The organism is Nocardia sp. NBC_01009 (assembly GCF_045208035.1).
Classification (GTDB): Bacteria; Actinomycetota; Actinomycetes; order Mycobacteriales; family Mycobacteriaceae; genus Nocardia.
This window is the reverse complement of the sequence record NZ_CP108695.1, coordinates 7,236,954-7,352,296: the sequence shown is the minus strand read 5'-3', so window position 1 is coordinate 7,352,296 and position 115,343 is coordinate 7,236,954. Positions and strand designations below refer to the sequence as shown.

At 65.4% G+C, this 115,343-nt stretch carries 97 protein-coding genes, 2 tRNA genes and 2 pseudogenes (1 of these 101 only partly in view); 74 read left to right on the top strand and 27 right to left on the bottom strand.

Annotated elements, in window-relative coordinates; translation table 11 throughout:
- Window positions 1-5: 5 nt before the first annotated feature.
- A complete protein-coding gene (locus OHA42_RS33140) occupies window positions 6-653 on the bottom strand; it encodes a PH domain-containing protein (protein ID WP_406231785.1) in 648 nt (215 codons plus the stop codon).
- Window positions 654-992: 339 nt separating this feature from the next.
- Here OHA42_RS33140 and OHA42_RS33135 point away from each other — a divergent pair, with 339 nt between their 5' ends.
- The 3 genes from OHA42_RS33135 (at window position 993) to ilvC (ending at window position 4,615) form a co-directional block, all read left to right on the top strand.
- Window positions 993-2,933, top strand: a complete 1,941-nt coding sequence (locus OHA42_RS33135; protein ID WP_406231783.1) for an acetolactate synthase large subunit — start codon at window positions 993-995, stop codon at window positions 2,931-2,933.
- The gene (gene ilvN, locus OHA42_RS33130; protein ID WP_328404326.1) at window positions 2,930-3,433 is read left to right on the top strand and encodes an acetolactate synthase small subunit; all 504 of its coding nucleotides are present in this window, start codon (window positions 2,930-2,932) and stop codon (window positions 3,431-3,433) included. The genes OHA42_RS33135 and ilvN overlap by 4 nt, the downstream gene beginning before the upstream one ends.
- Window positions 3,434-3,613: 180 nt before the next feature.
- On the top strand, window positions 3,614-4,615 hold the full coding sequence (gene ilvC, locus OHA42_RS33125; protein ID WP_328413285.1) for a ketol-acid reductoisomerase: 1,002 nt from the start codon (window positions 3,614-3,616) through the stop codon (window positions 4,613-4,615).
- An 87-nt stretch (window positions 4,616-4,702) separates the two neighbouring features.
- Here the strand turns inward: ilvC and OHA42_RS33120 are convergent.
- A pseudogene (locus OHA42_RS33120) lies at window positions 4,703-4,909 on the bottom strand (hypothetical protein); the annotation flags it as partial.
- 1,111 nt (window positions 4,910-6,020) lie between these two features.
- On the opposite strand from OHA42_RS33120, the gene OHA42_RS33115 reads away from it, so the two are divergent.
- Together OHA42_RS33115 and OHA42_RS33110 are read left to right on the top strand one after the other, a co-directional pair.
- Window positions 6,021-6,917 (top strand): AAA family ATPase, encoded by an 897-nt coding sequence (locus OHA42_RS33115; protein WP_406231781.1) that lies wholly within the window; start codon window positions 6,021-6,023, stop codon window positions 6,915-6,917.
- A gap of 103 nt (window positions 6,918-7,020) precedes the next feature.
- Window positions 7,021-8,442, top strand: coding sequence for a vWA domain-containing protein (locus OHA42_RS33110; RefSeq protein WP_406231779.1), 1,422 nt, complete (start codon window positions 7,021-7,023; stop codon window positions 8,440-8,442).
- 248 nt (window positions 8,443-8,690) lie between these two features.
- Here the strand turns inward: OHA42_RS33110 and OHA42_RS33105 are convergent, their stop codons facing one another.
- From OHA42_RS33105 to OHA42_RS33095, 3 genes are all read right to left on the bottom strand, one after another.
- Window positions 8,691-9,275, bottom strand: coding sequence for a short chain dehydrogenase (locus OHA42_RS33105; protein ID WP_406231777.1), 585 nt, complete (start codon window positions 9,273-9,275; stop codon window positions 8,691-8,693).
- A 133-nt stretch (window positions 9,276-9,408) separates the two neighbouring features.
- Window positions 9,409-10,428: a Gfo/Idh/MocA family oxidoreductase gene (locus OHA42_RS33100; protein WP_406231775.1), complete on the bottom strand. Its 1,020-nt coding sequence runs from the start codon at window positions 10,426-10,428 to the stop codon at window positions 9,409-9,411.
- Window positions 10,429-10,509: 81 nt separating this feature from the next.
- Complete coding sequence (locus tag OHA42_RS33095; protein ID WP_406231773.1) at window positions 10,510-11,514, bottom strand: LacI family DNA-binding transcriptional regulator; 1,005 nt, start codon at window positions 11,512-11,514, stop codon at window positions 10,510-10,512.
- 267 nt (window positions 11,515-11,781) lie between these two features.
- Here OHA42_RS33095 and OHA42_RS33090 point away from each other — a divergent pair, with 267 nt between their 5' ends.
- From OHA42_RS33090 to OHA42_RS33045, 10 genes are all read left to right on the top strand, one after another.
- Window positions 11,782-12,684 carry a TIM barrel protein gene (locus tag OHA42_RS33090; RefSeq protein ID WP_406231771.1) on the top strand — a complete coding sequence of 301 codons (903 nt, stop codon included), beginning with the start codon at window positions 11,782-11,784 and terminating at the stop codon, window positions 12,682-12,684.
- Window positions 12,685-12,695: 11 nt separating this feature from the next.
- A complete protein-coding gene (locus OHA42_RS33085; protein WP_406231769.1) occupies window positions 12,696-13,721 on the top strand; it encodes a sugar ABC transporter substrate-binding protein in 1,026 nt (341 codons plus the stop codon).
- A 16-nt stretch (window positions 13,722-13,737) separates the two neighbouring features.
- On the top strand, window positions 13,738-14,790 hold the full coding sequence (locus tag OHA42_RS33080) for an ABC transporter permease (RefSeq protein ID WP_328404296.1): 1,053 nt from the start codon (window positions 13,738-13,740) through the stop codon (window positions 14,788-14,790).
- Window positions 14,787-15,572 carry an ATP-binding cassette domain-containing protein gene (locus OHA42_RS33075; protein ID WP_406231767.1) on the top strand — a complete coding sequence of 262 codons (786 nt, stop codon included), beginning with the start codon at window positions 14,787-14,789 and terminating at the stop codon, window positions 15,570-15,572. Before OHA42_RS33080 ends, OHA42_RS33075 begins: the two co-directional genes overlap by 4 nt.
- A 121-nt stretch (window positions 15,573-15,693) precedes the next feature.
- Window positions 15,694-16,632 (top strand): 5-dehydro-2-deoxygluconokinase, encoded by a 939-nt coding sequence (gene iolC / locus OHA42_RS33070; RefSeq protein WP_406231765.1) that lies wholly within the window; start codon window positions 15,694-15,696, stop codon window positions 16,630-16,632.
- A complete protein-coding gene (locus OHA42_RS33065) occupies window positions 16,623-17,516 on the top strand; it encodes an aldolase (RefSeq protein ID WP_406231763.1) in 894 nt (297 codons plus the stop codon). The genes iolC and OHA42_RS33065 overlap by 10 nt, the downstream gene beginning before the upstream one ends.
- A complete protein-coding gene (locus OHA42_RS33060; protein ID WP_406231762.1) occupies window positions 17,513-17,731 on the top strand; it encodes a hypothetical protein in 219 nt (72 codons plus the stop codon). The genes OHA42_RS33065 and OHA42_RS33060 overlap by 4 nt, the downstream gene beginning before the upstream one ends.
- Window positions 17,732-17,888: 157 nt before the next feature.
- The gene (gene iolB / locus OHA42_RS33055; RefSeq protein ID WP_406231760.1) at window positions 17,889-18,776 is read left to right on the top strand and encodes a 5-deoxy-glucuronate isomerase; all 888 of its coding nucleotides are present in this window, start codon (window positions 17,889-17,891) and stop codon (window positions 18,774-18,776) included.
- Between the two features lie 249 nt (window positions 18,777-19,025).
- On the top strand, window positions 19,026-20,909 hold the full coding sequence (gene iolD, locus OHA42_RS33050; protein ID WP_406231758.1) for a 3D-(3,5/4)-trihydroxycyclohexane-1,2-dione acylhydrolase (decyclizing): 1,884 nt from the start codon (window positions 19,026-19,028) through the stop codon (window positions 20,907-20,909).
- A 104-nt stretch (window positions 20,910-21,013) separates the two neighbouring features.
- Window positions 21,014-21,397, top strand: coding sequence for a VOC family protein (locus OHA42_RS33045; RefSeq protein WP_406231756.1), 384 nt, complete (start codon window positions 21,014-21,016; stop codon window positions 21,395-21,397).
- Here OHA42_RS33045 and OHA42_RS33040 read toward each other — a convergent pair whose 3' ends face one another.
- Window positions 21,398-22,039 (bottom strand): hypothetical protein, encoded by a 642-nt coding sequence (locus OHA42_RS33040; RefSeq protein WP_406231754.1) that lies wholly within the window; start codon window positions 22,037-22,039, stop codon window positions 21,398-21,400.
- Between the two features lie 141 nt (window positions 22,040-22,180).
- On the opposite strand from OHA42_RS33040, the gene OHA42_RS33035 reads away from it, so the two are divergent.
- Both OHA42_RS33035 and OHA42_RS33030 read left to right on the top strand, forming a co-directional pair.
- The gene (locus OHA42_RS33035; RefSeq protein ID WP_406231752.1) at window positions 22,181-22,954 is read left to right on the top strand and encodes a TetR/AcrR family transcriptional regulator; all 774 of its coding nucleotides are present in this window, start codon (window positions 22,181-22,183) and stop codon (window positions 22,952-22,954) included.
- A gap of 366 nt (window positions 22,955-23,320) precedes the next feature.
- Window positions 23,321-23,524: a cold-shock protein gene (locus tag OHA42_RS33030; protein ID WP_040693519.1), complete on the top strand. Its 204-nt coding sequence runs from the start codon at window positions 23,321-23,323 to the stop codon at window positions 23,522-23,524.
- Between the two features lie 74 nt (window positions 23,525-23,598).
- Here OHA42_RS33030 and OHA42_RS33025 read toward each other — a convergent pair whose 3' ends face one another.
- Window positions 23,599-24,246, bottom strand: a complete 648-nt coding sequence (locus OHA42_RS33025) for a dihydrofolate reductase family protein (protein ID WP_406231750.1) — start codon at window positions 24,244-24,246, stop codon at window positions 23,599-23,601.
- 122 nt (window positions 24,247-24,368) lie between these two features.
- Between OHA42_RS33025 and OHA42_RS33020 the strand changes: the two genes are divergently transcribed.
- The gene (locus tag OHA42_RS33020; protein ID WP_406231748.1) at window positions 24,369-24,863 is read left to right on the top strand and encodes a winged helix-turn-helix transcriptional regulator; all 495 of its coding nucleotides are present in this window, start codon (window positions 24,369-24,371) and stop codon (window positions 24,861-24,863) included.
- A 469-nt stretch (window positions 24,864-25,332) separates the two neighbouring features.
- Here the strand turns inward: OHA42_RS33020 and OHA42_RS33015 are convergent, their stop codons facing one another.
- Complete coding sequence (locus tag OHA42_RS33015; RefSeq protein WP_406231747.1) at window positions 25,333-26,166, bottom strand: DNA polymerase beta superfamily protein; 834 nt, start codon at window positions 26,164-26,166, stop codon at window positions 25,333-25,335.
- Window positions 26,167-26,990: 824 nt separating this feature from the next.
- Between OHA42_RS33015 and serA the strand changes: the two genes are divergently transcribed.
- Both serA and OHA42_RS33005 read left to right on the top strand, forming a co-directional pair.
- Window positions 26,991-28,589, top strand: a complete 1,599-nt coding sequence (gene serA / locus OHA42_RS33010) for a phosphoglycerate dehydrogenase (protein WP_406231745.1) — start codon at window positions 26,991-26,993, stop codon at window positions 28,587-28,589.
- A 716-nt stretch (window positions 28,590-29,305) separates the two neighbouring features.
- Window positions 29,306-30,313, top strand: a complete 1,008-nt coding sequence (locus OHA42_RS33005; protein WP_328404270.1) for a 3-isopropylmalate dehydrogenase — start codon at window positions 29,306-29,308, stop codon at window positions 30,311-30,313.
- Between the two features lie 203 nt (window positions 30,314-30,516).
- Here OHA42_RS33005 and OHA42_RS33000 read toward each other — a convergent pair whose 3' ends face one another.
- Complete coding sequence (locus OHA42_RS33000) at window positions 30,517-31,713, bottom strand: MFS transporter (protein ID WP_406231742.1); 1,197 nt, start codon at window positions 31,711-31,713, stop codon at window positions 30,517-30,519.
- Window positions 31,714-32,114: 401 nt separating this feature from the next.
- On the opposite strand from OHA42_RS33000, the gene OHA42_RS32995 reads away from it, so the two are divergent.
- The 4 genes from OHA42_RS32995 (at window position 32,115) to OHA42_RS32980 (ending at window position 34,908) form a co-directional block, all read left to right on the top strand.
- Window positions 32,115-32,891, top strand: a complete 777-nt coding sequence (locus OHA42_RS32995) for a fumarylacetoacetate hydrolase family protein (protein WP_406231740.1) — start codon at window positions 32,115-32,117, stop codon at window positions 32,889-32,891.
- A 116-nt stretch (window positions 32,892-33,007) separates the two neighbouring features.
- Window positions 33,008-34,495: a glutamate--tRNA ligase gene (gltX, locus tag OHA42_RS32990; RefSeq protein ID WP_406231738.1), complete on the top strand. Its 1,488-nt coding sequence runs from the start codon at window positions 33,008-33,010 to the stop codon at window positions 34,493-34,495.
- A 120-nt stretch (window positions 34,496-34,615) separates the two neighbouring features.
- Window positions 34,616-34,687 (top strand) — tRNA-Gln (locus OHA42_RS32985).
- A gap of 148 nt (window positions 34,688-34,835) precedes the next feature.
- Window positions 34,836-34,908: transfer RNA gene (locus tag OHA42_RS32980), tRNA-Glu, on the top strand.
- A 681-nt stretch (window positions 34,909-35,589) separates the two neighbouring features.
- Here the strand turns inward: OHA42_RS32980 and OHA42_RS32975 are convergent.
- From OHA42_RS32975 to OHA42_RS32965, 3 genes are all read right to left on the bottom strand, one after another.
- Window positions 35,590-35,775 (bottom strand): DUF5302 domain-containing protein, encoded by a 186-nt coding sequence (locus OHA42_RS32975; protein WP_328404262.1) that lies wholly within the window; start codon window positions 35,773-35,775, stop codon window positions 35,590-35,592.
- A gap of 173 nt (window positions 35,776-35,948) precedes the next feature.
- Window positions 35,949-36,449, bottom strand: a complete 501-nt coding sequence (locus tag OHA42_RS32970; RefSeq protein WP_406231736.1) for a PPOX class F420-dependent oxidoreductase — start codon at window positions 36,447-36,449, stop codon at window positions 35,949-35,951.
- A 33-nt stretch (window positions 36,450-36,482) separates the two neighbouring features.
- The gene (locus OHA42_RS32965; RefSeq protein WP_406231734.1) at window positions 36,483-37,184 is read right to left on the bottom strand and encodes an IclR family transcriptional regulator; all 702 of its coding nucleotides are present in this window, start codon (window positions 37,182-37,184) and stop codon (window positions 36,483-36,485) included.
- Window positions 37,185-37,351: 167 nt separating this feature from the next.
- On the opposite strand from OHA42_RS32965, the gene leuC reads away from it, so the two are divergent.
- The 3 genes from leuC (at window position 37,352) to OHA42_RS32950 (ending at window position 40,310) form a co-directional block, all read left to right on the top strand.
- Window positions 37,352-38,776 (top strand): 3-isopropylmalate dehydratase large subunit, encoded by a 1,425-nt coding sequence (leuC, locus tag OHA42_RS32960; protein ID WP_406231732.1) that lies wholly within the window; start codon window positions 37,352-37,354, stop codon window positions 38,774-38,776.
- A gap of 106 nt (window positions 38,777-38,882) precedes the next feature.
- Entirely contained in the window at window positions 38,883-39,491 is a 609-nt protein-coding gene (leuD, locus tag OHA42_RS32955; RefSeq protein WP_328404254.1) for a 3-isopropylmalate dehydratase small subunit, read from the top strand.
- A gap of 156 nt (window positions 39,492-39,647) precedes the next feature.
- The gene (locus tag OHA42_RS32950) at window positions 39,648-40,310 is read left to right on the top strand and encodes an HU family DNA-binding protein (RefSeq protein WP_328404252.1); all 663 of its coding nucleotides are present in this window, start codon (window positions 39,648-39,650) and stop codon (window positions 40,308-40,310) included.
- 74 nt (window positions 40,311-40,384) lie between these two features.
- Here OHA42_RS32950 and OHA42_RS32945 read toward each other — a convergent pair whose 3' ends face one another.
- From OHA42_RS32945 to cofC, 3 genes are all read right to left on the bottom strand, one after another.
- The gene (locus OHA42_RS32945) at window positions 40,385-41,329 is read right to left on the bottom strand and encodes an NUDIX domain-containing protein (RefSeq protein ID WP_406239784.1); all 945 of its coding nucleotides are present in this window, start codon (window positions 41,327-41,329) and stop codon (window positions 40,385-40,387) included.
- A gap of 20 nt (window positions 41,330-41,349) precedes the next feature.
- Window positions 41,350-43,512 (bottom strand): RNA degradosome polyphosphate kinase, encoded by a 2,163-nt coding sequence (locus tag OHA42_RS32940; protein WP_406231730.1) that lies wholly within the window; start codon window positions 43,510-43,512, stop codon window positions 41,350-41,352.
- Window positions 43,513-43,672: 160 nt separating this feature from the next.
- Window positions 43,673-44,371 (bottom strand): 2-phospho-L-lactate guanylyltransferase, encoded by a 699-nt coding sequence (gene cofC / locus OHA42_RS32935; RefSeq protein WP_406231728.1) that lies wholly within the window; start codon window positions 44,369-44,371, stop codon window positions 43,673-43,675.
- Between the two features lie 31 nt (window positions 44,372-44,402).
- Here cofC and OHA42_RS32930 point away from each other — a divergent pair, with 31 nt between their 5' ends.
- Window positions 44,403-45,413, top strand: a complete 1,011-nt coding sequence (locus OHA42_RS32930) for an NAD(P)H-dependent glycerol-3-phosphate dehydrogenase (protein WP_406231726.1) — start codon at window positions 44,403-44,405, stop codon at window positions 45,411-45,413.
- Window positions 45,414-45,490: 77 nt separating this feature from the next.
- Window positions 45,491-46,597, top strand: coding sequence for a D-alanine--D-alanine ligase family protein (locus OHA42_RS32925; RefSeq protein WP_406231724.1), 1,107 nt, complete (start codon window positions 45,491-45,493; stop codon window positions 46,595-46,597).
- Window positions 46,598-46,752: 155 nt separating this feature from the next.
- Here OHA42_RS32925 and OHA42_RS32920 read toward each other — a convergent pair.
- Window positions 46,753-47,298, bottom strand: a pseudogene (locus OHA42_RS32920) (DUF3515 domain-containing protein); the annotation flags it as partial.
- A gap of 566 nt (window positions 47,299-47,864) precedes the next feature.
- Here OHA42_RS32920 and thiL point away from each other — a divergent pair.
- Genes thiL through OHA42_RS32900 form a run of 4 tightly spaced genes read left to right on the top strand, consistent with a single transcriptional unit; the run spans window position 47,865 to window position 50,908 of the window.
- A complete protein-coding gene (thiL, locus tag OHA42_RS32915) occupies window positions 47,865-48,989 on the top strand; it encodes a thiamine-phosphate kinase (protein ID WP_406239782.1) in 1,125 nt (374 codons plus the stop codon).
- Between the two features lie 11 nt (window positions 48,990-49,000).
- Window positions 49,001-49,684: a uracil-DNA glycosylase gene (locus OHA42_RS32910; protein ID WP_406231722.1), complete on the top strand. Its 684-nt coding sequence runs from the start codon at window positions 49,001-49,003 to the stop codon at window positions 49,682-49,684.
- A 40-nt stretch (window positions 49,685-49,724) separates the two neighbouring features.
- Window positions 49,725-49,988, top strand: a complete 264-nt coding sequence (locus tag OHA42_RS32905) for a hypothetical protein (protein ID WP_406231720.1) — start codon at window positions 49,725-49,727, stop codon at window positions 49,986-49,988.
- Window positions 49,989-50,044: 56 nt separating this feature from the next.
- Window positions 50,045-50,908 carry an alpha/beta fold hydrolase gene (locus tag OHA42_RS32900; RefSeq protein ID WP_406231718.1) on the top strand — a complete coding sequence of 288 codons (864 nt, stop codon included), beginning with the start codon at window positions 50,045-50,047 and terminating at the stop codon, window positions 50,906-50,908.
- Window positions 50,909-50,920: 12 nt separating this feature from the next.
- Here OHA42_RS32900 and OHA42_RS32895 read toward each other — a convergent pair whose 3' ends face one another.
- The 3 genes from OHA42_RS32895 to rpmB all read right to left on the bottom strand — a co-directional run bounded on the left by OHA42_RS32895 (window position 50,921) and on the right by rpmB (window position 52,486).
- Window positions 50,921-51,700 (bottom strand): enoyl-CoA hydratase/isomerase family protein, encoded by a 780-nt coding sequence (locus tag OHA42_RS32895; protein ID WP_406231716.1) that lies wholly within the window; start codon window positions 51,698-51,700, stop codon window positions 50,921-50,923.
- Window positions 51,697-52,203: a GNAT family N-acetyltransferase gene (locus OHA42_RS32890; RefSeq protein ID WP_406231714.1), complete on the bottom strand. Its 507-nt coding sequence runs from the start codon at window positions 52,201-52,203 to the stop codon at window positions 51,697-51,699. The genes OHA42_RS32895 and OHA42_RS32890 overlap by 4 nt, the downstream gene beginning before the upstream one ends.
- A gap of 91 nt (window positions 52,204-52,294) precedes the next feature.
- Window positions 52,295-52,486, bottom strand: a complete 192-nt coding sequence (rpmB, locus tag OHA42_RS32885) for a 50S ribosomal protein L28 (RefSeq protein WP_039799620.1) — start codon at window positions 52,484-52,486, stop codon at window positions 52,295-52,297.
- A 351-nt stretch (window positions 52,487-52,837) separates the two neighbouring features.
- Between rpmB and OHA42_RS32880 the strand changes: the two genes are divergently transcribed.
- Both OHA42_RS32880 and recG read left to right on the top strand, forming a co-directional pair.
- The gene (locus OHA42_RS32880) at window positions 52,838-54,700 is read left to right on the top strand and encodes a DAK2 domain-containing protein (RefSeq protein ID WP_406239780.1); all 1,863 of its coding nucleotides are present in this window, start codon (window positions 52,838-52,840) and stop codon (window positions 54,698-54,700) included.
- A 4-nt stretch (window positions 54,701-54,704) separates the two neighbouring features.
- The gene (gene recG / locus OHA42_RS32875; protein ID WP_406231712.1) at window positions 54,705-56,996 is read left to right on the top strand and encodes an ATP-dependent DNA helicase RecG; all 2,292 of its coding nucleotides are present in this window, start codon (window positions 54,705-54,707) and stop codon (window positions 56,994-56,996) included.
- Window positions 56,997-57,090: 94 nt separating this feature from the next.
- Here recG and OHA42_RS32870 read toward each other — a convergent pair whose 3' ends face one another.
- Window positions 57,091-58,512 carry a short-chain fatty acyl-CoA regulator family protein gene (locus OHA42_RS32870; RefSeq protein WP_328404229.1) on the bottom strand — a complete coding sequence of 474 codons (1,422 nt, stop codon included), beginning with the start codon at window positions 58,510-58,512 and terminating at the stop codon, window positions 57,091-57,093.
- 137 nt (window positions 58,513-58,649) lie between these two features.
- Here OHA42_RS32870 and prpD point away from each other — a divergent pair, with 137 nt between their 5' ends.
- The gene (gene prpD / locus OHA42_RS32865) at window positions 58,650-60,173 is read left to right on the top strand and encodes a 2-methylcitrate dehydratase PrpD (protein WP_406231710.1); all 1,524 of its coding nucleotides are present in this window, start codon (window positions 58,650-58,652) and stop codon (window positions 60,171-60,173) included.
- 35 nt (window positions 60,174-60,208) lie between these two features.
- Here prpD and OHA42_RS32860 read toward each other — a convergent pair whose 3' ends face one another.
- Window positions 60,209-60,382, bottom strand: coding sequence for a DUF1737 domain-containing protein (locus tag OHA42_RS32860; protein ID WP_328404225.1), 174 nt, complete (start codon window positions 60,380-60,382; stop codon window positions 60,209-60,211).
- Between the two features lie 26 nt (window positions 60,383-60,408).
- Here OHA42_RS32860 and prpB point away from each other — a divergent pair, with 26 nt between their 5' ends.
- The 3 genes from prpB (at window position 60,409) to OHA42_RS32845 (ending at window position 62,949) form a co-directional block, all read left to right on the top strand.
- Window positions 60,409-61,317, top strand: coding sequence for a methylisocitrate lyase (gene prpB / locus OHA42_RS32855; protein ID WP_406231707.1), 909 nt, complete (start codon window positions 60,409-60,411; stop codon window positions 61,315-61,317).
- A 5-nt stretch (window positions 61,318-61,322) separates the two neighbouring features.
- The gene (locus OHA42_RS32850; RefSeq protein WP_406239778.1) at window positions 61,323-62,459 is read left to right on the top strand and encodes a bifunctional 2-methylcitrate synthase/citrate synthase; all 1,137 of its coding nucleotides are present in this window, start codon (window positions 61,323-61,325) and stop codon (window positions 62,457-62,459) included.
- A gap of 118 nt (window positions 62,460-62,577) precedes the next feature.
- Window positions 62,578-62,949: a nuclear transport factor 2 family protein gene (locus OHA42_RS32845; protein ID WP_406231705.1), complete on the top strand. Its 372-nt coding sequence runs from the start codon at window positions 62,578-62,580 to the stop codon at window positions 62,947-62,949.
- 49 nt (window positions 62,950-62,998) lie between these two features.
- Here OHA42_RS32845 and OHA42_RS32840 read toward each other — a convergent pair whose 3' ends face one another.
- Window positions 62,999-63,709, bottom strand: a complete 711-nt coding sequence (locus tag OHA42_RS32840; protein WP_406231703.1) for a MerR family transcriptional regulator — start codon at window positions 63,707-63,709, stop codon at window positions 62,999-63,001.
- 266 nt (window positions 63,710-63,975) lie between these two features.
- Here OHA42_RS32840 and OHA42_RS32835 point away from each other — a divergent pair, with 266 nt between their 5' ends.
- The 10 genes from OHA42_RS32835 (at window position 63,976) to OHA42_RS32790 (ending at window position 76,127) form a co-directional block, all read left to right on the top strand.
- Window positions 63,976-64,428 (top strand): hypothetical protein, encoded by a 453-nt coding sequence (locus OHA42_RS32835; RefSeq protein WP_406231701.1) that lies wholly within the window; start codon window positions 63,976-63,978, stop codon window positions 64,426-64,428.
- 53 nt (window positions 64,429-64,481) lie between these two features.
- Complete coding sequence (locus tag OHA42_RS32830; protein ID WP_406231699.1) at window positions 64,482-65,372, top strand: ROK family protein; 891 nt, start codon at window positions 64,482-64,484, stop codon at window positions 65,370-65,372.
- A gap of 191 nt (window positions 65,373-65,563) precedes the next feature.
- The gene (locus tag OHA42_RS32825) at window positions 65,564-66,697 is read left to right on the top strand and encodes a GAF domain-containing protein (protein ID WP_406231697.1); all 1,134 of its coding nucleotides are present in this window, start codon (window positions 65,564-65,566) and stop codon (window positions 66,695-66,697) included.
- 70 nt (window positions 66,698-66,767) lie between these two features.
- On the top strand, window positions 66,768-67,772 hold the full coding sequence (locus tag OHA42_RS32820) for a conjugal transfer protein (RefSeq protein ID WP_406231695.1): 1,005 nt from the start codon (window positions 66,768-66,770) through the stop codon (window positions 67,770-67,772).
- Window positions 67,773-67,791: 19 nt separating this feature from the next.
- Window positions 67,792-68,052, top strand: coding sequence for a hypothetical protein (locus tag OHA42_RS32815; RefSeq protein WP_406231693.1), 261 nt, complete (start codon window positions 67,792-67,794; stop codon window positions 68,050-68,052).
- On the top strand, window positions 68,049-68,552 hold the full coding sequence (locus tag OHA42_RS32810) for a hypothetical protein (protein ID WP_406231691.1): 504 nt from the start codon (window positions 68,049-68,051) through the stop codon (window positions 68,550-68,552). The genes OHA42_RS32815 and OHA42_RS32810 overlap by 4 nt, the downstream gene beginning before the upstream one ends.
- Window positions 68,552-71,083: an ATP-binding protein gene (locus OHA42_RS32805; RefSeq protein WP_406231689.1), complete on the top strand. Its 2,532-nt coding sequence runs from the start codon at window positions 68,552-68,554 to the stop codon at window positions 71,081-71,083. The genes OHA42_RS32810 and OHA42_RS32805 overlap by 1 nt, the downstream gene beginning before the upstream one ends.
- The gene (locus OHA42_RS32800) at window positions 71,080-73,656 is read left to right on the top strand and encodes a hypothetical protein (protein WP_406231687.1); all 2,577 of its coding nucleotides are present in this window, start codon (window positions 71,080-71,082) and stop codon (window positions 73,654-73,656) included. Before OHA42_RS32805 ends, OHA42_RS32800 begins: the two co-directional genes overlap by 4 nt.
- A gap of 69 nt (window positions 73,657-73,725) precedes the next feature.
- Complete coding sequence (locus tag OHA42_RS32795; protein ID WP_406231685.1) at window positions 73,726-74,667, top strand: hypothetical protein; 942 nt, start codon at window positions 73,726-73,728, stop codon at window positions 74,665-74,667.
- Window positions 74,668-75,086: 419 nt separating this feature from the next.
- Window positions 75,087-76,127 carry a C40 family peptidase gene (locus OHA42_RS32790; RefSeq protein ID WP_406231683.1) on the top strand — a complete coding sequence of 347 codons (1,041 nt, stop codon included), beginning with the start codon at window positions 75,087-75,089 and terminating at the stop codon, window positions 76,125-76,127.
- A gap of 67 nt (window positions 76,128-76,194) precedes the next feature.
- Here OHA42_RS32790 and OHA42_RS32785 read toward each other — a convergent pair whose 3' ends face one another.
- The 4 genes from OHA42_RS32785 to OHA42_RS32770 all read right to left on the bottom strand — a co-directional run bounded on the left by OHA42_RS32785 (window position 76,195) and on the right by OHA42_RS32770 (window position 79,492).
- Window positions 76,195-77,412: a transglycosylase SLT domain-containing protein gene (locus OHA42_RS32785; RefSeq protein ID WP_406231682.1), complete on the bottom strand. Its 1,218-nt coding sequence runs from the start codon at window positions 77,410-77,412 to the stop codon at window positions 76,195-76,197.
- Window positions 77,412-77,651, bottom strand: coding sequence for a hypothetical protein (locus tag OHA42_RS32780; RefSeq protein ID WP_406231680.1), 240 nt, complete (start codon window positions 77,649-77,651; stop codon window positions 77,412-77,414). Before OHA42_RS32780 ends, OHA42_RS32785 begins: the two co-directional genes overlap by 1 nt.
- A 675-nt stretch (window positions 77,652-78,326) precedes the next feature.
- Window positions 78,327-78,713, bottom strand: coding sequence for a hypothetical protein (locus tag OHA42_RS32775; RefSeq protein WP_406231678.1), 387 nt, complete (start codon window positions 78,711-78,713; stop codon window positions 78,327-78,329).
- Window positions 78,710-79,492 (bottom strand): hypothetical protein, encoded by a 783-nt coding sequence (locus tag OHA42_RS32770; RefSeq protein WP_406231677.1) that lies wholly within the window; start codon window positions 79,490-79,492, stop codon window positions 78,710-78,712. Before OHA42_RS32770 ends, OHA42_RS32775 begins: the two co-directional genes overlap by 4 nt.
- Before the next feature lie 30 nt (window positions 79,493-79,522).
- On the opposite strand from OHA42_RS32770, the gene OHA42_RS32765 reads away from it, so the two are divergent.
- The 8 genes from OHA42_RS32765 (at window position 79,523) to OHA42_RS32730 (ending at window position 88,737) form a co-directional block, all read left to right on the top strand.
- Window positions 79,523-80,830, top strand: coding sequence for a hypothetical protein (locus tag OHA42_RS32765; RefSeq protein ID WP_406231675.1), 1,308 nt, complete (start codon window positions 79,523-79,525; stop codon window positions 80,828-80,830).
- Between the two features lie 29 nt (window positions 80,831-80,859).
- Window positions 80,860-82,341 carry a PPE domain-containing protein gene (locus OHA42_RS32760; RefSeq protein ID WP_406231673.1) on the top strand — a complete coding sequence of 494 codons (1,482 nt, stop codon included), beginning with the start codon at window positions 80,860-80,862 and terminating at the stop codon, window positions 82,339-82,341.
- Window positions 82,338-82,679, top strand: a complete 342-nt coding sequence (locus OHA42_RS32755; protein ID WP_406231671.1) for a hypothetical protein — start codon at window positions 82,338-82,340, stop codon at window positions 82,677-82,679. Before OHA42_RS32760 ends, OHA42_RS32755 begins: the two co-directional genes overlap by 4 nt.
- The gene (locus OHA42_RS32750; RefSeq protein ID WP_406231670.1) at window positions 82,679-83,413 is read left to right on the top strand and encodes a hypothetical protein; all 735 of its coding nucleotides are present in this window, start codon (window positions 82,679-82,681) and stop codon (window positions 83,411-83,413) included. Before OHA42_RS32755 ends, OHA42_RS32750 begins: the two co-directional genes overlap by 1 nt.
- An 18-nt stretch (window positions 83,414-83,431) precedes the next feature.
- On the top strand, window positions 83,432-83,797 hold the full coding sequence (locus OHA42_RS32745; RefSeq protein ID WP_406231668.1) for a hypothetical protein: 366 nt from the start codon (window positions 83,432-83,434) through the stop codon (window positions 83,795-83,797).
- A gap of 34 nt (window positions 83,798-83,831) precedes the next feature.
- The gene (locus tag OHA42_RS32740) at window positions 83,832-84,146 is read left to right on the top strand and encodes a hypothetical protein (RefSeq protein ID WP_406231666.1); all 315 of its coding nucleotides are present in this window, start codon (window positions 83,832-83,834) and stop codon (window positions 84,144-84,146) included.
- A complete protein-coding gene (locus OHA42_RS32735) occupies window positions 84,146-86,674 on the top strand; it encodes a hypothetical protein (RefSeq protein WP_406231664.1) in 2,529 nt (842 codons plus the stop codon). Before OHA42_RS32740 ends, OHA42_RS32735 begins: the two co-directional genes overlap by 1 nt.
- A gap of 149 nt (window positions 86,675-86,823) precedes the next feature.
- Window positions 86,824-88,737 carry a type VII secretion target gene (locus OHA42_RS32730; RefSeq protein ID WP_406231663.1) on the top strand — a complete coding sequence of 638 codons (1,914 nt, stop codon included), beginning with the start codon at window positions 86,824-86,826 and terminating at the stop codon, window positions 88,735-88,737.
- A gap of 338 nt (window positions 88,738-89,075) precedes the next feature.
- On the opposite strand, the gene OHA42_RS32725 is transcribed toward OHA42_RS32730, so the two are convergent.
- Window positions 89,076-90,152: a hypothetical protein gene (locus OHA42_RS32725; RefSeq protein WP_406231662.1), complete on the bottom strand. Its 1,077-nt coding sequence runs from the start codon at window positions 90,150-90,152 to the stop codon at window positions 89,076-89,078.
- A gap of 178 nt (window positions 90,153-90,330) precedes the next feature.
- Between OHA42_RS32725 and OHA42_RS32720 the strand changes: the two genes are divergently transcribed.
- The 17 genes from OHA42_RS32720 to OHA42_RS32640 all read left to right on the top strand — a co-directional run.
- Window positions 90,331-91,272: a C40 family peptidase gene (locus tag OHA42_RS32720; protein ID WP_406231660.1), complete on the top strand. Its 942-nt coding sequence runs from the start codon at window positions 90,331-90,333 to the stop codon at window positions 91,270-91,272.
- Window positions 91,273-92,244: 972 nt separating this feature from the next.
- A complete protein-coding gene (gene eccA / locus OHA42_RS32715) occupies window positions 92,245-93,957 on the top strand; it encodes a type VII secretion AAA-ATPase EccA (protein ID WP_406231658.1) in 1,713 nt (570 codons plus the stop codon).
- 393 nt (window positions 93,958-94,350) lie between these two features.
- Window positions 94,351-95,904 carry a type VII secretion protein EccB gene (gene eccB, locus OHA42_RS32710; protein ID WP_406231656.1) on the top strand — a complete coding sequence of 518 codons (1,554 nt, stop codon included), beginning with the start codon at window positions 94,351-94,353 and terminating at the stop codon, window positions 95,902-95,904.
- The gene (gene eccCa, locus OHA42_RS32705; RefSeq protein WP_406231655.1) at window positions 95,901-99,929 is read left to right on the top strand and encodes a type VII secretion protein EccCa; all 4,029 of its coding nucleotides are present in this window, start codon (window positions 95,901-95,903) and stop codon (window positions 99,927-99,929) included. The genes eccB and eccCa overlap by 4 nt, the downstream gene beginning before the upstream one ends.
- A gap of 110 nt (window positions 99,930-100,039) precedes the next feature.
- Window positions 100,040-100,360 (top strand): hypothetical protein, encoded by a 321-nt coding sequence (locus OHA42_RS32700; protein WP_406231653.1) that lies wholly within the window; start codon window positions 100,040-100,042, stop codon window positions 100,358-100,360.
- An 83-nt stretch (window positions 100,361-100,443) separates the two neighbouring features.
- Window positions 100,444-101,880 carry a PPE family protein gene (locus tag OHA42_RS32695; protein ID WP_406231651.1) on the top strand — a complete coding sequence of 479 codons (1,437 nt, stop codon included), beginning with the start codon at window positions 100,444-100,446 and terminating at the stop codon, window positions 101,878-101,880.
- Between the two features lie 42 nt (window positions 101,881-101,922).
- Window positions 101,923-102,315, top strand: coding sequence for a hypothetical protein (locus OHA42_RS32690; RefSeq protein ID WP_406231649.1), 393 nt, complete (start codon window positions 101,923-101,925; stop codon window positions 102,313-102,315).
- Window positions 102,316-102,368: 53 nt separating this feature from the next.
- Window positions 102,369-102,674: a hypothetical protein gene (locus OHA42_RS32685; protein ID WP_406231647.1), complete on the top strand. Its 306-nt coding sequence runs from the start codon at window positions 102,369-102,371 to the stop codon at window positions 102,672-102,674.
- A 32-nt stretch (window positions 102,675-102,706) separates the two neighbouring features.
- Window positions 102,707-103,540, top strand: a complete 834-nt coding sequence (locus OHA42_RS32680; protein ID WP_406231645.1) for an ESX secretion-associated protein EspG — start codon at window positions 102,707-102,709, stop codon at window positions 103,538-103,540.
- A gap of 34 nt (window positions 103,541-103,574) precedes the next feature.
- The gene (locus OHA42_RS32675; RefSeq protein ID WP_406231644.1) at window positions 103,575-105,146 is read left to right on the top strand and encodes a MinD/ParA family protein; all 1,572 of its coding nucleotides are present in this window, start codon (window positions 103,575-103,577) and stop codon (window positions 105,144-105,146) included.
- A complete protein-coding gene (gene eccD, locus OHA42_RS32670; protein ID WP_406231641.1) occupies window positions 105,143-106,666 on the top strand; it encodes a type VII secretion integral membrane protein EccD in 1,524 nt (507 codons plus the stop codon). The genes OHA42_RS32675 and eccD overlap by 4 nt, the downstream gene beginning before the upstream one ends.
- Window positions 106,666-108,018 (top strand): type VII secretion-associated serine protease mycosin, encoded by a 1,353-nt coding sequence (gene mycP, locus OHA42_RS32665; protein ID WP_406231639.1) that lies wholly within the window; start codon window positions 106,666-106,668, stop codon window positions 108,016-108,018. The genes eccD and mycP overlap by 1 nt, the downstream gene beginning before the upstream one ends.
- A complete protein-coding gene (gene eccE, locus OHA42_RS32660) occupies window positions 108,015-109,736 on the top strand; it encodes a type VII secretion protein EccE (protein ID WP_406231637.1) in 1,722 nt (573 codons plus the stop codon). Before mycP ends, eccE begins: the two co-directional genes overlap by 4 nt.
- Before the next feature lie 153 nt (window positions 109,737-109,889).
- The gene (locus tag OHA42_RS32655) at window positions 109,890-110,102 is read left to right on the top strand and encodes a helix-turn-helix domain-containing protein (RefSeq protein ID WP_406231635.1); all 213 of its coding nucleotides are present in this window, start codon (window positions 109,890-109,892) and stop codon (window positions 110,100-110,102) included.
- Between the two features lie 75 nt (window positions 110,103-110,177).
- Window positions 110,178-111,203, top strand: coding sequence for a discoidin domain-containing protein (locus tag OHA42_RS32650; protein ID WP_406231634.1), 1,026 nt, complete (start codon window positions 110,178-110,180; stop codon window positions 111,201-111,203).
- 2 nt (window positions 111,204-111,205) lie between these two features.
- The gene (locus OHA42_RS32645) at window positions 111,206-111,895 is read left to right on the top strand and encodes a hypothetical protein (protein WP_406231632.1); all 690 of its coding nucleotides are present in this window, start codon (window positions 111,206-111,208) and stop codon (window positions 111,893-111,895) included.
- A gap of 169 nt (window positions 111,896-112,064) precedes the next feature.
- A protein-coding gene (locus OHA42_RS32640; RefSeq protein ID WP_406231631.1) for an NAD-glutamate dehydrogenase crosses the window boundary here: on the top strand, window positions 112,065-115,343 show its 5' portion. Its footprint extends 1,653 nt past the window's final position; only the first 3,279 of its 4,932 coding nucleotides appear in the window; its start codon is at window positions 112,065-112,067; its stop codon lies off the right edge, out of view.

Here is a 115,343-nt window from a genome sequence, read left to right as displayed (position 1 = left end):
TGGTCCTACGCTTCGGTGTCGCCTGCCTTGGTCGTGGTGCCGTCCGTGTCCGTGTCCGTGTCCGTGTCCGTGTCGGCAGGCTCGGCCGCGAGGTCCTTCGCCTCCGCGCGCTCCGCTTCTGCCTTTCCCTTCTCGGCCTCTTTCTGCTCGGCCTCGACCTTGGCCTCCCAGGCCGCGGCCTCCGCGGCGAACAGGTCCGGGATCCGGCCACCCGACGCGTCGATCAGATCGCGCAGCCGGTCGTAGCTGACTGCGGGAAGTTTCACATCGTTGTCGTCGGTGAGGTGGGCGCGCACGAACCCGCGCTTGGGGATCGTCACCCCCGCAACCTGTGACCAGTCGAGGTGCCGTGCACCGAATACGGTGCGCAGATCCAGCCCGTCTTCGGAGACGGTGGTCCTGGTGCGATAGATCCACACCGCCACCGCGACGGGGATCAGCAGCAGCCACCACAGCGCGATCGGCCAGCCGACGAACGGGAAGAACACGCAGAACAACAGCACCAGTACACCCAGGTAGGCCAGCTGCGGCACCCGGATGATCTTTGCGGCCCGCGGCGGCTGCGCCGGGTCCGTCGAGCTACCCGTATCCGATCCGTCGTCGGAGATGTGGGATGATTTAGCCGGTGGCACGGACTGATGCGGTGATGACACACCACCATCCTCGCATCATGGTGGACAGACTCGAGCACCCACTCTGTCTCACATAATGGGACTTGTTTGACTGATCGGCTCGCGCACACATACCGTCATGCGCGTGAATCGAACCGAGTTGCTCGTAATCGGCCGGCGCGTCCAGCGTTGAGCCTGACTATCTGAGTCGAATACGTCAGCTCGCGCGCGACGCGCCACCCTCGAACAGCCATGCTGTCGGGGGCTTTTTTGTGTTCGGACTATCGATACCGAGTTCCGGACCACGGCGCGACGCATGCACCGCGTGCACAGCAAGTGTTGTCCGGGGTACGAACGACAAGCAGTGAGGAAACCAAGACGGTGAGCGCACCAACCGCCCGGCCAGGGCCCTCGGCCCGCAGGCCGGCGCCCTCGGCGAATCAGCCGGCATCGCCCGCTGGCATCCCGACGAACGCGGCGAACCGCCGCCAGGTCCCGCCCGAGCGGGTCACCGGCGCGCAGTCGGTCGTCCGTTCGCTCGAGGAACTCGGCGTCGACACTGTATTCGGCATTCCCGGCGGCGCGATTCTTCCGGTGTACGACCCGCTTTTCGACTCCGTCAAGGTGCGCCACGTGCTGGTGCGCCACGAGCAGGGTGCGGGCCACGCCGCGACCGGATATGCCCAGGCCACCGGCAAGGTCGGCGTGTGCATGGCCACTTCGGGCCCCGGCGCGACCAACCTGGTCACCCCGATCGCCGACGCCCAGATGGACTCGGTTCCGATCGTCGCCATCACCGGCCAGGTCGGCCGCAGCCTGATCGGCACGGACGCGTTCCAGGAAGCCGACATCTCCGGCATCACCATGCCGATCACCAAGCACAACTTCCTCATCACCGAGGGCGTCGACATCCCGCGCATCATGGCCGAGGCGTTCTATCTGGCCGCGAGCGGTCGTCCCGGCGCGGTGCTCGTCGACATCCCGAAGGACGTGCTGCAGGCGAACACCACCTTCAGCTGGCCGCCGGAGATGCGGCTGCCCGGCTACCGTCCGGTCACCAAGCCGCACGGCAAGCAGGTGCGCGAGGCGGCCAGGCTGATCATGGAAGCCAAGCAGCCCGTGCTCTATGTCGGCGGTGGCGTGATCAAGGCCGATGCCTCGGCCGAGCTGCTCGAACTGGCCGAACTGACCGGCATCCCGGTGGTCACCACCCTGATGGCGCGCGGCGCGTTCCCGGACAGTCACACATTGAACATGGGCATGCCCGGCATGCACGGCACTGTCGGCGCGGTCGGCGCGCTGCAGAAGTCTGATCTGCTGATCACCCTCGGCGCGCGTTTCGACGACCGCGTGACCGGCCAGTTGGATTCCTTCGCACCCGATGCCAAGGTGATCCACGCCGACATCGACCCGGCCGAGATCGGCAAGAACCGGCACGCCGACGTCCCGATCGTCGGTGACTGCCGCGAGGTGATCGCCGAGCTGATCGAGACGCTGAAGTCCGATCCCGCCACCACCTCGGCGCCGCTGCTCGCACTCGGCGAATGGTGGAAGTACCTCGACGGCATCCGCAAGAGCTACCCGCTCGGTTGGAACACGCCGAGCGACGGTTCGCTCTCACCCGAATTCGTCATCGATGCGCTCGGCCGGCTGGCCGGACCCGACGCGATCTATTGCGCGGGCGTCGGGCAGCACCAGATGTGGGCCGCCCAGTTCATCAAGTACGAGAAGCCGCGCACCTGGCTGAACTCCGGCGGTCTCGGCACCATGGGCTACGCCGTTCCGGCCGCCATGGGCGCCAAGATGGGCGCACCGGACAAAGAGGTGTGGGCGATCGACGGTGACGGCTGCTTCCAGATGACCAACCAGGAGTTGGCCACCTGCGCGGTGGAGGGCGTCCCGATCAAGGTCGCGCTGATCAACAACGGCAACCTCGGCATGGTCCGGCAGTGGCAGACGCTGTTCTACGAACAGCGTTACTCCAACACCGATCTCGGCACGCACACCCTGCGTATCCCCGACTTCGTCAAGCTCGCCGAAGCACTCGGCTGCCACGGCATCCGGGTCGAGCGGGAAGAAGACGTCGAGGCCGCCATCCGTGAGGCGCAGTCCATCAACGATCGTCCCGTGGTGATCGACTTCATCGTCGGCAAGGACGCCCAGGTGTGGCCGATGGTCGCCGCGGGCACCAGCAACGACGAGATCATGGCCGCGCGCGGCATCCGCCCGCTGTTCGACGAGGACGAGTCGGCCGCCGAGCCCGCCGTGATCCACGAAGCCATGTCGCACCAGCACGAAGAGGACAAGGTGAACGAAGGATGAGCACGACTCATACCCTCAGCGTGCTGGTGGAGGACAAGCCCGGTGTGCTCGCGCGAGTTGCGGCGCTGTTCTCTCGCCGTGGCTTCAATATCGAGTCGCTCGCGGTCGGCGGCACCGAGCTGCCCGAGATCTCCCGCATGACCATCGTCGTCACCGTCGACGACCTGCCGCTCGAGCAGGTCACCAAGCAGCTCAACAAGCTGATCAACGTCATCAAGATCGTCGAGCAGGACTCCGACGCCTCGGTGGCCCGTGAACTGATCCTGGTCAAGGTGCGCGCTGACGCCAGTGTGCGGACCCAGGTGATCGAGGCCGTCACCCTCTTCCGGGCGAAGGTCATCGATGTGTCCCCGGACGCGCTCACCGTCGAGGCGACCGGAACCCGGTCCAAGCTCGACGCGCTGCTGCGCATGCTCGAACCGTTCGGAATTCGCGAGATCGTGCAGTCCGGAGTTGTCGCAGTCGGTCGTGGTCCGAAGTCGATTACGGCTACCCGCTAGGGTGCGAGCCGTTGATCGCAGCGACCAGCTAATCTTGCTGCGATCAACGGTCGGCGTACCGCAAGCCCCGTGTACGCGGGGAAGATCCCATTTGCACATTCAGCACCTGCGTCCGCACGGTGCGCTCCCCGCCGAGGCGGGGCTGATCCTTCAGAAGGGAACCAACCAGTGGCAGTCGAGATGTTCTACGACGACGACGCCGACCTGTCGATCATCCAGGGCCGCAAGGTCGCTGTCATCGGCTACGGCAGCCAGGGCCACGCGCACTCGCTGAGCCTGCGCGACTCCGGCGTCGACGTTCGCGTCGGCCTGGCCGAGGGTTCGAAGTCGCGTCCGAAGGCCGAAGAGGCCGGTCTGACCGTCGGCACCCCCGCCGAGGTCGCGGCGTGGGCCGACGTGATCATGGTGCTCGCCCCCGACACCGCGCAGGCGTCGATCTTCACCAACGACATCGAGCCCAACCTGAAGGACGGCGACGCGCTGTTCTTCGGCCACGGCCTCAACATCCACTTCGGTCTGATCAAGGCTCCGGCCGACATCACCGTCGCGATGGTCGCCCCGAAGGGCCCCGGCCACCTGGTCCGTCGTCAGTTCGTCGACGGCAAGGGCGTTCCGGCCCTGATCGCGGTCGACCAGGACCCCAAGGGCGAGGGCCAGGCCCTGGCGCTGTCCTACGCCAAGGGCATCGGCGGCACCCGCGCCGGCGTCATCAAGACCACCTTCAAGGAAGAGACCGAGACCGACCTCTTCGGTGAGCAGGCCGTGCTCTGCGGCGGCACCGAGGAACTGGTCAAGACCGGTTTCGAGGTCATGGTCGAGGCGGGCTACGCGCCGGAGATGGCGTACTTCGAGGTCCTGCACGAGCTGAAGCTCATCGTCGACCTGATGTACGAGGGCGGTATCGCCCGCATGAACTACTCGGTCTCCGACACCGCCGAGTTCGGTGGCTACCTGTCGGGCCCGCGGGTCATCGACGCCGACACCAAGAAGCGCATGCAGGACATCCTGAAGGACATCCAGGACGGCAGCTTCGTCAAGCGTCTCGTCGCGAACGTCGAGGGCGGCAACAAGGAGCTCGAGGGTCTGCGTAAGGCGAACGCCGAGCACCCGATCGAGGTCACCGGCGCCAAGCTGCGCGGCCTGATGAGCTGGGTCGACCGGCCGATCACCGAGACCGCCTGAGTCTCGGTCGAATAGCGCGAACGGCCCGGCACCTGAATGGTGCCGGGCCGTCGTCTGTTCGGTCAGGTCTGCCGAGACAGCACCGGACTATTGAGATTTATGGCGCCGGCCGGTTGTTGGGTTCATCGGGCTGGCCGGGTTGTTCGGATTCATAGGGTTATTCGGGTTGCCCGGGTAGTCGGGGCTCAGCGGGTTGGCCGGATTGCTCGGGTTGAGCGGACTCTGCGGGTTATTGGGGTTATTGAGGTTGTGCGGGTTGAGGGGGCTGTGCGGGTTTTCCGGATTGGAGAGGCTGCCATCCCAATTGCGGTCGGCCTGTTCGCGCCACGCGCGCTCGCACTCGTCCCGCCGCTCGGAGGTTTCGGGGTTGACACAGTCCTCGGGCATGAGTTGCCCGATTTCCGTTGCGGCTGCGGGGGGCGTCACTGGGGCGGCCGAGGCCGGAATTGCCAACGCGGTCAAGGGAGCAGCGGCGATCGTCGCTGCAAAGGACACCCTGGCCAGCATTCGGCGGGGAATGGTCGTCGAGAACACCATGAATTCTTTGTGATTCTGCTGGGGCATCGCGCTCACCGCCGTTGTGGCACACGATGATCGGCGTCGCGCATCCAGCAGGCTGAAATCGAAGTCCATGCGGGCGGAACCCCCGACAGCGGCTTTCCGGTGACGTGCCGCTTAGTCCCGCCCGATCCAGCAACTAGCTGCTGCCGAACATTCCGCGTGGGAAGAGGTGACGGGGGAACCCCCCACGGTCGTCGTAACGTCCGCGGTCGTGACGACCGCGGTCATCCCAACCGCCACGATCGCAGTCGTCCCAACGGCCGTCGCTGTGATTCCAGTCGTCCCACGGGCCGCGGCGGTCGCAATCCCAGTTGTTGTCCCACGGGTCGTGCCGGTGGTGCCGGACTTCGGTAATCGCAGGACCATCGGCTGCGACTTCCGCCGAGGCCGGAACCGCCAAGGCGGTCAATGGAACTGCGACAAACGCGCCGGCGATAGCGACACGTGCCAATCTCCGGCGTGGAGTAGTCGACTTTGTTGTCGAGAACACCATGGATCCTTTCTCTCTTTTCGGTGAACCGCGCGTCCACCATCCCTCTGTGAGGGTCTGCTCTTGTGGGGCGAAAGCCCATCGGGCAGCTCGGGATCGAGGTCGCGATCGTCGCCGTCATGAGTGTCTCTGAGACCCGAAGGCGTCGACCGGACGTTCTACACTCTGCCGGACTTCGGCCGAAAGACAATGGGGCTAACACCATTACAGGGAAGTTTCATCCTTTGGTATGACGAGTCCCCTAACCCAGGGGTATCAGGACTCAGGGTCTGCTCCGGCGCGGCCGCGATGCGATACGGCCCGGTAGGCGGGACGGCGAAACCCGCTGCGTACAGACCTTCTAGACTGTTACCGATGAGTAAGTTCTTTGGTTCGGTGGACGAGGTGACCCGGCGACTCACCGACGCCGGATACCTGCCGTCCCTCGACATCGCCACCGCGGTTTTCCTCGCGGGGCATCTCGGCAAACCGCTGTTGATCGAGGGCCCCGCGGGCGTCGGCAAGACCGAACTGGCCAAGGCCGTCGCGACCGCGACAACCGCCGATCTCGTGCGCCTGCAATGCTACGAGGGCATCGACGAGGCCCGCGCCCTCTACGAGTGGAACCACGCCAAACAACTGCTGCGCATCACCGCGACCGCCAACGAAAGCTGGGACAGCACCCGTGACCACGTCTTCACCGAAGAATTCCTGCTCGCCCGCCCCCTGCTCGCCGCGATCCGCAACCCGAACCCGACGGTCCTGCTCATCGATGAACTGGACAAGGCCGACGTCGAACTCGAAGGGATGCTCCTGGAGGTGCTCGGCGACTACCAGGTGAGCATCCCCGAACTCGGCACCATCACCGCCGTCGGCACGCCCTTCGCCCTCGTCACCTCCAACGCCAACCGCGACCTGTCCGAGGCACTGAAGCGGCGGTGCCTATATCTCCACATCGACTATCCGACAGCCGAATTGGAGCGCGCGATCGTCCGGATGAAGGTCCCCGAGCTGGACCAGGCATTGTCCGAACCCTTGGTCGGCGTCGTCGGCGCCCTCCGCGAACTGCCCTTGCGCAAAGCACCCTCGATCGCCGAAACCCTCGACTGGGCAAGAACTCTCGCCGCTCTCGGCGCCCGCAATATCACCAGCGCCATCGTCGGCTCCACTCTCGGCGTCCTGCTCAAGTACCAATCCGACCATCGCATCGCGATCGAACGGCTCGGCCTGCTCGGCGCGGATGGGGCGAATGGGAAGGATGCGGTGAAGTGACGAGGCGTCGCGTTACGGCAGGGGGGTTCGCGCCGGTCGGCTCTGCTGCCCCGATGTGTTTCGCTGCGGTGGTGCCGAACGACGATTCGGTAGGAAGCGTGCTATGACTGCACCCGCGCGGCGTGGGCGACCCGACCGGCCCGCCGAGTCCATGACCGATCGCCTCGTCGATTTCGTCGGCCTGCTCCGCGACCACGGCATCCACGCGGGTCCCAGCGAAACCATCGACGCCGCCGAGGCGATCCTCGTTCTCGGCCTATCCGATCGGAACCGACTGCGCTCGGGGTTGGCGGCAACCCTGTTGCGCCGCAACGGCCAACGCGCTGTCTTCGATCAGCTCTTCGACCTGTACTTCCTCGCCACCGACCCGCTGGAGTCGGTACGTCCCGCCGATCCGGAGTCCGCAGACGCGCTGCGCGATCGGCTGGTTTCCGCACTGGCGCAAGACGATCGCGCGGCCGCCACCGAACTCGCTCGACAAGCACTGACCGAACTCGGCGGCTACGGGGGAGCCGGAACAGGCCAGAGCTCGGGCCCGGTCACCACTGCCTCCGGCGCAGGCTGGTCCTCCTACCTGACCATGAAAGCCCTACGCCCAGAAGACCTGATCGACCGCATCGTCGCAGGCATGGGCGGATCCACCGGCGAATTCGACACCACCGTGCGCACCATCGAAGCCAACCGCCGCCTCACCCAATTCCGCACCGCAGTCCAAACCGAGGCCCGCCTCCGCTCCGCCCAACTCCGTGGCACCGAATACATCGCCCGCCGCGGCATCCAATCCAGCACCGACCAAGTCGACTTCCTCGGCGCCCGCGAACAAGACCTGGCCGAAATGCGCCGCCTCGTCAACCCTTTGGCCCGCAAGCTCGCCACCCGCTTGGCGGCCCGCCGCCGCAAATCCGTCCGTGGCCACATCGACATGCGCCGCACCCTCCGCCGCTCCATGGCCACCGGCGGCGTCCCCATCGACCCGGTCCTGCGCGCCCGCAAACACGGCCGCCCCGATCTCGTGGTCCTGGCCGACCTCTCCGGCTCGGTCACCGGCTTCGCCGAATTCACCCTCCAACTGGTCCAAGCCCTCCAAGACCAATTCAGCAAGGTCCGCAGCTTCGGCTTCATAGACACCTGCGACGAAATCACCCCCTTCTTCACCCCCGGCGAACTCCCCACCCCCGGCACCGCCGCCCGAATAGTCCGCACCGCCAACGTCACCCGCTTCGGCAGCAGCAACTACGGCGAATCCCTCCAGGGTTTCGTAGACAACTACCTCGACGCCCTCGGTCCGCGCACTTCTCTGCTGATCCTCGGCGACGCCCGCACCAACCGCACCGACCCGAATCTCACTGCCCTACAAGCAATGACCACCCGAGCCAAACACACCTACTGGCTCAACCCGGAGCCCGGCCGCTCTTGGTCTACTGGCGACTCCGCCGCCCAGGTGTACGCCGAGCACGTCACGATGCATGAGTGCCGCAACGTCAAACAGCTCGCCGAGGTGATCGCCCGCCTCTTGCCGGCCTGACCTGAAGCGGTTCCCGACGTGCAACATCCAGGAACTGTGATGGGTCGGATTTGCCGTCGCTCGTTCCGACGCCAGCCGAGCGGCGGCGTTGCAGGCAAGCATCGGATTGCTTGCTCCGTGGGCACGTGCCGCCGCTGTGGCGCTGGAATGCGCTGTGAAAGCGAAGACTCCTTACGACTTGCTCACGCCAGGCCGCAGTGGCCGCGATAGATACCGCCGGTCGCAGTAGGCGTGCCCGACAGCGACGATCAAGCGTGTGGCCGGAAGGTCTGCCCCTGCGCGTCCCCCTCGACCGCCTCGACATACGACCGCGCAACGACGCCGGCAGGAGTTCCGTCGGCGGGATCGAGGCCCATGCTCGCCAGTGTCTCCGCGACCCAGCCAGGGCCGACGGCGTTCAGCCGCAGGCGGCGGGGCATTTCGATCGCGGCATGCGCTACGAATGCCTCCAGGCCCGCATTGACCAGAGCGCCGAAGGAGCCGCCGACCATCGGACGCTCGAATACGCCGCTGGTCAACGTGATCGAGCCGCCATCACGTAGCTGCTGGATTGCGCGGTGGACGAGGTGCAGTTGGCCGAGCAATTTGCCCTGCAGCCCGCGGGTGAAGTCGTTGTCCGAGTTCAGGGGCGTGAGCTTGCCGCTTGCCGCGGTGACCACGACGGCGTCCACGTCCCGGACGGTCTCGAAGAGTGCGTCGATCGAGGCGTTGTCGTCCATGTCCACGCGCACCGGCCCACGTCGAGAGGCCTGCACCACCTCGTGGTTCTTCTCGAGCGTTTCGGCAACGGCCGAGCCGATGGTCCCACTGGCCCCGACAACGATGATCTTCATACGACCCTTCTTCGAAGCTCATACCACATACAGGCATGCAGGTGAGGGTAGTGGCGCGGGCTGATCGGATTCCTGTGGTTTCCTTGCGAGCTACCTGCCGCGAGCGGGCAGGTAGCTCGGCCAACGCCTCAGATCAGTGGCGGACCTCGGCTACTGCAACCGGGCGGCGCTCCCGCCGCGAAAGTTCGCAGGCCTCAGCGATATAGAACGCCTCCAGGGCATCGGCCGCTGTGCAAGGGCTGTCGATCTCCCCGGTCGCGACGGACAGGAACGCCGCGAGCTCGTCGGTGTACGCGCGCCGGAAGCGCTCCATGAAGCCCGGATAGGCAGGAAGAGGTGAGGGAACGTAGTCGGGTTCGACGGAGGTCAACGGCGCTCGGTCGTCGAGACCGACGATCGCGTTGCCTCGGGAGCCGAGTGCTTCCAGGCGGACGTCGTAGCCTGCGCCGTTGTAGCGGGCCAGGGAAACGGTTGCGAGGGTGCCGTCGTCGAGGCGCAGGATTACCGCGGCGGTGTCGACGTCGCCCGCATCGGCGAAGAATTGTTCGCCTCGGTTGGTGCCGGTGGCGTAGACCTCCTCCACTTCGCGGCCGGTCACCCAGCGGATGATGTCGAAATCGTGAACGCCGCAGTCACGGAACAGCCCTCCGGAGCGGGGGATGTATTCGGCGGGTGGGGGTGCGGGGTCGAGGGTGGTGGCGCGGACGGTGTGCAGCCAGCCGAGGTCGCCGGAGGCGATGGCGGCGCGGGCGGCGCGGTAGCCGGCGTCGAAGCGGCGTTGGAAGCCGATTTGCACTGGGACGGTCGAGTTTTCGATGTGTTCGATGACGGCGAGGGTGCCTTGGATATCGGCAGCGACCGGCTTTTCGCAGAAGACAGGGATGCCTTGGTCGACGGCACGGGTGATGAGTTCGGGGTGGGAGTCGGTGGCTGTCGCGATGATCAGGCCGTCGAGGTCGGAGGCGAACAGGGCGTCGAGGTCGGGCACCGCTTGAACGCCGAGCTTTCCGGCCGCGGCGCGGGCTCGTTCGGCGTCGGCGTCGGCGACGATGACACTGCCGACGCCGGCGAGGTGTTTCAGGGTTTCGGCGTGTGAGGTGCCGATTCGTCCGGTGCCTGCCAGGCCCAAGGTGACGGGTGTCGGGGATGTCATCGTCGCTCCTCCTGGTGAAAACTCATCGTGTGGTGGGAAATTCGAGCCCATGGGGATTCGAAGTGGCCCGCGGGGCCTGGTTCAGCTGCGGGGCGCTGCGGTCGTTGCGCGAGTGACAAGGGCGGGCTGTAGGCGGCGTCGGACCGGCTCGGTGCGGCCGTCGCGGAGGCGTTCGGTCAGCGCTTCGATTGCCAAGCGGCCCATTCGGGTGCGGGGCTGGTCGATGGTGGTCAGTGAAACGTGGCGCAGCGCGGCCAGGGAGGTGTTGTCGTAGCCGACGATGGAGACGTCGTGTGGAACGCGCAGTCCCGCTTCTTCCAACGCGGACATCGCACCGACGGCGTTGAAGTCGTTGCTGCACACCAGTGCGGTGGGGAAGTTGTGGTGGGAGAAGAGGTTCAAAAGCTTCTGGACGGCGGCGATGCCCGCCGAGTCGGTGTGCTCGCTGGGGATGATCATCGGTTCCAGGCCGTGGCGGGCCATGGTGTCGCGATAGCCGCGGCGACGCGCCGCGGAGGTGAAGGCGGCGCCGCCGTCGAGGTGCACGATGCGGCGATGGCCGAGGGAGACGAGGTGGCCGACGGCCAGCGCAGCGCCGACCTCGCCGTCGTCGTTGACGGTGTCGACGTCGGGGATGGTGGAGCTGCGCGAGATCAGCACGACCGGTCCCTGCTGTGCCGCATCGCGAATCGCGGCGGCGGGCAGCACCGGTGACAGCAGGATGATGCCGCCGGGGCGGAACGACAGCAGGCTCTCCAAGGCGGTGCGTTCGCGGGCGGCGCTGCGACGGCCGGTGTTGAGGATCAGTTCGAACCCGGCGTCCTGTGCCGCGGTGTCCATGCCTTCGACGACATCGGCGAAGAAGGGATTGCGCAGGTCGGAGACCATGACGCCGATGATGTTCGACGTTCGGCTCGCTAATGATCGCGCCATGATGTGCGGCTGGTAGCCGAGGTCTTTGGCGGCCGCCAGCACGGCGCGGCGGCGGTGCTCGCTCACCTTGGGGGAGTCGCGCATGACGAGGGAGACCAGGGCCCGGGAGACACCGGCGCGCGCCGCGACGTCTTCCATGGTCGGTCGCGCCATGTCGCCTCCGTTCCGCGTGTGGTGATCCGTGCAGTGTCGGACGTTACAAGGTCGGCGCGCGCTAATCAATAGAGCGCTCTAATTGGACATTCTTCACTTCATCGGCGCTGTCAGTTTGTCCTGGTTGGCGATATAGTCGCAGGTCGTAGCGATATTCTGGCCAACGATGCGGTACTTGACACACTATGACCCACGTTACATAGTTGGAGCGCTCCAATAGTTCGGAGCGTTACACGTCGATCGACACCGAAGGTCGGAGAAGTCCCGATGACCGAACCTCTCTACCCGCTGCGTATCGCGGCCGCGCCAATCTCCTGGGGAGTCTGTGAAGTCCCCGGTTGGGGACACGTGCTCGACGCACGGACCGTCTTGACCGAGATGGTCACCCTCGGGATCTCCGCGATGGAGCTCGGTCCACCCGGCTATCTACCGCAGGATCCGGTCGAATTGCGCTCGCTGCTGGACGGGTTCGGCATCAGCGCGGTCGGCGGTTTCCTCGCACTCGCGCTGCATCAGGATGCGCCCAGCGCCGTCGAGGCCGCGCGGAAGACCGCCGAACTGTTCGCCGCGACAGGCGCGGAGGTGCTCGTCCTCGCAGCCGCGACGGGACTCGACGGGTACGACACTCGGCCGCCGCTCTCGGATGCACAGTGGCGCACCCTCGTCGAAACCGCCGCCGCAATCCGCGATGTCGCCGCTGAGCACGGCCTGCGCACCACGCTGCATCCGCACGTGGGTACCTGTGTCGAGACCGCGGCGGAGGTCGAACGCTTCCTCGCCGACTCGGAGCTCGACATCTGCCTCGACACGGGCCATCTGCTCATCGGCGGCACCGACCCGGTCGGCCTTGCACAGCAAAATCCCCACCGGATCGGGCATATTCATCTCAAGGACGTGCGCAGTGCGCTGGCGGACGAAGTACGCAGTGGCGCACTCGAATACAGCGAGGCGGTCCGGCGCGGGCTCTATGTCCCCCTCGGTGCGGGCGACGTCGACGTCGAAGCTCTCGTGCGCAGCGTGCACCAGGCCGGATACCAGGGCTGGTACGTCATCGAACAGGACACCGCTCTCGGCCAGGACGCCGGTGCCCAGCTGCCGAGCCGGGATACCCTCCGCAGTCTGCGCCACCTCGCGGGCATCGGCGCCGCACTGACATCGGCTCGAATCTAGTGGGGAAAGTGATGACAACGATGTCTCTACGAGCACACCGCCTCGCACCCGGCGTCATGTCGTGGTGGCGTGGGTCGCGGCGCATCCTGCCATGGGTTGCGGCGACCGCCGTCCTCGCGGCCTGCAGCGGACCGGGCACCGACGCCCCCGCCTCGACGCAATCACCCATTGCCGCAGGCACATTGAACTCGGTCGCAGTGGTAACGCACGGCAGCCCCGGCGATGCCTTCTGGAATGTCGTCAAGAACGGGGCCGAGGCGGCGGGCAAGGACCTCGGAGTCCGCGTCGAGTACAACTCGGCGGGCGATCCGGGACAGCAGGCGAAACTCATCGACAACGCCGTCGCGCAAGGGGTGGACGGCCTCGTCGTATCAATGGCGAATCCCGAAGCGCTGCGGCCCTCCATCGAAAAGGCAGTCACGGCGGGCATTCCGGTGGTGACCATCAACTCGGGTGAGAGCGAAAGCGCCAAGTTCGGTGCAATCGGTCATGTCGGGCAGAGCGAGTCGCTGGCCGGCCAGTCCGCAGGCAAGCGGCTGGCCGATGCCGGACGCAAGAAGCTGCTCTGCGTAATCCACGAGGCGGGCAATATCGGCGCCAATCAGCGTTGCGAGGGCGCCACCAAGGCATTCGGCAACGGGTCCACGCTGCAGGTGGACATCAACAATCCGACCGACGCACAGTCCCGCATCAAGGGCGCGTTGGAGGCCGACAGATCCATCGACGCGGTGCTGACACTGAATTCACAGGTCGCCGCGCGTGCAGTGGATGCGGTGCAGGAATCGCAGTCGGCCGCCACGGTCGCGACGTTCGATCTCAATACCGATGTGGTCGATGCGATTCGAGCAGGCAAGCTGCTCTTCGCGGTGGATCAGCAGCAATTCGAACAGGGCTATCTGCCGGTGGTGCTGCTGCAGCTGTCGCGAACGAACCTGAACCTCGTCGGTGGTGGCGCACCGGTGCAGACCGGCCCCGCCTTCGTCGACAAGAACAACGTCGATGCCGTCGCTGCGCTCGTGGCGCAGGGCACGCGGTGAGATCGGAGTGGATCACATGAGTACTGCCACAAAAACTTCCGACGTCACCGTGAGTGAGCCGCCGGAGGGTCCCTCGCTGTTCCAGCGACTGATCGTGCGACCGGAGATCGGCGCGCTCCTGGGCGCGCTGCTGGTATTCGCATTCTTCTCGATCATTACCGACCGGTTCCTCAGCGCACTCGGCATCGCGACCTGGCTCGACGATTCCTCCACGCTCGGGATCATGGCCGTCGCGGTGGCGCTGCTGATGATCGGCGGCGAGTTCGATCTGTCGGCAGGCGTGATGACCGCCTCCACCGCATTGGTGACCGCGTTGCTCGCGGTCAACGCGGGGTGGAATGTCTGGGCGGCCCTGGTGGTTTCGCTGGTGTTCGCGCTGACCGTCGGTGCGTTCAACGGCTGGCTGGTGATGCGCACCGGGCTGCCGAGCTTCATCGTCACCCTCGGCACTTTCCTTGCGCTGCAAGGTCTCAACCTCGGTGTCACCCGGCTGGTCACCGGAACCGTTCAGGTGTCGGGCATTCGCAGCGCTGACGGCTACAACTCGGCGGGGTGGGTGTTCGCATCAACCTTGAATATCGGTGACACCCACCTGCAAGCCTCGGTCGTTTGGTGGATCGTGCTGACCGCGATCGCTGCAGTTGTCCTGGTGCGCACCAAATTCGGGAACTGGATCTTCGCGGTCGGCGGCTCACTGCCGAGCGCCCGCGCTGTCGGTGTTCCCGCGGATCGGACGAAGATCGTGTTGTTCATGACCACCGCGTTCGCGGGCTGGGTCGTCGGCTCCTGCAGCATCCTGCGGTTCGCCAGTGTGCAGGCCAATCAGGGTGTCGGGTTGGAGTTGCATTACATCATCGCGGCCGTGGTCGGCGGCTGCCTGCTGACCGGTGGGTTCGGTTCGGCGATCGGCGCCGCACTGGGTGCGCTGATCTTCGGTATGGCCCGCCAGGGCATTGTGTTCGCCCGTTGGGACAGCGACTGGTTCATGCTGTTCCTCGGCGTGCTGCTGCTGGCTGCTGTGCTGGTCAACAATAGATTCCAGAAGCGAGCCGAGAGGGTACGCCGATGACTACTCCACTGATCGAAGCGATCGATATCGGCAAGAGCTACGGCGGTGTCGTCGCGCTGCGGGATGTCACCACGGTGGTGAACGCGGGACAGGTCACCTGCATCCTCGGCGACAACGGTGCGGGCAAATCGACCCTCATCAAGATTCTGGCCGGTGTCCATCAGCACGACCACGGCGAACTGCGCGTCGAGGGCGAGATCACCCGATTCGCCTCGCCCCGAGAGGCTTTGGACCGTGGCATCGCGACGGTGTATCAGGACCTCGCCGTCGTCCCGCTGATGAGCGTCTGGCGCAACTTTGTCCTCGGCTCGGAGCCGACGGTCGGATACGGTCCGCTGCGGTTGCTCGATCGAGGCAAGGGACGCGAGATCGCGCGACAGGCGTTGGTGGACATGGGGATCGAAATCCGCGATATGGAGCAGCCGGTCGGGACCTTGTCCGGCGGCCAACGACAGTGCGTCGCCATTGCCCGTGCCGTGCACTACGGGGCCAAGGTGCTGATTCTCGACGAGCCGACCGCGGCCCTCGGTGTGAAACAAGCCGGTGTGGTGCTGAAATACGTCGTGCAGGCACGTGATCGCGGGCTCGGAGTCATCCTGATCACTCACAATCCGCACCACGCCTACCCGGTCGGCGACCGGTTCCTGCTGCTCAAACGGGGTGCGATGCTCGGCTCCTATGAGAAATCGGAGATCGACGTCTCGGAGCTGACCCGCCAAATGGCGGGCGGCGCGGAGCTGGACGCGCTCCAACACGAGCTAGAGCGTGTGGTGACGCCGTGACGGCTATCCGAATATCGGTCGATGTCCCCGGCGCGCGAAGGAGCGCGGTGACAAGAAATGTCACGAGCGGCCCGATCAGGATCGTGCGTCCGACCGCTGCTGCACGACAGGCGGTGGCGTTGTGACCGGGCTGGAAGCACTCACCATCGGACGAGTCGGCGTCGATCTGTATCCACAGCAGAGCGGCGTCGGACTGGCTGAAGTCGAGACCTTCGCAAAGTTCTTGGGCGGCACTGCGACCAACGTCGCGGTCGCCGCCGCTCGACTCGGCAGGCGTACCGCCGTGCTGACCAAGGTCGGACCGGACGGCTTCGGCGGTTTCGTGCGCTCGGCGCTGACGGGCTTCGGCGTATCGGCCGAGTACGTCACGACGGCGCCGAATCTGTTGACCCCCGTGGTCTTCTGCGAGCTCGACCCGCCCGCCGACCCGCCGCTGTTGTTCTACCGCGCGCCCATCGCCCCGGATCTCACCATCGAACCGGACGAGGTGCCCTGGGATGTGGTGGATGCTGTTGCGCTGCTGTGGGTTACCGGCACCGGTGTGAGCGCGGAACCGGCCCGTTCCACCCAGCGATCCATACTCGAACGCCGTGCCCGCCGCGGGCACACGGTGCTCGACCTCGACTATCGGCCGATGTTCTGGCCGGACGAGGCGACCGCGCATACCGAGATCAGCTGGATGCTCGACCACGTGAACGTGGTGGTGGGCAACCGCACCGAAGTGCAGGTGGCGGTCGGCACCGCCGATCCGGACGAGGCAGCCGACCGACTGCTTGCCCGCGGTGTGCGGCTTGCGGTGATCAAGCGCGGCGCCGAGGGTGTGCTCGTCGCGACCGAATCCGGACGCTGGTCGGTGCCGCCGTGCCCGGTCGAGGTGATGTGCGGGCTCGGCGCGGGCGATGGGTTCGGTGGCGCGTTGATCCACGGTCTGCTGTCGGACTGGGATCCGCAGCGGATCGCCACCTATGCCAACGCCGCAGGTGCGTTGGTGGCATCGCGACTGGCGTGTGCCGACGCGATGCCGACGAACGCCGAGATCGAGGAGGTGCTGTGTATCTGACCGATGAGCGCTGGCAGGAACTACTGCGTGTGCGCGCAACCGACCCGGCGGCGATCGAACGGGCCTATGCCAAGCGGCATAGGCGTCCAGGTCTGTTGTCGGAGAAGGAAACACTCTTCCTCGTCGCCGCCGACCATCCGGCGCGTGGCGCGCTCGGCGTCGGCTCGGATCTGACGGCGATGGCGGACCGCCGCACGCTGCTGGAACGGCTACTCGTTGCGCTGGCCCACCCGGAGGTGGACGGTGTGCTCGGCTCCCCGGACGTGGTCGAGGAACTACTGCTGCTCGACGCGCTGGACGACAAGATCGTCATCGGCTCGATGAACCGCGGTGGTCTGGCAGGCGCGGAGTGGGAGATCGACGACCGCTTCACCGGGTACGACGCCGACGCACTGGTCCGCTTCCGCCTCGACGGCGGCAAAATGCTGCTGCGTCTCGTCGACTCGGACGCGGGCACCATCCCGACGCTGCACGCGTGCGCACAAGCTGTTTCGGAGCTGGCCGGACACGGTCTGATGGCGATGGTCGAACCGTTGCCCTACCACCGCGACGCCGCGGGCGCCCTGGTGATGAGCAGGGATGCGCCCGCGCTGGCCAGAGCGATCACGGTAGCGTCCGGCCTCGGCGTCACCTCCGCCTATACGTGGTTGAAAATCCCTGCGCCGCAGGACTTCTCCGTGCTGGATGCGACGACGCTGCCGGTCGTGGTGCTCGGTGGTGCGCCGTCGGGCGACCCGGCCGCCGATCTCGCCTCCTGGGGTGGCGCACTCGGCCACGACGTGGTCCGCGGCCTTGTTGTCGGCCGCACGCTGCTCTATCCGCCTGACGGTGACGTTGCAGCCGCAGTGGATGCAGCCGCCCAGGTTCTGAAAGAGGCGCGATGAACGCCGCACTCGTCGCCCTTGGTCGCGGTACGTGCGGCGACCTGGTGATGAGTCTGCCCGAATCGGGCGGCCGACTCAGCGACGATTCGGTCATCGAGGTGGTGCACCGGGTACGAGTGTGCGGGGTTGTCAGGTGGCCGCACCACCCTTCGCCGGGCGGCGAGGTCACGACATCAGGAGAAACAGCGGTCCAGGTCCTGAAGGAGGTCCGATGATCACGCCCGGGGTCGAAACGCCAACGCCGCGTCACTCGAGCCCGACGATTTCAGCGGGGGACGTTCCATGGCTGCGGCAAAGGTCGTGTGGGGCTGTACATCATGTGCCACTCGGCAACGGGGCTCGGTGGCAGTGGCGGGCCGGGCGGGAGGTGCGATGAATCTGCATCGGCGGGCCGGGACGTTGAGCGACGGGGTGGATCCGGTGCTGCTCACCGTGGAAGCGGCGGGATGGAGTTACGCCGGGCTGCGGGTCCTGCGATTGGGGGCGGCGGAGGCGCGTGCGGTGCACACCGGGGAGTACGAGGCGTTCGTTCTGCCGTTGGCGGGGTCGTGCACGGTGCGGGTGGACGGTCTGGAATTCGTCTTGAACGGCCGGGATTCGGTGTTCACGCGGGTGACCGACTTCGCCTACGTGCCACGTGATGCCGAGGTCGAGCTGTCGACGGTGGATGGCGTCGAGGTTGCGCTGCCGATGGCGCGGTGCGGGAATCGATTGGCGCCGAGATATGGTCCGGCGGAGCAGGTTCCAGTCGAGGTGCGTGGTGCGGGGCCTGCGACTCGGCAGGTCACGAGTTTCGGCGTACCCGGGATATGGGATCACGCCGACAAACTCAACGCATGCGAGCTGATCACCCCGGACGGCAACTGGTCCTCGTACCCGCCGCACAAGCACGACGAGGCGAGCGAATGCGAAGTGGTCAATGAGGAGATCTACTACTTCCGCATCGCGGGGCGCGACGGGATCACCACGTCCGGCGAGGGTTTCGGCATGCATCGGACCTACACCGCCGACGGCGCGCTGGAGGAGAACGTAATAGTCCGCGATGGCGACGTTTTCCTGGTGCCACGCGGCTACCACGGACCGTGCATCGCGGCCCCCGGCTATCCGATGTACTACCTCAACGTGCTGGCAGGGCCGGCCCCCGAACGCTCGATGGCCTTCTGCGACGACCCGGCGCACACCTGGGTGCGCGACAGCTGGGCGGGACAGCCGACCGACCCCCGCTGTCCGGTCACCGACCACGAAGGCCGGTGCCGATGAATCCGCCCATTGCCGGGGCGCTCACCGGCCCTCCGGCCGACAGGTGCGAGGCAATGTTGGCGATTCATGTGTGCGGCTCGTCCCATCGACCCCGCCGCACGGTCACCGCTCACGAAGGACTCCGCTCATGAAACTAGTTGTGGCGCATGTATCGCGGAGCCATGAGGCCGCGCGATCTTCTGATAAAACCCCTGGCAATGGTCGTGGCTACCCGCGTTGCGTGGCGGCCGACCTCGAAGGACGGAGCGCATGAAGCAGACCGCGGCCCAAGCGTTGGTGGCGTGGCTGATCGCCCAGCGGTCGGAGACCATCGACGGGCATGAAGTGCCTTTGTTTCCAGCAGTGTTCGCGATATTCGGGCACGGCAACGTGCTCGGCCTCGGTACCGCGCTGCAAGAGCGCCGCGACGAGATACCGGTCTGGCGTGGACACACCGAGGAGGGGATGGCGTTGGCGGCGGTGGGACTGGCCAAGGCGACCCATCGGCGGCAGGTCGGGGTTGCGACCTCGTCCATCGGGCCCGGCGCACTGAACATGGTGACGGCGGCCGGTGTTGCGCATGCGAATCGGCTTCCGCTGCTGCTGCTTCCCGGTGACACGTTCACCACGCGCGCGCCGGATCCGGTGCTGCAGCAGGTGGAGCATTTCGGCGACGGGACGCTCACCGTGAACGACGCCTTTCGGGCCGTGAGCCGCTATTTCGATCGAATCACCCGGCCCGAGCAGTTGCTCGCGACGCTGCCCCAGGTGGCGCGGGTCCTCACCGACGCGGCTGATGCCGGGCCGGTGACACTGGCGCTGCCGCAAGACGTCCAGGCCGAGATCTACGACTTTCCGGAGTCGTTCTTCGAACCGGTCGTGCATCGCGTGGTCCGGTCCCGCGCGGATCAGCGATCCCTGGCCGATGCCGCTGCGGTGCTACGGGCGTCGTCGCGGCCGCTGCTGGTGCTCGGCGGCGGAGTTCGCTACTCCGGAGCGGCCGGAGGAGCGGTGGAACTCGCTGAGCGGCACGGGATCCCGATCGTCGAGACGACGGCAGGCCGCACCTTGATCCCGCATCAGCACCCCCTGTATGCCGGACCGCTCGGCGTCACCGGCTCGGCTTCGGCCAACACGATGGCCGGCGCGGCCGACCTGGTGCTCGCGGTGGGCACCCGGCTACAGGACTTCACGACGGCCTCCTGGACGGTGTTCGCCCCCGACGCCACCCTGGTCACGATCAATGCGGCCCGCTTCGACGCTGTCAAACACGGCGCGCTCGCGGTCGTGGGTGATGCCGCTGCGGCGCTCCGGGATCTCGCCGTGCAGCTCGACCCGAATACGCTCGGGCCGCAGGAGATTCGACGCTCCGATGACACCGACGCCGAGTGGCGAGTCGATGCCGACTGGACGGCACGAGCGGCCGCGGTGCGCGCCGAATGGGACGCCCACATCGACACGTTGCGCGCCCCGACCACCGGCCCGCCCACCTACGCCCAGGTGGTCGGCGTCGTCAACGAGCTGAGCGGGCCGGACGACTACGTCATGACCGCTTCCGGCGGCATGCCCGGCGAACTCGTCGGCGGCTGGCGCGCCACCGGCGGCGCACCGACGATAGATGTCGAATACGGCTTCTCCTGTATGGGATACGAGATCGCGGGCGCCTGGGGCGCGGCAATGGCACACGATGGCCTGGTCACCACCATGCTCGGCGATGGTTCCTATCTCATGCTGAACTCCGAGCTGTTCTCGGCGGCCTTCGCCGGCCACCCGCTGGTCGCCGTCGTCTGCGACAACGACGGCTACGCGGTGATCGCTCGGCTGCAGGAAGGCCAGGGCGGCGAACCGTTCAACAACTTCTACGCCAACTGCCGCACCAACCACGCCGAACCACCACGAGTCGACTTCGCCGCCCACGCGCGCGCCCTGGGCTGCGCCGTATTCACGGCCACCGACCTGGACGAGGTCCGCAACGCCTACGCCCAGGCCCGCACCGCCGCCCGCGTCGAGTCGCGCCCGGCCGTGCTGGTGGTGCGCACCCAGCCGTCTGCATGGACCGAAGCCGGCGCCTGGTGGGAGGTCGGTGTGCCGGAGCACCTCTCCGGCCGAGCGGCGTATGAGGAATCGAAGGCGCGCCAGGTGCGGTATTTGTAGTCAGCAATGCAGGCTGTGCCGGTCGCGCCCCCGCAACTGGCGATCGGCGGTGACACCGGACGAAAATATCCGTTCGGGTCGGTTCGGGCGGGTAGCCTCCGCCTATGGGCCCCCTTGCGGATGCCGAAGTTGTCGCTTTTGTGCCGTCGTCGGACCTGACTCGGTCCGGCAAGTTCTTTGTGGAGGTCCTCGGTCTGACGATCGTGGAGGCGACGCTGTATGCGGTGGTCGCGCGCGGCGCGGGCACGACGGTCCGCATCACCCTGGTGAACGAGGTTGCTCCGCAACCGTTCACTGTGCTCGGCTGGGTTGTGCCCGACATCGGCCGAGCCGTCGCCGATCTGACCGAACACGGGGTGGTGTTCCTCCGCTACCAGGGGATGCCTCAGGACGCCGCCGGGGTGTGGGCTTCGCCGAGTGGTGACAAGGTTGCCTGGTTCGCCGACCCGGACGGAAATGTGCTGTCCCTGACCGAGTTTGCCGGCTAGCTAGCTGGTTACCGGTGCCTGCTGAGGTGTTGTCGTCAGTGTGCACCCGACCGCGAGAATCCACAGCATGGTGAGGCCGCCGACGGAGGCCGTCGTGCCCCAGCCGTTCGCCGCATAGAAATCGGCCGGTGTGTTCCCGAAGAACAGCGACGGGACGAACGCGATGTTGATCAGGGCAAGTACCAAGGCCGACCAGCCGGCCCAGCGCGGTAGCAGCGCGGTTCGCAGTATCGCGAAGCCGAAGGTCACGAAGAACAAGGTCTCGAGCAGCCGGGAGATCGTGCCGTACAAGATGTAGGTGCCGCTGACCGTGATGGTCGGATCGATCGGTTCCGGCGCTTCGATCACAGCGCCGACCTCCAGGCCCATCGAGACGAAGGCGACCGCCAGCCACATCAGTCCCGCGGTGGCGGCGACCGAACCGACCCATGCGTAGTCGGTCTGCTTCAGCAGGTAACCCAGACCCGACATGAAGGCGACGAGCAGGGGAAGCCCCGTGAGCCCGAACATGCTGCGGGTCAAGACATTCGAGTCGGGCGGCGCACCGTCGTAGACGAAGTACAGCGGCAGTTCGATCAGGGTCAGAACGGCCGCGACGAGACCGGCTATTCCGGTAGTGCGGCGTATTGCGTCGATGTCCATATGCTCTTGCTTTCGAGGAGTCCCGGATCGGCCGCCGACATCGTCGATGGACCAGATCCGTAGATAGTATATGACTTATACTATAAGTCGAATGTTAAAGTTTGGCGATGTCTTGACCAGTGGAAATGGAGGTTCGCGGCGATGTCCGGCGAGAAGCTGTCCGACCAGCTCGTGCGCATGTGGCGGCTGCCGACCGGGCCGCGGCTCGGCCGGCCCGCGGAACTGGACGTGGACCGAGTTGTCGGCACGGCGGTCGCACTGGCCGACCGCGCCGGACTCCAGGGCGCGACACTGCCGAAGATCGCTGCGGCACTGGGTGTTACGCCGATGTCGCTGTACCGTCACATCGGCTCCAAAGACGAACTGAACGATTTGATGGCAGACCTCGGCTTCGGCCCGGCGACGGAACTCGCCGTCTCGCAAGGGGAATGGCGCGCGGATCTGCGGCGCTGGGCACTCGCACAGCTCGAAGTCTTCCGCCGCCACCCTTGGTTGACCCAGTTGCCGATCAGTGGCCCGCCGCGTGGGCCCAACGCGATCGACTGGATGGACGCCGGCCTGCGCGCCTTACGCGCCACAAAGTTGGACTGGGCCGCAAAGGTCGGTGTCATCATGGTCGTCAGCGGCTATGTCCGGCAGGGTTTTGTGCTGGCGCACCAACTCGAACATGGCAGCCGAGCTGCCGGTCTCGACCAGGCGCAGGTCGAACAGAATTATGGCCGTGACCTGGCTCGTCTTGTCGATCCCGACCGACACCCGGATGCCGCACAGCTCTTCGGATCCAACATTTTCCAACCGCCGCCCGTCGTCGAGGGAAGCGACGATCACGATTTCACCTTCGGCCTCGAACTCATACTGGACGGCGTTGCCGCCGCTGTTCTCGACGCGGAGCAGGGGGAGGTCGGTGCATCGTGATCCGCCGCGAATCTCATGGGTTCGGTGGCCGCGGCGAGCACACTTTCGTGGCGCCGCGGAGCGGACGCCTGCCGCACACGGCGCGCCCACGTCCGACGCGGTAATCGTTGTGCGACCGCAACATTGCGATCTCGGACCGGTCTCGAACTAGCCCGTTTGTTGCCTCCGCCCGCCGTCAGAGCCGTTTCCGTGACATGCGCATCGGACTCGGGTTCGCTACCGCAGCGCCCAGGGAACGTCGGTTTGCTCACAGTGGGAGGTGTCAGATGTGGAGGAATTCGTCGGATGATGGCATTGTTGACGTCGAGATCGGGCTTATCAAAGTGATCTGCCCGGCTCGCCTACAGGAAGTAAGAAGTAAAGAACATGGCTCAAGGCAGTGTGAAGTGGTTCAACAGCGAAAAGGGCTTCGGCTTTATCGCCCAAGACGGAGGCGGCCCTGACGTCTTCGTGCATTACTCGGCCGTTAGCGGCTCGGGTTTCCGGTCCCTCGAAGAGGGCCAGCGCGTGGAGTTCGAGATCGGCCAGGGCCAGAAGGGTCCGCAGGCCCAGGACGTCCGCGCTATCTGATCAAGCGTGACTTCTGAGAGGCTCGCACCCGGCAGGGGGTGCGGGCCTCTTGCCATATCCGGGGGCGGATCGGCTCAGGAGATTTTGGCGAACTGGACGTGGGTGACGGTGGGGGAGCTCACGATTGACGTGCATTCGTATCCGGGCAGTATCCCGAGCTCGTCGTAGAGTCGTTCGCCCGCGCCGAGCAGGATCGGGACGACGGCCAGGTGCAACTCGTCCACCAAGCCCGCGAGCAGGAACTGCCGGACGGCCGATGCGCCGCCCGCCAACCGCACATCCGCGCCATCGGCAGCTTTGAGCGCCTGGCGCAACACTTCTTCCGGGGTCTCGTTCACGAAGTGGAACGTGGTGCCGCCCGCCATCGAGACCGACGGCCGCTGGTGGTGGGTCATCACGAAAGTGTCGTGGTGGTAGGGCGGGTTGTCGCCCCACCAGCCGGTCCATTCGTGGTCTGTCCATGGTCCGCGGATCGGTCCGAACATGTTGCGGCCCATGATTGTTGCGCCGATTCCGACGTCGCCGGCCACGACGAAGTCGTTGTCGATGCCGGTGTCGCCGTCGGCGTCCTCGCCGCCCATCGAGCGACCGTATTTCGTGGCGAACGCCCAATCGTGCAGCCGCATGCCGCCTTCGCCGAGGGGGTTGTCGTGACCTTGGTTCGGTCCTGCGACATATCCGTCCAGGGAGATCGCAAGGTTGTGTACGCGCAGCTTCGGCATGATGACCCCTTCGTCAGGTGATTGCATTTTGCAATCGCTTGTGGAGTACTGTAGGCGCAACTGGTTGTATATTGCAATCAGAAGTTTCGAGATTCTTTATCGGCATGGGAAGGGAGCACCACATGCGCGACGACGGACGCTCGGGTTGCCCGATCAACGCGACCATCGAGGTGATCGGCGACCGGTGGACGCTGCTGGTGCTGCGCGACGTGATGTTCGGCAGCCGGCGATACTTCCGCGAGCTGCTGGCCGGATCCGAGGAGGGCATCGCGTCGAACATCCTGTCCGACCGGCTCAAGCGCCTCGTCGCGGCCGGCCTGCTCAGCCGCGAAGACACCCGCCCCGGCCAGAAAGCCGAGTACCGGCTGACCGAACCTGCCATCCAGCTGGTGCCGATCATGGCCCACCTCGGTGCGTGGGGGCTGCGGCACCGGCCGACGACGAAACGCCTCCGGGTACGCGCCGAACTGCTCGAGGAGGGTGGCCCGCAGCTCTGGAACGAGTTCATGGACGAACTGCGCGAATCCCATCTCGGTATCCCGCGGCCCGATCCGAGCGGTCCGCGGGCGACGGAACGACTCGCTCAGGCCTACGCTGCGGCGACCGCCGAATCGTAGTGCCGCACTGCTCGACTCGGATGCGGATGTTGGCGACGTGGCTTGGACGCCGATGCTGCAGGCGTGACTTGGACGCCGGTGCCGTCGACGTGACTCGACGCCGATGCTGCAGGTGTGACTTGGACGCCGATGTCGTCGACGCGATTTCGGCGCCGGTCGTGCAACCGGTAAACCCCGCGTCATTCAGGAACGTTCGTAGACAGTCCGTGCGGCGACGGTGGTGGTCGAATCATCCTGCGGCACGACATCTCTCGTTGGTCCTGACGCGACCGGCCAGTTCCGGGACAAGCTCCGACCCGCACACGCCGCAGCGTGCGCTGCGCACAACTAACCGAGGCGCGCCGACCTGCTCCGGCGGCGAAGCTCCAGTCGCCCCCGGCATCCCATGCCACAGCCGCCCCCGGTCCGCGCTACCGCAACCGGTCCCGCTCGCACTCGCCGAACTGGATGGCTTCGGAATCTGCGACCTTCAGGAGACCGGCGCTACCTCGGGTGGTGTGACCGCAACGACTTCCTTCCGGAAGAAGTCTGCGGTCGCCGCGTGTACGCGCGCCAGGTCGCGGTCCGGAGTCTTCGGGAAAGCCGCTGCGGCGCGGTCGAATTCGGCGGCGATGAAGTCGGCGATCGGCGCGGGAACGGTGCCGCTACCCATTTCGCGGGTGCGGGACTCGAGCTCGGTGAGCTCGGCGACGGTCGCGATGAGATCCGCGGGCAGATCGCACTGCTCCAGTAGCGTCGGCAGGTGCATGGGCGCAACGGCAGCATCGGGATGCTCGCGCAACCAGCGCAGTGCCATCGCCGGGCGGAGCGAATAGAACACCTTCTTCAGCGACCGGCGCTTGTCGAACAGCGACCATTGCCTGCTGCCCAGGTGCAGATAGTGGCGGGCCACCTGGTTGCGATCGGCGACCTCGGTTGCCAAGGCGCGCAGCTCATCACGAAAGCGGGCGTCGCCGCGGTACACGATCGGCGACATCAACCACTCGATCAAGACGGCATTGCCCTTGACCAACAGTCGCAATGCCTTGGCCAGATCCCAGCCGTTCACATCCAGCAGACCGGCCAGCGGAGTCTCGATTACGTCCCTGGTCCGCCACGGCGACAGATAGGTGTCGAGGTTTGCCACGTAGACGAACCGGCAGTCGTAGTCCGAATCGGGGGAGGGGAAACCCCATGCCCGGCTGCCGCTCTCGATCGCCAACCGCACCGTGACCCGATTCTCCTGCTCGACCCGATTGAGCTCGGCGTCGATGGATCCGACGACCGTCGGGTCCATGGAGTCGGGGATCGAGCGCAGAGACATCCGACGATGCTATGTGCCAGTGATTGCGCTGTGCAGCCCATTTTCGCGCTGACCGGTTCGAAGCGCCTGCCGAATGCGCGGCCGGTTGCGTCGGGTGCTCGGCGGTGCTGCTGCCGACTGGTCGACCCGCGCTGGATAGTTCACGCTGCATGTCGTCCGGCGTGTGTAATCGCCATGTTTGTCCGAGTTTCTATCGGACGTGAACAGTGGCAATTCTCAGGCAATTGCCAAGTTCCCCTTAGGAATTCGCAACATAGATCCTTTGCCGGAGTAATTATGGGCATTGAAAACCGGCGTTGACCTGGCGCGTCGGCATCAGGGCTGCTCAGGATGCTTATGGACGGTTGTCCAGCTCACGATTGAGATCAAAATGTAATCTGAGTCACATTATTGCAGAATTCCGTAACCTGATTTGCGGGAGCCCCGATGTGCAGTGTGTTAGCCAGTCAGACTGGATTTCGTTCGACGAGAGGTAAGAAATGATCCCCGTTATCATCGACACCGGTAGTGCCGCCCTGAACGGTCTTCTGAGCACTGGCAGTGCGGCTCTGCACGGCATCCTCAGCACTCTGTGGACCGGTTCTTTCGGCGGCTGAGTAAGTATGACGGTCGATTGACTCGACTTCCAGCAGGCCCCGGGCGCCGATCGGCGCCGGGGGCCTGCTGTATTTCCTGGTCGAGTCGAGTGCGGACATGCCGCTGCGCAGGCTCATCGATCGCACTGACGGCGGCCGCCTGCCGGGGGGTAAAAAGCCGCGAACCCGCGCCCACTAAGCTGAACGGCGGTAATTGCCGACCCCCTTTCTCCCCAGGAGTACTCCACCGTGAGCCAAGCAGGCCGTCCTGTTGTTCTGATCGCCGACAAGCTCGCCCAGTCGACCGTCGATGCGCTTGGTGACGGTGTCGAGGTGCGGTGGGTCGACGGACCCGATCGCCCGGCGCTGCTCGCCGCGGTCCCCGAGGCCGACGCACTGCTCGTGCGCTCCGCGACCACGGTCGACGCCGAGGTGCTCGAGGCGGGCAAGAACCTGAAGATCGTCGCGCGCGCAGGCGTCGGCCTCGACAATGTCGAGGTGCCCGCCGCCACCGAGCGCGGCGTCATGGTCGTCAACGCGCCGACCTCCAACATCCACACCGCCGCCGAGCACGCCGTCACGCTGCTGCTCGCCGCCGCTCGCCAGATCCCGGCTGCCGACGCGACCCTGCGCGAGCGCACCTGGCAGCGCAGCAAGTTCAACGGTGTCGAGATCTTCGACAAGACCGTCGGCGTCGTCGGCCTCGGCCGCATCGGCCAGCTGTTCGCCGCGCGCCTTGCCGCCTTCGAAACCAAGATCATCGCCTACGACCCCTACGTGTCGCCCGCTCGCGCCGCACAGCTCGGCATCGAGCTGCTGAGCCTGGACGAGCTGCTCGAGCGCGCAGACCTGATCTCCGTGCACCTGCCGAAGACCCCCGAGACCAAGGGCATCATCGGCAAGGAAGCCCTCGCCAAGACCAAGCCGGGCGTGATCATCGTCAACGCCGCCCGTGGTGGACTCGTCGACGAGCAGGCGCTCGCCGACGCCATCAAGTCCGGGCACGTGCGGGCCGCCGGCCTCGACGTGTTCGAGACCGAGCCGTGCACCGACAGCCCGCTGTTCGACCTGCCGCAGGTCGTGGTGACCCCGCACCTCGGCGCCTCCACCTCCGAGGCGCAGGACCGCGCGGGCACCGATGTCGCCAAGTCCGTGCTGCTCGCGCTGGCCGGTGAATTCGTGCCGGGCGCCGTGAACGTCACCGGCGGCTCGGTCGGCGATTCGGTCGCGCCGTGGCTGGACATCGTCCGCAAGCAGGGCGCGCTGCTGGGTGCACTGTCCAACGAGCTGCCGGTCAGCCTCGAGGTTCAGGTGCGCGGCGAGCTGGCCTCCGAAGACGTTGCGGTGCTGGAGCTTTCCGCGCTGCGCGGCGTCTTCTCGGCACTGGTCGAAGACCAGGTCACCTTCGTGAACGCACCCGCGCTCGCCAAGGATCGCGGCATCAGCGCCCAGGTGACCACCGCGTCGGAGAGCCCGAGCCACCGCAGCGTCGTCGATCTGCGCGCGGTGTTCGGCGACGGCAGCACGCTGAACGTGGCGGGCACCCTGACCGAGCCGCAGCTGGTCCAGAAGATCGTCAACATCAACGGCCGCAACTACGACCTGCGCGCCGAGGGCCTGAACCTGGCCGTCCTGAACTACGAGGACAGGCCGGGCGCACTGGGCAAGATCGGCACCAAGCTCGGCGAGGCGGGGATCGACATCCTTGCCGCGCAGCTGAGCCAGGACGTCGACAAGGAAGGCGCCACCGTCGTGCTGCGCGTCAACCGTGACGTCACCCCCGAAGTCCAGACCGCCATCGCCGAGTCCGTCGGCGCAGGCAAGGTCGTCCAGGTCGACCTGTTCTGATCGATCGGCCGAGGCGCGAGCGATCGTAGTTGCCCCGGCCCTTTCGAGAACCCCGTTGCGCGCCGTCACCAATGGTGACGGCGCGCAACGTATGAACGGGCGCACCGGGCGGTGACTGCCGGGGGCAACGCAGCGCGGGCACAAACCGTGCAGCGACGGCCGTGGTCGGTGCGTAGTTGGTGGCGGCTCAGTTGGGTCGTCGGGGGCGGTTGCCGGCTACGGCATCCGTGGGCGGTGGTCCGTGGGTGCGCAGTTGGTGGCAGTTTCGCCGGGGTCGTCGGTGGTTTGCGGCTATGCAACCGTCAGCGATGGCCCGTGAGTGAGCAGCCCCTCGCCGGATCGTGGGGTGGCTATGTCTACGGAGCCGCGGGGCGGCTCGTGGCGTGCGGAACTGGTGGCAGCCTCGCGGGGTCGTGGGGTGGTGACGTCTACGCAGCCATGAGCTGTGGCCCGTGGCGGATGCGAGCCGGCATCGGATACGTCTCGTCATCATGGCGCTTTGGCCGACGGACCCGCAGCATGACCGCGCCCGACGATGGACCGTCGTGATGCACCAAGTACGGTGATGTTGCTGCTGTTCGCTCGATGGGATACGTGCGGACGCATAGCGTCGGCCCGGGTTCGCGAAGGCATCCGAATATCAGGGCGGGCGCGTACAGCTCGCCGTGAACCCGGCGACGCCGGTGACCGGCAATACTGAACGGAGCATTGTTGTCATGAAGCTTGCTGTCATCCCCGGTGACGGAATCGGTCCCGAGGTCATCGCCGAGGCACTGAAGGTGCTCGATGTGGTGGTGCCCGGCGTCGCGAAGACCGAGTACGACCTCGGTGCCAAGCGCTACCACGCGACCGGTGAGATCCTCCCGGATTCGGTGCTGCCGGAGCTCAAGCAGCACGACGCGATCCTGCTCGGTGCGATCGGCGATCCGTCGGTGCCCAGCGGTGTGCTCGAGCGCGGGCTGCTGCTGCACACCCGGTTCGCGCTGGACCACCACGTGAACCTGCGGCCTTCGAAGCTGTATCCCGGGGTGACCAGCCCGCTGTCCGGCAATCCCGACATCGATTTCGTCGTCGTGCGTGAAGGCACCGAAGGGCCGTACACCGGCACCGGCGGCGCGATTCGGGTGCGGACCCCGCACGAGGTCGCCACCGAGGTCAGCACCAACACCCGCTTCGGCATCGAACGCGTCGTGCGCTACGCCTTCGCCAAGGCACAGGCCCGCCGCAAGCACCTCACCCTGGTGCACAAGACCAACGTGCTGACCTTCGCCGGTTCGCTGTGGCAGCGCACCGTCGACGAGGTCGCCACCGAGTTCCCCGACGTGCAGATCGCCTATCAGCACATCGATGCCGCGACCATCCACATGGTCAACGACCCGGGCCGCTTCGACGTGATCGTCACCGACAACCTGTTCGGCGACATCATCACCGACCTCGCGGCCGCGGTGAGCGGTGGCATCGGCCTGGCAGCCAGCGGCAACATCGACGCCTCCGGCACCAACCCGAGCATGTTCGAGCCCGTGCACGGCAGCGCCCCCGACATCGCCGGCCAGTCCAAAGCCGACCCCACCGCCGCCATCCTGTCGGTCTCCCTACTGCTCAACCACCTCGGCAACACCGAAGCAGCCACCCGCATCGAGTCCGCAGTAGCCAAGGACCTCGCATCCCGCACCGGCACCGCCTCCACCACCGAGGTCGGCGACCGAATCGCCGCCGCAGTCTGACCAACCCCCCCAACCCCCAACCCCCGCGCCCGAAACCAGGCGCGGGGGCTGCGTGCCTCCCCCACTTTCCGCCGAACGCCACACGTCAGGGAGTCCCCCGCCGGCGGTATGAGCCACCATTTCTCTCACGTCGATCTGAGCGGCTGGGTGTGAGGACTGCCTGTGGTTATGTTCCAGTGATTGGTGGTGAAAGTGCTGGTCCCTCAGGGGTTTCGGGGCTGTTGTTCGGTTCGGTGGTCGGTGGGGACCAGTGGGATGGCGGCTGCTGCCAGGACTGCTGCGGCCAGGTAGGCGGTGGGGAAGCCGGTTGCGGTGATGAGGGCGCCGAAGGCGGGTGGGATGGCGGCCATGGCGAGGTTTTGGCCGGTGTTCTGGATGCCCAGGCCGCGGCCGCTCCAGTAAGGGCCTGCGATTTCGGCGACGGCGGTGAAGGCAAGTCCGTTGTCGGCGACCGTGATTACCGATGCCGCGATCAACAGGGGGATGGCTGCCCACCAGGAATGTGTCCATGCGGTCAGAGCCAGGCCGGCCATGGCGAGCACGGCGGCGATGGCGACGGTGCGCAACGGACCCAGTCGGCTGCCGACCCGATCCGACCAGTGGCCGGCGCCGATTCTGCCTAAGGCGCCCAGGATTTGGGTTGCGGTGACCAACGCGCCCGCGGTCGTCAACGACCAGCCGACATCGCGGTGCAGCCACAGCAGCGCGAAAGTCCACACCGTGCCCTGAGGTACACACAACAGCACGGATACCGCGTGGATGCGCCACAGGGTGGAATCACCACGATAGGGATTGGCCCGATCGGCTGCTTTGCCCTCGGGGCGGGGTGGGTCGATGATCCAGATCAGGCAGCCGATGGCCGCGGCGCCCGCCATGACGGTCGGAACCAGGATGGCGACCGAAATCCCGTGTGCCGCAGCGACGGCGGGGATCGCCAGCGCGCCGACACCGACGCCCAAAGGCTGTGCGGTCTGCCGAATTCCCATCGCCAGGCCACGCCGATGCGGCGGAAACCAGCCGACGATGACGCGGCCGCTGGCGCCGTTGGTGCTCGCAGCGCCGATGCCGCCCAAGAACAAGAGGATGCCGAAGACGACGTAGTTCGACGCTGTTGCGGCCGCGGTTCCCGCCACCAGCATCAGCAGTGGTCCGCCGACCAGCACCTTGCGCTCGCCGATGCGATCGACAACGTAGCCCCAGGCGATCAATGTGCAGACCAGCCCGACCGTGGGCATCGCCACCAGCAGGCCTGCGGTGGCCAAGGGCATGCCGCCCGCGGTCAGTGCGGGCAGCAGGAACGGAACGCCGTGGATGAAGACCGCGCTCGAGGACTGTGCGAAGACTCCGAGGCCGAGCATGGACCACCGTCGGACCTCGCGGATCTGCGTCACGGTAGCCATCGGCCTCACCTCTGAATCTCATAATGTGGAACTTTGTTCTCACTGAATGAACATCGGATCTTACCGTACACCCGGTCGGCAACCCGATTTCGGGTTCGTGCTGTCGATCGGATCACACGGTCGCGGTTCCCCGTGCGAGCAAAATGTCGTAAGCATCGCTACTGACGCATCTGCGATGGAGCCGGTCTCACCAGCGACCGTCTGTGGCCCGGTCGCGTTTGAGCAGCCGAAGCGCATGTGTCGCAGGGGTGAGCATTGGCTGCTGGGCTGCAGGCCCGTTCGCTGAGTCGTTCGGCCGCTCGGTCGTGAGCCTCCTGGGTCGCGAACACGTTGCCGCAAGCGCCGCAGATCCGGTGCAGGCGCGTTCGGGCAGGTCGAAGGTGGTGGATAGACTGCGGGTCATGCGTCTAGGTCGAGTTGCCAGTCCCGATGGGGTCGCTTTCGTCAGCATCGAGGGAGAGGGAAGCGACACCGTCGCCAAGGAGATTGCGGAGCACCCGTTCGGTACGCCGACGTTCACCGGGCGGAGTTGGCCGCTGGCCGACGTGCGCTTGCTCGCGCCGATCCTGGCGAGCAAGGTGGTGTGCATCGGCAAGAATTACGCCGCACACGCGGCCGAGATGGGCGGGCCCGCCCCGGAGGATCCGGTGATCTTCCTCAAGCCGAATACCTCGATCATCGGGCCGAACGCGCCGATCATCTTGCCGCCCAGTTCCTCTCAGGTCGACTATGAGGGCGAACTGGCCGTGGTGATCGGGCGTCCGTGCAAGGACGTGCCCGCAGCGCGGGCTATGGACGTGGTGCTCGGCTACACCGCCGCCAACGATGTCACTGCCCGTGATCAGCAGCGTCACGATGGCCAGTGGACCAGGGGCAAGGGCTACGACACCTTCTGCCCGCTCGGCCCATGGATCGAAACCTCCTTGGACCCATCGGATCTGGAGATTGTGACCGAGCTGGCGGGCGAGGTTCGCCAGCGCAGCCGCACTTCGCTTCTGCTGCACGACATTCCGAAGCTCATCGAGTGGGTCAGCACCGTAATGACGCTGCTGCCAGGCGATGTGATTCTGACCGGGACCCCGGAGGGTGTCGGCCCGGTGCAGGCCGGGCAGCAGGTATCGGTGACCATCGAAGGCATCGGCACTCTCACGAATCCTGTTGCGGCTAAACAGCGTTAGCGACCGCATGTCGGTCGCTCGAAAGAGTCCGTCAGCGACTACTTGTAGGTCGCTCGAAAGGGCCCGCAGACGATTGCTTGCGGGGTCGCTCGAAACAACCTCATCGAAAGAGAGCCATGACTGAAGTACGGGTCCGTTTCTGCCCGTCGCCCACCGGGACACCGCATGTCGGCCTCATCCGGACGGCGCTGTTCAACTGGGCGTACGCCCGCCATACCGGCGGAAAATTCGTCTTCCGTATCGAAGACACCGATGCGGCACGCGATTCCGAAGAGTCCTACCGCGCAATTCTTGATGCGTTGCGCTGGCTCGGCCTCACCTGGGACGAAGGCCCGGAGGTCGGCGGCCCGTATGAGCCATACCGGCAGTCGCTGCGGCGTGATTTGCATCTCGATGTGGTGGCGAAGTTGCTGGAGGCGGGAGAAGCGTACGAATCCTTTTCCACGCCTGAGGAAGTCGAGGAACGTCACCGCACTGCGGGCCGCGATCCGAAACTGGGGTACGACAACTTCGACAGGGATCTGACGCCCCAGGCGATCGAGGCCTACCGGGCTGCCGGACGCCCGGCGGTGATTCGGCTGCGGATGCCCGACGAGGACCTCACCTGGCACGACCTCGTGCGCGGCGAGACCACGTTCAAGGCGGGCACTGTGCCGGACTTCGCGCTCACCCGGGGCAATGGCGACCCGCTCTATACGCTGGTCAACCCGGTCGACGACGCGCTGATGAAGATCACCCACGTGTTGCGCGGCGAGGACCTGCTCTCCTCGACGCCGCGGCAGCTCGCCCTTTACCGCGCATTGCGCCGCATCGGGGTGGCCGACTTCACCCCCGAATTCGGCCATCTGCCGTTCGTAATGGGGCAGGGCAACAAGAAGTTGTCCAAGCGTGATCCGGAGTCGAATCTGTTCGCCCATCGCGATCGCGGATTCATCCCGGAGGGTTTGCTGAACTATCTCGCACTACTCGGCTGGAGCATCGCGGACGATCACGATGTGTTCTCGATGGCAGAGATGGTTGCCGCCTTCGATATTTCGAAAGTAAATTCGAATCCGGCTCGTTTCGACCAGAAGAAGGCCGATGCGCTGAACGCTGAACATATACGGTTGCTGGAGCATGGTGATTTCACTCACCGACTGCGTGAGTATCTGACCGAACACAACCACATCGGCGCCGAAATCGATGAGAAGACGTTTGCAGCGGCGGCCGAACTGGTGCAGACCAGGATCGTGGTTTTGTCCGATGCGTGGGATCTGCTGCGATTCCTGTTCGCACCCGTAGAAGAGTTCGCGATCGACCCGGCTGCGGGGTCGAAGAATCTCGGTGCGGATGCCACTCCGGTATTGCAGGCCGCTATTGCCGCGCTGGAGCCGTTGACGCAATGGTCGACGGCCGCAATCGAGGAAGCGCTGAAAACGGCGCTCATCGATGATCTGGGGCTCAAGCCGCGCAAAGCCTTCGCGCCGGTGCGCGTCGCGGTGACGGGTTCACACATCAGTCCGCCGCTGTACGAGTCGTTGGAGCTGCTCGGCCGGGAGGTGACACTGGAGCGGTTGCGGTCGGCGCAAGAGTGGACCGCAACGGTGTCAACCGAGTCGGTTTAGCCGAAAACAGGACGCTGACCAGCCGATTTGTAGTTACCCGGGCGCTGTTTGGTACTCTCTTTCTCGGCCAGGAACACGGCCTCGGAGTCAGCCAGACACGAGGTCGAGCGCCCGGTGCATTGGGGTATGGTGTAATTGGCAACACAGCTGATTCTGGTTCAGCCATTCTAGGTTCGAGTCCTGGTACCCCAGCGGAGTTTGTTGTCGACCTCGGTTCGCGGCCGAAAGATCAACAGCAACCGGCGATTTGGTCGCCGAGCTTCGGCCGGTTAAGCTAGCCGAGCTTCCACTGATCGAAAGATCATACGGATGGTCACCACGAAAGTGGGAGATCAGTCCTGGCCCCGTCGTCTAGCGGCCTAGGACGCCGCCCTCTCAAGGCGGTAGCGCGGGTTCGAATCCCGTCGGGGCTACAACGCGCGGAAGGCTCATGCTCATGGAGAGCATGGGCCTTTCGCGTTTCCGCGTGTTTTGTGGGGGTGCAACCCCCACACCCCGCCCGGAGGGCTGCGCCCCCGGACCCCCGGCCGGGCGGGCTGCGCCTGGCCGGGCCTGCTGGGTTTGGGCGCGCTTCCGTCTCGGCTCGACCTTCGCTTCGCTTGTTGCTGGCCCTCGACTTGGCTGGTTGTCGGCGTTGGCTCCGCTGGTGGTAGCTGTGTGGAGGGTCCCGCTTCGGCTGGCTGAGCTGGCTGCGCTGCGTTGGCTGTGCTGGGCTGGCTGCGCTGAGCTGGCTGCGCTGGACTGGGCTGGCTGCGCTGGACTGGGCTGGCTGCGCTGGACTGGGCTGGCTGCGCTGGACTGGGCTGGCTGCGCTGGACTGGGCTGAGCTGTGCTGCGCTGGCTGCTTGCGCTGGCCTGCTTGGCTGTAGCTGCGTGGAGGGTCCTGCTTCGGCCGATCTCTCCACTCCCTATTTGCCAACGCTGGCTCGGCTGACCCTATGGACCTTGCCCTGCGTGCCGGACCCCTGCTCGGCCGGCCCCAGGGCGTCGGTTGTCGCGAGTCGATTCGCCGCTGTTCGGGTCCTGTCGTCCTGCTCAGGGCATAAGTAAGGCCCTCCAGTCGGGGTGTCTGGAGGGCCTTCTCGGGTCGGCAGTTAGCCGCTCTTGCGCCGGAACTCACGCTTGTGGCTGGCGTTACCGTGCGCCGACGTGGCCTTGGACCGTCCGTCCAGGTGATCGGACGCCTTGGCGGACTGCTGGTTCTTGCGATCCAGCGCCTCCTTGAACTTGCGCTTCACCTCTTCGGCACTGCTGCCGTTGGAACTATCCGCTTCCGCCATCGCCTGCTCCTCGTCGTCGCGGCCGCGCCGCTCGTCCTCCAGACGTACGTGCGGGGCCGATTCGTGTCGAACTCTGTGACGCTAACGCGCTTGCGCCGCTCTGTCAGGCGGATTTCGGTCGCGCCGCGCCGGTCTATTCCGGCTGTGTGGTCAGGCTCTCACTGGTGCGGGGATCAGTCGAGCGCGTTGGCGGTGGTGCCGCCGAGCGGCAGCGCGGGCAGGCCGAGCTTGCGGTGATCCCAGCTGCGCAGCCGCTGCGGCACCACGCGCACTGCCACGCGCTTATGCAGCATCTGCTCGACGAAGGGGCGGACGTCCTCGCTGTAGGGCCCGGTGTAGCGCTCCCACACGCTGACGCCGACCGCGTACAGCTTGTCCGCGTCGTCGATGATCTCGGCGTGGCCTTCGATCGAGACGCCGCGCAGGGTGTCGTAGGTCTGGCCGGCCTCGACCATGCAGGTGACCCGTGGGTCGCGGCGCAGGTTGACCGCTTTCTGCGACTTCGCCTTGGTCTCGAACCAGATCTCGCCGTCGATCAGCGCGTACCACATGGCGGTCAGGTGCGGTGTGCCCTTGGGGCCGATGGTGGCCAGGGTCGCGATCCTGCTGCGCTCCAAGAAGTCGGTGATCTCGGTGTCGGACATCACGATCTGTGCCCGTTGGTTTGCTCCCATGGGGCAACTGTAGAGACTGATTACTAGAACGTGTTACAGGCGCTTGTGTAATGCGTCGGCCGCGGCGACCAGGTCTGCTGCCCAGCGCGCGCCGGGTCGCCTGCCCATGCGATCGATCGGGCCCGATACCGACACCGCGGCGATTACGGCGCCCCCCGCGTCGCGCACGGGCGCGGAGACGCTTGCCACGCCGCTTGCGCGTTCGGCGGCGCTCTGTGCCCAGCCGCGGCGGCGCACCTCGGCAAGCGCGCGCTCGCCGAAGACTGCGTCGGCCAGGATCAGGCGCTGTAGCTCGGGGTCGGCCCAGGCGAGCAGCACCTTGGCCGCGGATCCTGCGGTGAGCGGCAGTCGGGCGCCGATGGGAACGGTGTCGCGCAGGCCGACATTGGGCTCCAGAGCAGCCACGCAGACCCGTGCGTGACCATCGCGGCAATAGATCTGGACGCTCTCGCCGGTGATCTCGCGCAACCGCGGCAGGACGACCGTCGCGGCCTCGTTCAGTGGGTCGGTGGCGCCGGCGGCGAGCTCCGCGAGCGCCGGGCCCGGCCGCCACAGGCCGTTGTTGTCGCGGGCGAGCAGGCGGTGCACTTCGAGGCCGACGGCCAGCCGGTGAGCGGTGGCGCGCGGCAGGCCGGTGCGGGTGCACAGCTCGTTGAGACCCAAGGGTTGCTCTGCGACGGCGTAGAGCACTGACACCGCTTTGTCGAGGACGCCGATACCGCTATGCTGTCTCATAGAACGATACTAGCGTCTCGGATGTTGAGATCACCAATGTTGAGGAATCGACGTGGACGGCTCATTTCATCCCCTGGCGCCCGTTATCCACAAACCTGTGCAGCCGGCCCTCGCGCACTCAGCCCAGATCGCGCGGACCGGATGCTCGTCGGAAAGGGTGATCGAGAATGGCCGAACGCGCACTGACGCTGGCCGAGAAGGTGTGGGAGCAGCATGTCGTCGCTCGCGGCGAGGGTGAAGGGGCCTCGCGTGAGCCGGATCTGATCTACATCGATTTGCATCTTGTGCACGAGGTGACCAGTCCGCAGGCCTTCGACGGGCTCCGCGCCGCGGGCCGCGAGGTCCGCCGCCCCGACCTGACCATCGCCACCGAGGACCACAACGTCCCGACCATTGATATCGATCGGCCGATCGCCGACCCGATTTCGCGCACCCAGGTCGAAACCTTGCGGCGCAATTGTGCGGAATTCGGTGTGCGGCTGCACCCGATGGGCGATCTCGATCAGGGCATCGTGCATGTGGTCGGGCCGCAGCTCGGCCTGACGCAGCCCGGTACGACGGTGGTGTGCGGCGACAGCCACACCTCCACCCACGGCGCGTTCGGCGCGCTGGCGATGGGTATCGGCACCAGCGAGGTCGAACATGTTCTTGCCACCCAGACACTCTCGCTGCGCCCGTTCAAGACGATGGCGATCACCGTGGACGGCCGATTGCCGGACGGTGTCACGAGCAAGGACCTGATTTTGGCGGTTATCGCCGAGATCGGCACCGGCGGCGGTCAGGGCTATGTGCTCGAGTACCGCGGTGAGGCAATCCGCGCCATGTCGATGGAGGCGCGAATGACGATCTGCAACATGTCCATCGAAGCGGGCGCACGAGCGGGCATGATCGCCCCGGACGCGACGACCTATGAATTCCTCAAAGGTCGCCCACACGCGCCGCAGGGGGCCGACTGGGATGCCGCAGTGGCCGCCTGGGAGGCGCTGAAGACCGACGAGGGCGCGGTTTTCGACGCCGAGGTGCATATCGACGCCAGCGTGCTGACGCCGTTCGTCACCTGGGGCACCAACCCGGGACAGGGTGCGCCGCTGGGCGACACTGTGCCCGACCCGGCGCAGATTGCCGATGAGACCGCGCGTGAGTCGGCGGAGAAAGCGCTGCGGTACATGGATTTGGTGCCCGGTACTCCGCTTCGTGATGTGGCGGTGGACACCGTATTCGTCGGATCGTGCACCAACGGACGTATCGAGGATTTGCGTGCGGTGGCGGGGATTTTGAAGGGACGTCACGTTGCCGATGGCGTGCGAATGTTGGTTGTACCGGGCTCGATGAGGGTTCGAGCACAGGCGGAAAAAGAAGGACTCGGCGAGATTTTCACGGCGGCGGGCGCCGAATGGCGGCAAGCGGGTTGCTCTATGTGCTTGGGAATGAATCCCGATCAGCTGGAGCCGGGTCAGCGCTGCGCATCGACCTCGAACAGGAACTTCGAGGGCAGGCAGGGCAAAGGTGGCCGTACGCACCTTGTTTCCCCGCTCGTAGCGGCCGCGACAGCGGTCAGGGGCACCCTCTCCGCACCGGCGGATCTGAACTGACCTGCCCCCGGAGAGATCCCGCCACGGCGGGGGTCAATCCCGCCGCAGGCACTCGGGTCAATCCCGTTGCCCGCCCAAATCGCCTACCGACCCAGGAGAATCAGTTATGGAAGCCTTCACAGTGCACAAGGGGATCGGAGTGCCGTTGCGCCGATCCAATGTCGACACCGATCAGATCATTCCTGCGGTGTACCTGAAGCGTGTGACCCGCACCGGATTCGAAGACGGACTGTTCGCCGCATGGCGATCAGATCCGAACTTCATTCTGAACACCGAGCCCTACAAGCGGGGCAGTGTGCTGGTGGCAGGTCCGGATTTCGGTACCGGATCCTCACGTGAGCACGCCGTATGGGCGCTGTCGGACTACGGCTTTCGGGTAGTCATCTCATCCCGCTTCGCCGACATCTTCCGCGGCAATGCAGGCAAGGGCGGTGTACTTGCCGCACAGATGTCACAGAACGATGTCGAAATGCTCTGGAAGTTGATCGAGGAACAGCCCGGTCTCGAATTGGTTGTAGACCTCCAAGCGCGCACGGTGACGGCCGGAACCGTCGTGTTGCCGTTCGATATTGATGACTACACGCGGTGGCGTCTGCTGGAAGGATTGGATGACATCGGGCTCACGCTTCGGCGTAGCGACGCCATCGACGAGTTCGAAAAGGCAAGGCCAACTTGGAAACCCGCCACCCTGCCGGCACGTATTTCGCAAGCGTAATCACCCTGCGTAGATAGCTGTACACCCCTGGGGGCGGTAGCTGGACGTGTGCTAAACCACATGAATTTTGGCGTGGCACATAGACTCTTGCCCATTGTGGGTTTACCGTGGTACCTAGTCGGTCCGACGACGGGCCATTAGTCTGCGGAGGATTCAATGAACAAGGCGGAACTGATCGACGTTCTGACCGAAAAGTTGGGTACGGACAGGCGCACGGCCACCGCGGCAGTCGAGCACGTGGTCGACACCATCGTGCGCGCGGTGCACAAGGGTCAGAGCGTCACAATCACTGGATTCGGTGTGTTCGAACAGCGTAAGCGTGCGGCTCGCGTAGCGCGGAACCCGCGCACCGGCGAAACCGTCAAGGTGAAGCCCACTTCGGTGCCTGCGTTCCGTCCGGGTGCTCAGTTCAAGGCCGTTATTGCGGGTAAGCAGAAGCTGACCGCGAGCGGCCCCGCCGTCAAGCGCGGCGCGAATGCGCCGGTGGCGGCAAAGAAGGCGGCCGCCAAGAAGGTGGCGGCGAAGAAGGCGGCCGCCAAGAAGGCCACCGCTACCAAGGCGCCCGCCAAGACCACGGCGAAGAAGGCAGCCAAGAAGGCACCGGCAAAGACCACCGCCCGCAAGACCGCGGTCAAGGCAGCCGCGAAGAAGGCTCCGGCCAAGGCCGCCGCCGCCAAGAAGGCTCTGGCAAAGAAGGTTGTGGCCAAGAAGGTTGTGGCCGCCAAGAAGACCACAGCGGCCAAGAAGACCACCGCGGCAAAGAAGGCGCCCGCCAAGAAGACTGCGGCGAAGAAGGCTCCGGCCCGTCGGGCTCGCTGACGCCGAGACTCCACCGAAAACGGCCCCGGGTTACCCCGGGGCCGTTTCGGTGTGTCAGGACCGCGCAGCGGGTGTCAGGACTTCACGATGGCATCCGACAACGAGCGGTCGAGATGGTCTGCGGCGACGAGCCGTCCGGCCGCGAAGGACAGCACCCACGCGCTGCCCTTGCGATTGCGAGCGGAGGGCAGGGTAATGCCGTCCCGGTCGGCCCACCAATTCAGCAGATCAGGAATCACCTTGCCCTGACTGCACAACACCCGCACCGCGCGATCGGAAACGAGTTCGCGTGCGCGCTCGCGGGCGGCGTCGGGCGCTGCGGCATAACCGGATTCGGAAAACAGCGGCTCGACGGCGATTTTCACACCCAGTTTCTCCGCCAGTGGCGCCACCGTCTGGACACAGCGCACCGGTGGGGCCGAATAGACCTCGGATGCGCCGAACGCCAGCAGATTCGGCGCCAGCGACTGTGCCTGGCCCTGTCCGGCCCGCTCCAGCGGCCGCTCGTCGTCCGGGCCGTTGAACCGGTCCCTGCTGCCCGCCTTCGCGTGCCGCACCAGCAGCAGCGTGCTGGTGGCCGCCGGTAGCCGGGCGAACGCGCGCAATACCTGCCGGTCCATGGGATAGGACAGCTGTTCCATTACCCGGTCGAGCGAGTACCACTTCAGTAGATCGACCTCGGAATTGGCGGCGAATGCACCGCCCGACACCTCGGCCGACCAATAGTCGACGCGCTTGAGTTTGCGATGCCCGGGAATAGGGTAAGTGACATGCCCGAGGTAGCGGCCGAGTCGGCAGTCGAGCCCGGTCTCCTCGCGCACCTCGCGCACCCCGGCGAGGACCGGCGTTTCACCCGGGTCGAGTTTGCCCTTCGGCAAGGACCAGTCCTGGTACTTGGGGCGGTGCACGACGGCGATCTCGACGGCACCGGAACCACCCGGCGCCCTTCGCCACAACACTGCACCAGCGGCATGAATGTTGGCTGTCACTCGGGGATCCCAGAACGGTCCCCCGTCCATTTCGTATCCCGTGGCATCACTCACGGCTGATCTGGTCTCCGCAATCGCATCAGGAACTCTTGGTGGTCTCTCACTTGTTCGCCGTTCTCGCCTGCTCGTTGGGGTCTGGCATGCCAACTGCCATCGGCCTGCAGCACCCAGCACCGTGTCATCGGATGCAGTGCGGAGTCGAACACCGCGCCCATCTGCTCGGTGAGCCGTGGATCCTTCACCTGGGCCATCACCTCGACGCGACGATCGAGGTTGCGGTGCATCATGTCGGCGCTGCCGATCCAGTATTGGTCCTGGGCCTGGAAGTGCATGATCCGCGAATGCTCGAGGAAACGGCCGAGAATCGAGCGAACCTCGATATTGTCACTCATCCCGGGAACGCCGGGGCGCAGCCCGCAGATGCCGCGCACCACGATCTGCACCGGGACGCCTGCCTGCGATGCGCGGTAGAGCGCATCGATCACTTGTTCGTCGACAATCGCATTGGCCTTCAACCGAATTCGCGCCGGAATGCCTTGCTGCGCCAGCTCCGTTTCGCGCTGGATCCGCTCGATGATTCCGGCCCGTACTCCTTGCGGTGCAACAAGTAGGTTGCGGTAGTTGGCCTTTCGCGAGTAACCGGTCAGCGAATTGAACAGGTCGGTCAGATCGGCGCCGATTTCCGGTGCGGCGGTGAGCAATCCGACGTCCTCGTACAGGCGTGCGGTCTTCGGATTGTAATTTCCGGTGCCGATATGGCAATAGCGGCGGATGGTCGCACCCTCACGCCGCACCACCAGACACGTCTTGCAGTGCGTCTTGAGGCCGATCAGGCCGTACACCACGTGCACGCCGGCCTGCTCCAGGGCCCGCGCCCATTTGATGTTGGCCTGCTCGTCGAAGCGAGCCTTGATCTCCACCAGCGCGACGACCTGCTTGCCCGCTTCCGCGGCGTCGATGAGCGCATTCACGATCGGGGAGTCACCGGAGGTGCGGTACAGGGTCTGCTTGATCGCGAGCACCTGCGGATCGGCGGCGGCCTGCTCGATGAAGCGCTGCACACTGGTGGAGAACGAGTCATAGGGGTGGTGCACCAGCACATCGCCCTCGCGCAGCGCCGCGAACACGTTGCGCGGGGTCTCGCGCTCACCGAAGGCGGGCGGGGTGGCGGGCACATATGGCGCGTCTTTGAGGTTCGGCCGGTCGACGCCATAGACCTGCCACAGGCACGACAGATCGAGCAGGCCGGGCACCTGGATGACATCGCCGGCGTCGACCTCGAGCTCACGCAGCAGCAGATCGAGCATGTGCTCGGTCATATCGTCGGAGACCTCGAGTCGCACCGGCGAGCCGAAGCGCCGCCGCGCGAGTTCGCGCTCCAGCGCCTGCAGCAGATCCTCGTCGCGGTCCTCGTCGACCTCGAAATCGGCGTTGCGGGTGATGCGGAACGCGTGGTGCTCGACCACCTTCATGCCGGGGAACAGCAGATCCAGATGCGCCGCGATGAGCCCCTCCATCGGCAGGAATGCCGCGATGAGGGAGCCGGAATCGCTGCGTCGCACCCGGACGAACCGATCGACATTGTCGGGCACCTTCACCCTGGCGAAGTGTTCGCCGCCGGTGGCGGAATCCCGCACCGTCACCGCGAGGTTCAGGCTCAGCCCGCTGATGTAGGGGAACGGGTGCGCCGGGTCCACCGCGAGCGGGGTGAGCACGGGGAAGACCTGTTCTTGGAAGTGGCTCGAGAGGCGCTGGCGCTCATCGTCGTCGAGGTCGGTCCAGCCGATGATCGCGATGCCCTCGGCGGTCAGGGAGGGCAGGACGGAGTCGAGGAAGGCACGGGCGTGCCGGTCGGCGATCTCCTGGGCCCGTGCGGCGATCATCTCCAATTGCTCGGAGGGCGAGCGGCCGTCCGCCGAGCGGACCGAAAGCCCGGTCTCGGCGCGGCGCTTGAGGCCTGCGACGCGGACCATATAGAACTCGTCGAGATTCGAGGCGAAGATCGCCAGGAATTTCGCCCGCTCCAGCAACGGCAGCGACTCGTCTTCGGCAAGGGCGAGCACCCTGGCGTTGAAGTCGAGCCAACTCAGCTCTCGATTCAGGTAGCGATCACGTGGCAACCGATCGGCCGGCGAGTCCTCCGAAGGAGGTGTCGCGGCGGGCGGCGGCGTGGGCAGCAACTGCTGCGACTTGACAGTTTCGGTATCACTCATGCCCGCGCCTCGCTGGCGCTCGGCTCTGACATGCGCGATGCGCGCTCATAGATGTTTCGCTCGCTTCGCTCACTCACGCACACGATCATCCCCTACAAAACCGACCGTGTGCAGCCGGACACCGTGATTGATATGAGCATCACCCTGTTGTGGCGATCATCTAGCACACGTGTCGTACCTGCTCGTGAACGTGACCTGGCCAGCCGATGTCGCACAGGACGGCCCGGGTGGCGTCCCCGGCTCCGAGATCGACGGCGAGATCGAGATCGTCGGCGGTGTCGACGTCCAGCCGCAGCCCCGGCCATTCGCCGCGCAGATCGACTGCGCCCGCGGCGATGTGCCTACGGGCGGAGTCGGGTCCGAAGCGCGGATCGAGTGTGGTGGTGGCGGCGCGGACCAGTAGTGCCGCGGTGCCGGTACCCGCGTGGTCGACGACGATCGAGCGCACGCCCTGCGGCGCGGTCGCCAGCATGTCCGACAGTTCCTCCGGGCGCAAGGCGGGCAGGTCTGCCTGCAGGGCCAGTAGATCGATCGGGCCGTGCCGATGCCGCAGCGCGCTCGCGGCGTCGCTCAGCGCGGTGTTCAGGCCGTCCGGATCGGCGGGATCGATGGCGTCCCGGCGTGGCTCGGGATGCACGGTGGCGCCGAGGGTGCGCGCCAGGTCGGCGACTGCGGGGTCAGGGGTGACGACCGTGACCGAGACGACCTGCGCCGCGGCAGCAGCAGCGGTCACGGTGTCGGCGAGCATGGCGAGCACCAGCCGCGCCCGATGCTCCGGGCGCAGCCGATCGGACAGGCGGCTCTTGGCCCGGTCGAGGCTTTTCACCGCGATCACGGCGTGCACGGCGTGCGGACGCATGCGTCCAATCCTTCCATGGCATATTGGGCAGATGACGAGGGCTGCGGTGCTGGGCGCGGGATCATGGGGGACCGCGTTCGCGAAGGTGTTGGCGGAGGCGGGAACCGAGGTCACGATCTGGGCCAGGCGACCCGAGGTGGCCGAGGCGTTGGCAACCGATCATCGCAATCCGTTCTATCTGCCCGGCGTGCAGCTGCCCGCCGTCGCGGCTACCGACGATCATGTGCGCGCGCTCGCGGGTGCGGAGATCATTGTGCTCGCCGTGCCGTCCCAATCCCTGCGCGGAAATCTCGAGAAGTGGAACGATGCGATCGCGACAGCGGTGTCCGATCACGACGCCTCGTTACTCAGCCTGGCCAAGGGCATCGAAACCGGCACGCTGTTGCGGATGAGCCAGGTGATCGGTGAGGTGACCGGGGCCGAGGCGAGCCGGATTGCGGTGCTGTCGGGTCCGAATCTGGCCAAGGAGATCGCCGCGGGACAGCCGGCGGCCACCGTGATCGCCTGCACCGACGCCGCACGCGCGGTGGCGCTGCAACAGGCCAGCGCGACCGGATACTTCCGTCCGTACACCAACACCGATGTGATCGGCTGTGAGATCGGCGGCGCATGTAAGAACGTGATCGCGCTCGCCTGCGGTATCGCGTCCGGAATGGGATTGGGCGACAATTCGATCGCCAGCCTGATCACCCGCGGGCTCGCCGAGATCATCAGGCTCGGGGTCGCACTCGGCGCCGAACCGGTCACTCTCGCCGGGCTTGCCGGCGTCGGCGACCTGGTCGCGACGTGCACCTCGCCGCTGTCACGCAACCGGTCGTTCGGGCATGTGCTCGGCGCGGGTGGGTCGATGGAGGGCGCGCAGGCAGCCACACATGGGCAGGTCGCCGAGGGTGTGAAGTCGTGCTCATCCATTCGTGCGCTCGCGGTGGCGCACGACGTCGAGATGCCGCTGACGAACGCCGTGCACCAGGTCTGCCACGAGGGCATTTCGGTCAGTGCGGCGGTGGGTACCCTGCTCGGCAGACGGATCAAGCCGGAGTAGTTCCGAGCACCGCGTTGACCTCGGAGGCGTCCGGGCAGAAGGTGGGCGCGGCCGCGGTAACGGGTACGGTTCGGTGCATGACGAACCGGATCAGGGTGGCTGTGGTGTTCGGCGGGCGCAGTAACGAGCACGCCGTCTCGTGTGTGTCGGCCGGCAGTGTGCTGCGCAACCTGGATCCGGAACGGTACGAGGCGGTGCCGGTCGGTATCACCACCGAAGGCAGCTGGGTGCTCGGCAGCTCCGATATCGCCGCCCTCGGGTTCAGCGGCAGCAACGCCCTGCCGTCGGTGGACAGCACCGGCACCGCGCTGACCTTGGCCGCTGACCCGAGCCGGTCCGGCGCACTGGTCGCGCTCGACGATCCCAGCGCCGCATTGGGTTCGGTCGACGTGGTATTCCCGATCCTGCACGGCCCGTTCGGCGAGGACGGCACCCTGCAGGGCATGCTCGAGCTGACCGGCATCCCCTACGTCGGGCCCGGCGTGCTGGCCAGTGCGGCGGGCATGGATAAGGAATTCACCAAGAAACTGCTCGCCGCCGAGGGCCTGCCGATCGGCATCCAGGCGGTGCTGCGGCCCGGCACTGCCACCGTCAGCGAAGCGGACCGGGCGCGACTCGGGCTGCCGGTGTTCGTCAAACCCGCGCGCGGTGGCTCCTCGATCGGCATCACGAAGGTCACCGACTGGAGCGAGCTGGACGCCGCCATAGCGACGGCACGCACGCACGATCCGAAGGTGATCGTGGAGGCGGGCATCGTCGGACGCGAAGTCGAGTGCGGCGTACTGGAATTCCCGGACGGCCGGATCGAGGCGAGCGTGGTCGCCGAGATCCGGATGCCCGACGCCGACGCCGACGCCGACGTACGCGACTTCTACGACTTCGACACCAAATACCTCGACGACGTCTGCGAATTCGACATCCCCGCCAAGCTCGACGACTACGTCTCCGACAGCATCAGGGAACTCGCGGTTCAGGCTTTCCGTGCACTGGACTGCCAGGGCCTGGCCCGCGTCGACTTCTTCGTCACCGCGGACGGCCCCGTGATCAACGAAATCAACACCATGCCCGGCTTCACTTCGATCTCCATGTACCCGCGAATGTGGGAAGCAACCGGAATCGACTATGCCTCACTGGTTTCCACCCTGATCGAAACCGCACTGGCCCGAGGCACCGGCCTGCGATAGCAGCTTGCCCGACCCCACACCCCCTGTCGCCTGACACCCGTCACACAGGGCGCGCAGCTACCACCCCGGGTGTGCGGATGCCATCCGACCAGGTTGTGTCGTAGGACCTACCAGCCGCGAGAACCGCGGGGCTCGGGCAGTAATCGGGACTGTACTCAGTTCGGCAGCGGGCCCGGATCGATCGCTTTTGCCGGGAGATCGGCGGTGATGGCGTCCGAAACTGCTTGCAGCGGTGTCGGGCCCGAGCCGTCGGGGATGGTCAATGCGATGTAGGTTTCGCGGTCGACGGCGAACCAGGTGCTTGCCTTGCTTGCTGGGTCGCGGGCCTCGAACCATTGGACGCCGTTCACGATCTGCAGGGCCGAGGCGCGGTTGAATTCGAGCGGGCGGTCCAGGCCGCAGCGCAGCACGATCGGGTCGCCGCCGTCGCTGCGTTGCCAGGCGCGGGTGGCGGGCGGTGCGGGCTCGACCAGTTGGGACTTGGTGTAGTCGCCCAGCTCGACGGGCAGCACGGGCAGCAGTGTGGTGCACGCGGTGCCGTCGGCGGCGGGTGCGGGGACCGGACCGAGTACCAGCGGTTCGCGCTCGGTCGGCGCATTGCGGGCCAGGACTGCGGCCACCAGGATGGCGACGATCAGCACGACGGGCAGTGCGACGGCGGTGGCGATGAGTGCGGGCGGGTAGGGGCGAGCGTTGGAGGATGATTCGCTGTCGCTGGTCGCGCCCTTGTCGCTGGCTGTCGTGTCGCTCTCGCTGCCCGATGCTGCGTCGGCTTCAACGTTGGCGGCGGTCCGCTCGGGTGTGCCCGCCGAGGCATCGGCTCTGTGCGAGTTGGTCTCGGACGGTTCGGGCTGCGAAGGTTCAACCTGCGACCGGTCAGGGTGCGAGGAATCGGCCTGCGCCGGGTTGGCCTGGGAGGAGTCGGCCTGCGCCACTTCGTCGGTCTGCGAGGAGTCGGCTTGCGCCGGTTCGGTCTGCGCCGGTTCGGTGTGCCAGGAGTCGGCCTGCGACGGTCCGGTCTCCGGCGAGTCGGCCTGCGACGAATTGGTCTCCGACGAATCGGGCTTCGACGAATTCGCCGCCATGTTCACCGGTCCTTCCTAGTCGGGATCGCGCCGGTCGGCGTGCCGCGGGAATGCCCGCCGCGGGTGCTACGCACCGGCCCAGTAGTACTCGATTGCCCTGGAAAGAGTACCGTCGTGGCGATTCCAGCCAGCAGCATGTCGGGAAGGGACCGGTCATCAGCGAGAGCACGGGGCCGAAGACGGTGCGTGAGCTGGGGGAGTTCGCGCTGATCGAGCGGATCAACGCGGGCCGGGTGCAGACGCGTGCGGTGCTGCTGGGACCAGGTGACGATGCCGCGCTGGTCGCGGCGCCGGACGGGCGGTTCGTGGTGACCACCGACATGCTGGTGCAGGGTCGGCATTTTCGGCTCGATTGGTCGAGTCCGTACGACATCGGCCGCAAGGCGATTGCCCAGAACGCCGCCGACGTGGTCGCGATGGGCGCGGTGCCGACCGCATTCGTGGTTGCGCTCGGCTGCCCGGCCGACACCCCGGTCGAGGTGATCGACAGGTTGACCGACGGGATGTGGGCCGAGGCGGCGAGAGCCGGTGGGTCCATCGCGGGCGGCGATCTGGTCCTCAGCCCGGAGATCGTGCTGTCGGTGACCGCGTTCGGTGATCTGCGCGGTCGTGCACCCATCACCAGAGCCGGTGCCCGGGTAGGGGATACGGTCGCGGTGGCGGGCCGCCTCGGCTGGTCGGCGGCGGGCCTCGCCGTGCTGACCACGGCAGTCGATCCGACCATCGAGACCTTTGCCGATGTGGTTGCGGCGCATCGGGTTCCGCAGCCGCCGTATGCCACGGTGCTGGACGCGCTGTCGGACTCCGTCGGTGGGCACGACGCGGGCGAAAGCGGACCCGATGCGCCACCGGAGGACGGAGTGCTCGGGTCGAACCACGAACCGCCGCAGTCCCGTGACGCGGCGGTATTCGGGTCGGGCGTCATCGGATCTGCCGGGCACCGCACCAGGACCGCGCCGAATGCGCTCACCGATGTGTCGGACGGATTGCTCGCCGATCTGGGACACATTGCCGAGGCGTCCAGGGTCGCCATCGATCTGCACTCCGCCGCATTGCGGGACACCGCGCTCGAGGAAATCGCCCGACAGCTGGATGCCGATGCGGCGCAATGGATTATGACCGGCGGCGAAGACCACGCCTTCGTCGCCACCTGGCCGCAGGAGCGGTTTCTGCCCGCCGGCTGGGTGCCGATCGGGCGGGTGCTGGCAGGTCACGGCGTCACCGTCGACGGTGCGCCGCGGCCGGGCGCGGGAGGCTGGGAATCGTTCAGCGGGGCGGACTCGGCATCCGACGCCGCGACCGGATAGGTTGTCCGGTCATGGGCGCGAAACCATTGACGGAAATCATGGATCCGGGTTGGGCGCAGGCTCTCGGACCGGTGGAGGAACAGATCTCCGCCATGGGCGAATTCCTGCGTGCCGAGAACGCTGCGGGGCGTGGCTATCTACCGGCGGGCGAGAACGTGCTGCGCGCCTTCCAGCGTCCGTTCGACGCAGTGCGGGTGCTCGTCGTCGGCCAGGACCCCTATCCGACGCCCGGGCACGCGATGGGGCTGAGTTTCTCTGTCGCGCCGGATGTTTCGCCGGTGCCGCGCAGCCTGGCCAATATTTTCTCGGAGTACACCAAGGACCTCGGTCACCCGACACCGTCCTGTGGTGACCTGAGCCCCTGGTCGGATCAGGGTGTGCTGATGTTGAACCGAGTGCTGACGGTGTCCCCGGGCCAACCCGCCTCCCATCGCGGCAAGGGCTGGGAGGCGGTGACCGAGCAGGCGATCCACGCGCTGGTTGCGCGCGACGAGCCGCTGGTCGCGATTCTGTGGGGCAAGGACGCCTCGACGCTGAAGCCGACGCTGGCCGAGGCCGAGGTGCCCTACATCGAGTCCGCGCATCCGTCTCCGCTGTCCGCGTCTCGCGGATTCTTCGGTTCCCGCCCGTTTTCCCGAGTGAACGAACTGCTCGACGAACTGGGCGCCGAACCGGTGGACTGGCGCCTGCCCTGATTGCGGGCGCTGACGAGGAAAACAAGTGAGGAGCTCTTTTATGCAGACCAGAACTGTCCGCGGCGCACTGCGCGGCACCATCGCCACCCTGGCCCTCTGTGCGGCCTTGGCAGGCGGGACTGCGGCGGCAAGTGCGGCGGCGTTGGCGCTCGAGCCCGCCGCCGCCGCCGTGGACACCACCGCGGCGCCCGTCGGCGAGGAAATGACCTCTACCGGCTCTTCCACCATCTCCTCCTCGGTGAACGCCACGGTCGCGTGCTTGCTCCAGCGCACACTGAGCGCATCGGGCAAGTGGGACTGCTGAGGTCCATTCACCGGGGCTCGATCAACCCCTCGGATTAACTGTGCGATCCTCGGATCGTGAGTAATGCGAACAATCTTCTCGATCCGGTCCGGCTGCGGCTGCGCGGGTCGGGTGGAATCGAGCTGGCCGCCGACCGGTTCGGCCCGGCCGACGGTCCGCTCGTCCTGTTCCTCCATGGTGGCGGGCAGACCAGGCACTCGTGGAAGCAGACGGGTGCGAAGCTGGCCGCCGCCGGGATGCAGGTCGTCACTCTGGACGCGCGCGGCCACGGCGACAGCCAGTGGGCGCCCGACAGCGATTACCGGCGCGAAACGATGGTCGCTGACCTGGTTTCGGTGCTGGAGCAGTTGGGCGCCCCGGCTGTAGTCGTGGGTGCGAGCATGGGCGGGATCACCGGACTGTTGACGACCGCGGTCCCCGGTGGCGCGGCGATCAGCGCGCTCGTCCTCGTCGATATTGTCACCCGCCCCGAGCATGACGGGGTCGCGCGGGTGATCGACTTCCTCGGCAAGCACCGCGACGGTTTCGACACTGTCGAGCAGGCATCCGACGCGGTTGCCGAATACATGCCACACCGTCCGCGGCCCAAGAGTTCCGACGGGCTGCTGCGGAATCTGCGTGAGCGTGACGGTCGCTGGTACTGGCACTGGGATCCCGACATGCTGAAGAATCGCGTCGAGGATGCTAGTGACATGACCGACGAGATGGAAGCCGCTGCGCGCGTACTGACCATCCCGGTCTTGCTCGTGCGGGGCATGCAGTCGGATGTGGTCAGTGCCGAGGGCGCGGCCGCTTTTCAGGATTTGGTGCCACACGCCCAGCTGGTCGAGATCGGTGGTGCGGCGCACACGGCCGCCGGTGACGACAATGATGCCTTCACCGACGCCGTCGCGAAATTCGTCTTGGCGTCAACGCCCTAGCCCGGCCCGGCGCTACACGTAATTGGGCTTGCGCTTCTCGACGAACGCGTCGACGCCTTCCCTCCCGGCGGGGCCGTTGGCGGCCGCGGTGATGGCATCGCGTTCGTAGTCGAGCTGCTCGCTCAGCGTCGCCGAAGACGATTGCACCAGAAGTGATTTGATGCTCGCATAGGTCGATCGCGGTCCGCGGGAGAGGCTGCGAGCCAGGCTCAGTGCCTCGTCGCGCACGTCGTCGTCGGCAACCACGCGACTGAGGATGCCGAGGCGCACGGCAGTTTCGGCGTCGATAACCGCATCGGTGAGCAGGATTTCGCGAGCCCGCCCCGCGCCGACGATGCGCGGCAGCGTCCACGACATGCCGCCGTCCGGGCTCAGTCCGATACCGGGGTAGGCCGGCCGCAGTTTGGTGCTCGGGCCGCCGAGCGCGATGTCGGCAAGGCAGACCAGGCTCATCCCGGCGCCCGCCGCCCAGCCCTGGACCCCAGCGACCACCGGCACCACCGTCTCGTCGAGCGCGCGGACGAATTCGTGCAGATCCGTTGCGAGCCCGTGGATATGCGCAGCGCGATCCTCGGCCGCCGCGAAGCCGCGCACATTGCCGCCCGCGCAGAAATTCGCACCGGTTCCGGTCAACAGCACCGCACCCACATCGGAACCGAGGGTCCGCAAGGCAGCCGAACCCGCGGCGATGCCCGCGAAATCCATGGAGGTGCCGTTGGCCGAGGTGGCGATGGTGATCTGCAGCACGCCGTCGACAGTGGTGACGTACTCGGTCTCGGTGGAGGAGGTCATGACTGCACACTATCGTGCGGAAAGCGCACCATCCGAACCTCGAACGAGGGCGTGAACGCTTCGACCCGGCGTGTGCCGTCGAGTTCGAAGCCGTGCTTGCGGTAGAAGCGCTGCGCGCGCGGGTTTTCCTCGAACACCCACAGCGAGCATGGTGTCTGCGGGTCGAGAACCGTGTGAATCAGCTCGTGCGCGACGCCGGTGCCGTACCACGGGGACCGGACATACAGCGCATTCAATTCGGTTGCGGGCACCGGAGGCCGGTCGCGGGTCGGGCCTGCGCTGACGAAGCCGATCACCTCGTCGTCGACGAGCGCAACGTGGGTATGTCCCAGGTATGCGATCCGATTGCGTTCCCACTGTGCCGTCCGTCGTTCGACGTCGAAGGCGGCGAGCACGTGTGCAGGCACTAGGTCCTGGTAGGCCTCGCGCCAGCAGGCGATGTGGCACTCGGCCAGGCTGCGGGTGTGTTCGGCGGCGAGCGGGACGATCTGCCACGGGGTCATGATCACCATGGTCGCCGAACGACCCTATCGATGACTACGCCCCGGATCACCCAAAGGGTGCCGGGGCGTGTGTCGGTATGGTGCGGCTGAATCAGCCGCGGGCGACCTTGCCGGCCTTGAGGCAGGAGGTGCACACGTTCATGCGGCGGGTGTTACCCGGCGCAACCTGGGCGCGAACGGTCTGGATGTTCGGGTTCCAGCGACGGTTGGTACGCCGGTGCGAGTGCGAGACCGACTTCCCGAAGCCGGGGCCCTTGGCGCAGACGTCGCAGACGGCAGCCATAGTCGCGAACTCCTTCATGTCATGTGGGGACTGCTGCATTGCGGCAGCATGTCCGGAAACAATGTCAAATGCCTTGCCGACTGATGTCGGCCAGCGCAAACCGGCGACGGCCGCGCGAGGCAACCCTGCAAGATTAGCTGCCGGGCCCCCGATCCGCCAAACCGGGCGGCCGGAGCACGCACGGCAACCACCGTCGGGCGCTGCCCAGTCTAGTGATTCGGTGTCCCGAATCCGCTGTCGGTATCGCCCGCTAACCTGGCGTGCGGGTGGTACGCGGGTCACGCAGTGCGGTGGCCGATCGCGGTATCGACGAGGTGGAGAGAGGTGAAGGTGCCCGGAGTGCGGGACACGATGAGCGATGGCCGGACCTTCGTCCGCCCGAGTGCTCTGGACGGCACAGCGCTACTGCGCTGGGGTCGGGTCTGCCTCGCGGGTCTGGAGCGACGCCGCGAGGAGATCAACGCGCTCAATGTCTTCCCGATCGCCGATTCCGACACCGGCACCAACATGCTGGCAACCATGCGCGCGGCAATGCAGGCCGCCGATGCCGCGGTGGTTTCCGCGCATTCGTATCGCGCGCCGGGCAGCGCGGTATCCGCTCACGATGTGGCCGCCGCGATGGCGCGTGGGGCGACACTCGGGGCCCGCGGCAATTCCGGAATCATCCTCTCGCAGGTGCTGCGCGGCATCGCGGAAGCGGTGCACGGCGGACCGCTCACGGGACGCACGCTGCGCGAGGCTTTGGCGCGGGCCTCCGCTCTGGTGCGCGAGGGGCTCAGCGTCCCGGTCGAGGGCACGATTCTCACGGTGCTGGATTGCGCGGCCGGTTGTGCCGCGTCCTGTTCGAATCCCGCTCTTGCCGAGGTGGCGGTGGCGGCGGCCGATGGAGCCGCCGAGGCGCTCGGCGCCACGCCCTCGCAGCTCGGGGTGTTGCGCGAGGCCGGGGTGGTCGATGCCGGTGCGCGCGGACTTGTGGTGCTGCTCGACAGTTTGGTCTCGGTCACGTTGGGGGAGACGCCTGCGAGGCCGGAGTACGTTCGCGGTGAAATCGGCGGCCTGTCCGGCGTGGACGTGCCCGACGTCGCCGAGCCAGGGCCGCATTTCGAAGTGATGTATGTGCTCACCGAGACCGACGAGCGGCAGGTCGTCCGCTTGCGTGCGGCGCTGGCCGAGTTGGGGGACTCCGTCGTTGTGGTCGGTGACGGCGGTGGGTCGTGGTCGGCGCATGTGCACTGCGCGGATGCAGGCGCGGCTGTCGAGGCGGGCCTGGTCGCAGGCACCTTGAGCGCCATCAGGATCGAAAGTTTCGCGATCACCGCACAGGTCGGCCATACGCATGCCGACATTGCCGCGGGTGTCGACGGCGTCGCGCATGCTGTCGCACCGGTCGCCCACGCTGGACTCGTCGCCGACACCGTTGGAAACCGTGGAGTTGTTCCAGACGGTGGAGTTGCCCGGGATCGCGCAGTTGCTCGGGACGGCGCGGTTGTTCGCGACGATGGCGCTCGGCACGCCGCGATCGATGCGCGCGGCGGTCTGAACGCACGCGGTGAGCCGGCGGACCGCGGGGTGCTCGCTGTTGCGGCGGGAGCGGGAGCCGCCGCGCTGTTCGAGGCCGCGGGCGCGGTGGTGCTCGGCGGTGACGGCCCGGTCACCAGCGCCGCACTGCTCGCCGCGATCCGGCGGCTGCCCAACCGTGAGGTGCTGGTGCTGCCCAATGGCGCGCTGCCCGCACACGAATTGGTTGCCGTCGGCGTTGCGGCCCGTGACGCACACCGTGACGTGCTGCTGCTGCCGAGCGGATCCATGGTGCAGGGACTGGCGGCGCTGGCCGTGCACGATCGTGGCCGGATCGCGGTCGACGACGCCTTCGCGATGTCCGAGGCGGCCGCGGCCACCCGCTGGGGGTCGCTGCGCGCGGCCACCGGCCGCGCGCTCACCATGGTCGGCACCTGTGAATCCGGTGACGGGCTCGGGTTGGTCGGTCACGACGTGGTGGTGATCGATCGGGATGTACGGACAGCGGGACTGACCCTGCTCGACCGGATGCTGGGTTTCGGCGGTGACCTGGTCACCCTGCTGATGGGCCGGTCGGCGCCCGCCGGGCTCGCCGACGAACTGGCCGCGCACATCGTCGAGGGCTTCCCCGGCATCGAGGTCACCGTGTATTCCGGTGGGCAGCAAGGAGATCTGGTGCAGATAGGGGTGGAATAGATCCATGGCGACATTGAGCGACCGGCTCGACCACCTGCTCGGCGTGAAGGCGGCCGAGCCGCTGGCCGACGCGTTCGACATGCATACGGTCGAGGACCTGCTGCGGCACTACCCGCTGCGGTATGCGACCCAGGGCCAGCCCCTCACGCAGGAAGAGCCCGAGGAGGGCGCGCATATCACCGTCATCGGCCGGGTGACCAAAACCGAACTGCGGCCGATGAAGAACCGCAGGGGCAGGCTGCTCAAGGTCGTCCTCGACACCGGCTCGGTGCGTCCGATCGAGATCACCTTCTTCAACGGTGACAAGGTGAGTTACCTTGTCCGCGAAGGAGTCCGGGCGATGATGTCGGGCACCGTGCACTGGTGGCGGCCGGACCGGTGGAATCTTTCGCATCCCGATTATCTGATCCTGCCGGAGAAGGAAGACGGCTCGGTCGAGAACCTGACCTCGGTGCGCGGCGGCGGTGCGCTGCGCGGTCTGGCGCAGAGCGCGAAAGGCGCTGGGGGTGTGGATGTCTCCTTCTTCGAACGGGAATATATTCCGGTGTATCCTGCGACCGCGAAGGTGCAGAGCTGGGATCTGCTCGCCTGTGTCCGGCAGGTGCTCGATCAGCTGGACCCGATCGACGATCCGTTGCCGACCGACCTGCGCGCGGATCGCGGGCTGCTGAAGGTGTCCGAAGCGCTGCGGCTGATTCATCTGCCGGAGAGCAAGACCGACATCGAGCAGGCAAGGGAGCGTTTGCGTTTCGATGAGGCGCTGGCATTGCAGCTGGTGCTCGCCGAACGTCGGCACGAGGTGGAGGGACGCGCGGCGCGGCCGTGCCCGCCACGATCCGACGGCATTGCCGCGGTCTTCGACACCCGCCTGCCATTCGAACTGACCGAAGGGCAGCGGCAGGTGATCTCGGAGATCTCCGTTGACCTCTCGCGTACCCATCCCATGCACCGTTTGCTGCAGGGCGAGGTGGGTTCGGGCAAGACGATTGTCGCGCTGCACGCAATGCTGCAGGTGGTCGACGCGGGCCAGCAGTGCGCGCTGCTCGCGCCGACGGAAGTGCTTGCCGCTCAGCACTATCGGTCATTGCGCGCGATGCTCGGCGACCTCGGGACCGCGGGCGAGCTCGGCGCGGCGGAGCAGTCCACCAAGGTCGTGCTGGTCACCGGTTCGATGTCGGCGGGCACGAAGAAGGCCGCGCTGCTCGACGCGGTCACCGGCGAGGCCGGCATCGTGATCGGCACCCACGCGTTGATCCAGGACGCCGTGGAGTTCTTCGATCTCGGCATGGTGGTGGTCGACGAACAGCACCGCTTCGGCGTCGAGCAGCGGGATGCTTTGCGCGCCAAGGCGAAAGCCGGCTCCAGTCCGCACCTGCTGGTGATGACCGCGACGCCGATTCCGCGCACCATCGCCATGACCACACTCGGTGATCTGGAGACCTCCACTCTCACCCAACTGCCGAGGGGACGTTCCCCGATCACCTCGAAGGTGGTGCCGCGCAAGCAGCATCCGAGCTGGGTCGATCGGGCCTGGGAACGGATCCTCGAAGAGGTCGCGGCCGGTCGGCAGGCCTATGTTGTCTGTTCCCGGATCGGTGACGACGAGGACGCCGCCCGCGCGGGCAAGTCCCGCAACGGCCGGTCGAAATCCGGCGACAAGCCCGAACCCGAGAAGGAGGGCCCGACGACGCAGGCCGCCGTCGAGGTGTTCGACACGCTGCGCGCCGGCCCGCTGTCGGGCGTCCGCGTCGGCCTGCTGCACGGCAGGCTGCCGTCGGATGAAAAAGACCAGGTGATGCGTGCTTTCAACGACGGTGACATCGATGTCCTCGTCTGCACCACCGTCGTCGAGGTCGGCGTCGACGTCCCGAATGCCACCGTGATGGTTATTCTCGATGCGGACCGATTCGGCGTCAGCCAGCTGCACCAGCTGCGCGGCCGTATCGGCCGCGGCAAACATGCCGGTCTCTGCCTGCTCGTCACCGACGCCAACCCTGGCGGCACCGCCATGGCACGGCTGAATGCGGTGTCGGCCACCACCGACGGCTTCGAACTCGCCGTCCTCGACCTACGCCAACGCCGCGAAGGCGACGTCCTCGGCGCTGCCCAATCCGGCACCGCCCGCTCCTTGCGACTGCTCTCGCTGCTCGACGACCTCGAAGTCATTACCGCCGCACAGGATTTGGCCAGGAAAGTAGTGGCGGCCGATCCCGGCCTGGCAAAGCACCCGGGCCTGGCAGGCATGATGCACGCCGCGGTCGATGGCGAGCGCATCGAATACCTCGCGAAATCCTGATCGGCCCCACTCTGAGCGGTGGCCGCACCGAACTCCCTGAAATCTCCATGCTCCGAAACGGTTTCGGCCGAACAGTGTGGGGTGCGACCGGCCGTCAGCGCGCCGAGCGAGGATACGGGAGGTCTGTGCTGGTGTGTTCGGTGACTGCAAGGGGGCTACCGATATTGGGGAAGGCCCGCTGGGGACAAGAGGGGCGTTCACAGACCTTGCAGCCCGCGCCGATCGGTACCCCGGTGGTGGGGTCGTCGAGGTCGAGGCCGGTCGAATACACCAGGCGGTCGGCGTATTCGATATCGCAGCCGAGCCCGATCGCGAAGTTCTTTGTGGACGTACCGAATCCGTGCGGCGCGGTCATGGTGGTGCGGGCGATCCACAGGTAGCGGCGACCGTCGGGCATCACGGAGATCTGCCTCGAGACGCGGCCCGGGCTGGCGAACGCCTCGTGCACCACCCACAGCGGACAGCTGCCGCCGACTCTGGAGAAATGGAATGCGGTGGCGGACTGACGTTTCGAGATATTGCCGGCGCGGTCGGTGCGGACAAGGAAGAACGGTACGCCGCGTTGACCCTGGCGCTGCAGGGTGCTCAGCCGGTGGCAGATCGTTTCGAAACCGACCTCGAATCGCAGGCTGAGCAGGTCGATATCGTAGTGCAGCTCCTCGGCCGAGCGCAGGAACCGGCCGTAGGGCAGCACCAATGCGCCGGCGAAGTAGTTGGCGAGTCCGATGCGTGCGAGCGCGCGGGATTCGCCGGTCAGCGAGGGGGTTTCGGCCAGCACCGCGTCCAGCTCTTTCCCGAAGAGCAAGAATCCGAGCGTGGTGGCGATCTGGAAGGCACGCTGCCCGGGTCGCAGCCGTCGAGCCAGCGTCAGTGTGCGGCTTTCCGGGTCGTAGTGCCGTTTCGGGATCGACGGGTCGGCGCCGTCGCCGCGCACGAGAACCGTTACACCCGCGCGCTCTTCGGCCACTCTGGCGAGTTGCCGATCGAGCGAGCCGATGGTCATGCCGCATTCCTCGAAGAGCTGTTCGGCAGCATGATCGAGTTGCGGAATGTGATTGTGGTGGTCGTAGAAGAAGTCGCGCACATCCTCATAGGGCATGGGTGTGCCCGGCGTGCCGGTCGGGGCGGCCACCCGCGCCGAGAGTAGGTCGAGCTGGTCGGTCGCGGCGCGCAATCGCCGGTGCATCGAGACGACGATCCTGGCCACCTCGGGTAGCCGGGTCGCCAGTTCCTCCACCTCGGTCAGCGGCGCGCTGTCGCCGCCCGCGGCATCGACCAGCACTTCGTGCAGGTCGGAGACCAGCCGCGCGTCCGAGTCGGCGGCGAAGAACTGCACGTCGAGGTCGAAGGTGGAGTTGAGTTTCAGCAGTACCGGGATGGTGAGTGGTCGCTGGTCACGCTCGAGTTGGTTGAGGTAGCTGGGCGATAGATCGAGCGACTTCGCCAGGGCTGCCTGGGTCATTCGCCGTTCTTCGCGCAACCGCCGTAGTCGGGCGCCCGCGTACATCTTGCGCACGTGCAAGATGGTAGCGGCCGGAATTCGCAAACATCGCAAAATGTGCAAATCTCGCCCGCAAAATTCTGCTGTTGCAAGGTGTTCTGGATCGAATCGGTTCTGCGTAGCGTGCGAAGTGATACCGAACCGGAGAATGCATGAAGACCCACACTGTACGCGCACGCAGCGCCGCCGAGGACTTTCCGCGCTCGGAACACCTTGCCACCAAGATTGCCGAGGTCGCCACCGACCCGGTCGAGGTGACCGCCGAGGTGACCGAGATGATCGTGAACCGGCTCATCGACAACGCGGCGGTCGCCGCGGCTTCACTGCTCCGCCGTCCCGTCACCAGTGCCCGTCTGCAGGCGACCGCACAGCCGTACACCCCGCGACCGGGGCGGTGGGGAGCCGCTGTGTTCGGCGTTCCCACAGCGCACCGGGCGTCGCCGGAGTGGGCGGCGTGGGCGAACGGAGTTGCGGTGCGCGAACTCGACTTTCACGACACCTTTCTGGCCGCCGAGTACTCGCACCCCGGCGACAACATCCCGCCGATCCTCGCGATCGCACAGCACACCGGCCGCTCCGGCGCCGAGCTGATACGCGGCTTGGCGACCGGCTACGAAATCCAGATCGACCTGGTGCGGGGAATCTGCCTGCACGAGCACAAGATCGATCATGTGGCGCATCTCGGCCCGTCGGCTGCCGCGGGGATCGGCACGCTGCTCGGACTGGACGCCGAGACGATCTATCAGGCGATCGGGCAAGCCCTGCACACCACGACCGCCACCCGCCAGTCACGCAAGGGCGAGATCTCGAGTTGGAAGGCCTACGCGCCCGCCTTCGCAGGGAAAATGGCGGTGGAGGCCATCGACCGGGCGATGCGCGGCGAGGGCGCGCCCGCACCGATCTGGGAGGGCGCAGATGGTGTCATCGCCTGGCTGCTCGGTGGCCCGGATGTCGAATACCTGGTGCCGCTGCCGGGGCCGGGTGAGGCCAAGCGCGCGATTCTGGACAGCTACACCAAGGAGCATTCGGCCGAGTACCAGAGTCAGGCGCCCATCGACCTGGCCCGCCGAATGCGCGGCCGCATCGGCGATCTCGATCAGATCGCCTCGATCGTGCTGCACACCAGCCATCACACCCATGTGGTGATCGGGACCGGCTCCGGTGATCCACAGAAGTTCGATCCGCAGGCCAGTCGGGAGACCCTCGATCACTCGGTGCCCTACATCTTCGCGGTCGCGCTGCAGGACGGCGCCTGGCATCACGCGCGCTCCTACGAATCCGAGCGCGCGCAGCGGCCCGACACCGTCGCGCTGTGGCGCAAGATCTCCACCACCGAGGACTCGGAGTGGACGCGCCGATATCACGCCACCGATCCGAACGAAAAGGCGTTCGGGGCACGGGCTGTAGTGACTCTGAAGAGCGGCGAGACCATCGTCGACGAACTCGCCGTCGCCGATGCGCACCCGTTCGGTGCGCGGCCGTTCGCCCGCGAGCAATACATCACCAAGTTCCGGTCGCTGGCCGAGGGCGTGCTGACCGCAATCGAGCAGGATCGCTTCCTCGACGCCGTGCAGCGGACCCCGGAACTGGCGGCGGGTGAACTGGATCAGCTGACGTTCACTGTCTCCGACGCCGTGCTCGACCGTGCGCCTGCGACCGGCGAGGGGATCTTCTGATGTCCATGATCACCGCTGCCGCGTCGATAGCACCATCAATACCCCCAGACCAGCGCCTGCGCGGCGATCACGTTCTCGCCGTTGTAAGTAACGGCGGGCGGACCCTGCAACCGATAGCCCTGATCGAGCAGGTCGCTGACCCGCTCACAGAATGCCGCGTCGTCGACGCCGGTGATCAGTCGGTAGCGCAGGGGTTGATCGTCGGTCATACCGCCAGCCTAAAGCGGTGTGCGCGATGAGCGGGCCGATTGCCGCCGCGACGAGCGCGGGACAGAAGCGTGTCGCCCTGCGCGCGGGTCTCGGGTCCGACCGTATCCAGCGGTGGCCCGGCGCTTTCAATCCGTTGGTGGCCAAGCTGATCCAGGAGATCGGCTTCGAAGGCGTCTATGTGTCGGGCGCGGTGATGTCGGCGGAGCTCGGCTTGCCGGACATCGGTCTGACCACCCTGACCGAGGTGACCGCGCGCGGCAGGCAGATCGCCTCGGTCACCGATCTGCCGGTGCTGATCGATGCCGACACCGGCTTCGGTGAGCCGATGAACGCCGCGCGCACCGTCACGCTACTGGAGGACGCCGGGCTGGCGGGCTGTCACATCGAAGACCAAGTCAATCCCAAACGCTGCGGCCATCTCGACGGCAAAGCGGTTGTCGCCGCGGACGAGATGGTCCGCAGGATCCGCGCGGCCGTCGCGGCCCGCCGCGACCCGAACTTCGTCATCTGTGCGCGCACCGACGCGCGCGGCATCGAGGGACTGGACGCGGCCATCGAACGGGCTAGCGCATATGCGGATGCCGGGGCTGACCTGATCTTCACCGAGGCGCTGGCCGATGCCGCCGAATTCGCGAAATTCCGTGCGGCGGTGAATGTTCCGCTACTCGCCAATATGACCGAGTTCGGCAAATCGGAATTGCTCTCGGCCGGGGCGCTGGAAGACCTCGGCTACAACGCCGTGATCTATCCCGTCACCACGCTGCGCCTCGCAATGTTTGCGGTGGAACAGGGTTTGCGTGAAATCGCGGCCACCGGAACACAATCCGATCTGGTCGGGCGGATGCAGCATCGAGCGCGGCTTTATGAATTGCTCGAATATCAGAAGTACAACGACTTCGATTCCGGAATCTTCAATTTCACCGTGAGCGAGTGATCGACATGACCGAGATCAAGAAGGGCCTGGCCGGAGTGGTTGTCGACACCACAACCATCTCCAAGGTGGTGCCCGAGACCAACTCATTGACCTACCGCGGCTATGCGGTGCAGGATCTGGCGCGGCACTGCGGCTTCGAGGAGGTCGCTTACCTGCTCTGGTACGGCGAACTGCCCGACGCTGCCCAGCTCCAACTGCTCAGCCAGCGCGAACGCGCACAGCGGCGGATAGATCGTTCGATCCTGTCCCTGATCGAGAAGATGCCGGAATCGTGCCATCCGATGGATGTGGTGCGGACGGTGGTCAGTTACCTGGGCGCGGAAGATCCGGAGGAGAACCTCGGCGATGCGCCTGCGCAGCGGGCGCTGCTGGCCAAGGCGCTGCGGTTGACCGCGGTGCTGCCGACGGTGATCGCCGCGGACATGCGCCGCCGCCGTGGGCTGGATCCCATTGCGCCGCATTCCCAGCTCGGGTTCGCCGAGAACTTCCTGAATATGTGCTTCGGGCGGGTTCCCGACCCGCGCATTGTCCGTGCTTTCGAAATCTCACTGATTTTGTATGCGGAGCACAGTTTCAACGCCTCGACGTTCGCCGCCCGGGTCGTCACCTCCACCCGATCGGACATCTACAGCGCGATCACCGCGGCCATCGGTGCGCTCAAAGGTCCGCTGTACGGTGGCGCCAACGAGGCTGTCATGCAGGCGATGCTGGAAATAGGTGACCCCGAGCTGGCAGCGGCATGGTTGCGCGCCAAGCTCTCCGGCAAACAGAAGGTGATGGGTTTCGGGCACCGGGTCTACAAGAACGGCGACTCCAGGGTGCCCACTATGCGCGCCGCCCTGGAACTGGTGGCGGAGGTGGCCGGCGGTCAGCGTTGGCTGCGCATGTACACCGAACTGGAGTGCGCGATGGCCGAGGCCACCGGCATCAAACCCAACCTGGACTTCCCGGCGGGACCGGCCTACTACCTGATGGGTTTCGATATCGAGATGTTCACGCCGATTTTCGTGATGAGCCGTATCACCGGGTGGACTGCACACATTGCCGAGCAGTCGGCAGCCAACGCTCTCATTCGACCGCTGTCGCTCTACACCGGCGTACCGCAGCGGGAGTTGCTCATCGGGAGTGGAGTACGCCGGTAGGTGCGCGGGGACGATCTCTCCGAACCGCATCCCAACCAAGCAAGCGTTTGGTGTAATCGGGGAGATCGAACCGAGTGATGCGGCACGGCCGTGTCGCGCGAGAAAGCGAGTGAGTCGAATGTCGAGTCCCGACGAGATCGTCAGTGCCATGTGCAGGAGCTGGTCGGATCCCGACCCGGACAAGATCAGCGCCTTCTTCGCCGAAGACGCCGTCTACCACAACATCCCGATGGAGCCGATTCACGGGCGCACGGCCATCCGCGACTTCATCGCAGGCTTCCTCACCACCTTCGACGCCATCGACTTCGACATTCACCATCAGGTCGTCAACGGCAACGTGGTCATGAACGAGCGCACCGATACGTTGCGTGGCAACGGCCGCGACACACCGCTCCCGGTGATGGGCGTCTTCGAGGTGACCGACGGTGCCATTACCGCCTGGCGCGACTACTTCGATATGGCAGCCATCAACAAGGCGTTCGGCTTGTAGATTCGACGTCGAGACCGGCAGCCCGACGATGGGCTGCCGTTTCGACCGATCAGTGCGGGTCTGCGGCGCGCGGAGACGCCGCGGGCAACTCGAAATGCCGGGCGAAAGCCTCATCGATCAGTTCCGAAGCGGCGCGGGTGACGATGAGCCGTGCGATGGCCAGATCGGTCTCGAGCCTGGCGCGATCCTTCGGCGTCCGTTCGGACTGCTCATAGGTTTGCCCGGCCAGTCGGTAGAACAGTTCCGTGGCATACCGGTCGGCGATCCGATCGCAGTCCGCGCGGAGTCGCTCGACCAGATGGAAGGTGTCTGTCGCAGGTAATCCGGAGTCGGCGAGTCGGGTGGCCAGATCACAGGCCCGCGGGTTCGTGAGCCGATAGGCCTCGAGCGGGTCGTCGCTGGTGGCGAGGGCCTGCTTCGCGTACTCGGGAAGGTCGGGATAGCTGTCTTCGGGCTGCGGTTCCGCTGAAGCGGTCGGTTCCGGGCTGTCCTGACTGCTGACGCCGAGGACGTCGGCAAGCCCGTCGCCACGATCCCAGGCCTCCAACAGCTCGCGGATCCCATTGAGCTTCATGCCGCGACCCAGCAGGCGGCTGATCGTCTGCAGCCGGTCGAGATGGTCCGACCCGTAGTAACCGATCCGCCCGCGCACCTCGGGGGAGGGCAGCAACCCTCGTTCGTGATACACGCGGACACTGCGCACGGTGGTGTCGGCTGCCCGTGCCAGTTCGTCGATTGTGAAGTGTGATTCTGCAGCCATGTTTACCAGGAAACCATAATCGGGGCCCCCTCGAAAATGGACCGTTCAATAACGCGCCGTCAAAAAACGGTATCGCAGGGTTGCCACCGTGTCAACGTGCCGTTACTTAGTGGCGCAAAGTCTTGCCTGTAGGGCCAATGGCGCGCTAACGTGCGTCTACCAGCTCTCGCGGCTGGGTTCCGGGGACTGTCGAGCAGCCCTGATGACATTCCGATCCATGGGACACGCCTCCTGTCGGCGTGCCCTCGGCATCCCCGGAGATGGCTATGAGCATTACGCGTATCGCGCCGCGGGCGACGGTAACCCCTGCGCCGGCGAAGATCTCACCGATCAAGACCAAGTCGACCCAGCGCCCACCCTGCGCGGACGGGCCCGACGATTGGGACATGGATGCCGGTAACCCGGACTCCTGGCGAGCGGCGGTTCGGACCTGTCTGGCCTGCCCGTTGCTAGCGCAATGCAAGGAGACAGTGCAGGCGCTCGTCGAGCGCGGTGACGGCCCCCGCGCGATGATCTGGGCGGGCGTCGCCTACGACAACTCCGGCAGCATCGTCGAGAACTTGGAGCGACACCGGGCGACTCCGATCAATCACAACCGGCCGATGCAGATCATTCGCAACGGGCCGCGGCCGCTGCGGTCCGCGCCGGCACTCGCTGCGCCGCGACGGCACATCGTGCTCGGTCGGCCGTTGAAGTCCACCGGAACCGACGGTCTGTGACTATGCTGCGTGAACCTTATTGGCAGCGAGACTCTTCTGGTGGTTGGTGACTCATGACGGTTCTGGCAGTCGAGATCAGCGCTTCACGGTTTGCTGCGAGTCGTATCGCCGACGATGTCGAGTTCGGGGACATCCAGCAGATTCCGATACCTGCTCGTGGTGCGTGGGCCCGGTGCAAGGAGCTGCTAATAGAGGTAGCAGCGGGCGAGACGGTCACCCGGATCGGCATCTCCTCGTCCGGGCCGATCGATATGGAGGCCGGGGTAGTCGCGCCTGCTGACGTTCAGGAATGGCGGGCCGGATTCGCCATCGTCGACGCGATGCGGGATCTGTTTCCCTCCGCCCTGGTTCAGCTCGGCCTCGACGGGGTGTGTCTCGCACTGGCCGAACGGAACCTCGGCGCTACGAAAGAAGTGCTGGATTCGCTAGTGGTTTCGGTATCCGACCGTGTCAGCGGTGGGGTCACGGTCGGCGGATTCGTCATGGTTGGGCGGACCGGCAACGGCGGACACTTCGGACATGTACTTGTCCCCGGTTTCGATGAGCCTTGTGAATGTGGCGGGCGCGGCTGCCTGGAGCCGATTGCTGGCGGAATAGCTGCGGTGCGTTGGGCGCGCAGGCAAGGTTGGGCAGGGACATCGCTCGCAACCCTGGTCGAAGCGGCCCGCGCGGGCGAGGACATCCCAGCTGCGGCGCTCGGACGGGCAGGTGCAGCGCTGGGCCGAGCAATCGCCTCGGTGGCCGCGCTGCTCGACATCGACCTCGTCGTCGTCGGCGGTCTGGTCGCCGAAGCTGGTCCGGCGCTGTGGAAACCGCTGGGCGAGGCTGTCGCCACACACGCCCGGCTCAGCTTCCTGACCGGGCTGCGGGTTGTTCCGTCCGAGCTTCGTGATGTGGGTTTTTTGGCGGGGGCCGGAATCCTTGCGGTGACAGCGCAGGGCTGATCTCAACCGCCGCTGTAATTCGCTAGAAATTAGCTATCGGCAACGGCTGGTTCAACTGTTGATTGCGCCGCTAAACAACGGTACATTGCCTAAGTCACATGATGTCTCGTATGGGTCAGGAGATCTGGCCCATCTGGGTCGTCGAATCTGGACGAACGGCTGGTACTGACAATGCGATGTGAAGTGACGCAGTGATTCCGTGGTTAACGGTCGAGACTTTGGCGCCGGATGTCATGACGGTGGCCTCGGTCGGCGATGCGCCGCGAGACTTCGCGGGTTGGCAGCGGGCCCTGCAGCGTTCGCTGTCGAAGATGCCCGCGCTCTACGACAAGCTGACGACCGCGACGATTACCGAAGCCGTTCAGACGGCTCGTGACCACGCCGAAGACATCGACATGGCGATACCGACGGGCGCCGGTCCATACCAACTCCTGATGCGACCGGTGTTCGGTCCGGCGGGGGATGTGCACGCGGTCCGGCTGTGGCTCGGACCCGTCTCGGAGCAGGTGCCCGAACTGCGTCCTGCGGTCGGCGCCATCTGGGACCTCGGCAGTCAGACCATCGAACAGCCGAGCGGTATCACGCGGCTGCCCGGCATCGCGGCCGAACAATACGCGCCGAGAATGTCCATCGCTGAATTGTTCCACCGGATCTCGACTTTCGATCGGCACGCCGAGGTGCTCGACCTACTCTACGACCCCAAGCCCGGCGACAAGCTGCAATTCGACGTAGCCGTCGCTTATGGCGCGGCACGTCCCGGGCAGTGGCGGATCACCATCCGCGCCCGCGACGACGACCGGACACGGGGCGCGTGGTGGTTGATCGAGGACATCACGTCGGACAATGCCCCATCGGCCTGGCCGACGCTGGAGCGCGTCGGGTTACGCGAAGCTCACCGCCGTGCCGGAACGCATCTCGCTGTCGTCCAGCTGGAGCACACCAGCATTTCGCACTGGCTCACGGATCCGGCGCCCTGGATTAGGTGGGACTATCTGTTTCGACCTGTGGATGTGTTCCATCCCGACGATCGTGCGCGGTTGGTCGAGCTCGGCAGTCAACTCTGGTCGGGAGACTCCGTAGGTGTCACCGTGCGTGCGCTCGACTACGGCGGTGGTTACACGCCGACGGCGTTGCTGCTGTATCCGTATCCCGGGTACTCGAGTCGACAGCTGGCCATCGCTCAGCTAGTTAGGGTCGGGCACAACGTCCCGCTGATGGAGCCGCATCGTCAGGCGATGGAACCGGGTCAGCGGAGTACGCCGATCGGTTACGACGATCAGCTGCGCAACTGGCTGAGTGGTCGGATGAACAGGAGCCCGGCATGATGCCCCGTTATTCCCACTGCTGGGAACGTGGCGACAGTTGGGATCGCCTGTGCTCTCTACCATTTCGAGAGTGAAGACAGTGGCTCGGGGTCAGGCGAATTCGGGTGAAGCGCTGCTTCGCCAGATGGCCGTCCGCCGCCGCCGTGAGAATGTGATGGTCGCCGTGCTGGCCGTGCTGGCGGTGCTCGGCGGCGGGCACGCGATCTTCAGTGTCTTCCAGACGGATCCGCCCGGGCCGTCCGACGAATCTACGGTTTCTATCGTCGGCCACGCAGAATTGGTCGGGTCCTTCGGTCAACAGTTCGTGATGACCTATCTCACCGCTACCTCAGGGCAACAGGAGAAGATCGGTGAGTTCGTCGGCGCGGGCAGCCAGATTGCCTTGCCGTCGACCCCGCGACACGCGTCCGATCCGGTCATCGTCTACACCTCGCGTGAGCGGTCCGGTGGTGGTTTCGAAATCTGGGCCGTCACAATATCTGTTCGAGTAGCCAAAGGCGCGGTGGTTACCGCTGCCGACACGCGGCAGTACTACCGGGTCGCGGTGTCGCTGTCCGACGGGCGATTACGAGCACTATCGATTCCCGCGGTGATCGAGCCTCCCGCCAAAGGGTCGGATCTGGCCTTGGCGTATTCCTCGCCATGTGCGGCGGATACTCCGCTCTCCCAAGTGGCGGCGGGTTTTCTCGGGGCCCTCCTGGCCGGATCCGGCGATGTGGGTCGATACGTCACCCAGGACTCGGGGATCACGGCGCTGAAACCGTCCCCGTTGACCGCCGTCGAGCTTGTCTCCGCTACCACCGACGACAACAACTGCGGCAACGGCAAACCACAAGCGAAGGTGCTGGCCACGGTCAATCCGAAGGGTGATGGGGGCGCTATGGCCTCCCTGGCCTACCCGCTGTCGATGATCCGCAACGGTGGGCAATGGCAGGTGCAGTCCATCGATCCGGTACCGGCACTGACGAATCCGCTGACTCTGGTCGCTGGACAGGATTCCCGTGGTGGAGGTAACAGCACCTCGACCACGCCGCCCTCGACGTCGGTGCAAATCCCGCCGGCGAAACAGAATTGATCAGAGAAGAGGCAGTTCAATGGGTAGTTTCAGCATAATCCTCTACAGCTTCCTGATGTGGTTTCGCTGGATAGGCACCATCGCGCTGACCATCATCATCATGTTCTGGCTGGTGTCCGTGGCGGCGAGTTCGAAACTGTCCCTTCCCAAGGTCCTCGGGGTCGTCGGATCGGGGATAATCGCGGTGGTTATGTTCTGGATTTTGCCGACGGTCGTCAACTATGCGCGTTCGGACGCGAACATTATTGTTCCTGACCATCCGATCGGCAGCTATCGGTGACCAAGGTGATCAAGGTGTTCACGCCGATCAAACGTGTTCCCACGGTGATCGGCAAGTCGACGAACGGGCAAAAGCTGCCGTTCGGCCCGTACACCTTGCCACAGGTCGCCGCCGCGATCGTGCTGATAGTCATGACATCAGTGTTCGCCATGACTTTTCCCGTCAATCCTGCGGTGACATTCGCTACGGGGCTGGTCATCAGCATCGTGATCGTCTTCGCCATCGGGTTGGTGCCCTACACCGGTGTGCGTATCACTTCGCGGGCACTGTGGATGATTCGGCTGATTGTCATTCGTAAACCTGTGTCTGCATCCGGTATGCCGATCAACGCCGAATCGGCGCGGGATGCCGTGTTCGTCGACGAATCGGTAGTCCTGGTCCTGCCCAACCGGCAATCGGCGATCGAGCCGTCACCCGGGGTAATGGCGGATGCGCGGTTACTCGAGCTGGTTGCGGCGGGCAGTAGTGATGCCCGTGCGGCATCGGAAGGGCGGAACTGATGGCCTTCGGACGGGATTTGCAGCCCACCGCGGCGATTCGCGGGAATCTGCAATTCACCAATTCGGGCTTGGTCACCGCGACCTATTTCATCAGCCCGCTCGGCTACGGATTGCGCAAGGCCGCCGACAAACATGACGTGCGCAGCTCCCATCACGCCCTGATCAACAGCCTGCCGAATGGTTCACTGCTGCTCGGTATTCAAGCGGGGCTCAACACACTCGATGTGCTGACCAAGATGGTGGAGGGAGTCGACCTCGACGAATGCGAGGACTACGCCGACGAAGTGGTCGCTTCCTTCGAGCGGGTGCGCGCGATCGAGCCGCAGACCCGGATCTTCTTGCTCTCGATCCCGGTCGGCGCCACCAATCCAGGGATCTCCGCGATTTCCCGGGTGTGGCGCGGTAGTACCTCGACGATCGACGCGACGGCGATCGCGCGCGCCGACTTGGACGGCTACGACGAGAAGGCGAATGAGATCCTCTCGCGAATCGGTAGCGACTTCGTCCCGGTCCCGGTGCCTGCGGCGCTGTTCCAGTGGTTGTGGGAGCACTACTTGTCGCGTGGCGCGGCGGGCGACCCGGTCGCACCCACGCGAGCAGGTGTCCTCGACGATGCGACCGCGGCGGTGTTTCGTTCCGCAGCACTCGATGAAGGCGCGCAAGCCGAAAGTAATCGTCGGATCCGGCCGTCTTTCATCCCGGTGATCAAGGTGGTCCAGCCCGATTTCGAGTATCGGCCTTCCTATCAGGCGATGCTCACGCCGCATTCATTCCCGTACGGGGGCATGATGTTTCCCGGCGGCAGTGAATTCTTGAACATCCTCGATGGGTTTCCCGACGTCACCATCGACTGGGGGATGCGGGTATCGATCAAGCCCGCTGACCAAGTGCTGAAGAACAATGAGCTGAACCTGCGGCGCCTCGGTGAGCAGATGGATCAACGGGACCAGGAGATCTCGTTCGCGCAGAATACGCTGACGTCGAAGGCGCAGATGCTCGGTGAGTACAACCAGCATTTCGAGGTGAACAGCGGCGAGTCGGAGGTGTCGTTCACCACCGTGATCGCCATCGGCGGCGCTACGCGCGAGATCACGATGGACGCGGTCAACTCACTGAAACGCCGATACAAGCGTTTTCAGGTCGAAATGATAGCGCCTGTCGGCACACAGGTCGACCTGTGGTCGATGCTGGTTCCCGGCAGCCCGCCTCGGCGGGCTTTCGACGACTTCGCGCACATCATCCCCTCGGACATGTGGGCTGGGTTCGTCCCGTTCACCACCAGCCAGATCGGTGACGACAGCGGTCCGGTGATCGGGGTCAATCTGATGTCCGGCAACTTCGAGCCGATCCACTTCGGCATCATGGAGGCCGCGCTGCACGACTTCTCCGCGTCATTCGCGGTGACCGGCGAACTCGGTTCGGGCAAGTCGTATTTCCTGAAGCTCATGGCGGTGCTCGTCCACGACATGGGTGGCCAGTTCCTCGCCATCGACCGCAGTCAGGTGGGTGAATGGGCACATTTCGCGTCCGCCATCGATGACGCCGTCGTTATCGATCTGTCGAACCCGACGGTGTCGTTGGATCCGTTGCGCCTGTTCCATCCCCGGATCGCGGGCGAGCGCGCGCTGGACTCGATTCTGCCGCTGCTCGACCTGTCGCCGACCTCGGGCGCGGGCGCCGCGATCAGCAACTTGCTGGCGCCCAAAGGTATAGCCGAACATGGCATTCGGAGCCTGCTCGATCTCTTCCACACCGTCCAGCGGCTCCGTGACCAATCCGGGAGCAGCGCAGAGGAGTATGCCGACCTCGCTTCTCGGCTCGGCACCATTGTCGACCGGATGCCGGTGCTCTTCGACCCCAAGTTGCGACCACTGCGGCTCACCGCCGCCGCGACTGTTGTCCGTAGCCACGGCCTGGCATTGCCGACAGCCGAGGAACTCATCACCCCGCACCTCTACAACCGATTGCCACTGACAAAGCGACTTGGCACCGCGCTCTACGAGTTGGTCGGCGTCGCGGCGAGGGAGGCGTTCCTCAGCGACAACGGCAGGTTCGGACTGCTGGTCGGCGACGAGGCGCACCATTTCACACAGACCCAGGTCGGCTCCGCGGTGACCTCCGACTTCAGCCGCGACGGTCGTAAGCACCTGGCCGCCATCGGCCTGGCCTCCCACGATCCCGCCACCGACTTCCAAGGCGCGGCACACAATCTCATCCCGAACCGGTTCATCTTCCGTCAGCGCGATGAAACGCTGGCGCGCAACAGTTTGGAATGGCTCGGCGTCGATCTGGATGAATCACCTTTTCTGCTGCAGATCTTGCGAGAAGAGACCTCCCCGCCGGTTGGTGCCGGACGTCAGGTGCCCGAAGAGCGGCGCGGCGAGATGTTCATGCGTGACGCGCTGAACCGGATCGGTCGCGGCAAGGTGCTCGGGCCGGCCCGCCCCGACCGGGCTGCCGCGATCACCAGCACGCCGACCAGCGGCAGCGACGGCCGTAACGAGTTGTCGCGACGACAGACTGTCTCATGACCGGCAGCGGCGGTCGGGGCTCTCGATTGCAGACCTTCAGGGTGTATTGGTCGCAAGGACGCTGGGAGCACTGGGATACGGAGCAGTGGACTCCGTGGGCGGTGTATCGCAGGGGACGGAACTGGGTTGCCGCGACTCGTCGTAGGCGCTGGACGGCATGGGTTCTCGGGATTTTCCTCGGTTTGATCGTGCTTCCCGGAATTTTCGGTGCGATAACGATCGCTACCGCGCAGAGCACTGGGACGGCCACGGCGTCGTCGAGCAACCTCGGGGCCAGCTGGACCAATGTGCGGGACAGCTCCGGCGTACCTGTTGCGAACTATCCGTTCGCCTCCGACCACGGTGGAATATTCAGTCCGCTGAATTCCGTTCTGTATTTTTCGATCAGTTCGGTACTGGTGTTCTGGGTGAACGTCGAGGTTCTCGGGATCTGGGGCTGGGGATTGGTCATGGAACTCCGGTTTCTCGATCCGTTCACTGGGATACTGCATAGGATATCCGATAATCTGAACTCGGTGATCGGTACTCCGGTCCTGTTCATTGTGTGTGCAACGGTCGGCGGTAGTGTTGTCGCGTATGCCATAATCAGGGGCCTACACGCAAGGGCGACAATGCAGGTCGTGATGATGTTCCTGGTCGCTATTGCTGGACCTACATTCCTTGCTGATCCTCTCGGTGAAGTGATTTCGCCCAACGGAGTGCTTGCTCAGAGTCGTAATGTAGGTATCGAGGTCGCGGCCGGGTTGAATGGTGATTCTAATCCAAATCCGGATCAGCTGATCGCCGCTATGCAAAAGAGTATGGCCGATAATTTCATTCGGCTCCCTTTGCAGTTTATTAACTTCGGGCATGTGACGGATGTCCGGCCGGCGTGCAAAGCCGCGTGGTCGGCCGGTGCGATGGCTGGAGATGAAGGCCGGATCAAAAGCGGCATGAAATCGTGTGATCCTGCTGCATATGCAGCCACTCAGAATCCCACTTTCGGTCAGCTCGGTGGTGCTATTCTGATGTTGTTCCTCTCGATTCTGCAAGTTATCTTCAGAGTCAAGAGATTGTTCCAAGTCGTCGTCTTGGTATTCTATGCGATTGCCCACTCTTTTGTTGCGGCGGTTGGATTTCTTTCGTTCGGGCTGATTTACGGTGCGCAGAACCTACTGATCAAGAGCCTCGTCCACTCCGTTTTCGCTGGATTCAAGGTGGGAGCGATCTGCGGGCTTCTCGGCCTCCAAATGCTTGTCCTCAATGCCGTATTTCAACAGGCTAACGGGCAGGTCATAATGGTTATCCTTCTGGCGACGGCAGTCGAGGTCATCTTCAACAAAATGTCCAACGATATGAAGGAGAACTTCGACAGGGGTAGCGCCAAGGTGGCGAATTGGTTCGGGCTTGCAGCCCAAGGCTCCGGTGGTGGCGGAGGCGGCGGAACGGCCTTGGGGTTGGGGACGTCCGGTGCTGCGGGTAAAGCGCACCCAGGGTTGCTCTCTCGGATCAACAGTGACGTCAATACGCTCGGCGGCTCGATATTGATGCAAAATATCATGGGCAACCCAGGCTTCTTGAGGAGGGGCTCGAGGGAGGAGGCTAAGCAGCGCAGGGAGAAGCTGAAGTATGTGGGCGATCCATCGTGGGAGATGTCGAACCGGCAATCTATGCGGAAATGGAACGTGTTTGCCGATGCTGCTCGCGGGAATTTCACTGTATTCGGTGGCAAGGAAACCATGAGAGGTGTTGCGTCGGGTATTCGGGGAGTTCTCGACAGGGATGGCGGTTTGGCCGACGTTCCCGGAGCGTTCTTAGGCGCGAAATGGCGTGACATGGATATGGTTGATGCGGGTCAGCACGCCTGGGTGGTCGCCATGGCGAACGCGAATGAGGGTGCCTATCAATTCGAGCATCTCGGCTTCGTGACGTCGGCGATGCAACAGGCACATCTGGCGGCTCAGAACATTGTTGATAACGATGACAACTCGCGTCTGGCGCACTATCGGGCAGCGGCTAACCTTTCGGTGCTGGAACAGGCGGTATTTGCATACAACAGGGAGAACGGTTATTCGGTCAACCTCCAACCTCATGAGGAGGCTTTCGTCAAGCAATATTGGAATCGGGACGGTGACGGCGCTTGGAGTACTGAGGAGAGAATGGGCCATATCCGAACCTTGGCGGATTTGGGGAACAGCAAGATTAATCGGACGGTAGATGAGCATGGGGTTCCGACTGACGGCGCGCTCAAAGACATGACACGGCTGAGCCTAGCGGGGCTATCCGACATGACCCCTGAGGATGCCGTACGAATCCAAAAGCGGCTTAACTCGGGTCACGCAGGGAGGATAACGACGGCCTCCGCGACACTTACGGAAACTCCTGAAGATCGCCAGCTCTTCAGGGATCTACGTTGGGAGGTCTTCGATGCCGGCCAGCTGTCTGCGGGACTGAAGGGCGTATCGGTAGGGGACAAGCTCCCACCCCCTGACAGGAGAGCTCCCCTCACCGACGATGAAAAGTCCAAACATGCAATACGGATGGCTGCGGTCGGTGAGATGATGCGCAAGAATCCCCATCTTCGCGGTCGGTGATCGATGAGGCTGCCCAGTCTTCGTATAATCGGGTTCGCTGCTGCCGGACGCCGACGTGGACGAGGGTCCGTGACATCGTTCGTTGTTCGTCTCGTCAGCCTCTGGGTTCTTCCGGGCTGGGCGGTCGTACTGTTGGCGTTCGCCTCCACCGGCTTCACGGTGCTGGCCATGGCGGTAGTCCTCGTGGTCAGTGCCATAAACTCGCCCGCTTCCGCCGATCTGTATTACCAATGCGATAGTGCGGTGGGCCCGGACCCGGCGAACACCGTGACGGTGGCAGTCCCCGCCCCGGCCCGGGATAGACCACGGGCAAGCGGATCCAGCAGCGGCACGAGCACTTCCGCGGCGCCGACGACCAATCCTTACGCGGAGCTGACGATCGCGTCCGATGACACCAACGCCTCCGCCTGGCAGCGCGCGTGTGTCTCGGCGATGAAGTCCGCGCCCTATCAGCTCGAGCCACTGCTGACCGGCAATGACGGTGTGGCTGCCGAGTGCGCTCGCGAACTGGCTCTCGGCGGGCTGTCCGCATCGAGTGTTGTCGGCGGGGCGGGTTCGGATGGTTCGACCGGTCCGATCGATTCCGCCGCGATGACGAGGTCGCTGATCTATCAGGCATCGGCCGCAGCATTGACCGGTCGCTGCGAACGATCCGTCGGACTCGCATCCGCGCCGAGTGCTCCGGTGGCTCCCTTGGCTGGGGGAGGCTCGGCGCAAAGTACCGGGGCCGCCGCAGAGGCGTGCGGCAGACCGATCACCGGAACCGTTGTGACCCTGCCGAATGCTCTTGCGGAGCAGGGTGTGTGTGGTCAGCGAGTGGATCTGTCCGCGGTGTCGGCGGGAGATCTGATTTTCTGGGACTACCGTGACAGCGCACCGACGCACGTCGGCGTCGCCACCGGCGGTACCCAGCTCGTCACGATCGATCCGATATCCGGAAGGTTCGTGCAGCAGTCGATGCCGACCGCGAACGATGTCCGCGCAAAGCGGGTGCTGGGAGGCGGAGTGTGACGAGTACGGAAGTGTGGCCGCAACCGGATTCCGAGGTCGGCGGCGAAGAAGACGGGGAAAATGGGTCGTCTGGTCCGGTTACGCCGTGGTCGGCGCAAACGGGGCACAAACAGGGCCGTCCGCGTCTAGGCGCGCCGGTCGCGCCTGGTGCACCGATCAATCCGACGCAACCGGGTGTGACGACGCCGCCGGGTCGCAACGAGACACCGTTGGGAGCGCCTGGTCAGGGTGGTGTGAAGCCTGGTACACCCGCCACCGCACCCCCCAGCAGCGCCCCACCGAATACACCGCCACCTGGTCAGTCTGCGCCTGCCGCGGCCCCACCCGCCCCCGCCGCGGCCCCTGCTGCCGCACCGCCCTCGGGTGGTCGCGCAACCCACGATCAAGCTCCCCCGCCCGAACCGTTGATCGACGCCGACATGGTCGAGAAGGCCATGCCCGCCGCGATGATGGCCGGGACCATGGCCATGTCCGCGCTCCCCATGATCGCCTCCGCCCTGGCCGGGCTACTCGGCGGCGGTGGTGGCGGCGGCGGAGGAGGAGCCGCGCCGGTCGCGGAAACCCCCACCGGACAACTGTCCCCGGAATCCCAACACGCACTCGAAGTCCTCCACAAGCTCGCCAAGGTTTACGGCGACGGTGAGACCACCGACCCCGAAATCAAAGCCCTCCGCAAAGAACTCGGCGTCACCCCCAGCAGCAAAACCGGCACCGGCAAAACCTCCGGTTCGGTCAAAGCACGGCGGCTGTATCAGCGCACCGCCGCGACCGCGTTCAACAACCTCGACAACCAACTCCTCAACTACGTCACCAAAATCGCGGGCACCAACAAAGTCGACAAGAAAGCCGTCATCGGACTGATCCGGGAAGTCAACGTCGCACTCGCCGAACTCGGACCACAGGCCTACACCAAACAAGGCCAGCAAAAAGTCCGCCAAATCCTCACCGCCGCACTGCAAAAAGCCCAAACCATCGTCTCCGGCGGCAACACCAACGCCACCGACACCGCCAACGCCATCAACGAGCTCAGCAAGCAGTACATCTACAACCTCGCAGGCAAAAATTACACACCAGTGGCTGGGAGCGCCGGCGGCTCGGCTGCGGCGCAACGGGCGATCCAAGTTGCGCTGGCCCAGACCGGGAAGCCCTATGTGCTGGGCGACGAGGGACCGAATTCCTTCGATTGCTCCGGCCTGATGCAATATGCCGCTGCTGCCGCCGGTGTCCAGCTGCCTCGGGTGTCACAGGATCAGTATCGGCTATTGCCCCAGGTCAACCCGGCGGATATTCAGCCTGGCGACCTGATCTTCCCAGCGGATTCGTTCGAGTCGTCTGGACTACCCGGGCACGTCATCATGTACATCGGGAACGGCCAATGCATTGCGGCGTCCAACCCCAGAGTGCCTATCGGCACGGTCCCCTTGCCCAATAACTTCCGTGCCACCCGTTGGACGCAGTAGCGAAGATCCAGCGATTCGGTAGCCGGTGCGGATCGACGTAACCGCCTACGGCGCAGGGCAATCCGAGTCAGTATCCGACGTAGCCGCCGCCGCTGCGCATCTGCACGATGCCCGGCACATTGCTGACCGAGCCGTAACGGTCGATGGAATAGCGCACGCCGGCAATGATGTTGTCGACCGGATTCCAGATGTCGCGATGCCCGGGCAACGCATAGGAGTTGAAGGTCGGGTCGATGGTCTGCATCAAACCCTTCGACGGGATCCCGGCGGCGGCGTTGCTGTCCCACAGGTTGATCGCATTCGGATTGCCGCCGGACTCGTGCTGGATGATCGCGGCAATGTCGGCGGGATCAATCTGACGTGTGTCGTAGCCGTTTTGACGCAGGATCTGCATGGCCTCGTTGATCCATTGCCCCTGCTGCCCGGCGGGCCGGGTGCGCGGTGGTCCGCTGCGGGGGCCGCGCGTATCGGGATGGGATGCGCGCCGCGCCGGGCGTGGTCTGGCCGGGCGCGAATCCTTCATATATCGGTCGGCCAGGGCGGCGACCCGGTCGGCGGTGATCGCCGCTGCCGCCTGTCCTTGTCCGAGAACATTTCCGGCACGGTGCAACGCGTTGCCCAAGGTGGCGATCAGAAGGTTGCGGCCTGCCGCGGTGTCTTGGACGCTGCCCAATGCAGTCAGTGCGGTATTGACCTCGGCGATGATCGACCCCATGGCCGCGCGCCCTTGGACGGTGTTGTCGACGGCACCGTCGAGGATGCGTCCGAGTTCAGTGTTCAGCGCTTGCGTGGCATCGACTTTTCCAGCGGTGTTGTGGTTGTTCGCCGCGTACTGCGATCCGGTCATGCCATCCCACGCCACCGGCCCGGTCGGGCGTCCATCCGAGATGTCCGGTGGGCGGTCGGTCTGCCCGGTGTCGGCGGTGGGAGCGCCGTCGCCGTATTGGGCGGCGATCGCGGCGATCGCTCCCAGCGCGGGGGCCGCGATGGCGGGGGCTCCGGCCCACGCGGCCGCATCGGGTCGCGCAGAGGAAGTCGATCCTGTTGTGCTAGTGGATGAGTCGGCAGCCAGCGGGGGAAGTGGTCCTCGTGCGGTGGCTGTTGCCGGGGGCGCGGGTGCGGCGGAGGTCGCTGCCGGTGTCGGTACCGGCGGCGGGATCTTGGCTTGATTGTGGCGTGCGGTTTTCTTCGTAGGACGCCGAGGCGCCGTGGTCGTCGCGCTCACGCGAGCGTCACGGGCCTCATCTGTGCCGGGCTCCAGCGAATCCCGATTCGGCGTCGGCATCAGTGCGGCACATTCAGGAGGCCGGCGCGAACGGCCAGGACATCGGGCATATTGCCGACCGAACGGTCGCGGTTGACGGCGCATCCGACGCCTGCGGCGATATTGTGGACCGGATCGTAGATGTTGTTCAGCGCATGGTTTTCGAAAGCTGGTCCGGTGCTCTGCTTCACGCTGATCGCAATAGCTTCTTTATCGATCTTCCTGACATGATAGCCATTAGTCGCGTGAACGGCGATCACCTGTTGGATCCATTCTCGCATTGTGCCGCCCGTTGTTTGTGTTCGGAGTGTGAATGCGCTGGGTATGCATTTCTCTCTGTGGATGTCGTACAGGTATTTGCAGTGGATTTGCGGCCCGAGTCCGGTGACTGCTACGTCGACCTCGTGGATCAGTCCGACGACGGTTTTCTTGTCGATTATATTTGGTGCTGGTGACGGTGGCGATGTAGCGGCAGACTTCCAGTGCATGTTGGGATTCCGGCGAGAGTGGCCCAGCCTGGGTTTGCGCACCCGACGCGCCACTACAGTCGCCGCCACCGAGCAGCCCGGCCGGGGCGGAGGCGGTCATCGGAAGCGCGTCCATCGCCATGGTCCTGGCATCACGGCGGCGGACAGTGCCTTCACGACCATGTCGAAGTCGATCAAGAGTTCGGGCTCGGGTGCCCGATCGTGAGTCGCCCATCCAGCCGATGGTGGCGCTGCTGTGGCAGGATGCGCGACCGGTGCTGGCGGTGCTGCCACGGGTGGGGGCATCTCCATGCTGGTCACGACCCACCGTCCAGTGTTTGCCGCATGCGACAGTCCGGCATTCGGCGACGCTGGGTGCTCGCGTGGCGGGCGCCGGACGTGGTTCATCCGGTACTCCTCATAGTCTGTGGCTGGGAACCGCGTGACGGACAGGGCAATTCGTGCACGTCACGACCACTTATCCTCGCCGAGTCGGCCAGGTCGGACCTTCCCATCGTTGGGAATCACCGACAATTGGGCCGGTAGGTGGCCATCCGCATCGTCCAGGCAGGTGATCGAATGAAGATGTTCGGTATCAAGTTCGATATCGAGGATGCCCTTCAGACTGTTGTGACGGGTGCGGCGAGCGGTGTCGGCTTCTTCTTCGGCGGCCCGGTCGGTGGCGCGCTCGTCGGTGGTGCGGTGAGCGGCCTGTGGGCTGGCAGCGAAGCCCTGATTAATGGCAAGGGTCTCGGGGATGCTTTTTCCGAAGCAGGCGAGGCTGCAGTAATCGGCGGACTGGCCGGGGCTATACCGGGCGGTTTGGCGGGCGGCGGGGTCAGGGGGCTCCTTCACAGCGTTGGAGATGCGGGGGCCAGCATGGCGGCGCGCGCAGGCGGACTTGCGACAACGCGGCAAGCGCTGAACTTCATGGCGACAAATTCGATGCCTCGCTTGGGCTTGGGTGCTTTTACATCTAGTGTCGGTACTGCGGTAGCCAACAATTTGTATAGCCATTCGATGTTTGATGGTTCACCCCCCGCTGCTCCGGCGAAGGTGTGGCCCAAGGTTTTGCCAGTGACATGGCTTGATTCTTCTTCTTCGAAATCTACGAACGAGGGCGGTGTCGGTCCGATACCGAACGCGCCCCTGAAGAAGCCTGAAGACCGTCTCGCGCCGGCATAGGGGGTCGTTCGATGGAGATGTATCGAATGCTCATCCCTGATCTGGGTGTGATACAAACTGGTGTAAGAGATGGAATATATCCGCAGCAATATCAATTCGGAACATACACTCAGCAAATATACAAAGATGTGCACCGAGAATTCCTCGGCTGGTACAACAGTATGGGCAAGGACTCCAAAACGCCGCCCCCGACGATGCCGGTCGTGCCTCAGGTAAAGGATGTCGAAGCGGCCCATTTCGAGTCCTACGCCACTGTCGCGGGGAAACTGGAGCGGAAATTCCAACTTCTCCACGAGTCTGGCAAGAACTTGCCCGAGCTGATGAAGAAGACTGATTTGATCGGCCAAACGGGACAGAAGGAATTGAACCTTGTAGTGGAAAAGGTCTGCGACGCCGCGCCAACGGTTCCAGCTGGCGTTGTCGAGGGTGTTATCAAGATCGACGATCATATCTGGAACTATCTGATAACGGCGACGGACTTGGCAAAGGCCGCGCTCGACAAGGCGAAAGCGGCCACCTCTGAAGTCGGCGGAGCTATCGACCAGAACACCGCCGATATGAAGAAGTACCAAGATCTCTTGGACGCGAATAAGAAGCTGGAAGATGAGCTCAAGCGGCTGTCGGCCAACCCCCCGGTCTACCCGCCGGTGACCCCCACTCCGCCGGGAACGAACCCACCGCCTCTCGACCCGAATATCGAACTTCCTGGACTCGACGACCCTGGACTCGACCCCCCGGGACTCGACGACCCCTCGACTCCCGGAACTGATTATCCACCGGGCACCGACCCGACCTCCCCGGGTGGGGTCGGCAATCTCCCGGGAACGAACTCTCCGACGTCTCCGGGCGCGATGCAGGCGGGCTACCCTGGCGGGTCCGGCATAGGCGGCGGTATGGGCGACATAATGGGCCAGATGCTGCCGATGATGATGCAGCAGGCGATGATGCGGAATATGGCCGACCAGGATCTGAACAATCGGCGCGACGAGCTCGACCCTCGTTACCGCGACGAGCTGTACCCGCCCGCGGCTGTGGTCGCGCCGCCTGCGGCCGCGGCTCCGCCTGCCACGGCGGCTCCGGCGACTGTGCAGCCTGCGACGAATACGACGCCGCAGCCCGGTGCCGACTCCCAACAGCCTGCTGGTGGCCCGCCCGCGCGCGTACCTGGCGACGACGGAATGGTGCTGTACACGTACAAAGACGGTCGTACACAAAAGGTCTCGCCGATTGTGGCGCAGGCGCTCGATGCGGCGTTCGGCAATGCCAAATCCACCAGCGCGCAGAAGGCATACGAGAAGACGCCCGCCAAGTGGACCGACAACAAGCAGATCGGCGAGCGCGTCGATCCGTACCAGCTGATAACCGGCGATGTGGCGATTTGGGGTGGCGACCGCACGGCGCTGCTCGTGGTGTTCCCCGCCGACGACGGCGGCACCTTGGAGGCCATCCTCCGGGGCGAGTTGGTGCAGTTCGCAATGCAGATGTCCGATGATGATGCGGCGGCTCCGGGTACGCCTGGTGCACCGGGTACGCCTGGTGCACCGAGCACACCCGATGCACTCGGTACGCCTGATGCATCCGGCATGCCAGGGGAACCCGGCAAGCTGGGTGACCCCGGCAAACCTGAAGAGTCCCGTCCTGCGGGCGACTTCGGTGAGTTCAGTGGGTTCGCGCATCCGCGCGGTATCGATGTGACCGCGCCGACGGACGGCGGGGTCGCCCCCGCGACGGCGGCGCCGGCCGATCAGTCCGCGAGCGCGATGGTGCCGGCCGTCGCCGCGGGCTGATCGAGCGACGGGCGGGAGAGGAGGCGGCGATGGCGCTCGAAGTCGATGTGCATCAACTGGCTATCGAGGCATCGAAAGTGGCCGGAATGGCGCGTGACATCGGGACGGCGCTGCCTCGTGGCTGGGTGGTGCCCGCGGGCACCGATTCGATCTCGTCGCAGCATGTGCCGGCACTCAACGCAACGACGGCGGATGTGTTCAACGGAATCCGGGCGGCGCTCAACGATGTTCAGCGCTCCGCGCAGAAGGTCGGGCGTGCGGCAGAGGCTTACAGCACGGAAAACGACCGGGGCGCTCGCCTCGTGAACGGCAGTGGGGGCGAGCTGGTCCGCAATCCTGTCGATGAGTTGCATATATTCAAACAGCAGGACCCGCCGGTGTTGTCGTTCCCCTCGAGTGGCGACCCCGTCGATCCGCTGACGTTCGCCGAACAGTTGCACGATGGTCCCGGGCCGGGCGACGCGACCAAGTTCGCCGACTCGGTGCGAGGATTCGCCGGCGGCCCCTACGCCGTTGCCGTCGAGTTCGTCGATGGCGCGGCGCGAATGATGCAGAACTGGAAGCCGGTGGGTGCGGCGGCGGCCGCCGAGCTCGACCGGCACCGGGGCAAGCTGGATCAGCTCGGCACTCGCATGAAAACGCTGGCCGATGACGTCGACACCTATAGCAACGCGTTCCGCAGGGCGAAGGCCAAACACCCCACACCAGAGGAGATCAAGCGCGCGCGCAAGGAACTCGTCGCCGCGATCCGCTCGAAGAATCAGGCGAAGATTCAGAAGGCGCTGGCCAAGTTCGAGGAACAGAACGCTCGCTCGGCGGAGACTGTCACCGGATATGTCGCCGAGGTCGAGGAGAAGCTGCCCGCCGGTGACGGGCCGGGGAGCGGTACCGGTAACGGAAACGGCAACAACAACGGCGGCAACAACGGCGGCGGCAGCGATAACAGCATGCTCAACTCGTTGCTGCCGTTGATGAGCGCGATGTCCGGCATGGGACAGAACGCGCAGGATCAGGGATCTTTCGACGACCTGGGTGACTACGGCTACGAGGACTACGCGGATCTCGGGATTCCCAGCGGTCTGGGCGGCGGTGGTGGTGGCGGCGGCGGAGGAGGAGGTCTCGGTGCAGTGGATGCTCCGGAGATCCAGACCTTCGCCGCAGGCCCCTTGCCCGCGGTGACAGGCCCGCTCGCTACTGGAGCGGCCATGCCGCGCGCCCCGATGATGGATTCGCTCGGTACGGCGGCCTCGGGTGCGGCTCGAGGTGCGACGGGTGGCTCGCCGATGATGCCCTATATGCCGATGTCTCCGGGCATGGGCGGTGCGGGTGGCGGTAGCAACAACGACCGCAGCCGTGTGGTGGCGTGGCATCCCGACCGCCTGATGTATGTCGACGACACAGAACATACCGAGTTGGTGATCGGCGAACGGCCGACCATCGCCCCGACCGTGACGCCACCGACGCCGGGCCCGAGCAACCAGAACACATCCCAATCCGGAGGTAACGCATGAGTTCTATCCACCCCGATGTGCAGGCGGCGCTGGACGCCGCCCGCGATCTTCGGCATCGGATCGCCGATATGCGCGAACGGATCGACAGCATCCGCGCTCGGCGACCATCGCCGAGCGGTGGGGTCATCCCCGAGGTGGACGCGATGGGCAGGCTCACCGATCTCTATGTGGCTCCGGGTACCGCCGCTCGATTCACCAGTGCGGAACTGGTCGCCGAGGTCATGGCCGCTATCCGCGAGAGCACCGCTGACGCGGCACGCCAGTACCAGGTCATCATGAACACTCCGCCCGAGGAGATCGAGGCCGCCGCGGCCGCCGCGGCGGCGGGTCGGGCGTAATGACCACGCCGAGCGTGATGGCGGGGGCTGTCCCCGAGGTCACCGTCGCCGACACGGTGCGATGGCTGCACGAGGAGGGTCTCGTGCGGCTGGCCGGGGTCGCCGATCAGTCATCCGAGATCATCGTCGCCTACACGATCGATGTGGCGACCGGTACCGTCAACGCGCATCCTGCGACCGGAGGCGGTGCGGGCGCGGATGTGATGTCCTACGCCGCTGATGACCTGCCGCACCCCGTCGGCACGGCGAAGCGATTGGTCATCGTCGGTGTCACGACCGCGCAGACGCTGCTCGTTGTCGACCTGGCGACTACTCTCACCATCGCAATCAATGCCGACCGTCCCGCGGAAGCGGCGAGGTCCTGGGTAATGCAGCTGATGTTGAACCCAGAGGTCACCATCACAACCAACAGCGCCGACGTGGTGATCGGCAACAGCCAACGACTGCGCCAGAGTTTCATCCCCGGCGGCGGCGCGACCATCCTCAATGTCGACGACACCCGTCCACCACTGACGTCTGTCACCCTCAACCCCGCAAGCGACGGACCTGATCACCTGGATGTGGACGCCGACGGCACGGGGGAGATGTATCTCGGCGCTCGGTTCTGGCCGCTGAGCCACGTCATGTCCATCAAGGATGACGCGTGGTCCGCGCTCGCGACACGCCTTGAAGGCCCGGAAGGCGATCCTGCCGGACCGCCTTCGGACTACGCCTACAGATCCCAACCTGCCTAACGATCTCGGAGACAGTCGATGAACAACATGTACTCGGACGACGTCGACCTCGACGATGCCGAAGCAGGCGCCGGGGAACCGGACTGGCGGAGCATGACCTACGAGGTGCTCAACCCCGATAACACCGTCGGTGTCGCCTGCGACCGGGATGGCGAGGTCGTCGGTCTGCACATCACCGATGAGGCGCGCGAAAACGGTGACGTCTGGTTGGGTGCCGAGATCCTCCGGTGCGCGCGACTGGCGCATGCGAAGTCGCGGGTGGGGCTGCGGACCGAGATGGAATTCAAGGGGACGAAGTCCTACACGATCGACTCGTTCGACCTCCCGACCGAAGCGGCGTACCGGGCCATGGAGAACGAGGCGTTCGGCAGAACCAACTCCTGAACAAGTTCAGCCTTCACGCAGACAGGACACCGATATGACGACGCTGCACATCGGCGACACACATGAGGCGAAGGCGGCGGCCGTCGCCTTCGCGGAAGCCATTGCCACCGTCACCGGCCAAGTCGCTGCGTTCGTCAAGGACATGGCGTTACCGTGCCGTCCCGAGTCGGCGCTCGACTTCCAACTCGTCGCGACAGACGAAACCTGGATCAAGACTCCGCTGTGCGAGGCCGTTACTGCCAGCGGGAAGCATGCGCCGGAGACTGCGGGACGTGCCGCGTACATGGTGAACGCATTGACCTCCCACGACAATGCGAATGGCGCGAGGGTCCGCCGGCTCGAGGTCTGATGGATCCGGACCGGAGCAGCCCGTACTGGAATGCGATCGTCGGCGACAACTGGCCTGCGATCTCACCGGAGAATTGGCGTGCGCTCGAACGGACCGCGCGCGAAGGAGCTGCCGCACTCGACCTTCTCGACGCGGAAGCCAAGCGCCGCGCTTTCGATGATCAGGTGATCTCGAGCAAGGGACTACAAACGGTCAAGGACGAGATGCTCCGCAGGCGGGGCACGGCGCAGGCATTCGCGGATGCGCTCAACGCGGCCGCGAACACCTACGGGGATTTTGCTGATCTGGTGTACCGGACCAGGAATCAGATTCTGGACATTGTCGATCGCGCGACCGCGAAGATCCACAAGATGTCGCACAAAGCCGCCGAACAGAAGGAGGAATCCGACGCCGCGGCCATCCGCGCGCGGATACCCGCCATCATTTCCGAGGCGCAAGCCGAGGTCAAGGATGTTGTACGCACCGCGTCGCAATCGATAAGTCCGGACGGCCTGCCCAGCCTGGACGACATCACCAAAGCCCTTGGGCTGCCAGGTCCTTGGGGTCATGGCGATCCCAGTACCTCCGGCCATGGTCCAGGGCATCGGCCTGCGAAGGATCACTCCCGCCCGCGGCATGACGGCCAGCTGCCGCATCATCCCGGTGCCGACGGCGTCGTGCCGTTACCGTCGGCACCATTACCGTCGCTCGATGGCATCGTAGGTCGGCCGGAAACCGATCAGGTCGGCTTGCCGTTGCCGACGACCGACCCAGGGGAACTCGAGGAAAGGCCCGGTCGCACCCCGGCGGACGGTGGCCCCGTGCTGCCGGCGTCGACAGCATTGCCACCATCCAGCTCCTCGCCCGGCGATACGACGACCGGCGCGGTCTATACGCCAGGCGTCGCACAGGGTGATCATTCGGGCGCCACAGCGGGCCTCGGACCATCGCGGCCGTCGTCGGTGGAGGAAGCCCCCGCCGATCATGGGCGCGGCACCGTCGAGGACGACAGCGAGTCTGAGGTCAGGAAGGCAGCCGCAGAGAGCGGGACGCACGAAAAGTCCGCAGCGGCAACCGCTTCCGGCACCGATGCCGAATCTTCACCCGATTCGTCGGCAACGGTGAGCGGACCCGCCGCCGACCTGGCCGCAATGCCATCGGTTCCGATGGCGATGCCGACAGCGGCAGCTCAGGCCGGGCCCGCGATCACGACCTCCGCCACTTCAGGCGGGAGTGCCTCCAGTTCCGTGAGCGCCTCCAGTTCCGTTAGCTCATCCGGTACATCGTCTGCCGCTGCCGCCGCCGCGCAGTCGTCGAACCAGGCCCGCCCGGCGATGGCTGCTCCTGCCGAATCGCGGGCGGCCGCCGGCATACCCAAGGTCTCGGCCGCGGCCGCCGCAAACGCCGCGCCTGTTGGCAAAGCGCAGCCGCCGCACCGTGAACCGCCGCACCAGGATGGTGAATCGGAGAACGCAGGCGGCAGTAACGAATTGGTGCGCGACGTCGTCGGTGCCGCGATGACATCCTCGGCCGCTCCGGCATTTGTGCTCGGCAGCCGCGTCGACGGCGATCTGGTGCTGGCGCGCACCATACTCAGCGGCGTTCTCGCGGCGGTCGGTGATTCGGCGATCGGACTCGGGTGGTCGGTGTCGGTGATGCGGCATCCGAGTGGCATCAACGCGTTCGTGACGTCGAACGAGGGCCGCGGGTGGTTGCCTGCCGGGCTGTATCTGCCACGTGAAGTGTCCACGCCATGGGTGTGGGAGGTTTCCGATGGATTCGCGTGGGAAGGCGTTTCGGATCCCGCGCGCGTGCTTGCCGAATTCGGATTGGCCTGGGGCCGCAAGTCCGGTGCGCACCTGAGCGCGGTCGTGTCGTCGGAACCGATCGACACGAATTTGCGCCGCCAACTCGGGGATGTGCCATCGGAGGGGGAGGTCGGGCCTTCGTCGGCGATGGACCTGAGCGCACCACGAACGGGCCTGGTCGACCGCCTCGGCCTGGTCGGGGCGCCCGCGTTGGTGAGTCGAGCCGCCGCGACGCCGGAGGCGGACATCGGCAAGCGCTGTGCCGACCTGGCCACGGACGCGCACGTCCGAATCGGAAAGGCGGGACTGGGATCTGTGCACGCGCTCGACGCGCCCGCGGTGCGCGAGCGCATCCTCACCGCGGTGCGGCAGGGGAAGCCGGTATCTCGGGACTGGTGGGAGGAACTGCGTGATGCGGACGATCTGTTGGCGGCGTCGATGCTGTCGCGGCGGGTCGATGTGTCCCGGGTCGCATTGGGTGAGCTCCGATCCGAACATTCCGACGCTCGATCGCTCTCGGAGTCGAGCGCGCTGCGTGGGATGGTGTTCGAGCGCCGCTGCGACGAACTCGTACTGCTGCTGGAGAATTCGCCTACCCGACAAGGCCTGCGGGATGCGATGTACGCGCATACACAGTTGGTTGGGCACCCGTCGTTCGACGAGGCGGCGGCGCGCGGGCCGGCACCGGATGCGCATCGCGCACCCCGACGGCCGACGATCACCGCTGGGCCCGGTCGTTGAGGCAAATGAATCGCTGTGGACCTCGAAAGTTGTCGTGGTGCAGGCGAGTAGGACCATTCGGCACTAGCTGCTGAGGTTGGTCAATTCTTCCCAACTGCGGGAAGGGTTGACAATGAAAGATGTTATTGGCGGAAAGGACATGATCACGCATGCCCGACTTGACGGATATCGATCCCGAGGTGCTGCGACAGCTGGCGCTTCAGCATGACAGGGTCGCAAGTGATACCCGCGCGTGGTCGAAGCCGCCCCATGACTGGCTCGCCAGCTTCCCCTCGACCTACGGCCCGATCGCCGATCCGGTCTACAAGGCGCTCAACAATTACTACCAAGCTCGGGAGCGGGCAGGCGAAGCCCTCGCGCGCGAGCACATTGAAACGGCGAAACAGTTACGCCAGGCCGCGGCCGGCTTCGAAGACGGTGACAAAGAGATCGGTCGGATGATCCGCAACGCCGGCGATCCGGATCTCGACCAGCCGCGTGCGACGCCGCCGCAAGTCGGACCGCCGCCGCCGTCCGGTGTCGGTGCCGACCCCAACGCACCGATCTCACCGGCGACATCGCCACCCGGCGCCCCGTCCTCGGTCGGCGATCCCGACGGTACCTCGCATGCGGCCACGCCCGGAGCGGGGCAGCCGGCCGGAGCGGATCCGAATGCTGCGGAACCGGGTGCCGGAACCGTCGGTGCAGTCAGACCGGACGCCGGCGACGAGGACAACTCGGGAGCTATTGGTGCCGAGTCGACTTCGCCTGGTGCGGGCGCGGTGTCCGCACCGGGAGGCGGTGTTCTTCCCGCAACAGGTGCGCCGCTCTACGGCCAGACAGACGGTGCGTTGTCACCGTCGTCGGCGGGCGCGAACGGCCGCTCCGATGGGCAGCCGCCGGTTCCGCCGTTCGCGGTCGGCGCTCCGATAACACCCTTCGGTGCAGCGGTCGCCCGCGCGAAGGAGAAGGAGGCCGAGCCGGACTACGTCGTGGGCGATCAGGTGAACGACGATCTGGTACTGGCTCGGACCTTGCTCGGTAGTGTCCTGGCGGCCGTGGACTCCCCGGTCGGAATGACCTGGGCGGTATCGGTGATGCGGGGCCCCGCTGGCGTTGGTGTCTTCATCACCTCGAACGAAGGTCGCGGGTGGATGCCCGCAAAGCTGTTCTTGCCCCGTGAGGTATCCACACCATGGATGTGGGACGAACTACTCGGCGAGGACGCGGAAGGCAACGCATCGCCATGGGAAGGCGTCTCCGACCCGGCACGAGTGCTTGCGGAGTTCGGCTTGGCCTGGGGTGGGAAGGCGAACGCGCATTTGACGGCACTCGTGTCGTCCGGGCCGATCGATCCTGGCTTGCGCACCAGGTTCCCCGATGCCGCGATGGACGGACTCGTCGTTCCGGTCTACGACGTCGATCTGCGCGAGTTCACGCCGGACACGGCCGATCGGTTAGGATTGACCGGTTCCGTGCCTGCGCTGGAACAAGTTGCGGCAGTCGAGGATTCGCAACTCCGAGCGACGTGCATCGACCTGGCGGCCGACGCCACCGCCCGCCTGCAGCGCTCGGGGGCCGCGCCCGCCGCCGCGCTCGAATCGCGACGGCTGCGGGAGCGGATTCTGTTGGCCGTGCAGTCGAATATGAGCGTGCCGCGACAGTTGTGGGACGAATTGCGTGACGCCGACGATCTGTTGGCGGCCTCGATGCTGTCGCAGCGGGTCGACGTCGGTCGAGTGGAGGTCGGTCAGTTGCGGGTCGACACCGAGGTCGCGGGGCTGCGCGCCATGGTGTTCGACCGTCGTTGCAACGAGCTGGTGTTGTTGCTTGCGGAGGAATCGACGAGGCAGAGCCTGCGCGACGCCGTGTACGCACACGAACAGATCGTCGAGCATCCGCAGTTCGTCGACACTCCCGCCGCTGTCTCCACTGCAGCGCCCGAACATGTCTCTCGTCCGGCTGTCGTGCCCGGCGCGGTCACGGCTTCCGGCGTCACGGCCGGTCCGCCCTCGGGCGCGGTTGCCGCGCCTGCGGGGCCGCCACCGGTCGTACCGCGTGTGGTTGCGCCAGAACAACCGTGAGAGGCCCGCTGTCGGAGTGGGAACAGGAGTAGGGGCCGCTCGGCGTTCGACCGTCGAGGGAAGCCCTGGCGGCCGAGGCATTGGTTGGCGTCGGCCGCCCGCGGAGAACAAGGGTAAGCCGCTATCCTCCGAGCAGCACACTGAGTTCGTTGACGGCGTCGAGCCCGTAGGATGCCTATCGCCAAAGAACGGCCGATAGCCGCGAGATTCCGCAACGCACCGAAATCGGTTCGGCTTCAGACGATGGGATCGCCTGATGCCGAACCGATTTCGTGCATAGCGCCGGTAATCAGTCGGCTGAATCCGAGGCCCGGCCGATGCCAGGTTATTCCGCTCGGTCAGACGTCCACGGTGAGTGGCGCGTCCACAGCCGCGCCGTCCACCTCATCGTCATCGGCTTGCTGTTGCGTGCCTTCGGCCGAACCAGCTTGCTCCGCCGTCCGCCTCTTGGAGCGAGCGGCGGGTCTCATCAGCGAGACCGGGGTCGCTGAAATACCGGAGGCAGCCGGATTCTGTCCGGCGTCGTCGCCCTCGGCTGCGATCGGTGCGGCGGTGACCGGCGGGGCCGCTTCGGCCGGCGACGGCGTGTTGGGGTCGCCCGGAGGTGGCGTAGCGGCAGCGGCAGGAGGCTTGCGGTTCTGCTCCTCCTCGCGCTCTTTCCTCGCCTCTTCCTCTTTCCTCATCATTTCCGGAATCATTTGTGCCAGTGGCATCGCCATCATCGGAAGCATCCCGAGCATCGGCATCAACTGGTCCAGAATGCTCGGACCGCCGCCGCCTCCGCCATTTCCTGCGGGAGTGGTGGGGGTGCCGGGCGTGGGAGGTTTCGGCTGGGTAGGGGTGGGGGTGGGTTTGTCACCACCGTTGGCGATGTCTTCGTTGAGCTCGGCGACCGCCATGACCTTCTTGTACACCGCTTCGATGGCCTCGACGATCTCTTTCAGCAGGGCCGCCGTATCCTGCGGCTCCTTCAGCTTGGCCGTTCCGATGGCTTTGAGGTGCGTGTTGAGATCCGCGACAATACGCTGGATACCCTTCAGCGTCATATTCTGTTCGGCGGCAACGCGTACGGACGTCTTGATTACTTTGGCGTCCTCCATCAGCAGCCACGTCTGCGTGGCCTCGACGGTGTCGATGATCTTCTGGTACGCCTCGGTCGCCTCGCCTGTGCTGAGTGTCTTGTATACGGCCGGCTGCAGGAGGTCTGTCACATCGGGCGGCGGCTTCGGCACGCCCCTGCCGAGCAGGTCTACCGCGTTTTGAATAGCGCCTTCGGCCAAGGCGATGTAGGCGGTCACGCCTTCTGACACGCCCGGTGGACGGACCAGTTCCACCTTCCAATAGTGCTTCGGCGTGGCGGGCTTTTGCGCCTTCGCGCTCTTGTCGGCAGCAGCTTTCACCGCATTCGTTGCCATGCGTCCACACCGCCTCTCACGAGTTCCTCCCTATTGTCCGGGCTTCCCGAGGCTGGGGAGTCTGCATAGTTGAATGCAAAATCCTTTCGATGGGGAAGACGCCGGATTCGGGTCGGCGACACGATGCCCGAGCACGATGGGAGAGGCGGTCGGTGATGCGCGAAGGCGAGTCGGTCGAATGGCACCGGAACTGACGGGCGACCTGCACGGGGTCCTGCAAGCGCTACTCGGGCTGTACGGCGAAGGCCAGCCCCAAGCAGGCCAGAATGCGACGTACCAGGTGACCGCCGCTGATACGAGCGCGCTGTCGGGAAAGGGCATGACCTCCTATGCGGACGCGCGCGGTATGCACACCTCACTTGCCGAGACGCATTCGGGCAAAGAGAGTGTCGCCATCAAGGCGGTCGCGGAATCCGGCGACGGAACGGTCAACGGTCGCAATCGCCTGAACCATCAGATCGCCGATCTCCAGGCTCGGATGCAGGCGATCGCCGCGGTCGGCGATACCAGGTTCAGCGGTCCTGCCTTGCTCGATGCCGCACAGAACACCCTCACCAACGCGACCAAACGGGTGAACGCGGATGTCGCCGCGGCGCACCAGCAGGCCGCGCGAATCATGCCCCCCGCGGCACCGCAGTCCAGGGCCCGTCGCCGCGGAACGACATCGCGCCGTCGCGGTCGCAGTCGTTCGCGATCAGCATCCCGATTGCAGCGCCGCGCCATCGCGCCATCAGACGGCACGAGGGGTGGTAGCGCGGTCGGTGCTGCCAAAGCCTGGCTCGGCACTCCCTACATCTGGGGCGGTGGCGGTGCGGGCGGCCCCAGTGGCGGCGGCTTCGATTGTTCGGGTCTGACCCAGTACGCGATCGCCCAGGCGACCAATGGGGAGGTGGTGCTCCCTCGCACCACCTACGACCAGATCTACAGCGGAGTTCGCGTGCACCCCAACGACGTTCAGCCCGGCGACCTGGTGTTTCCCGGCAGTTCGTTCAGTAGTCGCGGGCCTGAGCATGTTCAGCTCGCCGCGGGCAACGGCATGGTGATCGAGGCACCCTACTCCGGTTCGACGGTCAAATACTCACGTATGCCCAGCGACGCTGTCGTCGTACGGGTGCTCTGAGCCGATCACCGTGGTGGAGTGCGGCGCAGGCAGGAAGGTCCGCTGCCCGCCCCGATAGCGCGCTCGGGCAGTCCGATAGAGCGGCAGGCGGTCCGTGGACCTTCGCGAGCGACGCCGCGGCCGCCGGCGGCGTCGGTGGCCGCAATCGGGAGTTCGGCCGCGAGCGGGCGGTGGCCCCGACTGCGGGTGGCCAAGATGATGCGGCGGTGCGGAGCCGACTTCCGACGCATTCGGTCGAATCGAGCAAGGCCCGCGATATGCACACGGGGGCAAAAGGTTTCCACGGCACTTGCCACCCTGGGTGTGCTGGGTGATCGACGGTGGGATTACCGCGAAAGATTGCTGAACGAGCGTCTGACATGCCGATTCCAGCGTGCGACGACTCGGACGATGGCGGACGCGGTGGGCTTCTCGTCAGTGGGGATGCACAAGTATCGAGGCTCCTGAAGGCTACGGAGAGCGACTGTGGAGCGCGGATTCCGAGAGTCGGAAGAATTCGCCCAGCAGCGGCCGGTGGCGTGCCGGCGCTACCGGCCGCTGCTATTGGCTAGATCGTCTGGGATGAGGGACCGAACGATCTGTCATCAACGATATCCGATAACGACGGAACGTTCAATGGTGTGCACTCAATTAGCGGTAAGTAAATTGTGACTGCATTCGTATGCAGGCCCTTCGCGGCGGCTGGCGGCCGGATCGCGGCCGCCAGCCGCCGCCGGAAGTGGTCGTCGGACGGGGAATCCTGCGACCTGCCGCGAACCATACCGTCAAGTGACGGCACGTTCAAAGATGTTGTATGAGTGGGCGGCGGCCGACCTGCAGGGGGATCCCACGCCTCTTCCCAGCAATGGGGACAGCGTGCGGTCTGGTCGTGGCCGACGATAACTATCCTTCGAGCAGGCGAAATCGGCGGAAGGGAAACCCGAATTGTCAGCGGCCGAGGACGCGTTCTACACAGGGGTTCAAAGTTTGGCGTTGGTCGCAGGGGGCGTGCGCAACGACAACCATGCGTCCGCGGCGTTCCGGGCGGCTACCGACCTCGATCCGGATATGTGCGATGCCTGGCTCGGGCGCGCGATGGCAGGTGAGGTCACCTCCGAGGTGATCTACGGCGCCTACCGGTCTGTACACAATCTCTATCGCGACCAGCAGCGGGCGGGGCTCGTCGACCGTGCGCTGTGGTGTCAGGTCGAGATCGGCATGTACGGGCTGCGGGTCGCCATGGCGGATCGCGATCAGATTGCGATTGCTCAGGCCTGCTCGTATGCCCAGGGTGGCGAATGGCAGGAAGCCGTCGCCATACTCGATGAGGTGCCGAGCGACGACGTCTCCCATTTCGTCCGGACGTCGCTGTTCTTCCGGACGAAGCGTTGGTCGGACGTGCTCACGGCCAGAAGCGCGCGACCGTCGCTCGAAGACGGTTTGCTCGATATTGCGGCCGAGCTGATGGCAGCCCAGGCGCTTGCCCATCTCGGTCGCTTCGGCGAGGCCATGCCGCGTGCCCAGCGAATCGTCGAGGACAGCTCCTCGGGAAGCCTGTCCTATCTGTGGGCGGACGCCCATTTCCTGCTCGGAATGTTGTTGCGGCAGAACGGCGATCATGATGCCGCCGACAAGATCCTCAAGGGACTGCAAGGTTCTGGCCTGTGGCAGGAACGCGAGGAATGGCAGCGCGCGGTACGGGACAAGTCCTACAAGCTCGAGGTCGCGACGCCCGATGTCATCGCGTCGAGGACCAACCAATGGGACCCGACCTCCGGTGACGATCCCGCCGAGGCCGCGGCCTCGGCCGCGCGGGTGCAACGTGACGCGCAACTGGCCGAAGCCTCCGATCTGCTGCAAGCGCAGATCGGGATGGATTCGGTCAAGGAGCAGGTGGATCGGCTCAAGTCCGGCGTGCTTATGGATCAGGTCCGGGCCAAGCGCGGGCTCGCCGTGGATTCGCGGTCGCAGCATCTGATCTTCTCCGGCCCTCCCGGGACGGGTAAGACCACGATCGCCCGTGTCATCGCCAAGATCTTCGCCGGGCTCGGCGTCGTCGAAAATGCCGACGTGATCGAGGTTTCGCGCAACGACATGGTCGGCACACATCTCGGCCACACCGCGCCGAAGACCAACGCGCTGATCGACTCCGCGCTCGGCGGCGTGCTGTTCATCGACGAGGCGTACACCTTGATCCAGGAAGGTCTCTCCGGCGGCGATGCATTCGGTAAAGAAGCGGTCGACACGCTGCTGGCGCGGATGGAGAACGATCGCGACAAGCTGGTCGTGATTATCGCCGGGTACGAGGATCAAATCGACAGATTCCTCGCATCCAACGACGGTCTCGCTTCCCGGTTCACCAAGCGCATCCGCTTCGCGAGCTACGGTGCCGACGAGCTGGTGCAGATCGCCGATCATATTGCGCGTAAGAAGGATTCGATCCTGTCCGAAGAAGCGCGCGAGGTACTCCGGCTCCGCTGCGAGCAATTGGCGGCGCAGACCAAGAACGGCAGGCGACTGATCGACCTGGCAGGCAACGGTCGCTTCGTGCGCAACGTGATCGAATCCGCTGAGGCCGAACGTGATTACCGCTTCACCAAGGATAACGCGGACATCCTGTCGATGACCGACCAGGAACTGATGACGATCGATGCTTTCGACATCACCGCGGCCTTGGACGGTTTGGCGCCTACCGCACGGGTGTGACGACCCAGTCGCTCTGTCGAAGAATGTCCTGACTCATCGGCGCGCGGATTCCGCGCTGTGTCGCTTGCGGCGCGGAATCCATCGTCTGCCCGGTTCCAACGAATCCCTGGCGCTCACCCACATCGCTGTCGCCCATCCGTCCGCGCGGCCGCAGTTTTGGACGTGCCTTCCGATGTTCCGGCGGAGAGTGCAGCCGCGTGATGCGGTCCGATGGCCCCGGCAACGACGTTATGGGTGCAAAATCGCCCGCGGTATCCGGCAACTCGCGGGTATGTGACCGGTCGGACATCCGACCGAAGGCGTCTAGTTCCCAACATTGGGAAGGTGCATCGTCGGTGCGTGGTAGCTGACGGATAGGTTTGGTCGTCAGGTCGGCGGAAGGAACGAAAACCGGTGGCACGCTTCCGGGTGGTAACCAAACACCAGATTTCTGGTTGGCGCTTTCTGCTCCGCAGGATCGAACACGCGCTGGTCCGCCGCGACGCCTCGATGGTCGACGACCCGCAGCGCGGTCGATCCACCGCGCTGGCGATCGGTATCGCCGTTGTCTGTGTCGCGATCGCTGGGTCGGCCGTCATGGCCTTCTTCAAGCCGGCCAAGAAGATCGGCGATTCGAAGATCCTGTCCGAGAAGGACACCGGCGCATTGTTCGTTCGCGTCAATAACCGGTTGTATCCGGCGCTGAACCTGACCTCGGCGCGGCTCGTCATCGGTGCCGCGGACAAGCCCGTACCTGTCACACGTGACGAATTGTCGAAGTATCCGCGTGGCCCGTGGGTCGGTATTCCCGGTGCACCGGGCAGCATTGCCGACACCGACGAAAGAGATTCGTCGTGGACGGTGTGCGATACCGCGAAGACCGGCGCGGCCGCCCCGATCAACCCGCAGACCGGTCTGCCGACACTGCGGTGGTCCGCGGTGCGGACCACCGCGATCGGTGGTCCGCTCGTGGTCGACGGTGATGCCAACCGGCTGCTCGCCGAGGGCGAGGCCCGGTTGCTGCGCGATGACACCACCACGTGGCTGGTGTACGACGACAGCGAAAAGGGTGTCGTGCGCGCGGCGATCGAGCTGTCCAATTCACCGGTCGCGCTGGCGTTGGGCATCGATGCGACCAGCCCGGTGATGGCAGTATCCAAAGGCTTGATCAACGCGATCCCGGAAGTACCGCCCTTGCGGGTGCCCGATGTGCCGGGCGCAGGCCAAACGGTGACGCTGAGCACTGGACTGACCGTGCTGGTCGGCTCGGTGCTGACGATGTCGACACCGGATCAGGGAGCGTCTTATTACCTGGTCTCGCAGTCGGGGGTGGTTCGGGTGACTGCCGTGCTGGCGTCGATGATCCGCAATGCCGACGTCCAGGGATCCCCCTCCACCCAAACGGTCGGGCCCGCTGTGATCGCGGCAAACCTGCGCCCCGGCGTATGGCCTGGGACGGCGACCTACCCGTCGCGGCCGATCAAGGTCGTCGACCCCGGGCGGTCGGAGGTCACCTGTTATCACTGGTCGCGCACCGGCACCGACCCGAATGCCGCCACCGAACTCCTGGTCGGCAGGCAGCTGCCGCTGCAAAAGGAGGAGCTGGGTCGGGCCGTCGACCTGGTGAACTCCGAAACCTCTCGAGGGCACACGGCTGATTCGGCGTACTTGCCGCGTGACACCGGTCGTTTCGTACAGGTGACCGGCGCGGAACCTGGTTCGCCACTGCGTGAAGCGCTGTTCTGGATCTCCGACAGCGGCGTTCGGTACGGCATCGACGCGGATCTCGCCGACGGCGGCCGAGATCAGACCCTCACCGCGCTTGCGCTGCGTGCACCAGTGCCGGCGCCATGGAGTGTTGTCTCGCTGTTCGCGGTCGGCCCGGCGTTGTCGATGGACAACGCCCGGATTCAGCATGACGGCCTCCCGCCGAACCAGACAGTTGCCGGACTAGGTGGTGGATCGTGACAAGTACCCGTCGATTTGTACGCCCGGCCCGAATGGTGCGCGGCCCTAAAGCGCCTGCGGTCACCGAGCTGCGGTTACAACCGCCGACCGAGTTGCCCAAGCCGGTGCCGCCGTCCCGGATCAAGATGATCATGCCGGTCGTCATGGTGGCGGCGATGGGCGGCATGATGGTCATGATGTTCCGCGGCGGCGGCGGCGGTGGTGGGGGCATGTCGCCGATGACGATGATGTTCCCTGCCATGATGCTGGTGTCGATGTTCGGCATGATGGGCGGTGGCGCAGGGGGTAACGGCGGTGGCGCGGCGGGACTCAATGAGGAACGCAAAGACTATCTGCGCAGCATCACCGATAACCGCAAGACCGTGCACGCGGCGGAAGCGGAGCTGTATGAGTTCCTGCGCTACACACACCCCGGCCCTGACGGGATCTCGCGACTGATCGGGAGCCAGCGAATGTGGGAGGTGCAGGTCGCGAGCCCGCAGTTCCTGCGGGTCCGGGTCGGCCGGGGCCGGATTGCCAACCAGGTGCGCGTGATCGTGCCGGAGGCCGCACCGACAACCGACCTCGATCCGGTCGGTGTAGTCGAACTGACTCGATTCGCGAAGGCCTACTCCACCGTTGGCGGCATGCCCGTCGCGATCAATCTGCTGTCGGCTCCGCAGGTCGGCATCGACGGTGACCCGCAGGCCGTCGCCGATCTGGTGCGCGCAATGATCGCCGAGGTCGTGGTGCTGCACGGTGCCGATCAGGTCGCGGTGGCCGCGGTGCTGTCGGATCCGGATAGTCCCGAATGGTCCTGGCTCAAATGGCTGCCGCACACCCAACATCCAACGGAGACCGACGCGATCGGGTCGAGCAGGATGGTCTATCGCACCGTCGCCGAGTTGAGAACGAAGGTCTTGGCGGGCCTCAACCGCGGACCGTTCTCCGCGAATTCCCAGCCAACGCTGGATCGCACCCACTATCTACTGATAGTCGATGCCACTGGACCGGCGACCGAGCGTGATATCTCGGGTATCGATGGCTGCACCTGGCTGCGGCTCGGACCTGCAGAGCAGAGCCTGCCACGAGCATTGAAGTTCGTAGTCTCCGATGATCGCTCGCTGAGCGAGGTTGCGGTACGTGGGTTGCGGCGTGTCGGTCTGGCCGACGCGATGTCGGCGTCCGCCATAACGGGACTCGCGCGCAATATTTCTCCATATCGGCTCTCCACCGTGGTCGAGGCTGTTGCCGCCGAGCAGGCGAGCGGTGGCACCTCATGGGAGGAATTGGTCGGCGTCACCGACCCTGGCGATATCCGGCCCGAACGGACTTGGCCGCGTCGCCGCGACAGCGACAGGGCGCGGTTGAACATCCCGTTCGGGTACGACCCGGCAGGCGGCGTTGTCTATATCGACATCAAGGAATCCGCCGAGGAGGGCATGGGCCCGCACGGCATGTGCATCGGCGCGACCGGCTCGGGCAAATCGGAATTCCTTCGCACCCTGGTACTTTCGGCGGTCGCCACGCATTCGCCCGACACGCTGAACCTGCTGCTCGTCGACTTCAAGGGTGGCGCGACCTTCCTCGGGTTCGACCGGCTTTCCCATGTGACGGCCGTCGTGACCAACATGGAAGAAGAGGCCGATCTCGTTACCCGTATGGAGGACGTGATCAATGGCGAAATGGGCAGGCGGCAGCGAATTCTGCGCGACGCGGGCAACTTCGCCAACGTCGCGGACTATGAGCGCGCCCGTGAACAGGGCGCGGACCTGGCGCCGCTGCCCACCTTGCTGATCATCCTCGACGAGTTCGCCGAACTGCTCGAGCAGCATCCAGGCTTCTCGAAGCTGTTCGTCGCCATCGGCCGCCTCGGTCGATCGCTTCGTATCCACCTGTTGCTCGCCTCGCAGAAGGTCCCCGCGAACCGGATGGGTGAGCTGGAGGCACACCTTTCGTATCGAATCGCGTTGCGTACCAATCAGACCAGCGACTCACGTGACGCCATCGGTACCGCGGACGCCTACCACTTGCCGAAGAAGCCCGGATCGGGCTATCTGCGCGTCGGCTCCGGTGACCTGCAGCGGTTTCAGGCTGCCTACGTCGGCTCGCCCTATGCGCCCCCCGTCCAAGCCGCGACGGCGACGGCGACGGCGCAGCGAGTGCGCAGGCCCGGCGGTGGCTACCGCCCGCCGCAACGGTTCACCGCCGGGCACATCGTCGAGGTGCGACCTGCGCCCGCGCCAGAGCCCGAACCGATCGCTCCCGAGGCGAACAGCGCCGACGGCGATCCGTTGACCGTGATGGAGACGGTGCTCCAGCAGCTGGCGGGTCACGGCCGGCCGGCGCATGCGATGTGGTTGCCGCCGCTGTCGATGCCGCCCACCCTGGACCAGTTCATCCGCTCGGTGGAGCCGGGATCGTTGCAGTTGCCACTCGCCATCGTCGACAAGCCGCGGCTACAGCGACAGGACGTGTGGTCGGTGGATCTGTCCGGCGCCGGCGGACACCTGGCGGTCGTCGGTGGCCCACAGTCGGGAAAGTCGACAACGCTGCAAACGCTGATCATGGCCGCCGCCCTGACCCACACTCCCGAACAGGTGCAGTTCTACTGTCTCGACTTCTCCGGTGGTCTGTCCGGGCTTCGCAACCTGCCGCATGTCGGCTCGATCGCGACGCCACGCGACGGCGATCGTATCCGGCGCACCTTCGCACTGCTGTCCGGCATCCTCGCCCGCAGACAGTCACTGTTCAGCGATCTCGGCATCGACTCGATGCGAGAGTTCCGGCGGCGCAGGAACTCGCCACGAGAATCGGCCGAGCTCACCGCGCGCGGGGACCTGCACGGTGATGTCTTCGTCGTCATCGACGGATGGGATCTCGGATTCGCCCCTACCGGAGCGTATTACGACGACTACATGCCCGTGATGGAGTCGATCGCGCTGCAAGGCCTGAACTACGGCATGCATATCGCGCTCACCAGTTCACGTTGGGCCGCGGTGCGCCCCAACATCAAGGACATGGTGCAGACCCGGTTGGAGATGCGGCTCGGCGACCTCACCGACACGGTGTTCCCTACGCACCGCAACGTGATTGCCGCGATCCCGCCGGACCGACCCGGCCGCTGTCTCTCGGCCGAAGGGCTGCACATGCTCACCGCGCTGCCACGCGTGGACGGTGTCGGTGACGCCGAGTCGGTCTCCGCGGGTCTCGCCGCCACGATCGAGCAATTGAGCCGGTCGCTCGTCGGACGTCGGGCTCCTGAAGTGCGGCTGCTGCCCGCTCAGATCACGCTGGACGAGATCGGTGTCGGCCTGCCGGAACCGACCACGCTCGCCGAACGACTTCGCGTGCCGTTCGGTGTGCGGGAGTCCGACCTCGCCCCCGCCACCATCGATTTCGGCGTTTCCACCCACATGATCGTGGTCGGCTCGTCCGGGTCGGGAAAGTCGACGGTGCTCGCCGCCATATTGGAGTCGATCCGTCGGCAGTTCACCAAGGACCAGGCTCGCGTGCTGCTTGTCGACTACCGACGACAACATATGGACGCTATCGACGACGAACAGCTGATCGGCTATCTGACCACCGAGCGTGACATCATCGATGGCCTGCCCGCATTCGTCGCCAAGATGCGAAGTCGGCGTGCTCCGGTCGGGGTGACCTCGCAACAACTCAAGGACCGTTCGTGGTGGAGCGGTCCGGAAATCTTCGTGGTCGTCGACGACTATCACATGGTCGCGCAGCGCAGCATGCTCAACCCGCTCGATGCGTTGAAGGACGTCATCATCGACGGCAGGGACATCGGGTTGCATCTCGTCGTGGCGCGCAATATCGCACAGGCCGATACCGCGCTGTACGACAACGTGCTCGGTCAGATGAAGAACGTGAACTCCTCCGGTTTGATCATGGACGGGTCCAGGCTCGACGGCATCCTGATCGGCGATGTGAAGCCGATGAAGCAGCCGGTCGGCCGAGGGATCTTCGTTGAACCACTGCGCTCCCGTAAGGATCTCGTCCAGTCCGCGTGGACGCCGCCGCAGGACTGACCGTGGCGGCGGGGCCTGTGTATCGAGTCACGTTCCCAAGATTGGGAATGACTTAGCGTTCTTCCTGTACCGCTCGATACAGAGCTGATACCCGTCGTCAGGAGAATCCCATGGCTTACAGCCTCACTCCAGGGCATCCAACCACCGCCGGTGCGGAACTCGTCAACATCGAGGTCGCCACAGTCTCCACAGTTGGTGCGTGTGCGCCGCGAACCGCGCCGTTCCCCGCGGCGCTGGATCCGGTCAGCGCCATCGTTTCGGACATCTTCCGAGGCCTTGCGCCGCGCTTTTGCGGTACTACGTTCGAAGGCTCGGGAAAGAAGTTCGACGGTGCCGCGGCGCTGCCCAAGGTGGACATCAAATTGATGGGTGTCGACGTCCACGGTGGCGGCATTGTCGGCGCCGAAAACATGAATTTCCGTTTCAAGTAAAAGCGGCGGAGTCGACCATGACGTCACCAGGGATAGACGACTTCATACAATCGACCTTGCAGTCATTGTCGATTGGCGACCTCATGGATTTCGTGGGGAATCTGTTCACCGAGGTCATCGATGTGGTCTCGAAGGTGCAAGCCCTGTCCAGGCTGCCGGAAACCTTTGCCTTCGGCGCGCTGCCGCCCGAGGTGAACTCGGCACGGTTGATGCCTATCACAGGCGGGGTGTCCACGGCTGACACCGCGGCGGCGTACGCGACCATGGCCGATGCACTGAACTTCGCGTCATCGGCATCAGAAGCTGCGATGAACAGGATGGCGCCCGGATGGGACGGGCCGACGTCGGACCGTGCGCAGGCGGCATTCCGTAGGCATGCGGCATGGCAGCGAGAGCAATCCATCGTCGCTCGGAAATGTGAGGCATCGGCCGCGGAAGTGGCCGCGGCGTATGGCGCGGCCCTCGGCGCGATGCCGAAGCTTTTCGAGATCCTGGCGGTGCGCGCACTGTCCTCCACCTTGATCGCAACCAACACAATGAATCAGAACTGGCCTGGAATCTTCGCATGCGAGGCCGCCTACGACATCATGTGGGGCGAAGCCGCCGGCGTGATGTTCGGTTACCAGGCCGACGCCTTCGGGGCGCTTGCGGCGTTGCCGACGCCGGTGCCACCACCACCCATCGTGTCGGGCGGTGGAGACAGCGGGATCAATCAGAAGAGCGGCGTACCGGCCGACAAGAACCCGCCTCCGCCGTGGTCCGAGACGGGCCCGAAGGATACGAATCCGCCCGAGTCCGGCAAAGGGGACGGTGGAAATGGGAACGGCAAAGGGGACGGAGGGAATGGCAACGGAGACGGAGGCAGCGATCCGAGCGACCCGACGCCGGACCCGGGTGACACCAATCCGAACCCGAATCCCAACCCTGATCCGGGCCAGCAGCTGCCGGAAGGCGAGCAGGCCGCATCGGATGTCAACAACGCCCTGTCGTCCATGACGGACTCGTTGGGCGATTCCTCGGTCGACGGCGGCTCTCCCGACGATCACGGCTTCTACGGGACCTCGCCGTACTCGTCCACCTTGGCGGGATTGAACGGTGGAGTCGGTAGCGTGGCCGCACTCGGAATGCTCCGAGGTGGGCTCGGGTCCATGCCAGGAGCATCCACCGGATTCCGTATGCCTGCCAACTGGGCGCCTGGACGTGGTACGCCCTTCGGCGCCACCCCGGGCAATCTGACCAGCGGACCAGCGCAACAGGGTCCACTACGCCGTGGGGCCACCGCGCCGAAGGCGAACATGCGTCGTCGTCGCCGCGACGAGGAACGCACGAAGTCGAAGGTGTTCGTGCCGGGTGAACCCGAAGAGGTTCCAGTGCTCGAGCAGCCTCCGGTCATCGGTGTCATCGAGTACGCCGACGGTGAACGCCAGGACGAGCCGATCGACGAACAAACCATGTTGGTCGGTGTCATCGAGAAAGACGATGACGATCTGGTATTGGCAATCTCAGAACGTCCCCGGTAATCCACACCGAGGTCGAATGTCACTTCCGCGAAGGGAAACAAAATGACGACCATTGCCCATCCCGAATTGATGCGCGAGTCTGGAAATCAGACGACTACCTGCGAGAAGCATCTCCTCTCCCTTCTGCAGCAACTTGCGGCTTGCCAGGATGAATTGCATGCCGCGGTGCGTGGCGATACCGGAACGGCGATCTACTCCACGCTGGGCAATGCGCACGAGCGTGGCTCGGATTTGGCCAACCACCTTGCTCGAATCATCGAGCAATTGACCCTCTCCGGTGTGAAGTTCGATGCCGCAGCGCAGGCTGCCAGGGCTACGATTCTCGCCGACCTGGGTGACAACGGAGCGATGGACACCGGCAACGTATCCGGCGAGTGGGGGGATGGCCGCCAGGAGGTCATCGATCGGGAGATCATCAAGAATAATTATTCTTAAGGAATCGGGCGACCGATCTCACTAGTCAATCCGATCAGGAAAGTGAAAATACCATGACCAACCCAATTCATTTCAATTACATCGAGGCCGGACATAGCACCGACCGGGTTTCTACTATCGTCAATAACATGAAGACGAACATCGAGGAAATCAAGAGGCTGCGGGATAAACTCCTCCAAGAATTCGAGGGTGCTGGCGCAAAAGACTACCAGTGGCTTACGGATGGGCTGAACACCAGGCTGGGTAATTATGAGGCGAGTCTCAACAAGCTGAACGGCAAGATCATCCAAACCTCCACAAAGGGTGGAGATATGGATGTCGTGGACGGTCAGATCGCCGGCGGTTTTCGCTCGGTATAGCGGCCCGCAACAACTCATCTATTTGGTGAAAGGTGTTTGAAACGGATCCGGTAGCGATCGATCTCAATGTCGACGCGGCGCTGCTCCTGCAGGATATGGTCGGTATCGAAGCCTATCCAATGGTGCTCGCGTTGCGGCCGAACATCTACAATATCGCGGATCGGAATCGGGTGCGCGCGATAATCGCGGCGGAGCTCACCGAGGTGGGCATCATCGACGACGATCGCGTGCACCCGACGGTCGAGCACTGGTTGCACTGCCTGGACCGGCCCGATGTGGAACTGGTCGTGCGGATCTTGGACACCGGTTTGGATGGCGAGCCGCGGGGGATGCTGCGGATGTCGCTGGTGCGCCGCGGCGAACGCCAAGTACTCGCGGTGCGCTGCGACGACAACATCGTTATCCAGCCGGTATTCCAGGAGGGCCGGGACGTCGAGAGCGTCTCAGCCGCCCTTATGGCAGCGCTGGGTTCCTGCCCGCCGCTGAGTTTCGCGCCGTTGACCGCGTCATCCGAGGATTTCGCGGCAATGTCGTCCGACCCGACCGAGCGACGAAATGCGTTGTTGGATCTCGGGGCCGAGCCGCAAACGGCACGTGTGCTGAGCCAAGCGCTTTTCGAGGTCGTGCGGCAAGCCGAGGTTGTCATGATCGAGCATCACGACGGGGTCTCGGTGCAGCCCGACGTGTGCTTGAGTGTGGTCGACACCGTGTCGGGGCGACTTGCCGTCACACCGAGTAGGTCGATGGACGGAGTGATCTGGTCGACATATGCGCCAGGTGACGACTCGACCTTGCACGCGGGTATCAGGGCCCTCATCGACCTGCTGCCCGGCCGAAGTTGGTTCGATACCAGCCGAATCGGCTGAACGTCGCACTGTGGTTGTCGAGAGGACGACGGAAATGAACCGAGCACCGAGCACCAATGGTCATTCGACCGAGTCCGTCCGAGGGCGCGGCGGTTACGACGCGTACTTCTCCCAGACCGGTGAGTCGGCCGCCACGTCGGCTGCACCGGCGCCCGCAGCCGACGGCACCGCGAACCCGGAAGGGTTCCGGTACGGCGACTTCGGCGACCCCGTAGTCGGCGCACCGCAACGTCCCACCGAGTCGACGCCGACGGCATCCGGCGACCGCGCACAGGTGCAGGGCACGGTTGCGCCTCCCGTCGCGATGAGCCCGCAGTCGCGCCAGGCGGCGTCGCCGACACCGGCGATGCCGCAGGCGCAGGACCCGCCTTCCTCAGCAGGTCCGCCGCCTGCTCAATCGACCTCGAGCACTTCGGCTCCGAGTGCGTCGAGCTCCGCAACCCCCACCTCGAGCACGTCGACCTTCACCGAGGTGACGAACACAGCGTCGTATGCGCAGCCCGTCGCGCGCGCGGACGCCGCCCCCACCGTCTCAGGCGAGGGTCAGACATGGCAACCGGCCACGCAGACCGCGCAGTGGGTTCCTGACCGCATCGACCGCTCGGCCTACGACCAGACGCCGCGGATCGAGGTATTGCCCGCCAACCTCAGCTCCATCGACCTGCTTGCCGACATCGCGGCGGCACGGCGGGCGCAGCTGCGCTCCCAGGCCGGCATGCGCGGCGCTTTGAACAAGGTGGGGTTCAAACTCGGGCTCTCGCCCGCCGAGCAACGCGCCGAGGATCGCCGCACGCGAATCCGGCGTCAGCTCACCACGACCTACCAGATCGCAGTGGTCAGCGTGAAAGGCGGAGTCGGCAGGACCACCGCCGCCGCGACCCTCGGTTCGACCTTCGCGAGCCTGCGACCCGACCGGGTGGTCGCCATCGACGCGAACCCGGATTTCGGTGACCTCTCCACCCGCACCAGCCGCCACCCCTTCGGACTTACGCTGCGCGACCTCGCGCAGTCGACGAATCTCGACGCCTTCTCTGCGGTACAGTCCTACACCTCGATCAACGATGCCGATCTCGCGGTCATCGCATCCCCATGGACGACCGAGGCCAATGAGGCGCTGTCGGGCCGGGAGTACGCCACCGCCGTCGAGGTGTTGCGCAAGCACTACAACCTGCTTCTCGTCGACTGCGGGACCGGGGTGCTCGATTCCGCGACCGCCGCGGTGTTGCAGACCAGCGATGCTGTCGTCGTCGTCACCCCGGCCACGGTTGGCGGGGTGACCGGTGCGGTCGCCACCCTCAACTGGTTGAGTTCACACGGCTTGCAGCACCTGATCGCCAAGTCGATCGTCGCGATCACCCACCATCAGCCTGCCAAGCCGACCGTCGATGTCGCCGCGATCGAGAAGCTGTTCGCGACCGCGCAGCGGCCGACCTGTGTCGTACCCTACGACGAGCATCTGGCCGAAGGCGGCGAGATCGACCTGCGCCTGCTGGACAAGGAAACACTTTTGGCATTCGAAGAACTCGCGGCCTGGCTCTCCGACAGCTTTCCCGGTTATCTGACCGGTAGCACCGCTGACTCGGGTGACCGAGGAGGGTGGCGGTGAGCACTGCCGTCGCGCCGGCACCTGCGGGGACGCAGCCGTCGGCGGAGGTCGCACGGGCCAGGATCGCCGTGATGATCTCCACCTATCAGGTCGATGTGGTGGTGCCGACCAAGTTCACGATCGAGACGTTCATCGACGATCTGGTCGGTGTTCTCGCCGCTGCCGTCGATGATGAGAATATCGACTTCGCACCGCCGCGGGGACAATGGAGTCTTGCCCGTCCTGGGGAGCCGCCGATTCCACGGTGGCGCAGTCTCGCCGATCATGAGATTTCCGACGGCGCGGTATTGATGCTGTCGGTAATCGAGTCCGTGGAGGTATTCACGCCGGTCGTCGAGGACATCACCGACGCACTGGCATTGATCAATCAGCGGGAATTCGCCGAATTCGACAAGGGCACAGCCATTGTCGTCGGTTTGGCCGCGCTGGCCGTCGGAGCGACCACGGTCGCGGCGATGTTGGCCTGGTCGTGGACCGAGACCGGTTCGACGTTGTGGTGTGGCGTCCCCGCCCTCTTGCTAGGCGTGCTGTGCTTGGGTGCGGCGATGTCGGCGCGGCGGCGCAAGGCCTCTGCCGTGATCTGCCTCGGCCTCGCGCTCTCGGCGACTCCACTGCTCTTCGCGGGTGGCGCAATGCTGGTGCCACCGGCCTATGACCAGCCTGGTCCGTTCGCAGCGGCCAATTGGGCTGCGGGAGCGGTCGTTGCCGCGGTCGCCGCCGCCACCATGATGCGGCTCACTGGATTCGGCATCGCGACGCTGATGGCGGTGACGGTGCTCGGTGTCTGCGTGACGGTCGCGGCGCTGCCCGAGGCGTACTTGGATCTGTCACTCGGACAGGTCTCCGGCGGCACGGTATTCGTGGCCTTGGTGCTGTTGAACATCGCACCACGACTGGCCGTGGTGATCGCTCGGATCCGGCCACCGGACCTGCCTGACCCTGGCAATGAGGTGTCGCCTGCGACACTGACCGATATCTTCGACGCCGAGACCGCCCGCGAGGGTCACGAGGAGATCGAAGACAACGAACGCCAGCTCAGACGAGCCGAGGTCGGCATCGAGGGCCGCGCTAGACTGGCAGTGACCAGTCTGCGCGGCCTGATCGCCGCGGTCTCGATATTGCTGTCGGTCGCCACGGTGATCACGGCCGCGGTCAGCCCCGGTGGTGTACGCGAGATCGTCATGGCGGCAGCGGTGGCCGGCGTTCTTGCGATGCGAGCGCGCTGGTTTCCGGACCGCGTGCAGGCGATCGCGCTGATCTCTGCCGCGGCCGTCACAGTGTCCGGCGTCGCTTTCGTCCTGGTGCGCGCCTATGAGACCCCAGGGGCGCGGCTCGTCGTCGTGTTGGTCGTTGCCATTGCCGCCTGCGCGGGATGTGTTGCGGCGGTGCGACTGCCGGGTAAGCGGCTCTCGCCGGTGACGCGCCGGATGATCGATCTGGTCGAATACGCGCTCGTCGTCGTCGTCCCCGTCATCGCCTTCTGGATCATGGGCGTCTACACCGCGATGCGAGCAATCTGATGAAGTTCGGCAGGGCCACGGTCGCTGTGCTCGCAGGGATTGTGCTGGCGATCACCGCCGCACCTGTCGATGCGCTCGAACCTCCCCAAGTGGTGGTCGGGTCACCGCCGCTGGACGATCCGCCAGGGCCGGAGTATCCGACGAAGCAGAACAGCGGGTGTCTGTCCGCTGGTGTGTTGCGGGACAGCGACCTCGCGCGGACGCCGCCCTCAGAACTTGCTCTCGAACTGCGTCGAGTCCGATCGCTCAGCACCGGAACCGGGGTCACCGTCGCAGTCATCGATACCGGCGTGGAGCCCAACCCGCGTCTGCCCAATCTTTTCGGCGGCGGCGACTATGTCGTGGCCGGGGGAGACGGACTGTCCGATTGCGATGCGCACGGCACCTTGATCGCCGGAATCATCGGGGCCACTTCGGCTCCCACGGATGGATTCATGGGCGTCGCCCCCGATGCGCGGATTCTTTCCGTGCGCCTCAGGTCTGCCGCGTTCACGGAGGAGCATCAGGTTTCCCCCGATCCGGCGCAGCGAATGAGTGTTGAAATTCGTACCCTCGCGCGCGCGATCACGCACGCGGCGAATCAAGGCGCCAACGTGATCACCGTACCGCTGCCGATTTGTGTGCCCGCGGATATGCGGCTCGACCAATCGATCCTCTCGGCCGCTATCGGATACGCCGTGCGGATCCGTGGCGCGCTCATCGTGGCGGGCGCGGGCAGTTCCGCATCTGGCTGCACGCAAAATCCCAAGATCGATCCGACCAGACCCGCCGATCCGCGCAACTGGCGCGACGTCAAGACGATCTCCACGCCGGGATGGTTCGCGCCCGAGGTACTGACCGTCGGATTCACCACTGCGACCGGTGCGCCGATGCCGGATTCGTTGACGGGACCGTGGGTTTCGGTCGCTGGGCCCGGTACGGGCATCGAGTCGCTCGGCCCTGGTGTTGACGGGCTGATCAACGGGGTCGGCTCGGACAAGCTGGCGCCGGTGGGTGGGGCATCGTTCGCCGCGGCCTACGTCAGCGGCGTAGCCGCACTGCTGCGCTCGCGATATCCCACCGAGACCCCAAGCGAAATCGCCGCTCGACTGCAGGTGAGCGCGCACGCACCGGCGCGTGGCATCGACAACGTGGTCGGCGCGGGCATGATCGATCCGATGGCCGCCCTGAGTTTCCGTACGGCGCCGAAGCGCCCCGCCGACCTGTTCGGAACCTCGCCGTTGGCCATACCGGCCCCGCCTCGGGCGAAGGACAAGCGCCCGAGCATCACGGCGACCATCGTCATCCTCGCCGCGGTTCTGCTCGGAGTCGGTGCGAGCTACACGGGTTCGGCGTTGCGGAGGCGTCGGTGAGCTTTCCGAGTATTCGGGCCGCCGGTGTAGAACGTGGTCCCTTCGCCGCGATTGTCGTCGTCGGCAGCCCACTGCTTGTCGGTCTTTCCGCGAAGACTCCGTGGTGGATCGGTGCGACTGTGGTGTCTGTACTGCTGGTGATGGTGACAGTACGGGTCAACGGCCGCACCGCTGTGCGCTGGATGATCGACTGGGCCGCCTACCGGGTCGGCCGCGCGGCCAGGGCGCAAGAACGCGCTCAGCATGCCGAGATCCGGGATGTCGAGGTCGCCGCCGGTGTGTGTGGCATCCACGAGGCGGGCACCACGCTGGTCGCCATGATCCAGCTCGCCCCCGATCTGGATCTGCCGACGGTCATCTCCGAACAATCCCTCTACACCGAGGACACGATCCCGATCGACGTGCTGTTGCCGATGCTCGACCAATTCGGCATCGCCGTCGACATAGACATCGTCACGACCGGCCAGCGCGTCCGCTCGACCGGCAACTACAGCATGCTCTACGACCAACTGATCGGCTCCCATCCGGTAGTCGGTGATCGATTGACGTGGCTGGTGGTCCGGCTGGACCAGGAACGCAACCTGTCCGCGCTGACCAAACGTGGTCGATGCGAGGTGGTCGCCCCCAAAGCGCTCGCCAGTGCGGCGCACCGCATTGCGGGGCGGCTGCGCGAACGTGGCTTTGCTGCACACGCGCTGCCCTCCGGGGCGCTACGCGACGCGACGCGACTCCTGCACTCGGGGGTCGAGCTCTCCGATCTGCGTGAGACCTGGACTACCCTGGAATCTTCTGCGCCCGGTCGCTGCGTGACCAGCTTCGTCATCGACTGGACTCGGCTCGATGGCGTCGGATTGGATGATTGCTGGTCGTGGAACCGCGGCCGCACGACGTTGGTTGTCAGCCTGACCGACGGCGAGTTGGGCCCGCGCGCCCTGGTCCGATTCGTCGGCCCAGCCGTGACGACGGAGCCGCCGGACTATCTGCGCCTGCTCAAGGGCAGACAGTCGACAGCATTGATGGCCTCACTGCCTACGGCGATCTCGGTCCGGGCCTTGCCAGCAGATGAGTCCGGTTCCGACATCGCGCCCGAAGACATCGCCGCCGACCTCTCGGTGGCAATCGGCCCCAATGGCCAGATCATCGGTTCCATCAGCGGACAACCGCGACATACCCTCGCCCTGCCGCTGTTCGACCCGGCTCGCTACAACCCGCGACGTCGGACGATCGATGTCAATGCGATGTTGCCAGTGGCACAGCAGATCATTTTGCGTGCCATGGTGGTCGGCGCGGATGTGGAGATTCATTCGGCGCGTCCGAACAGTTGGCGTCAACTCATCGCCGCGGTCGGCGATGCGAGTTCGCTGCGGCTCGTCCCCGACGACGGTGTGGGTCCGGATCCGAACCTCGACTCCGATGATGGGCCCGCGACGATCGCCGTCTTCGATCACGTTCCGCCGCGGGCGTCGAACGCGCACACAACAGTCACGATCAGCGAGCCCGGCGGTCCGCGCCGGCGCTCTGTCGATCTCACGATCAACCAGGTCGGAGCCAGCACAGTGGATGTGAGCATCCCGATGCGGACCGTCCGGGTGGATTTGATCGAGCCGAGAGGAGAAACCCGCTATTTCGATACTGCCGACGGCCCCCCCGCGATTGGTGCGGCCAATGGATCCGCGGTCCCGGTGTCGGGGCCTCCCGGTGGCCGTCGGGTGAGCTGACAGGGGCCGGTAATGTCTATTAGCGTGGCAGTGGATTCCCAACCCGATGGTGGTGATCTTCCTCATCTGGACGGTGGGGAGGCACTTACTCCCCGACAAGCAGCGGCGGCGATTTTTTCGAGCCGATTGTCGGGTCTGATCGCGGAATCGGTCGTGTCGACCGAAGACGGTTCTACGCGATCCTTGACGTTGTATTCGTTGGCGCAGCACCTGGAATTGGCTTACCCGGATGTGCCGGTTTCGCAGTCCGGTCTGTACCGGCTCATTCACGGTGACGCGATACCGAGGCTGGATCTTGTTATCGCTCTGGCCCGGGTATTCGACGTTCCGCCGGAGTATTTCGTGACCGAGGAAAAGAAGCGCTGATCCGTTCGGCGGCTGTTCTCTCCAGCGGGAATAGCGACGGTCCTGGCGTCGGCTGATCCGGATACGATCCGGATCATGCCCGATGAGGACTCCGGTGACGTCTTTCTTCGCCATCGAGGTGCTCTCCTCGAGGCGGTGCTGTCGGATCCGTCGTTCGGCTACGTCGGCTCCGCTGTAGGTGGGCAAGCCGGGCCCGGTGAATCCGCGCCTGCTTCAACCGAGTTCGAATCGGAATTGTCTGCTCCGGTCGAACGCCGTCGGCCTTCCGATGGACCGAAGGCGAGTGAGCGAATCCTCGCGTTGTTGAACGGCGAGTCGCAGGGACCCGCGTCGTCGGCAGATTATGCGCCGGACTACGCGGCGATGGCCGCGCCACTGCGCGCTCCTGACGATGAGGACCCGCCGCAACCACCGCAGGAAAACCGGTCGAATTCGTCCGCGTCGAGCCGCTTGGCACCCGCTCAAGGGGTCATGCGTGACATCCTGACGCAGCTGCGAAAGCCCAAGGTGGCGTTGGCGGTCGGTGCCGTCCTCGCGGTGTTGTTGGTCCTGATGCTTGTCACCACCGGCGGCGGTGAGGACCAGCCACAGGACCGGGCCTTCGTCGTCACTCCGTCGCAGACTGCCGCACCAACGACCACCGCCCCACCTGCCGCGGCGAGCTCGGTCATCCAGGTGAAGTCGGCGCAGTCGAAATGCCCGCCGGGAAGTACCCCGGCCATGGACGCCTTCGGCGGGCAGCCGGGTAAGGCGTGGTCTTGTGTGCGCGCCTACAAGGTCGACGGCCAGATCATCACCATCGACCTCGGCAAGCTCTATCAGATCGACTCGATCGGTATTGTCCCCGGATGGGACCACATCGGTACCGACGGCACCGATCAGTGGGCCAAATACCGTACTGTCAGCCGAGTTTCGTATCAGTTCAACGATGGCACCACCTCTGTGTACACGCAGCCGACCCTGGATCAGCGCACCATGGTGGTCACGAAGCTCGACCCACCGGTGAGCGCGTCCAAGATCGTGCTGACGGTGTTGGAATCGAAAGGCAGCCCCGCGATCAACGTCACCGCCATCTCCTCGGTCGTGATCACCGGACGTTGAGCATGATGTCCGAGCTGATCTGCCAGTACTGTTCGCACCGCAATGTCGGCGGCGCGATCTCCCGCTGTACCCACTGCGGAGCCCCGCTGCGCGCTGCTGCGCACAAAGCGGCGGCTGCCGTCGAACCCACGGCGCATGTGGTGGAAAAGACGGTGGAGAAGACGGCAGGGGTGGCGGAGACCGCGGTCAAAGTTGTTGCGGGGCTCCCGCCCTGGAAATGGCGAGTATTCGGCGTGCTCATCGCGGTCGTTGTGCTGTTCGGAGTCGTGGTGGCCCGTTCGTGTTCGCCGTCGATTCCGTCGTTGTTCGCGGTGCCGCAGCAGTCTGCCGTCAGCGCGCTGCCCGAGGCGCTGCGTTCCGCCGCATCCTGTGTGCAGCTCAACACCACGGAGATGGTCCAGAAATGTGTCATCGGCGCCAGTCATCCACTGCTGGCCGGCGGAATCTCCGGCGGCAAGGAGTTGACCTTCCACGCGGAAGTGTCCTTGCCTGCGAGCTTGAGCGACACGATCAGACGATGGCGGGCCGGGGGCGCAACCGTGTTGACGGACGGCCCCGTTTTCGCCGCGATCGGCCCGTCGGCAAGCGCGTGGTACGCCGACACCCGGTCGGGCCTACGCCTGGAGACCGGATCCTTCTCCGGCAAGGCGGCCGCCCAGACGTTTCTGACGCGGGCCGGTCTGGTCCGTTGACGGTTCAGCTATCCGAGTCGGCAAGGTTCTGATCCGGATCAAATCTGCAGTACAAGCGACATACATCCTTGTCGCATCGTTGAATGTACCGCTATACAACGGTACGTTAATCAGGTAACGTGTGGAAACCGTACGTTACGAGGTCAGTTCTCGGGAAGGCAGCGGTTCGATGGTGGCAACCACGCAGCAGACGATAACTTCGGGGCGGTTCCGCAACGATCCGACCGATCTGGAGGCGGCCTACTTCCGCTGGATCCAGCCGGGAGCGTCGGCGTCGGCGATCACCGATCGGGCCGAGCGGATCTTCCGGCAGCATCTGGAGTTGGCTGCGGTCCGCACTCCCGGATCGGCGACGACCAAGGTGTACCGGCCCGACGACAGCAGTGGGCTCGGTGCCGCGGTCCAAATCGTCAATGACGATATGCCGCTGCTGGTCGATTCGGTCACCGCCGCATTGCGTCGACTCGGTGCTACGGTCACCGAGGTCATCCATCCGGTCTTCGATGTGACCCGCGATGCCGAGGGCAAACTGCTGACCATCGTGGCTCGCGACGGCGAGGTGGACCCGGGGCCTGCGGCGGTCGCGGAATCATGGATCCATGTGCAGTTCGGCCACGGCCTCGCCGACGAACAGGTCAACCGGATCGAGCAAGCGCTCGAGCCGCTGCTGAACGATCTGCGTCGCGTCGCGGACGATACGCCGACCATCGTCGGGGCGATGAACACAGTGGCCGACGGTCTCGAGAATGCCGCGCAATGGGCGGGCGACCCCGAAATCCCCGAGGCCGCAGACCTTTTGCGTTGGATGGCCGACGGCCACTTCACCGCGCTCGGCTACGGCTACTACCGATTCCGCCGTTCCGCCCCGCGCCCCGACGCGCCCATGGAGCCGTGGCAGATTCCCGGAACCGGCCTCGGCGTGCTGCACAACGGATCGGTCGCCGACGTCAGCGCCCCCGTGCTGGGTGCGAAGCGGCCGGTGCTGCGCCTTGCCAACGGTTCGGTGGATTCCCTGCTGCCCGGTTCGCGCGACCTCTACTACGTCAGTGTCGCCGACTACGGCACCGGCGACGCGACCAGCGCGGGACCGGCCGGGGCCACCGTCGCCATGGTGAAGGGCGAGCATGTCTTCGTCGGCACGTTCACCGTGACGGGCCTGCACGAGAACATCCTCGACATCCCGGTCATCTCGCGGCGCGTGCTGCAGGTCATCGAATGGTCCGGCTTCGCGCTGAATTCCTTCTCCGGCCAGGCCATGCTCGAGATGATGCAGTCCTTCCCCCGGGTCGAGCTGTTCTCCACCGACGCGCGCAGGTTGTTCGAAACCGTCTCCGGTGTCATGAATCTCGGCGTGCGACGGCAGGTCCGGCTGTTCCTGCGTCGCGACAACCGCAGCGGCACGGTCTACTGCCTGGTCTACATGCCGCGCGATCGCTACTCGACCGAGGTTCGGGTGCAGATGGGTGAGCTGCTGCGCGCGGAGTTCGACGCCGAGCAGCTCGCCTACTCGGCCCGCGCCACCGAATCGGAATTGGCCGTCGTGTACTTCACGGTGCATCGCAAGCCCGACGCGGAACCGGCGGACATCTCCGATACCAATCGCGAACGGGTGCAGGAGCTGCTGTTCGCGACGACCCGGACCTGGGCCGATCGCCTGGTGGCCGAGGCTGCCGGGGTGGCAGACATATCACCCACTGTCGCACAGGATTACGCGTCCGCGTTCCCGGCGAGCTACCAGCAGGAATACCAGCCTGCCCGCGCGCTCGCGGATGTGCAGCGGCTCGAGCGGCTGAGCGACGGCGACATCGACACCAATCTCTACCGGAATCCCGAATCGCCTTCGGGGGAGTGGCGTTTCACGCTCTACGTCGCGGGCGAGGGCGTGTCCCTGAGCCGGGTGCTTCCGGTCGTGCACAGTCTCGGCGTGGAAGTCGTCGACGAGCAGCCCTACCGCATCACCCTGTGGGACGGCGCGCAGCGCTGGATCTACGACTTCGGGCTGCGGGTGCCTGCCGCGCTGCTGCGCGGTTCGCTCGACGCCGACATCGAGGCCGATCTCGCCGCCAGCGCCGATGTCGATTCACTGCCGGAAACCAGTGTGCGCAAGCGCTTTCCGGAAGCCGTCGCCGCCATGTGGTTCGGTAAGGCCGAAGTCGACGGGCTCAACGAGCTCGTGCTGCGCGCCTGCCTGCACTGGCGTCAGATCGCGATGCTGCGGGCCTACGCGAAGTACCTGCAGCAGGCCGGTTTCGCCTACACCCTCGGCAACATCACGCGCGTGCTACTGACCCATCCGGCCACCGCACGCTCCTGCACCGAATTGTTCGGCGCCTACTTCGATCCCGAGGGCACCGGCCCGGAGGCCGAGGTCCTCGCCGAGGGTATTGCCGAGCGGGTGCAGGCCGAGATCGACGCGGTCGTCAGCCTGGACACCGACCGGATCCTGCGCGCGGTGCTCGGGCTGATCAAGGCGACGCTGCGCACCAACTACTACCGTCGCGATGACGCGGGCAACTCGCTGGAATACCTGTCCTTCAAGCTGAACCCGCACGCTATCGCCGAATTGCCCAAGCCGAGACCGCAATTCGAGATTTTCGTGTACTCGCCGCGAGTCGAGGGCGTGCACTTGCGCTTCGGCGCGGTGGCGCGCGGCGGGTTGCGCTGGTCGGACCGTCTGGAAGATTTCCGCACCGAGATCCTCGGTCTGGTGAAGGCGCAGGCGGTGAAGAACGCCGTTATCGTCCCGGTTGGGGCCAAGGGCGGTTTCGTGGTCAAGCAGCCGCCTACTGCCACCGGCGATCCCGGCGCGGATCGGCAGGCAATGCTCGCCGAGGGCGTGTCCTGCTACCGCACCTTCATCTCCGGCCTGCTCGATGTCACCGACAATGTCGAGCACACCACCGGCGCTGTGCTGCCGCCCGCCCGGGTGGTGCGCCGTGACGCCGATGACACCTATCTGGTGGTCGCCGCGGACAAGGGCACCGCGACGTTCTCCGATATCGCCAATGGTGTTGCCCAGCAGTATGGTTTCTGGTTGGGCGACGCCTTCGCCTCCGGTGGCTCGGCGGGTTACGACCACAAGGCGATGGGCATTACCGCCAAGGGCGCGTGGGAGAGCGTGAAGCGCCACTTTGCCGAGCTGAACATCAATACCCAGACCCAGGAGTTCACCGTCGTCGGCGTCGGCGATATGAGTGGCGACGTATTCGGCAACGGCATGCTGCTCTCCAAGCACATCCGCTTGGTCGCGGCGTTCGACCACCGGCACATCTTCCTGGACCCGAATCCCGATGCGGCACGGTCGTTCCGGGAGCGGCAGCGGATGTTCGCACTGCCGCGTTCCTCGTGGGCAGACTACAACGGGTCGCTGATCAGCAAGGGCGGCGGCGTCTACGACCGGTCGGCAAAGGCGGTGCCGGTCACCCCCGAGGTGCGCGCGGCGCTCGGC

What these genes read in the sequence shown, in the direction of transcription:
- mycP (WP_406231639.1), top strand. Translation starts at nt 106,666, where the DNA reads ATGAAGTTCGGCAGGGCCACGGTCGCTGTGCTCGCAGGGATTGTGCTG.
- prpD (WP_406231710.1), top strand. Translation starts at nt 58,650, where the DNA reads ATGAAGACCCACACTGTACGCGCACGCAGCGCCGCCGAGGACTTTCCG.
- leuD (WP_328404254.1), top strand. Translation starts at nt 38,883, where the DNA reads ATGGAAGCCTTCACAGTGCACAAGGGGATCGGAGTGCCGTTGCGCCGA.
- OHA42_RS32830 (WP_406231699.1), top strand. Translation starts at nt 64,482, where the DNA reads ATGACGGTTCTGGCAGTCGAGATCAGCGCTTCACGGTTTGCTGCGAGT.
- gltX (WP_406231738.1), top strand. Translation starts at nt 33,008, where the DNA reads ATGACTGAAGTACGGGTCCGTTTCTGCCCGTCGCCCACCGGGACACCG.
- OHA42_RS32785 (WP_406231682.1), bottom strand. Translation starts at nt 77,412, where the DNA reads ATGCCGACGCCGAATCGGGATTCGCTGGAGCCCGGCACAGATGAGGCC.
- OHA42_RS32805 (WP_406231689.1), top strand. Translation starts at nt 68,552, where the DNA reads ATGGCCTTCGGACGGGATTTGCAGCCCACCGCGGCGATTCGCGGGAAT.
- ilvC (WP_328413285.1), top strand. Translation starts at nt 3,614, where the DNA reads ATGTTCTACGACGACGACGCCGACCTGTCGATCATCCAGGGCCGCAAG.
- OHA42_RS32650 (WP_406231634.1), top strand. Translation starts at nt 110,178, where the DNA reads ATGCCCGATGAGGACTCCGGTGACGTCTTTCTTCGCCATCGAGGTGCT.
- OHA42_RS33115 (WP_406231781.1), top strand. Translation starts at nt 6,021, where the DNA reads ATGAGTAAGTTCTTTGGTTCGGTGGACGAGGTGACCCGGCGACTCACC.
- OHA42_RS33025 (WP_406231750.1), bottom strand. Translation starts at nt 24,246, where the DNA reads ATGCCGAAGCTGCGCGTACACAACCTTGCGATCTCCCTGGACGGATAT.
- recG (WP_406231712.1), top strand. Translation starts at nt 54,705, where the DNA reads ATGGCGACATTGAGCGACCGGCTCGACCACCTGCTCGGCGTGAAGGCG.
- OHA42_RS32750 (WP_406231670.1), top strand. Translation starts at nt 82,679, where the DNA reads ATGACCACGCCGAGCGTGATGGCGGGGGCTGTCCCCGAGGTCACCGTC.
- iolB (WP_406231760.1), top strand. Translation starts at nt 17,889, where the DNA reads ATGAATCTGCATCGGCGGGCCGGGACGTTGAGCGACGGGGTGGATCCG.
- OHA42_RS32745 (WP_406231668.1), top strand. Translation starts at nt 83,432, where the DNA reads ATGAACAACATGTACTCGGACGACGTCGACCTCGACGATGCCGAAGCA.
- OHA42_RS32910 (WP_406231722.1), top strand. Translation starts at nt 49,001, where the DNA reads ATGGGCGCGAAACCATTGACGGAAATCATGGATCCGGGTTGGGCGCAG.
- OHA42_RS32730 (WP_406231663.1), top strand. Translation starts at nt 86,824, where the DNA reads ATGCCCGACTTGACGGATATCGATCCCGAGGTGCTGCGACAGCTGGCG.
- OHA42_RS32690 (WP_406231649.1), top strand. Translation starts at nt 101,923, where the DNA reads ATGACGACCATTGCCCATCCCGAATTGATGCGCGAGTCTGGAAATCAG.
- OHA42_RS33000 (WP_406231742.1), bottom strand. Translation starts at nt 31,713, where the DNA reads ATGGCTACCGTGACGCAGATCCGCGAGGTCCGACGGTGGTCCATGCTC.
- OHA42_RS32845 (WP_406231705.1), top strand. Translation starts at nt 62,578, where the DNA reads ATGTCGAGTCCCGACGAGATCGTCAGTGCCATGTGCAGGAGCTGGTCG.
- OHA42_RS32700 (WP_406231653.1), top strand. Translation starts at nt 100,040, where the DNA reads ATGGCTTACAGCCTCACTCCAGGGCATCCAACCACCGCCGGTGCGGAA.
- OHA42_RS33040 (WP_406231754.1), bottom strand. Translation starts at nt 22,039, where the DNA reads ATGGACATCGACGCAATACGCCGCACTACCGGAATAGCCGGTCTCGTC.
- OHA42_RS32945 (WP_406239784.1), bottom strand. Translation starts at nt 41,329, where the DNA reads ATGGACGGGGGACCGTTCTGGGATCCCCGAGTGACAGCCAACATTCAT.
- OHA42_RS32725 (WP_406231662.1), bottom strand. Translation starts at nt 90,152, where the DNA reads ATGGCAACGAATGCGGTGAAAGCTGCTGCCGACAAGAGCGCGAAGGCG.
- rpmB (WP_039799620.1), bottom strand. Translation starts at nt 52,486, where the DNA reads ATGGCTGCCGTCTGCGACGTCTGCGCCAAGGGCCCCGGCTTCGGGAAG.
- OHA42_RS33030 (WP_040693519.1), top strand. Translation starts at nt 23,321, where the DNA reads ATGGCTCAAGGCAGTGTGAAGTGGTTCAACAGCGAAAAGGGCTTCGGC.
- OHA42_RS32965 (WP_406231734.1), bottom strand. Translation starts at nt 37,184, where the DNA reads ATGAGACAGCATAGCGGTATCGGCGTCCTCGACAAAGCGGTGTCAGTG.
- OHA42_RS32905 (WP_406231720.1), top strand. Translation starts at nt 49,725, where the DNA reads ATGCAGACCAGAACTGTCCGCGGCGCACTGCGCGGCACCATCGCCACC.
- OHA42_RS33020 (WP_406231748.1), top strand. Translation starts at nt 24,369, where the DNA reads ATGCGCGACGACGGACGCTCGGGTTGCCCGATCAACGCGACCATCGAG.
- OHA42_RS33005 (WP_328404270.1), top strand. Translation starts at nt 29,306, where the DNA reads ATGAAGCTTGCTGTCATCCCCGGTGACGGAATCGGTCCCGAGGTCATC.
- OHA42_RS32735 (WP_406231664.1), top strand. Translation starts at nt 84,146, where the DNA reads ATGGATCCGGACCGGAGCAGCCCGTACTGGAATGCGATCGTCGGCGAC.
- OHA42_RS32890 (WP_406231714.1), bottom strand. Translation starts at nt 52,203, where the DNA reads ATGACCCCGTGGCAGATCGTCCCGCTCGCCGCCGAACACACCCGCAGC.
- OHA42_RS32755 (WP_406231671.1), top strand. Translation starts at nt 82,338, where the DNA reads ATGAGTTCTATCCACCCCGATGTGCAGGCGGCGCTGGACGCCGCCCGC.
- OHA42_RS33035 (WP_406231752.1), top strand. Translation starts at nt 22,181, where the DNA reads ATGTCCGGCGAGAAGCTGTCCGACCAGCTCGTGCGCATGTGGCGGCTG.
- OHA42_RS33080 (WP_328404296.1), top strand. Translation starts at nt 13,738, where the DNA reads ATGAGTACTGCCACAAAAACTTCCGACGTCACCGTGAGTGAGCCGCCG.
- leuC (WP_406231732.1), top strand. Translation starts at nt 37,352, where the DNA reads ATGGCCGAACGCGCACTGACGCTGGCCGAGAAGGTGTGGGAGCAGCAT.
- OHA42_RS32930 (WP_406231726.1), top strand. Translation starts at nt 44,403, where the DNA reads ATGACGAGGGCTGCGGTGCTGGGCGCGGGATCATGGGGGACCGCGTTC.
- OHA42_RS32790 (WP_406231683.1), top strand. Translation starts at nt 75,087, where the DNA reads ATGGTCGAGAAGGCCATGCCCGCCGCGATGATGGCCGGGACCATGGCC.
- prpB (WP_406231707.1), top strand. Translation starts at nt 60,409, where the DNA reads ATGAGCGGGCCGATTGCCGCCGCGACGAGCGCGGGACAGAAGCGTGTC.
- OHA42_RS32880 (WP_406239780.1), top strand. Translation starts at nt 52,838, where the DNA reads ATGAGCGATGGCCGGACCTTCGTCCGCCCGAGTGCTCTGGACGGCACA.
- cofC (WP_406231728.1), bottom strand. Translation starts at nt 44,371, where the DNA reads ATGCGTCCGCACGCCGTGCACGCCGTGATCGCGGTGAAAAGCCTCGAC.
- OHA42_RS33015 (WP_406231747.1), bottom strand. Translation starts at nt 26,166, where the DNA reads ATGTCTCTGCGCTCGATCCCCGACTCCATGGACCCGACGGTCGTCGGA.
- OHA42_RS33100 (WP_406231775.1), bottom strand. Translation starts at nt 10,428, where the DNA reads ATGACATCCCCGACACCCGTCACCTTGGGCCTGGCAGGCACCGGACGA.
- OHA42_RS33090 (WP_406231771.1), top strand. Translation starts at nt 11,782, where the DNA reads ATGACCGAACCTCTCTACCCGCTGCGTATCGCGGCCGCGCCAATCTCC.
- OHA42_RS32675 (WP_406231644.1), top strand. Translation starts at nt 103,575, where the DNA reads ATGAACCGAGCACCGAGCACCAATGGTCATTCGACCGAGTCCGTCCGA.
- OHA42_RS32940 (WP_406231730.1), bottom strand. Translation starts at nt 43,512, where the DNA reads ATGAGTGATACCGAAACTGTCAAGTCGCAGCAGTTGCTGCCCACGCCG.
- iolD (WP_406231758.1), top strand. Translation starts at nt 19,026, where the DNA reads ATGAAGCAGACCGCGGCCCAAGCGTTGGTGGCGTGGCTGATCGCCCAG.
- OHA42_RS32970 (WP_406231736.1), bottom strand. Translation starts at nt 36,449, where the DNA reads ATGGGAGCAAACCAACGGGCACAGATCGTGATGTCCGACACCGAGATC.
- OHA42_RS32925 (WP_406231724.1), top strand. Translation starts at nt 45,491, where the DNA reads ATGACGAACCGGATCAGGGTGGCTGTGGTGTTCGGCGGGCGCAGTAAC.
- OHA42_RS33075 (WP_406231767.1), top strand. Translation starts at nt 14,787, where the DNA reads ATGACTACTCCACTGATCGAAGCGATCGATATCGGCAAGAGCTACGGC.
- OHA42_RS32685 (WP_406231647.1), top strand. Translation starts at nt 102,369, where the DNA reads ATGACCAACCCAATTCATTTCAATTACATCGAGGCCGGACATAGCACC.
- OHA42_RS33105 (WP_406231777.1), bottom strand. Translation starts at nt 9,275, where the DNA reads ATGAAGATCATCGTTGTCGGGGCCAGTGGGACCATCGGCTCGGCCGTT.
- OHA42_RS33045 (WP_406231756.1), top strand. Translation starts at nt 21,014, where the DNA reads ATGGGCCCCCTTGCGGATGCCGAAGTTGTCGCTTTTGTGCCGTCGTCG.
- OHA42_RS32975 (WP_328404262.1), bottom strand. Translation starts at nt 35,775, where the DNA reads ATGGCGGAAGCGGATAGTTCCAACGGCAGCAGTGCCGAAGAGGTGAAG.
- OHA42_RS32840 (WP_406231703.1), bottom strand. Translation starts at nt 63,709, where the DNA reads ATGGCTGCAGAATCACACTTCACAATCGACGAACTGGCACGGGCAGCC.
- OHA42_RS32835 (WP_406231701.1), top strand. Translation starts at nt 63,976, where the DNA reads ATGAGCATTACGCGTATCGCGCCGCGGGCGACGGTAACCCCTGCGCCG.
- OHA42_RS32950 (WP_328404252.1), top strand. Translation starts at nt 39,648, where the DNA reads ATGAACAAGGCGGAACTGATCGACGTTCTGACCGAAAAGTTGGGTACG.
- OHA42_RS32645 (WP_406231632.1), top strand. Translation starts at nt 111,206, where the DNA reads ATGATGTCCGAGCTGATCTGCCAGTACTGTTCGCACCGCAATGTCGGC.
- OHA42_RS32860 (WP_328404225.1), bottom strand. Translation starts at nt 60,382, where the DNA reads ATGACCGACGATCAACCCCTGCGCTACCGACTGATCACCGGCGTCGAC.
- OHA42_RS32720 (WP_406231660.1), top strand. Translation starts at nt 90,331, where the DNA reads ATGGCACCGGAACTGACGGGCGACCTGCACGGGGTCCTGCAAGCGCTA.
- OHA42_RS32740 (WP_406231666.1), top strand. Translation starts at nt 83,832, where the DNA reads ATGACGACGCTGCACATCGGCGACACACATGAGGCGAAGGCGGCGGCC.
- OHA42_RS33060 (WP_406231762.1), top strand. Translation starts at nt 17,513, where the DNA reads ATGAACGCCGCACTCGTCGCCCTTGGTCGCGGTACGTGCGGCGACCTG.
- OHA42_RS33095 (WP_406231773.1), bottom strand. Translation starts at nt 11,514, where the DNA reads ATGGCGCGACCGACCATGGAAGACGTCGCGGCGCGCGCCGGTGTCTCC.
- OHA42_RS32800 (WP_406231687.1), top strand. Translation starts at nt 71,080, where the DNA reads ATGACCGGCAGCGGCGGTCGGGGCTCTCGATTGCAGACCTTCAGGGTG.
- OHA42_RS32695 (WP_406231651.1), top strand. Translation starts at nt 100,444, where the DNA reads ATGGATTTCGTGGGGAATCTGTTCACCGAGGTCATCGATGTGGTCTCG.
- OHA42_RS33110 (WP_406231779.1), top strand. Translation starts at nt 7,021, where the DNA reads ATGACTGCACCCGCGCGGCGTGGGCGACCCGACCGGCCCGCCGAGTCC.
- OHA42_RS32995 (WP_406231740.1), top strand. Translation starts at nt 32,115, where the DNA reads ATGCGTCTAGGTCGAGTTGCCAGTCCCGATGGGGTCGCTTTCGTCAGC.
- OHA42_RS32895 (WP_406231716.1), bottom strand. Translation starts at nt 51,700, where the DNA reads ATGACCTCCTCCACCGAGACCGAGTACGTCACCACTGTCGACGGCGTG.
- OHA42_RS33085 (WP_406231769.1), top strand. Translation starts at nt 12,696, where the DNA reads ATGACAACGATGTCTCTACGAGCACACCGCCTCGCACCCGGCGTCATG.
- OHA42_RS32770 (WP_406231677.1), bottom strand. Translation starts at nt 79,492, where the DNA reads ATGATCGTCGATCTTGATAACACCCTCGACAACGCCAGCTGGAACCGT.
- OHA42_RS32850 (WP_406239778.1), top strand. Translation starts at nt 61,323, where the DNA reads ATGACCGAGATCAAGAAGGGCCTGGCCGGAGTGGTTGTCGACACCACA.
- OHA42_RS32815 (WP_406231693.1), top strand. Translation starts at nt 67,792, where the DNA reads ATGGGTAGTTTCAGCATAATCCTCTACAGCTTCCTGATGTGGTTTCGC.
- ilvN (WP_328404326.1), top strand. Translation starts at nt 2,930, where the DNA reads ATGAGCACGACTCATACCCTCAGCGTGCTGGTGGAGGACAAGCCCGGT.
- OHA42_RS32760 (WP_406231673.1), top strand. Translation starts at nt 80,860, where the DNA reads ATGGCGCTCGAAGTCGATGTGCATCAACTGGCTATCGAGGCATCGAAA.